The 115343-nt window shown below is 41.0% G+C and carries 105 protein-coding genes (1 of these 105 running past the window's edge); 76 read left to right on the forward strand and 29 right to left on the reverse strand.

Going from position 1 to position 115343, the window contains the following annotated elements:
• Window positions 1–294: 294 nt before the first annotated feature.
• Window positions 295–1086 carry a VpsP family polysaccharide biosynthesis protein gene (locus tag FN961_RS05590; RefSeq protein WP_143563577.1) on the forward strand — a complete coding sequence of 264 codons (792 nt, stop codon included), beginning with the start codon at window positions 295–297 and terminating at the stop codon, window positions 1084–1086.
• Window positions 1087–1164: 78 nt separating this feature from the next.
• Here the strand turns inward: FN961_RS05590 and FN961_RS05595 are convergent, their stop codons facing one another.
• Window positions 1165–2001, reverse strand: coding sequence for a mechanosensitive ion channel family protein (locus tag FN961_RS05595; RefSeq protein WP_143563578.1), 837 nt, complete (start codon window positions 1999–2001; stop codon window positions 1165–1167).
• A 473-nt stretch (window positions 2002–2474) separates the two neighbouring features.
• Here FN961_RS05595 and FN961_RS05600 point away from each other — a divergent pair, with 473 nt between their 5' ends.
• The 5 genes from FN961_RS05600 (at window position 2475) to FN961_RS05620 (ending at window position 10614) form a co-directional block, all read left to right on the forward strand.
• The gene (locus tag FN961_RS05600) at window positions 2475–7235 is read left to right on the forward strand and encodes a CHASE3 domain-containing protein (RefSeq protein WP_143563579.1); all 4761 of its coding nucleotides are present in this window, start codon (window positions 2475–2477) and stop codon (window positions 7233–7235) included.
• Between the two features lie 15 nt (window positions 7236–7250).
• Window positions 7251–8090, forward strand: a complete 840-nt coding sequence (locus tag FN961_RS05605; protein ID WP_185972737.1) for a CheR family methyltransferase — start codon at window positions 7251–7253, stop codon at window positions 8088–8090.
• Complete coding sequence (locus tag FN961_RS05610) at window positions 8083–8679, forward strand: chemotaxis protein CheB (RefSeq protein ID WP_143563580.1); 597 nt, start codon at window positions 8083–8085, stop codon at window positions 8677–8679. The genes FN961_RS05605 and FN961_RS05610 overlap by 8 nt, the downstream gene beginning before the upstream one ends.
• Window positions 8672–9961 carry a hybrid sensor histidine kinase/response regulator gene (locus FN961_RS05615; RefSeq protein WP_143563581.1) on the forward strand — a complete coding sequence of 430 codons (1290 nt, stop codon included), beginning with the start codon at window positions 8672–8674 and terminating at the stop codon, window positions 9959–9961. The genes FN961_RS05610 and FN961_RS05615 overlap by 8 nt, the downstream gene beginning before the upstream one ends.
• 299 nt (window positions 9962–10260) lie before the next feature.
• A complete protein-coding gene (locus FN961_RS05620; protein WP_143563582.1) occupies window positions 10261–10614 on the forward strand; it encodes a hypothetical protein in 354 nt (117 codons plus the stop codon).
• Between the two features lie 229 nt (window positions 10615–10843).
• On the opposite strand, the gene FN961_RS05625 is transcribed toward FN961_RS05620, so the two are convergent.
• Both FN961_RS05625 and FN961_RS05635 read right to left on the reverse strand, forming a co-directional pair.
• Window positions 10844–11803, reverse strand: a complete 960-nt coding sequence (locus FN961_RS05625) for an alpha/beta fold hydrolase (protein ID WP_143563583.1) — start codon at window positions 11801–11803, stop codon at window positions 10844–10846.
• Between the two features lie 712 nt (window positions 11804–12515).
• Complete coding sequence (locus FN961_RS05635; RefSeq protein WP_143563584.1) at window positions 12516–13262, reverse strand: LuxR family transcriptional regulator; 747 nt, start codon at window positions 13260–13262, stop codon at window positions 12516–12518.
• A gap of 205 nt (window positions 13263–13467) precedes the next feature.
• Here FN961_RS05635 and FN961_RS05640 point away from each other — a divergent pair, with 205 nt between their 5' ends.
• The 7 genes from FN961_RS05640 (at window position 13468) to luxG (ending at window position 20649) form a co-directional block, all read left to right on the forward strand.
• A complete protein-coding gene (locus FN961_RS05640) occupies window positions 13468–14049 on the forward strand; it encodes an acyl-homoserine-lactone synthase (protein WP_143563585.1) in 582 nt (193 codons plus the stop codon).
• A gap of 147 nt (window positions 14050–14196) precedes the next feature.
• Window positions 14197–15636, forward strand: a complete 1440-nt coding sequence (gene luxC, locus FN961_RS05645; RefSeq protein ID WP_143563586.1) for a long-chain-fatty-acyl-CoA reductase LuxC — start codon at window positions 14197–14199, stop codon at window positions 15634–15636.
• Between the two features lie 16 nt (window positions 15637–15652).
• The gene (locus FN961_RS05650; RefSeq protein ID WP_143563587.1) at window positions 15653–16579 is read left to right on the forward strand and encodes an acyl transferase; all 927 of its coding nucleotides are present in this window, start codon (window positions 15653–15655) and stop codon (window positions 16577–16579) included.
• A 37-nt stretch (window positions 16580–16616) separates the two neighbouring features.
• Window positions 16617–17681 (forward strand): luciferase subunit alpha, encoded by a 1065-nt coding sequence (gene luxA, locus FN961_RS05655; RefSeq protein WP_143563588.1) that lies wholly within the window; start codon window positions 16617–16619, stop codon window positions 17679–17681.
• A gap of 38 nt (window positions 17682–17719) precedes the next feature.
• Window positions 17720–18703 carry a luciferase subunit beta gene (gene luxB, locus FN961_RS05660; RefSeq protein WP_143563589.1) on the forward strand — a complete coding sequence of 328 codons (984 nt, stop codon included), beginning with the start codon at window positions 17720–17722 and terminating at the stop codon, window positions 18701–18703.
• A gap of 82 nt (window positions 18704–18785) precedes the next feature.
• Window positions 18786–19916 carry a long-chain-fatty-acid--protein ligase LuxE gene (luxE, locus tag FN961_RS05665; protein WP_143563590.1) on the forward strand — a complete coding sequence of 377 codons (1131 nt, stop codon included), beginning with the start codon at window positions 18786–18788 and terminating at the stop codon, window positions 19914–19916.
• A 22-nt stretch (window positions 19917–19938) separates the two neighbouring features.
• The gene (gene luxG / locus FN961_RS05670; protein WP_143563591.1) at window positions 19939–20649 is read left to right on the forward strand and encodes a flavin mononucleotide reductase LuxG; all 711 of its coding nucleotides are present in this window, start codon (window positions 19939–19941) and stop codon (window positions 20647–20649) included.
• Window positions 20650–20788: 139 nt separating this feature from the next.
• Here luxG and FN961_RS05675 read toward each other — a convergent pair whose 3' ends face one another.
• Window positions 20789–21436, reverse strand: a complete 648-nt coding sequence (locus tag FN961_RS05675; protein ID WP_143563592.1) for a glutathione S-transferase — start codon at window positions 21434–21436, stop codon at window positions 20789–20791.
• Window positions 21437–21704: 268 nt separating this feature from the next.
• On the opposite strand from FN961_RS05675, the gene trhO reads away from it, so the two are divergent.
• From trhO to FN961_RS05690, 3 genes are all read left to right on the forward strand, one after another.
• A complete protein-coding gene (gene trhO / locus FN961_RS05680) occupies window positions 21705–22694 on the forward strand; it encodes an oxygen-dependent tRNA uridine(34) hydroxylase TrhO (protein WP_143563593.1) in 990 nt (329 codons plus the stop codon).
• Window positions 22695–23073: 379 nt separating this feature from the next.
• A complete protein-coding gene (locus FN961_RS05685) occupies window positions 23074–24252 on the forward strand; it encodes a porin (RefSeq protein WP_143563594.1) in 1179 nt (392 codons plus the stop codon).
• 83 nt (window positions 24253–24335) lie between these two features.
• Window positions 24336–24626, forward strand: coding sequence for a cupin domain-containing protein (locus FN961_RS05690; protein WP_143563595.1), 291 nt, complete (start codon window positions 24336–24338; stop codon window positions 24624–24626).
• A 17-nt stretch (window positions 24627–24643) separates the two neighbouring features.
• On the opposite strand, the gene FN961_RS05695 is transcribed toward FN961_RS05690, so the two are convergent.
• Window positions 24644–25552, reverse strand: coding sequence for a LysR family transcriptional regulator (locus FN961_RS05695; protein ID WP_143563596.1), 909 nt, complete (start codon window positions 25550–25552; stop codon window positions 24644–24646).
• Between the two features lie 234 nt (window positions 25553–25786).
• Here FN961_RS05695 and torT point away from each other — a divergent pair, with 234 nt between their 5' ends.
• From torT to FN961_RS05750, 11 genes are all read left to right on the forward strand, one after another.
• Window positions 25787–26869 carry a TMAO reductase system periplasmic protein TorT gene (gene torT, locus FN961_RS05700; RefSeq protein WP_143563597.1) on the forward strand — a complete coding sequence of 361 codons (1083 nt, stop codon included), beginning with the start codon at window positions 25787–25789 and terminating at the stop codon, window positions 26867–26869.
• A gap of 14 nt (window positions 26870–26883) precedes the next feature.
• Entirely contained in the window at window positions 26884–28413 is a 1530-nt protein-coding gene (locus FN961_RS05705; protein WP_143563598.1) for a sugar ABC transporter ATP-binding protein, read from the forward strand.
• Window positions 28410–29441: an ABC transporter permease gene (locus FN961_RS05710; RefSeq protein ID WP_221936098.1), complete on the forward strand. Its 1032-nt coding sequence runs from the start codon at window positions 28410–28412 to the stop codon at window positions 29439–29441. Before FN961_RS05705 ends, FN961_RS05710 begins: the two co-directional genes overlap by 4 nt.
• On the forward strand, window positions 29438–30184 hold the full coding sequence (pxpA, locus tag FN961_RS05715) for a 5-oxoprolinase subunit PxpA (RefSeq protein ID WP_221936099.1): 747 nt from the start codon (window positions 29438–29440) through the stop codon (window positions 30182–30184). The genes FN961_RS05710 and pxpA overlap by 4 nt, the downstream gene beginning before the upstream one ends.
• Entirely contained in the window at window positions 30181–31545 is a 1365-nt protein-coding gene (locus tag FN961_RS05720; protein ID WP_221936100.1) for an acetyl-CoA carboxylase biotin carboxylase subunit, read from the forward strand. Before pxpA ends, FN961_RS05720 begins: the two co-directional genes overlap by 4 nt.
• Before the next feature lie 9 nt (window positions 31546–31554).
• On the forward strand, window positions 31555–32424 hold the full coding sequence (locus FN961_RS05725) for a 5-oxoprolinase subunit B family protein (RefSeq protein WP_143563599.1): 870 nt from the start codon (window positions 31555–31557) through the stop codon (window positions 32422–32424).
• A 9-nt stretch (window positions 32425–32433) separates the two neighbouring features.
• On the forward strand, window positions 32434–33411 hold the full coding sequence (locus tag FN961_RS05730) for a 5-oxoprolinase subunit C family protein (protein ID WP_143563763.1): 978 nt from the start codon (window positions 32434–32436) through the stop codon (window positions 33409–33411).
• A 45-nt stretch (window positions 33412–33456) separates the two neighbouring features.
• Window positions 33457–33672: an acyl-CoA carboxylase biotin carboxyl carrier protein subunit gene (locus FN961_RS05735; RefSeq protein ID WP_143563600.1), complete on the forward strand. Its 216-nt coding sequence runs from the start codon at window positions 33457–33459 to the stop codon at window positions 33670–33672.
• A gap of 316 nt (window positions 33673–33988) precedes the next feature.
• Entirely contained in the window at window positions 33989–35362 is a 1374-nt protein-coding gene (gene yegD, locus FN961_RS05740) for a molecular chaperone (RefSeq protein WP_143563601.1), read from the forward strand.
• Window positions 35363–35429: 67 nt separating this feature from the next.
• Window positions 35430–35924 carry a CreA family protein gene (locus FN961_RS05745; protein WP_143563602.1) on the forward strand — a complete coding sequence of 165 codons (495 nt, stop codon included), beginning with the start codon at window positions 35430–35432 and terminating at the stop codon, window positions 35922–35924.
• Between the two features lie 66 nt (window positions 35925–35990).
• A complete protein-coding gene (locus tag FN961_RS05750) occupies window positions 35991–36512 on the forward strand; it encodes a P-loop NTPase family protein (protein ID WP_143563603.1) in 522 nt (173 codons plus the stop codon).
• Between the two features lie 65 nt (window positions 36513–36577).
• Here FN961_RS05750 and metG read toward each other — a convergent pair whose 3' ends face one another.
• Window positions 36578–38671 carry a methionine--tRNA ligase gene (gene metG, locus FN961_RS05755; RefSeq protein ID WP_143563604.1) on the reverse strand — a complete coding sequence of 698 codons (2094 nt, stop codon included), beginning with the start codon at window positions 38669–38671 and terminating at the stop codon, window positions 36578–36580.
• Window positions 38672–38832: 161 nt separating this feature from the next.
• Here metG and apbC point away from each other — a divergent pair, with 161 nt between their 5' ends.
• The 8 genes from apbC to FN961_RS05795 all read left to right on the forward strand — a co-directional run bounded on the left by apbC (window position 38833) and on the right by FN961_RS05795 (window position 45368).
• The gene (gene apbC, locus FN961_RS05760; RefSeq protein WP_143563605.1) at window positions 38833–39948 is read left to right on the forward strand and encodes an iron-sulfur cluster carrier protein ApbC; all 1116 of its coding nucleotides are present in this window, start codon (window positions 38833–38835) and stop codon (window positions 39946–39948) included.
• 12 nt (window positions 39949–39960) lie between these two features.
• Entirely contained in the window at window positions 39961–40596 is a 636-nt protein-coding gene (gene udk / locus FN961_RS05765) for a uridine kinase (protein ID WP_143563606.1), read from the forward strand.
• 202 nt (window positions 40597–40798) lie between these two features.
• Window positions 40799–41614, forward strand: coding sequence for an aminodeoxychorismate lyase (pabC, locus tag FN961_RS05770; protein ID WP_143563607.1), 816 nt, complete (start codon window positions 40799–40801; stop codon window positions 41612–41614).
• A complete protein-coding gene (gene mltG / locus FN961_RS05775; protein ID WP_143563608.1) occupies window positions 41611–42618 on the forward strand; it encodes an endolytic transglycosylase MltG in 1008 nt (335 codons plus the stop codon). Before pabC ends, mltG begins: the two co-directional genes overlap by 4 nt.
• On the forward strand, window positions 42615–43247 hold the full coding sequence (tmk, locus tag FN961_RS05780; protein WP_143563609.1) for a dTMP kinase: 633 nt from the start codon (window positions 42615–42617) through the stop codon (window positions 43245–43247). Before mltG ends, tmk begins: the two co-directional genes overlap by 4 nt.
• Window positions 43247–44158 carry a DNA polymerase III subunit delta' gene (gene holB / locus FN961_RS05785; protein ID WP_143563610.1) on the forward strand — a complete coding sequence of 304 codons (912 nt, stop codon included), beginning with the start codon at window positions 43247–43249 and terminating at the stop codon, window positions 44156–44158. The genes tmk and holB overlap by 1 nt, the downstream gene beginning before the upstream one ends.
• Window positions 44159–44171: 13 nt before the next feature.
• A complete protein-coding gene (locus FN961_RS05790; RefSeq protein WP_143563611.1) occupies window positions 44172–44498 on the forward strand; it encodes a PilZ domain-containing protein in 327 nt (108 codons plus the stop codon).
• Between the two features lie 81 nt (window positions 44499–44579).
• Complete coding sequence (locus FN961_RS05795; protein ID WP_143563612.1) at window positions 44580–45368, forward strand: TatD family hydrolase; 789 nt, start codon at window positions 44580–44582, stop codon at window positions 45366–45368.
• A 202-nt stretch (window positions 45369–45570) separates the two neighbouring features.
• Here FN961_RS05795 and rsmF read toward each other — a convergent pair whose 3' ends face one another.
• The gene (gene rsmF, locus FN961_RS05800) at window positions 45571–47001 is read right to left on the reverse strand and encodes a 16S rRNA (cytosine(1407)-C(5))-methyltransferase RsmF (RefSeq protein WP_143563613.1); all 1431 of its coding nucleotides are present in this window, start codon (window positions 46999–47001) and stop codon (window positions 45571–45573) included.
• A 161-nt stretch (window positions 47002–47162) separates the two neighbouring features.
• On the opposite strand from rsmF, the gene FN961_RS05805 reads away from it, so the two are divergent.
• Complete coding sequence (locus FN961_RS05805) at window positions 47163–48389, forward strand: nucleoside recognition domain-containing protein (protein ID WP_143563614.1); 1227 nt, start codon at window positions 47163–47165, stop codon at window positions 48387–48389.
• Between the two features lie 24 nt (window positions 48390–48413).
• On the opposite strand, the gene FN961_RS05810 is transcribed toward FN961_RS05805, so the two are convergent.
• Both FN961_RS05810 and FN961_RS05815 read right to left on the reverse strand, forming a co-directional pair.
• Window positions 48414–49307 (reverse strand): hypothetical protein, encoded by an 894-nt coding sequence (locus tag FN961_RS05810; RefSeq protein WP_143563615.1) that lies wholly within the window; start codon window positions 49305–49307, stop codon window positions 48414–48416.
• A gap of 245 nt (window positions 49308–49552) precedes the next feature.
• A complete protein-coding gene (locus FN961_RS05815) occupies window positions 49553–49924 on the reverse strand; it encodes a diacylglycerol kinase (RefSeq protein WP_143563616.1) in 372 nt (123 codons plus the stop codon).
• Window positions 49925–50107: 183 nt separating this feature from the next.
• Here FN961_RS05815 and FN961_RS05820 point away from each other — a divergent pair, with 183 nt between their 5' ends.
• Both FN961_RS05820 and FN961_RS05825 read left to right on the forward strand, forming a co-directional pair.
• A complete protein-coding gene (locus FN961_RS05820) occupies window positions 50108–51007 on the forward strand; it encodes a DNA ligase (protein ID WP_143563617.1) in 900 nt (299 codons plus the stop codon).
• Window positions 51008–51038: 31 nt separating this feature from the next.
• Window positions 51039–51515 carry a low molecular weight protein-tyrosine-phosphatase gene (locus FN961_RS05825; protein WP_143563618.1) on the forward strand — a complete coding sequence of 159 codons (477 nt, stop codon included), beginning with the start codon at window positions 51039–51041 and terminating at the stop codon, window positions 51513–51515.
• A gap of 144 nt (window positions 51516–51659) precedes the next feature.
• On the opposite strand, the gene ylqF is transcribed toward FN961_RS05825, so the two are convergent.
• From ylqF to rne, 4 genes are all read right to left on the reverse strand, one after another.
• On the reverse strand, window positions 51660–52598 hold the full coding sequence (gene ylqF / locus FN961_RS05830) for a ribosome biogenesis GTPase YlqF (protein WP_143563619.1): 939 nt from the start codon (window positions 52596–52598) through the stop codon (window positions 51660–51662).
• A gap of 105 nt (window positions 52599–52703) precedes the next feature.
• Window positions 52704–53543, reverse strand: coding sequence for an isopenicillin N synthase family dioxygenase (locus FN961_RS05835; protein ID WP_143563620.1), 840 nt, complete (start codon window positions 53541–53543; stop codon window positions 52704–52706).
• 282 nt (window positions 53544–53825) lie between these two features.
• On the reverse strand, window positions 53826–55382 hold the full coding sequence (locus FN961_RS05840; RefSeq protein ID WP_143563621.1) for a SulP family inorganic anion transporter: 1557 nt from the start codon (window positions 55380–55382) through the stop codon (window positions 53826–53828).
• Between the two features lie 142 nt (window positions 55383–55524).
• Window positions 55525–58863 carry a ribonuclease E gene (rne, locus tag FN961_RS05845; RefSeq protein ID WP_143563622.1) on the reverse strand — a complete coding sequence of 1113 codons (3339 nt, stop codon included), beginning with the start codon at window positions 58861–58863 and terminating at the stop codon, window positions 55525–55527.
• A 591-nt stretch (window positions 58864–59454) separates the two neighbouring features.
• Here rne and rluC point away from each other — a divergent pair.
• Together rluC and FN961_RS05855 are read left to right on the forward strand one after the other, a co-directional pair.
• Window positions 59455–60414 carry a 23S rRNA pseudouridine(955/2504/2580) synthase RluC gene (gene rluC / locus FN961_RS05850; protein WP_143563623.1) on the forward strand — a complete coding sequence of 320 codons (960 nt, stop codon included), beginning with the start codon at window positions 59455–59457 and terminating at the stop codon, window positions 60412–60414.
• Window positions 60411–61061: an HAD-IIIA family hydrolase gene (locus tag FN961_RS05855; RefSeq protein WP_143563624.1), complete on the forward strand. Its 651-nt coding sequence runs from the start codon at window positions 60411–60413 to the stop codon at window positions 61059–61061. The genes rluC and FN961_RS05855 overlap by 4 nt, the downstream gene beginning before the upstream one ends.
• A 136-nt stretch (window positions 61062–61197) precedes the next feature.
• Here FN961_RS05855 and FN961_RS05860 read toward each other — a convergent pair whose 3' ends face one another.
• Together FN961_RS05860 and FN961_RS05865 are read right to left on the reverse strand one after the other, a co-directional pair.
• On the reverse strand, window positions 61198–62607 hold the full coding sequence (locus FN961_RS05860) for a sensor domain-containing diguanylate cyclase (RefSeq protein WP_143563625.1): 1410 nt from the start codon (window positions 62605–62607) through the stop codon (window positions 61198–61200).
• 181 nt (window positions 62608–62788) lie between these two features.
• Window positions 62789–63388, reverse strand: a complete 600-nt coding sequence (locus FN961_RS05865) for a Maf family protein (protein WP_143563626.1) — start codon at window positions 63386–63388, stop codon at window positions 62789–62791.
• 316 nt (window positions 63389–63704) lie between these two features.
• Here FN961_RS05865 and yceD point away from each other — a divergent pair, with 316 nt between their 5' ends.
• The 11 genes from yceD to FN961_RS05920 all read left to right on the forward strand — a co-directional run bounded on the left by yceD (window position 63705) and on the right by FN961_RS05920 (window position 72391).
• Complete coding sequence (gene yceD, locus FN961_RS05870) at window positions 63705–64229, forward strand: 23S rRNA accumulation protein YceD (protein ID WP_143563627.1); 525 nt, start codon at window positions 63705–63707, stop codon at window positions 64227–64229.
• 18 nt (window positions 64230–64247) lie between these two features.
• On the forward strand, window positions 64248–64418 hold the full coding sequence (rpmF, locus tag FN961_RS05875; protein WP_143563628.1) for a 50S ribosomal protein L32: 171 nt from the start codon (window positions 64248–64250) through the stop codon (window positions 64416–64418).
• A 14-nt stretch (window positions 64419–64432) separates the two neighbouring features.
• Entirely contained in the window at window positions 64433–65461 is a 1029-nt protein-coding gene (gene plsX, locus FN961_RS05880) for a phosphate acyltransferase PlsX (RefSeq protein ID WP_143563629.1), read from the forward strand.
• Between the two features lie 11 nt (window positions 65462–65472).
• Window positions 65473–66432, forward strand: a complete 960-nt coding sequence (locus tag FN961_RS05885; protein WP_143563630.1) for a beta-ketoacyl-ACP synthase III — start codon at window positions 65473–65475, stop codon at window positions 66430–66432.
• Between the two features lie 54 nt (window positions 66433–66486).
• Window positions 66487–67413, forward strand: a complete 927-nt coding sequence (gene fabD, locus FN961_RS05890) for an ACP S-malonyltransferase (protein ID WP_143563631.1) — start codon at window positions 66487–66489, stop codon at window positions 67411–67413.
• Between the two features lie 9 nt (window positions 67414–67422).
• Window positions 67423–68169 carry a 3-oxoacyl-ACP reductase FabG gene (fabG, locus tag FN961_RS05895; protein ID WP_143563632.1) on the forward strand — a complete coding sequence of 249 codons (747 nt, stop codon included), beginning with the start codon at window positions 67423–67425 and terminating at the stop codon, window positions 68167–68169.
• A 164-nt stretch (window positions 68170–68333) separates the two neighbouring features.
• On the forward strand, window positions 68334–68567 hold the full coding sequence (gene acpP, locus FN961_RS05900; RefSeq protein WP_012324673.1) for an acyl carrier protein: 234 nt from the start codon (window positions 68334–68336) through the stop codon (window positions 68565–68567).
• Between the two features lie 189 nt (window positions 68568–68756).
• A complete protein-coding gene (gene fabF / locus FN961_RS05905) occupies window positions 68757–69995 on the forward strand; it encodes a beta-ketoacyl-ACP synthase II (RefSeq protein WP_143563633.1) in 1239 nt (412 codons plus the stop codon).
• Between the two features lie 194 nt (window positions 69996–70189).
• Window positions 70190–70558 (forward strand): hypothetical protein, encoded by a 369-nt coding sequence (locus FN961_RS05910; protein ID WP_143563634.1) that lies wholly within the window; start codon window positions 70190–70192, stop codon window positions 70556–70558.
• Between the two features lie 271 nt (window positions 70559–70829).
• Window positions 70830–71306 (forward strand): acyl-CoA thioesterase, encoded by a 477-nt coding sequence (locus FN961_RS05915; protein ID WP_143563635.1) that lies wholly within the window; start codon window positions 70830–70832, stop codon window positions 71304–71306.
• Window positions 71307–71515: 209 nt separating this feature from the next.
• The gene (locus FN961_RS05920) at window positions 71516–72391 is read left to right on the forward strand and encodes an NAD(P)-dependent oxidoreductase (RefSeq protein ID WP_143563636.1); all 876 of its coding nucleotides are present in this window, start codon (window positions 71516–71518) and stop codon (window positions 72389–72391) included.
• A gap of 54 nt (window positions 72392–72445) precedes the next feature.
• Here FN961_RS05920 and cdd read toward each other — a convergent pair whose 3' ends face one another.
• Both cdd and sbcB read right to left on the reverse strand, forming a co-directional pair.
• The gene (cdd, locus tag FN961_RS05925; RefSeq protein ID WP_143563637.1) at window positions 72446–73336 is read right to left on the reverse strand and encodes a cytidine deaminase; all 891 of its coding nucleotides are present in this window, start codon (window positions 73334–73336) and stop codon (window positions 72446–72448) included.
• Window positions 73337–73431: 95 nt separating this feature from the next.
• Window positions 73432–74844 carry an exodeoxyribonuclease I gene (gene sbcB / locus FN961_RS05930; RefSeq protein ID WP_143563638.1) on the reverse strand — a complete coding sequence of 471 codons (1413 nt, stop codon included), beginning with the start codon at window positions 74842–74844 and terminating at the stop codon, window positions 73432–73434.
• Between the two features lie 323 nt (window positions 74845–75167).
• On the opposite strand from sbcB, the gene FN961_RS05935 reads away from it, so the two are divergent.
• From FN961_RS05935 to FN961_RS05945, 3 genes are all read left to right on the forward strand, one after another.
• Window positions 75168–75977 (forward strand): hypothetical protein, encoded by an 810-nt coding sequence (locus FN961_RS05935; protein ID WP_143563639.1) that lies wholly within the window; start codon window positions 75168–75170, stop codon window positions 75975–75977.
• A 36-nt stretch (window positions 75978–76013) separates the two neighbouring features.
• The gene (rlmA, locus tag FN961_RS05940; protein WP_143563640.1) at window positions 76014–76826 is read left to right on the forward strand and encodes a 23S rRNA (guanine(745)-N(1))-methyltransferase; all 813 of its coding nucleotides are present in this window, start codon (window positions 76014–76016) and stop codon (window positions 76824–76826) included.
• Window positions 76827–77110: 284 nt separating this feature from the next.
• Window positions 77111–77317: a cold-shock protein gene (locus FN961_RS05945; protein ID WP_012155714.1), complete on the forward strand. Its 207-nt coding sequence runs from the start codon at window positions 77111–77113 to the stop codon at window positions 77315–77317.
• 370 nt (window positions 77318–77687) lie between these two features.
• On the opposite strand, the gene FN961_RS05950 is transcribed toward FN961_RS05945, so the two are convergent.
• The 4 genes from FN961_RS05950 to FN961_RS05965 form a co-directional block, all read right to left on the reverse strand.
• Entirely contained in the window at window positions 77688–78587 is a 900-nt protein-coding gene (locus FN961_RS05950) for an ABC transporter ATP-binding protein (protein WP_143563641.1), read from the reverse strand.
• On the reverse strand, window positions 78584–79396 hold the full coding sequence (locus tag FN961_RS05955; protein WP_185972738.1) for an ABC transporter permease subunit: 813 nt from the start codon (window positions 79394–79396) through the stop codon (window positions 78584–78586). Before FN961_RS05955 ends, FN961_RS05950 begins: the two co-directional genes overlap by 4 nt.
• Window positions 79397–79607: 211 nt before the next feature.
• Window positions 79608–80267 carry a YceH family protein gene (locus tag FN961_RS05960; protein WP_143563643.1) on the reverse strand — a complete coding sequence of 220 codons (660 nt, stop codon included), beginning with the start codon at window positions 80265–80267 and terminating at the stop codon, window positions 79608–79610.
• A gap of 139 nt (window positions 80268–80406) precedes the next feature.
• Window positions 80407–81240: a CvfB family protein gene (locus FN961_RS05965; RefSeq protein ID WP_143563644.1), complete on the reverse strand. Its 834-nt coding sequence runs from the start codon at window positions 81238–81240 to the stop codon at window positions 80407–80409.
• A gap of 394 nt (window positions 81241–81634) precedes the next feature.
• Between FN961_RS05965 and speA the strand changes: the two genes are divergently transcribed.
• The 8 genes from speA to FN961_RS06005 all read left to right on the forward strand — a co-directional run bounded on the left by speA (window position 81635) and on the right by FN961_RS06005 (window position 88920).
• Complete coding sequence (gene speA / locus FN961_RS05970; RefSeq protein WP_143563645.1) at window positions 81635–83548, forward strand: biosynthetic arginine decarboxylase; 1914 nt, start codon at window positions 81635–81637, stop codon at window positions 83546–83548.
• A 73-nt stretch (window positions 83549–83621) separates the two neighbouring features.
• A complete protein-coding gene (locus FN961_RS05975; protein WP_143563646.1) occupies window positions 83622–84551 on the forward strand; it encodes an adenosylmethionine decarboxylase in 930 nt (309 codons plus the stop codon).
• Window positions 84552–84569: 18 nt separating this feature from the next.
• Complete coding sequence (gene speB, locus FN961_RS05980) at window positions 84570–85499, forward strand: agmatinase (RefSeq protein WP_143563647.1); 930 nt, start codon at window positions 84570–84572, stop codon at window positions 85497–85499.
• 38 nt (window positions 85500–85537) lie between these two features.
• On the forward strand, window positions 85538–86179 hold the full coding sequence (pdxH, locus tag FN961_RS05985; RefSeq protein WP_143563648.1) for a pyridoxamine 5'-phosphate oxidase: 642 nt from the start codon (window positions 85538–85540) through the stop codon (window positions 86177–86179).
• A 218-nt stretch (window positions 86180–86397) separates the two neighbouring features.
• Window positions 86398–86973 carry a YceI family protein gene (locus tag FN961_RS05990; RefSeq protein WP_143563649.1) on the forward strand — a complete coding sequence of 192 codons (576 nt, stop codon included), beginning with the start codon at window positions 86398–86400 and terminating at the stop codon, window positions 86971–86973.
• 129 nt (window positions 86974–87102) lie between these two features.
• A complete protein-coding gene (locus tag FN961_RS05995) occupies window positions 87103–87453 on the forward strand; it encodes a DUF3802 family protein (RefSeq protein WP_143563650.1) in 351 nt (116 codons plus the stop codon).
• A gap of 115 nt (window positions 87454–87568) precedes the next feature.
• A complete protein-coding gene (locus FN961_RS06000) occupies window positions 87569–87934 on the forward strand; it encodes a SpoIIAA family protein (RefSeq protein ID WP_143563651.1) in 366 nt (121 codons plus the stop codon).
• Between the two features lie 116 nt (window positions 87935–88050).
• The gene (locus FN961_RS06005) at window positions 88051–88920 is read left to right on the forward strand and encodes a putative ATP-dependent zinc protease (RefSeq protein ID WP_143563652.1); all 870 of its coding nucleotides are present in this window, start codon (window positions 88051–88053) and stop codon (window positions 88918–88920) included.
• Between the two features lie 48 nt (window positions 88921–88968).
• On the opposite strand, the gene FN961_RS06010 is transcribed toward FN961_RS06005, so the two are convergent.
• Window positions 88969–91587: a PAS domain-containing protein gene (locus FN961_RS06010; protein WP_143563653.1), complete on the reverse strand. Its 2619-nt coding sequence runs from the start codon at window positions 91585–91587 to the stop codon at window positions 88969–88971.
• Window positions 91588–91958: 371 nt separating this feature from the next.
• Here FN961_RS06010 and pheS point away from each other — a divergent pair, with 371 nt between their 5' ends.
• The 9 genes from pheS (at window position 91959) to FN961_RS06055 (ending at window position 102646) form a co-directional block, all read left to right on the forward strand.
• Window positions 91959–92942: a phenylalanine--tRNA ligase subunit alpha gene (gene pheS, locus FN961_RS06015; protein WP_143563654.1), complete on the forward strand. Its 984-nt coding sequence runs from the start codon at window positions 91959–91961 to the stop codon at window positions 92940–92942.
• Between the two features lie 15 nt (window positions 92943–92957).
• Complete coding sequence (gene pheT / locus FN961_RS06020; protein ID WP_143563655.1) at window positions 92958–95345, forward strand: phenylalanine--tRNA ligase subunit beta; 2388 nt, start codon at window positions 92958–92960, stop codon at window positions 95343–95345.
• A 4-nt stretch (window positions 95346–95349) separates the two neighbouring features.
• Entirely contained in the window at window positions 95350–95643 is a 294-nt protein-coding gene (gene ihfA, locus FN961_RS06025; RefSeq protein WP_012324697.1) for an integration host factor subunit alpha, read from the forward strand.
• Window positions 95644–95722: 79 nt separating this feature from the next.
• A complete protein-coding gene (gene lpxM, locus FN961_RS06030) occupies window positions 95723–96658 on the forward strand; it encodes a lauroyl-Kdo(2)-lipid IV(A) myristoyltransferase (protein ID WP_143563656.1) in 936 nt (311 codons plus the stop codon).
• 310 nt (window positions 96659–96968) lie between these two features.
• Window positions 96969–98000 (forward strand): YncE family protein, encoded by a 1032-nt coding sequence (locus FN961_RS06035; RefSeq protein ID WP_143563657.1) that lies wholly within the window; start codon window positions 96969–96971, stop codon window positions 97998–98000.
• Window positions 98001–98340: 340 nt separating this feature from the next.
• The gene (locus tag FN961_RS06040) at window positions 98341–99540 is read left to right on the forward strand and encodes a paraquat-inducible protein A (protein ID WP_143563658.1); all 1200 of its coding nucleotides are present in this window, start codon (window positions 98341–98343) and stop codon (window positions 99538–99540) included.
• The gene (gene pqiB, locus FN961_RS06045; RefSeq protein ID WP_143563659.1) at window positions 99537–101201 is read left to right on the forward strand and encodes an intermembrane transport protein PqiB; all 1665 of its coding nucleotides are present in this window, start codon (window positions 99537–99539) and stop codon (window positions 101199–101201) included. The genes FN961_RS06040 and pqiB overlap by 4 nt, the downstream gene beginning before the upstream one ends.
• The gene (locus FN961_RS06050) at window positions 101198–101860 is read left to right on the forward strand and encodes a PqiC family protein (protein ID WP_143563660.1); all 663 of its coding nucleotides are present in this window, start codon (window positions 101198–101200) and stop codon (window positions 101858–101860) included. Before pqiB ends, FN961_RS06050 begins: the two co-directional genes overlap by 4 nt.
• 90 nt (window positions 101861–101950) lie before the next feature.
• On the forward strand, window positions 101951–102646 hold the full coding sequence (locus FN961_RS06055; protein WP_143563661.1) for an NAD(P)H-binding protein: 696 nt from the start codon (window positions 101951–101953) through the stop codon (window positions 102644–102646).
• Between the two features lie 177 nt (window positions 102647–102823).
• Here FN961_RS06055 and FN961_RS06060 read toward each other — a convergent pair whose 3' ends face one another.
• Window positions 102824–103042 (reverse strand): hypothetical protein, encoded by a 219-nt coding sequence (locus tag FN961_RS06060; RefSeq protein ID WP_143563662.1) that lies wholly within the window; start codon window positions 103040–103042, stop codon window positions 102824–102826.
• A 249-nt stretch (window positions 103043–103291) separates the two neighbouring features.
• Between FN961_RS06060 and FN961_RS06065 the strand changes: the two genes are divergently transcribed.
• Window positions 103292–103669 carry a VOC family protein gene (locus FN961_RS06065; protein WP_221936101.1) on the forward strand — a complete coding sequence of 126 codons (378 nt, stop codon included), beginning with the start codon at window positions 103292–103294 and terminating at the stop codon, window positions 103667–103669.
• Between the two features lie 113 nt (window positions 103670–103782).
• On the opposite strand, the gene FN961_RS06070 is transcribed toward FN961_RS06065, so the two are convergent.
• Genes FN961_RS06070 through FN961_RS06080 form a run of 3 tightly spaced genes read right to left on the reverse strand, consistent with a single transcriptional unit; the run spans window position 103783 to window position 105926 of the window.
• Window positions 103783–104508: an amino acid ABC transporter ATP-binding protein gene (locus FN961_RS06070; protein WP_143563663.1), complete on the reverse strand. Its 726-nt coding sequence runs from the start codon at window positions 104506–104508 to the stop codon at window positions 103783–103785.
• Entirely contained in the window at window positions 104501–105181 is a 681-nt protein-coding gene (locus FN961_RS06075) for an amino acid ABC transporter permease (protein ID WP_143563664.1), read from the reverse strand. Before FN961_RS06075 ends, FN961_RS06070 begins: the two co-directional genes overlap by 8 nt.
• A 7-nt stretch (window positions 105182–105188) precedes the next feature.
• Window positions 105189–105926 carry a basic amino acid ABC transporter substrate-binding protein gene (locus FN961_RS06080; protein WP_143563665.1) on the reverse strand — a complete coding sequence of 246 codons (738 nt, stop codon included), beginning with the start codon at window positions 105924–105926 and terminating at the stop codon, window positions 105189–105191.
• 426 nt (window positions 105927–106352) lie between these two features.
• Between FN961_RS06080 and FN961_RS06085 the strand changes: the two genes are divergently transcribed.
• Together FN961_RS06085 and FN961_RS06090 are read left to right on the forward strand one after the other, a co-directional pair.
• A complete protein-coding gene (locus tag FN961_RS06085) occupies window positions 106353–106673 on the forward strand; it encodes a cation diffusion facilitator family transporter (RefSeq protein ID WP_143563666.1) in 321 nt (106 codons plus the stop codon).
• A 463-nt stretch (window positions 106674–107136) separates the two neighbouring features.
• Window positions 107137–111240, forward strand: coding sequence for an EAL domain-containing protein (locus tag FN961_RS06090; RefSeq protein WP_143563667.1), 4104 nt, complete (start codon window positions 107137–107139; stop codon window positions 111238–111240).
• A gap of 73 nt (window positions 111241–111313) precedes the next feature.
• Here FN961_RS06090 and hpf read toward each other — a convergent pair whose 3' ends face one another.
• Together hpf and FN961_RS06100 are read right to left on the reverse strand one after the other, a co-directional pair.
• On the reverse strand, window positions 111314–111673 hold the full coding sequence (gene hpf / locus FN961_RS06095) for a ribosome hibernation-promoting factor, HPF/YfiA family (RefSeq protein ID WP_143563668.1): 360 nt from the start codon (window positions 111671–111673) through the stop codon (window positions 111314–111316).
• 233 nt (window positions 111674–111906) lie between these two features.
• On the reverse strand, window positions 111907–112923 hold the full coding sequence (locus FN961_RS06100; RefSeq protein WP_143563669.1) for a Tle-like phospholipase domain-containing protein: 1017 nt from the start codon (window positions 112921–112923) through the stop codon (window positions 111907–111909).
• Window positions 112924–113472: 549 nt separating this feature from the next.
• Between FN961_RS06100 and FN961_RS06105 the strand changes: the two genes are divergently transcribed.
• Window positions 113473–113970 carry a cupin domain-containing protein gene (locus FN961_RS06105; RefSeq protein WP_143563670.1) on the forward strand — a complete coding sequence of 166 codons (498 nt, stop codon included), beginning with the start codon at window positions 113473–113475 and terminating at the stop codon, window positions 113968–113970.
• 94 nt (window positions 113971–114064) lie between these two features.
• Here the strand turns inward: FN961_RS06105 and FN961_RS06110 are convergent, their stop codons facing one another.
• The gene (locus tag FN961_RS06110) at window positions 114065–114271 is read right to left on the reverse strand and encodes a hypothetical protein (RefSeq protein WP_143563671.1); all 207 of its coding nucleotides are present in this window, start codon (window positions 114269–114271) and stop codon (window positions 114065–114067) included.
• A 222-nt stretch (window positions 114272–114493) separates the two neighbouring features.
• Between FN961_RS06110 and FN961_RS06115 the strand changes: the two genes are divergently transcribed.
• On the forward strand, window positions 114494–115343 hold the 5' portion of the coding sequence (locus FN961_RS06115; protein ID WP_143563672.1) for an SGNH/GDSL hydrolase family protein. 26 nt of this gene lie beyond the right edge of the window; 850 of the gene's 876 nt are visible here — the first part of the coding sequence; its start codon is at window positions 114494–114496; its stop codon lies beyond the right edge, outside the window.

A 115343-nucleotide genomic window follows, 5' to 3' on the forward strand; every position in this document is an offset into this window, starting at 1 on the left:
AGGCCGGGATCCAGCTCTTTAGAACGTACTCTGGTTGATCTTGCCTTTCTCCGTGGTCTCCGTGTTCTCTGTGGTGAGTAGCTTTTATCTTAGAGCGTACAGACTGCGGATTAGGGATCAAGGACGGGAAAAGCTGGATCCTGAAACGAGTTCAGGATGACGGGGGTTATTCAGGATGACGGATAACGGAACGCTTCGCTCACGGATAACGGATGGCGGATGGCGGGGGTTATTCGCTCGTCATCCCGGCGAAGGCCGGTATCTGACCTCCATATATGGAGGAAATGTCGGATCATGTCTGGAACATTACCGACCAGCTCTTTGGAACGTACTTTTGTTGATTTTGCCTTTCTCCGTGTCTGCATTTTATTAGGGTTGCTACCATTTATGAAAAAAAAGTTCTTTGCTGCACTTTTATTACTGCTTTGTGTTTATGGCATGGGAAGTGCGTTTTATCGTGGTAGCGCGAGTGCTTGGTATTATAAGGCGGAGTTTGCACTTAATCACTGGGCAAAAGTCGGAACGATACCTAATGAAGATGATTACATTGAGGCATTAGATGCGATCACAACTGCCAGCCGATTAGATCCATCTCATCCGCATTATATTCATATGCTTGGCCGAATACACCACTGGGGCGTATCTGAAGGTTTTGAGTCTGTTGAAAGCTTACCTCAAATAGAGCAGTGGTATTTGGCATCAACTAAGTTAAGGCCTATGTGGCCTGATCCTTGGGTAGATTTGGCACGGCTAAATAATTTTGTTGAAGGCTATACAGCAAAAACCAAACACTATATTGATCAGGCGATTAATACCGGTCCCTATATTGATGATGTGAACACTGGTGTGCTTAAAGTATTACTGCAACACTGGGATATTCTTGACGGTAATGAACGTGAGTTACTGTTTTCGCAGTTTCAGATAACTACATTACAGCCGAAAGTACTAAGACTGGCGCTAGTTGATGCCAAATCACTTGGCCGTCAAGATTTGCTGTGTACACAATTGAGATTTAATCCCGAACACAGTAAATACAGAAATTCTGGCCTTTATCGGCAGTTTTGCAGTAATGCATTTTCTGGTTAAGGCTGCTGCAGCTCCATAAATTTGTCACTCATCGAGTCATTACAAGTTTATGGAGCGTGTTCGATATAGAGGGGAGTATTATTTTCCAAAGGCTTGATGGTAGGCAACCATAAAGTCTTCGCGGATCAACTGCTCCAAATGAGATGCGCGTTCAGTGGGACAAAAAATCATAATATGCACATTTTGCTCTCCTGTTGCCCCACTATTGATATGGATGTGTGGCTCCGCACCGGGTAAGTCGACGCCAGCATGCCTTTCTATGACGCTATTGTAGCGTTTTGCCACCTCAAAGAAGTCTTCACAATGTTGTTCAATTTTAACCAACAGATCTGGAAACAGTGGGTATAGGTTTACAAACTCAATCACTGTTATTTTAAAGTCATGATAAACATAGCGTTTCATGAAATTAAGGTTTTTTACTGGATAGGTAAAAAACGTGCTGTTTGGAAAAGTCGCGGTTTTACCCGTGAAGTGATATTGACCGTGGTGTAGGTCAATTTCTTGAATAACCGTCGCCATTAAGTTGTGTTCAATGACCTCCCCGCATAACGACCCCATCTCAATCCAATCTCCTATGACAAAAGATCGTGAACTCGCTCTTTGAATCGATCCTGTAAAACACAGAATAATTTCCTTAGACGCAACAACTATCGCAATGGCGATAGCTGTGACGGATAGCGCAAATTTATTGATTTCCGTTTGCCAAAGCATAAACAGAATAACGATGAGTAAAATGAAAGAGCCATTCTTGGTTCTGGACATCCATTTACGCTGAGTTTCGCTTAAAAATGCAACGTCACCACGAATGTTATGGATAACAAGGCGCTTAATTGCTGAAATTAAGATGATGATGAGTACGGTGAGTAAAAGCTTATGGGTTAATAAGAAGTCGATAAGGAGTGTTAGTTTTTCCACAAAAGCCTCTTTAAAGGTTTTATACACCTAAAGTGCAGTCAGACAGTGTTTTATATTAGCTTTACTCTAAGGATATCCCTCTGAAAATACAAGCCAGTGTTGTTGATTAGAACGGCTTGGGAAAAAGCCTTTCGTTGAGCCGTTACTTTTTAACCTAACTAGCTTAAGTCGCATCAGTTTTCTTTCATAACGAGACTTATTAACTATGCTTTTAGATAGCACTCAAAGTAATCGTATCTGTTTAACGTTAACTCAGGGGATATGGTCGTGCATATGTCGCTAAGTCGAGGTTATGTGATGATTGTGATGTAGATGGATATCACCATGCCTGAAATGGTTGGATATGAGTCAATCACACTGAAAAAATTTGAGTCTACAGTCTTTTTGCACCTCTGATGTAACCGTGCGATTTTGAAAAATAGTTGTCCGTTATGCGAATTTGGCTGTTTAAGCATGAATTCGGGAGTGAGAATATGTTGACCGAGCTTAAGTTTAGAACCCAACTGCTGATGAGTTATGCCGTTATCTTGTCGTTTATGCTGGTTATTGCGTTAGTGGTGTTTGTTAGCGTTAAATCTTTAGAAGATGATCTGTACTGGGTAGAGCATACACATGCTGTACTGGAAAAAGCGGCAAAGATTGAAACGACAGCTGTTGATATGGAAACAGGTATGAGGGGATACCTGTTGGCGGGTAAAGGAGCATTTTTAGCCCCATACGAAAAAGGGAATAAGAATTTCAATGAGCTGATTAATTCGCTTACATCTGATGTTAAAGATAACCCTGAGCAGGTGGCACTTCTGTTAGATATCTCCACTAATATTGATGAATGGCGCAAAGAGGTGAGTGTACCCGTTATTGCATTAAGGTCTGAGATTGGTGATGCGAAAACAATGAATGATATGGCTGTTGTCATAAAAAAAGCACGTGGTAAGGAGTTCTTCGATCAATTTAGATCTCAAATGAATACTTTTATAGAGCGTGAGCAAGTTATCGTTAATAACATTCATAAAAAGATTGAGTCGAACACCAGCGCAGATGTTCTGAAGCGGCTTGAAGCATTAGAGAGCGAAGCTTATAGATCTATCATCATGGCGCAGAGTATTTTTGCTGCTGCGGTAGATATGGAAACAGGTATGCGTGGTTTCCTACTGGCGGGTCAAGAGCGCTTTCTTGACCCTTATACTGAGGGCAATGGCCGTTTCCATAAGTTAATTGCTCTTTTATCAATGTTAGTCGCCAATGAGCCAGAGCAGGTATCACTGTTAGTTGATAGTGAAATGATTATTGATCGTTGGATTAACGAAGTAGTAGAAGCACAAATATTACTGCGTAGAGAGATCGGTGATGCAAAAACGATGGACGATATGGCTAAATTGGTGGGAGAAGCGAAAGGAAAGACGTATTTCGATAAATTCCGCAGTCAGATCGAAATCTTTAAAAAGCGGGAGTTAGCATTGCTGGATGTGCGTCAGAACTCCTTAGAGAGCACAGAGTCTTTACTCATAAATATCACTATTTTTGGCACGCTATTAGCGATTATTATCGGTTTCGGTATTGCGTTTAGATTAACAAAAAACATCGTGGATCAGCTAGGTGGAGAACCTGCGTATATCGCTGAGATAGCGAGAAAAGTGTCTACTGGCGATCTCAGTGTTGAGTTAAAAGCTGATGGGGTGGCAAAAGGCATATTTGCTGAAATGAAGCGGATGATGGTGACGCTGAAAGATAAAACTGATCTGGCGCAGAAAATAGCCGTTGGTGAGTTAGATCAGATTGTGAAACTGGCTTCTGAAAAAGATGCCTTAGGCATTGCACTAAAGGAGATGTTGGAAAACTTAAATCGTGTTGCAGATCAAGCTAATGCGATAGCAAAAGAGGATTTTAGCAAAGAGATAGTGTTTAAGAGTGATAAAGATAGATTAGGTATTGCCTTATATGAAATGAAGGACCAGATAAAGCAGCGAAATGCCTCTTTATCAAGTAGCTTGAACCTCAACCAAGGCATCGTTGATACCTGCCTAGATGCGATCTTATCAATCACTACCGAAGGCGTCATCATTGCCTGTAATCATGCGGCGGAATCCCTGTTTCAATATAACAGTGAAGAGTTGATGGGAAAACGGATTAATGCCTTGATGCCAAAATCCTTTTCTGATGAACATGACAGTTACCTAAATAATTACTTAACCACAGGCATTAAGAAAATAATGGGTAAAGGCAGGGAGGTTATTGGTTTAAAGAAAGATGGCAGTACCTTCCCCATTTTTCTGACTATTGGTGAAGTTGAGCAAGAGGGAGAGGTTATATTTACCGGTTTTGTACGAGACATCACTAAAGAAAAACAATATGAGAGTGATCTGCAAAAAACCAATGAAGACTTGTTAAAACAAAATGAACTTAAGAGTCAAGTATCTAAAATTAATGAGCTAACCCAAGGAGCATCCGACCTCATGGACATGGCGGACAATATCATCTCTGCATTAGCTGAGATGATGAAAGCCGGCCACGGGGTTATCTATACGTATGAGCAAGAAGATGATGGTTTACGTTTATCTGGAAGCTATGCATTTAAGAAAAGAAAAGCGGTTTTATCCTTTATTGCTATTGGTGAGGGGTTGGTGGGGCAATGCGCAAAAGAGCAGAAAACCATACTCCTGACACAAGTGCCTGGGGATTATATCCAAATACACTCAGGGTTAGGTCAAAGCACTCCTCTTAATGTGATGGTGGTTCCTGTGTTGTTTGAAGATGAGTTGATAGGGGTGATTGAACTGGCTTCATTTAAGGAGTTCAGTGATGGGCAAGTTGACGTTATCGAGCTTATCTCAAGTAATCTGGGCATTGTGATCAATAACCTGAGAAATCAGCAGAAAACACAGACTTTGCTACTAGAAACACAGAATCAATCGGAGAAACTGCAGACTCAGCAGGAGGAACTCAGGAGTTCAAATGAGAGTTTGTTAGAGCAAACTCAGTTGCTGAAAACTTCAGAAGAGGAGTTAAAGCAGCAGACTGAGGAACTTAGAGTGTCGAATGAGGAGTTGGAGGAGAAACAGGTATTCCTTAAACGACAGAAAAATGAAATCGAAGCCGCAAAAGCCGATCTTACCGTTAAAGCCGATGAACTGGCGTTGGCCAGTAAATATAAATCTGAATTTCTAGCCAATATGAGTCATGAACTTAGAACCCCGCTTAACAGTTTACTCTTATTAGCCAAAGGGCTAGCGGATAATAAGAGTCAGCATTTAGACGAAGTTGAAGTTGAAGATGCACAAATTATCTTCGATGGTGGCAACAATCTCCTCTGTTTGATTAACGATATTATGGACCTTTCAAAAGTCGAAGCAGGTAAGTTGTCAATTCACATCGAAGAGGTGAATATTGCCGTATTGTGCCGGAATTTGAAGCAAGTTTTTGACCCTATCGCTAAGAGCCGAGATTTAGCATTTTACATAGAAATTGATGAGCAACTACCAGCTTCGGTCAGTAGTGACGGCCAACGGATCGAACAAATTTTGAGAAACTTACTCTCAAATGCACTCAAGTTTACCGAAACTGGCTCTGTGACGTTAAAAATTGGCTATCCTGTGGCAAACCACACTTTTTCCCATAGCAGTTTAGATGCAAATAGTGCGTTGTCATTTGCGGTTGTTGACACCGGAATAGGCATTCCCAACAACAAACTGCAGGCTATCTTTGAAGCCTTTCAACAACAAGATGGATCAACGAGTCGAAAGTACGGTGGCACAGGGCTCGGATTGACAATTGCCAGAGAGCTGACTCGTTTATTGGGCGGAGAAATTCAACTTAAGAGTATCCCCAATGAAGGCAGTACTTTTTCCTTGTTCCTGCCGAACGCGTTTGATGCCGATGGAGTAGAGGGAAAAGGTGAGGGTGGCGCGATTGTCTCCGATGTAAAATTTGCGGCAGATCAAGTCGAGGCAATTGAGTCTGAGCCAAACCCATTGTCGGAAGATATTCACCATTCAGATTCTGTTATGCAGCCTTATCCAGAATTTATTCCTGATGATCGAAATAATTTGCAAGATGGTGAACCTCGATTACTCGTTATTGATGATGACCCCGCTTTTGCCAGAATCTTACGTGATCATGCACGAGAACATGGTTACCAATGCCTGGTTGCCGGAGATGGCCGTATGGGGATCTTTTTAGCGCAAGAGTACCAACCTAATGGCATCATTCTCGACATTATGCTGCCCGATATTGATGGTCATCAAGTGCTTGAACAACTCAAATTCAGTCTTAAGACTCGTCACATTCCGGTGGAGATGATCTCGGCTCATGATGAGGATAAGAATGCGGCATTAGTTCAAGGCGCAATAGGGTTACAAACTAAGCCAGTCAGTCAAGAAGCCTTGTTGTCTGTGTTTGATGAAATAAAAGGGTTTTCTGCGGTTGATTTACGTCATTTGCTGGTTATAGAAGATGACGCTGGTAATCAGGCTTCGATTGTTAGATTGCTCGAAGGCAGCGATATCGACATCAAGTGTGTCGATAATGGGGCTGAGGGAGTTGATGAGATCCTGTCTGGTCAATATGACTGCATTATTTTGGATTTAGGTTTACCGGATATCAGTGGTTTTGAGGTGTTAAAGCAGATTGAGAGCAGTGAGTTGGAACGCGTTCCGCCTGTCATCATCTATACAGGCAAAGAGATCACTGATGAGGAGCAAGATGCGCTAAATAAGTTCTCATCAACCATCGTACTCAAAGGTGTAGGGTCTGGTGAGCGATTACTGGATGATATTTCCCTGTTTTTACATGACATAGAATCACGATTCGATACCGATAGCCAAAAAACAATCCACATGCTCCATGATGAAGATGCAATGTTTCGGGGACGTAAGGTGTTAATTGTTGATGATGATATGCGAAATACTTATGCATTATCTAAAAAACTAATCGAAGTCGGGTTTGAGGTAGACATGGCACACAATGGTCAGGAAGCTGTGGAGCAGTTAGCTGAAGAAAAACATTTTGAGTTGGTATTGATGGATACCATGATGCCTGAGATGGATGGTGATGAAGCGATTAAATTGATAAGAGAGATGAGCCATTATAAAAAACTTCCAATTATCGCCTTAACCGCTAAAACCATGCCGGAAGACAGAGGAAAATCACTGCAATCTGGTGCTTCTGAGTATCTGACTAAGCCAATAGATTTTGAAAAATTGTTGTCTATTATGCGAATTTGGTTATTTAAGCATTAACATTGGAGGTTAAGCATGCTTGCTATGAAGCCTGAGGATATGCAGGAGTTTGAAATACATCAGCTGCTTGAGGCAATATACTTTCGTTATGGGTATGATTTTAGAGATTATTCAAAAGCTTCATTAGAGCGAAGGATATTACACCGAGTTCAGCAATCCGATTTGAACTCAATTTCTGAAATGGTACCGAGAGTGATGCATGAAACAGCGTTTTTTGAACTGTTTCTCCGGGATATGTCGGTTACGGTGACTGAGATGTTTCGCGATCCTAAAGTGTTTAAAAAACTTAGGCAGGAAGTCTTTATTCAATTGAAAACGTATTCACGAGTCAATATCTGGCATGCCGGATGTGCGACTGGTGAGGAGGTTTATTCGATGGCGATTATGCTTAAGGAGGAGGGCTTACTTGAACGAACTCGCATCTATGCCACTGACTATAATAATCATTCACTCGATATTGCCAAAAAGGGGATCTATCCGGCTGAGAAGATGCAAAGTTATACCGAGAGTTATCTTGCTGCAGGTGGTAAAGCGTCATTTGCAGATTACTATCAAGCTAAATTTGGCTCAGCCAAAATGGCTGAATCCCTGAAAGAACACATCACTTTCGCCAATCATAATCTAATGAAAGATCAAGCTTTTGCAGAGATGCATCTCATTGTTTGTCGAAATGTGCTCATCTATTTTAACCCTAAATTACAAGACAAGGTGCTGGCACTCTTTAAAGAGAGTTTAATTGCTCGGGGGTTCCTATTACTCGGAGACAAAGAGACGATTGATTTTAGTGAGGTTAAAACATCATTTGAGACATTCAGTAAAAAAGAGCGAATTTTTAGGAGGAAGATGTATGTTTGAAGCCATGGTGGTCGGGGTTTCAGCTGGTGGCTTACATGCGTTGTCGGGTATTTTGTCCTGTCTACCGTTAAATTATCCTATCGCAATTCTTATCGTGCAGCATCGTCATCGAGATTCGGATCATTTTTTGGATGAATATTTAAATAAGTTGTCAGCCGTGAGAGTAAAGGAGGCAGAACCTGGTGAAGCCATTTTGCCAGCTCATGTTTATATTGCTCCCGCTGGTTATCATTTGCTCGTTGAAAGGGATAAAACCTTGAGTTTAAGTATCGATCCGCCAGTGAACTTTTCAATTCCCTCCATTGATGTCTTATTTCAATCTGCTGCATCTTGCTACAAAAATCATCTGATTGGACTTATACTTACAGGAGCCAGTTCAGATGGAAGCCAAGGATTGAAAACGATTAAGGAGTATGGAGGATATGCCATTGTTCAAGCTCCTCAAACTGCCGAGGTTGATGTGATGCCAAAAGCTGCCATAGAATTGGTTGACGTAGATAAAATCATTCCTTTAGAAGCGTTGGGGCAATTCTTGATTCAAGATCTTTTAAACTCTACTGTGGTTAATGGAGGCGAGACTGATGAGTGAGCTTCGTCCTAAGATACTTGTGGTTGATGACGAACCCAATAACCTGAGAGTGTATGAACGGATATTAGCGCCGTTGAACTTAGATATAGTCAAAGCAAGTTCAGGGCTTAAAGCGCTGGCTATCGTACATAAGCAAGACTTTTTCCTTATTTTAATGGATGTTCAAATGCCGGGTATGGACGGGTTTGAAACAGCCTCACTTATTCTAGACCATCCTAAAACATCTCATATTCCCGTGATTTTTATCACTGCCTTTGCTCGCGATGAAGCCTTTGAGTTTAAAGGTTACATGAACGGGGCGGTAGATTATCTAGTTAAACCTATCAATGATGAGATACTAAAAAGTAAGGTTTGCGTGTTCTTAGAGCTTTATAAAGAGCGACTCAGGTTAGATAACGCGTATAAAACCAAGAAAAAAGCAGAAGAGGAACTAAAAGTACATAAGGAGAATTTGGAAGAGACGGTTAAAGAGAGAACCAAAGAATTACAAGAGTCGATTGAGCACTTGTTAACGACTCAAGATAAGCTGGTTAAAGTTGAAAAGATGGCGTCTTTAGGGCGTTTGGTTGCTGGAGTGGCTCATGAACTCAATACTCCTATAGGAGTGTGTGTGACAGCGGCATCGTTTATTGAAGAGGAAACACGTCGAATAAGCCAAAGCTTTAATGATGAGTCATTGGATGCTGACGATTTATCTGCTTTTATTGACTGTTCGATTCAAGGGGCTGAGATGCTACTTTCTAATCTCGATAGAGCATCTAATTTGATTAAGAAGTTTAAATTAGTTGCGGTGGATGTGTCGACAGAGGAACTGTCAGTACTCAATGTCATGGCGCACATTGATGAAATTATTGTGCAAATTTTACCTGCGTTAGATATGACTCACCATCAGATAACCATTGAGGGAGATAAAGAACTCACCCTTGAAACCTACCCGGAGACATTAAAGCAAGTGTTGAAAGAGCTGATGCTTAACTCTATGACTCATGCTTTCGAAAAAGGTGTTGATGGCCACATATCGATTGGTGTTAATAAAGTTGAAAATAAAATGAGTATCAGTTTTCACGATAATGGTTGTGGTATGGAAGCTGAAACATTAGCGATGGTGTTTGAACCTTTTTTTACCACCCGCCGAGGTTCTGGTGCAAGTGGCTTAGGTCTCTATATTGTGTTTAATTTAGCTACGCATGTACTTAAAGGTGAAGTAGCTTGTAGCAGTGAAGTGGGTAAAGGGACTGAAATTACCATTACTTTTCCCCTTGAACATAGCTACCAATCTTAAAGTGAGTGGTTCACGGTTTCCACGAATATGCCTTGGAAATATTGGAGCTGTATTCATTGCAAGTGTAAGCCGCGCGACATCCCCCCCGTTTTAACCTTGTAAACTCCATTAAGTGAATCGTGATAAACAGCACAAAAACAAATTGTTAATGACGGATCTCGTCCTGCATCACATACCTAACTTTACCATACATGCTAGCCTCTGCGCTCAAAGCATTACGAATCACATGCGTCGTAAATGCTTTGTAATATCATCTAGATAATCGATATATTGATGGAATGAGAATAGGATCTATCGTAATGAAAAAAATACTACTAGTCGGTCTAGTTAACTGTTTATTTCTGGCTTCAGCACCCGCATCCGCCCAAAACCTTGATACAGAGGTCGCGCTTGGCATGGCAAGTTTGATGATCTGCACAACCATTTACAGCCAAAATGATATGCAGATTGAAGGTTCTATTGTGAGTCAGTCAATGAAAGCACATCAAGATGCTGGCATTGAGGCAATGATTATGTCAAAAGACACCAGCAAGCTTTTAGATGAGCATATTGCTAAATTTCAATCTGCCAGTACAGATAAGCAAATTAAGCTATGTGACCAAGCGCTTCAATTTGCTCGAGAAAGTGATTTCGTCAAAGTGAACGCGTCATAAATTAAACGTCCCCAAGTTTATAATGTACCCATACCTCTTGCTGTATCTTAATGATATTAAGCAGGAGGTTATGATACTCGTCATATTATTCACATACTGGGTCGAGTGATATTAACTAAGTGCCTGTATATGAGCTAAGTCCATGTGCTCGTATTTATTTTCGTATTGCAATGATAAAAAGATCGTTAATACTAAGGTCTTGTTGAATGTATTGACGCTGACAGTATTTTTATCCAAGTGGCTTCTCATTATTTACGTCTAGTTGTTTAACAAATTTATTAAATAAAGCTGCACTCTTTTTTGGGACTTCTACCATGGGAAGGTGCCCAATATTCTTCAGTAATACGACCTGAACATTACTGAGTAAAGGACAGATTTTATCGAGTGCACTTTTATCTAAAATTCTGTCTTCCTCCCCCCATACAATCAATACTGGAACCTGAATTTTATCTAAGTAAGGAAGGAGATCATTGTTGTGAAAATCAGCAAATATCTTGTGATGTAATTGTTTTTTATGCGCCTGAAGTGCTAAATGTGTTTGTTTTAAAGATTTGGGAATAAGGCCAGATTTATAGAAAGTGTAATTAAAGTATTCAATTGGATTGGTACAATCAATCAAAGGGTTGGGGCGGTTAGAGGCCAAGTCTTGAAACATATCACTCTTAATTGGGCTGTCGATTCCAGCATTATCAAATAACGTGACCGATAAAATCTCTTCTGGAAATAGAGCAGCATAGGTTGCTGCGATCTGCCCTCCCATAGAGCTACCGAGTATATGAAAAGGAGCTAATTTTTGCTCGGAAACAAACAAATGCACACGCTTAACCTGAGCTTCAATGCAGTAGTCTGCATCAAGTGGTGCATCACTCTCACCATGTCCAAGTAAATCTAATGCAATGATTCGATATTTTTTCTTTAAAAATAACGACATTTGAAGCCAGTTATCTTTATTGGCGGTAAAGCCATGGGGCATAAGGAGTATTGGCTTACTGTTTATTTGATAGTGTTCATTTGCGTTATCTAGATATACATAACGCTTTTCAAGGAGAGTGATCTCTTTTCGGCTGAGCCCTGAGAGATAACGAGTGGTGTGGGTTAAGAGTTGATAGAGATACAATGGAGTAAAATAGATAAGAATTAAGCTAATTAGCAGTACTAAAATGAATGCGGATATAAAAAATGAAACCATGAAACTCTCCAAATGAAAATAGATTTTGTCTAATAATATACGGCCCCAAAAGAACACTTGATACAGTAGCACGATAGTTATTAAAGTGTTGCGTAAAAGTGTGCTGATTTGCTTAGCCTAAATTAGGGGTAATGATTATTAAGATGTCAGCAAACATAATTTGAAATTAAAGATTTAAGTGGCACTTGGTTTTGAACATATTTAACGGTTGGATCTTCATTCATTTGCACTACCGCGCCAATCATAAATAGAAAGCCAATACCCAGTAGTATTAATCCCATAGCGCATTTCTCTGGTGAGTTGGGTTCTTTAGCACCTCAACGGATCCAGATAGATGCCGTTAAGCGGGGCATTTTGTTTAGCAAGTTTCGCTGCAGGTATAGTATCAATATCTCCCAATAATCTTTTAGCAAAAACAAATTGCACCCTATCTTGTGATTGCAACAAATAACGCTTGATATGAAATAGCGTTGGCTAATGAGTAAAATCGTATTATGTCATTACAATCAAACTCAATGGCAATAACTGCGCAAAATCATTAACAATTGGGTGTGTAATTTTTTTAATTATTGAACACTGTGATATTAATAAACTCTTAAATTATTTAATGAATTTTGTGTTTATGCGTATGGGGGCGGTTATAATTATAGTGTTTTTTTAGTGTGATCTATTAAGTAAGATTATACAGGATTGTGATGAATAGTATGAAGTATTACAAAGGGAATGGATTCATGACCCCTGTTAGGATAGATTTTGAGATACTTTGACTGCGATTATTTGTACCAAGTTTAGTTTGTAAATTGGTTATATGAAAAGATACTGTTCTTTCAGAGCAATCTAGTATTTTAGATATTTCCCAGGTTGTTTTTCCCTCACTTATCCAAGCTAGGCATTCTTTCTCTCTTGGTGTTAACTGTGTGCAAGTATTGCCAATATTTTTATTAATTCTTTGATGGCTGTCTAAAAGTTCAGGAAGAACGAGTAAAACATAAGAGTAAGAGTTTGAATGTAAAGATATTAATGTTTTTTCATTATTTGAATTGGCAAAACTAATTACTCCAAAGCTATTATTTTTTGTATGAACAGGAAAGCTAAATCCTGATTTAAGATTTGAATTTTTTGCTTCTTCAATTACATTTGTTTTGTTTTTATCCCATTTACTTTGTTCCAACATACTCCAAATTATTGGAGCGTAATTAGAAGCGCTATAATCAATAATAGGATCGTAATCAATTAGTTTCTCATCGTTGTAATATTTTTTCCAACATGAAGGGTAATTATCTAAAATATATAAGTCTGATTTAAATATTGATACTGGATTCAGTATAGCAAATAGATAGTATTCACAGTCAAGGAGAAGGGCTAATTTTGTGAGGCAAGCGTTGAGGTCATTATCATTTTCAGATAAACGAAGGTTATCATTGATTTCATATACGGCATCCATTTTGAAAAAATCCATTTATTTCCCTTACTTTTTATAATGATATAGTATTTGGTAACTATAGCATGTCTAGTTTACTAATCTGTATCTGTATCTTAATTTTAAAACTAAAGTAGTAGGTGGTGTGAAGTAAGTAATCGTTTTATAAGAGTTGTAACCCTGTAATATCGTACAGGCTTAAAAGATATACTCGCTTGTTATAGTGGTTTTGAAAGGAGTATATATGCAAATTATCATAAAGAAATCAAACTTTATCACTATTCCAAAGAATGAATACCTTGGGTTGTTAAAGCTGCGCTATCAAGTATTTGTGCTAAGGTTGCAATGGGGGCTGGCTTCTGTAAATGGTCTGGAGTCAGATAACTATGACAATGTGGATGCTGCATATATATATGCTTGCGATGATACTGAAAAAATTTATGGTTGTTGGCGGTTACTGCCAACAACAGGAGATTATATGTTAAGAACAGTATTTTTAAAGTTGCTTGGTGACCAAGATATACCTAATGATCCTACTATTATTGAATTAAGTCGGTTTGCAGTTGAAAAGCAGAGTTCAACAATGAATGGAGTAAGCAGTGAGATAACAATGAAACTTTTTGAAGCAATATACATTCATGCAGTAAACCATGGAATAAAAGAATACGTTTCGGTGACATCTACAGCGATTGAGCGATTTCTAAAACGAATTAAAATCCCTTGTAATCGTATTGGTGATCAACAAGTTCATTTGTTGGGATGTACTAAGTCAGTTGTATTGTCAATGCCTATTAATGACGATTTTAAACATGCTGTCATGTGTTAATATTAGGTCAAACTATGACAGTTAACATTACATTAATACGTATTTAAAAACACCATTTAATAATGGAAGTAAAAAGTCACAACGTAAATTTATCAAGGGCTAGTAATATTAACAATATAGAACTATCAATTATACTGAGGTATGTTAATGATTAAGTATGTTCCAATGATAATCGGAGGCGTCATTCAAGATGATCCCGATAATGAAATTAGAGAGTTAACGTTAAATAATGAACGTAAAGTTCATCTACCTATTATTGATAGTAGTCATGTGGATAAAATAATAGAAATAAAAGTACAGAACAATTTGAATTTAAATCAAGTCGTTAACTTTTTGTATACGGTTGGACAACGTTGGAAAAGTGAAGAGTATTCACGTCGTCGAACTTATATTAGAGATCTGAAAAACTTCCTTGGATATTCAAATGAAATGGCGAAACTAGAAGCTAATTGGATTGCGATGTTATTGTGTTCAAAAAGTGCATTATATGACATTGTAAAAAATGATTTAGGGTCATTGCATATTATTGATGAGTGGATACCTCAAGGAGATTGTTACGTCAAAGCATTGCCAAAAGGTAAATCAGTACATTTACTTGCAGGTAATGTGCCCTTATCTGGAGTGACATCGATTCTTAGGGCTATTTTAACTAAAAATGAATGTATTATTAAAACATCTGCGGCAGATCCATTCACGGCAACCGCTTTGATATCTAGTTTTATCGATGTCAATGCGAGTCATATTATTACGCGATCAATGTCGGTGATGTATTGGGCACATAGTGAAGATATTTCGTTACCGAAAATCATCATGAGTCAGGCTGATGTCGTAGTCGCTTGGGGCGGAGATGAGGCCATTAAATGGGCTGTTAAACATACACCGTACAATATCGATATTCTAAAGTTTGGTCCAAAGCAGAGTCTGAGCATTGTTGATAATCCAGAAGATATGGTCCTTGCGGCAACTGGAGTTGCTCATGATATTTGTTTTTATGATCAACAGGCCTGTTTTTCAACTCAAAATATTTATTACATCGGTAATAAATTAGCTTTGTTCATTGATGAGCTTGAGAGACAATTAACACTTTATGCAAAAATTTTGCCTAAAGGTTTTCAAAATTTTGATGAAAAAGCGGCTTTTAGTCTTACTGAAAAAGAATGCTTATTTGCAGGTTATGACATTAGAAGGGGAGATAATCAAAGCTGGCTAATTATTACATCCCCTTTAGATTCATTTGGAAATCAACCTTTATCACGATCTGTTTATGTTCATCATGTTTCAACACTCTCTGAGATACTACCTTTTATTAATAAAAATGTTACTCAGACTGTCTCGGTAACTCCATGGGGATCCTCATTTAAGTTCAGAGACCAACTGGCAGAATATGGTGCTGAGCGTATTGTCGAGTCAGGTATGAATAATGTATTTCGTGTTGGTGGTGCCCATGATGGTATGCGTCCTCTACAACATTTAGTTAATTATGTGTCTCAAGAGAGACCATCCAGTCATACAACAAAAGATGTTGCTGTGGAAATAGAACAAACACGTTATTTACAAGAAGATAAATTTTTAGTTTTTGTCCCATAATATAAAAGGAAATCATATGGAATGTTCAAATTCTTGCTTAACTATAGATCATGTTATTCAGCTTGATGATGATAAAGAAATTAGAGTATGGGAAACGTTACCAAAGGATAATACAGCGGTAAGGAATAACACTATTCTTATTGCTTCTGGTTTTGCTCGGAGAATGGATCATTTTGCAGGCTTAGCTGAATACCTATCCAGTAATGGTTTTCATGTTATCCGTTATGATTCTCTTCATCATGTTGGATTGAGCAGTGGTGATATTAATGAGTTTACAATGTCGATTGGAAAAGACAGTTTGCTTATCGTAATAGAATGGCTCAAAGGACGTGGCGTTAATAAATTAGGTTTGATTGCAGCAAGTTTATCCGCTCGTATTGCTTATGAAATATCAAATGATGTTGATTTATCATTTTTAGTGACTGCTGTGGGAGTTGTAAATTTGAGGGATACGTTAGAGAGGTCATTAAAATATGACTACTTACAATTAGAAATTGAAGACTTGCCTGAAGATTTAGATTTTGAGGGGCACAATTTGGGATCTAAAGTTTTTGTGAGAGATTGTTTTAAACATAACTGGGTTACGTTAGATTCGACAAAAAACAAAATGAAAAACCTAGACATTCCATTTATTGCATTTACGGCTAATGATGATGATTGGGTTAAGAAAGCTGAAGTATTGGAGATGATGAATAGTATCAGTTCTACAAAGTGTAAACTGTATTCTTTAATCGGTAGCTCTCATGATTTAGGTGAAAACCTTGTCGTGTTAAGAAATTTTTATCAGTCAGTTACTAAGGCCGCAATATCTTTAGATAATGATTCTGTTGATCTAAATGTTGAAATATTTGAACCAAAATTTGAAGAATTAACGAGTGTAACAGTACAAGAGCGAAGATTAAAAAATAAAATCGAAAGTGAAATTCTAGAGTTAATGAATTAATAGTCATACCCGGTTATATAAAATAAAGGAAATAATTATGAAGTTCGGAAATATTTGTTTTTCATATCAACCGCCTGGTGAGACTCATAAACAGGTAATGGATCGTTTTATTCGACTTGGCGTTGCTTCGGAAGAACTTGGCTTTGATACATACTGGACTCTGGAGCACCATTTTACTGAGTTCGGTCTTACTGGTAACCTTTTTGTTGCTGCAGCAAATCTACTTGGCCGAACTAAAACACTGCAAGTTGGGACGATGGGGGTTGTACTCCCTACAGCTCATCCAGTTCGACAACTAGAAGATGTATTGTTATTGGATCAAATGTCTAAAGGTCGTTTTAATTTTGGCGTTGTTCGAGGTTTATACCATAAAGATTTCAGGGTATTTGGCGTCAATATGGAAGACTCACGCGGGATAACTCAAAGCTTCCATACCATGATCATTGATGGCGTAAAAACGGGACGTATAAGCTCAGATGGGGAACATATAGAGTTCCCAGAAGTTGAGGTATATCCAACAGCTTATTCAAAGGAGCTCCCAACGTGTATGACAGCGGAGTCAGCTAGCACAACGGAGTGGTTAGCTGAGCGGGGATTGCCAATGGTGCTTAGCTGGATAATTGGAACCAACGAGAAAAAAGCGCAAATGGAACTTTATAATGAAATTGCGATAGAGCATGGTCATGATATTACTAAGATTGATCATTGTATGACATTTATATGCTCAGTGGATAATGATAGTAATAAGGCACGTGATGTATGCCGTGCTTTTCTTGCTAATTGGTATGACTCTTATGTTAATGCTACCAACATATTCAATGATAGCAACCAAACTCGTGGCTATGACTATCACAAAGGTCAGTGGAGAGATTTTGTACTAAAAGGTCATACAAATAGCAACAGACGTGTTGATTACAGTAATGAAATTAACCCTGTAGGCACACCTGAAGAATGTATTTCAATTATTCAACGTGATATTGATGCGACCGGTATTACTAATATCACCTGTGGGTTTGAAGCAAATGGTAGTGAAGAGGAAATAGTGGCTTCTATGGGACGGTTTATGACACAAGTGGCTCCTTTTTTGAAAGACCCTAGCTAGTCATTAATACATTTAATTAAATATAGTAAGGAAATATTATGAAATTTGGATTGTTTTTCCTCAACTTTCAGCTAGATGGTATGACTTCAGAAAACACTTTAGATAATATGGTGAGCATGGTGTCTCTTGTTGATGCTGATGAATATCATTTTGATACAGTACTCATATACGAACATCATTTTTCTAAAAGTGGCATTATAGCTTCACCTATTACAGCGGCTGGTTTTTTACTTGGATTGACTAATAGGCTGCATATTGGCTCTTTAAATCAAGTTATTACAACTCACCATCCAGTACGTGTTGCCGAGGAATCAAGTTTATTAGACCAGATGTCTGAAGGTCGTTTCATTCTGGGATTCAGCAATAGTGAAAACGACTTTGAAATGGATTTCTTTAAACGTAATTTAGCATCTCGGCAACAGCAATTTGAAGCTTGTTATGACATCATTAATGAGGCGTTGACGACTGGATATTGCCACCCTCAAAATGATTTTTACGATTTCCCTAAAGTGTCAATAAACCCACATTGTTTTAGTAAAAATGGGCCTAAGCAGTATGTAGTAGCAACAAGTAAAAGTGTCGTTGAATGGGCCGCTAAAAATGCATTGTCTCTGACGTTTAAATGGGATGATAGTCTTGCAGATAAAGAAAGTTATGCAATGCTTTATAATGAAATTGCGATGCGTTATGGTATTGACATTTCAAATGTAGAGCACCAACTTACAGTCATTGTCAATTTGAATGCTGATGGTGATTTAGCTCGCGATGAAGCTAAGGGGTACTTGAAAAACTATATTGTTGAAACATATCCAGACATCGATCATGTGGCTAAAATAAATTCAATCATTGCAGAGAACGCGATTGGTACTGATGCCGAGTATTATGACCAAATTAAACTAGCAGTTGAAAAAACAGGAGTTAAAAAAATTCTGTTATCATTTGAATCCATGAAGGATTCAAATGATGTTAAAAATATTATTAATATGGCAAATGACAAAATATCTAAAAATATTAAGGCATAGTGTTCGTTGGTTTTAAATGGTGGTAGAAATAATTTACCACTATTTAAAATAATGTTAATAACCCCTGCTATTTAGGTTGTATATGAATACTCAATGTATAGTTGAAGAGTACCAAGTTATAGCAAGCTCAGAGATAGATGATCTTATTTTTATGAGTAACCCACAAGAGTGGACATTTGAAGAGCAAAAAGAAATTCAAAATAAACTTATCCTTGAAGCGTTTAACTATCATTATAATAGAAATGAAAGTTATAGGAAATATTGTATTACACAACATGTTAATGAGAATATCACTTCAATTGATGATATTCCTGTGTTTCCAACATCTGTTTTTAAATATATGAAACTACATACTGCTAGTGAAGATGATATTGAGAATTGGTATACAAGTAGCGGTACTAGTGGTATGAAAAGTAATATTGCTCGTGATCGACTAAGTATTGAAAGGTTACTTGGTTCAGTTAATTTTGGCATGAAATATGTCGGTAATTGGTTTGAACACGAAATGGAATTGGTTAATCTTGGTCCAGACCGTTTTAACACTAATAATATATGGTTTAAGTATGTAATGAGTTTGGTTGAATTACTTTACCCAACCGAATTCACTGTCAATAACGATGAAATTGATTTAGAAAAAACAATGCATCATTTATTTCGTATTTATAACACTAAAAAAGATATTTGCTTGATTGGTCCTCCTTATTTTATTTATCTATTATGTCAGTACATTAATGCCAATGATATTGAATTTATTGCGGGGAATAGATTGCACATCATCACTGGTGGTGGTTGGAAGTTAAATCAAAGTGAGTCCTTAAGTCGTGATGATTTTAATGCTATGTTAATGGAAGTATTTCATTTGAATAACATCAATCAAATTAGAGACACTTTTAATCAAGTAGAGTTAAATACGTGTTTTTTTGAAGATGAATATCAAAGGAAGCATGTTCCTCCTTGGGTTTATGCTCGCGCTCTTGATCCTGAAACACTACAGCCAGTTATTGACGGTGAACAAGGATTATTAAGCTATATGGATGCATCATCAACAGGATACCCAGCATTTATTGTTACAGATGATATAGGTATTATCCATCATGTTAAAAGCCCTGATCCCTATCCTGGTACAAAAGTTGAGATAATACGAAGATTAAATACACGCGCACAGAAAGGGTGTGCTATTTCAATGATTAATACAATGAAAGTAAATAATTAATACTGCGTGGTGGATATAATATATGAAAGTAAAATGCAGCGTATCAAAAATAGAGTTAATAAATAAAAATATATATAAAGTTTATATTAAACCTTATGTTCCTATTGATTTCAAAGCTGGGCAGTATATATATATAAATTTAAGTGGTAATAAAAGGCAACCATTTTCTATTGCTAGTTGTCCAACAGATAATAGTGTGATTGAACTGCATGTTGGCAGTTCAAATGAAAACAGTTCTTTAGATGTAATGGAATATTTTGGTGATGCTCTAATAAAAAATAGTACCATCGTGATAGATGCTCCACATGGAGAGGCGTGGTTACGTGAAGGCAGTAATAAACCAATATTGTTGATTGCCGGTGGTACAGGTTTATCCTATATTAGCAGTATTCTTCGAAACTGTTTAAACCGAGGTTTCACTCAACCTATTTATGTTTATTGGGGAGTGAAAAATATAGATTTTTTGTATGCAGATGAAGAACTACAGTTATTATGCAGTCACCACAGTAATTTACATTACATTCCAGTGGTATTAGAAGACAGTAAATATACGTGGTTAGGAAAAAAAGGCACGGTTATTGATGCTGTCATGGATGATTTTACTGTTCTTACGCTTTTTGATATTTATGTCTGTGGGCCTAATTTGATGACTAAGGCAGCAAAAGATAAATTAGTTGCAAAAAAGAGTGCTAAATCAGAACAAATGTTTTCCGATGCTTTTGCATATATGTGATCTTTTAAATGTAGTGTAGATATAATAAACATCAGTCTAAGAAGCAATCTATTTGGTTCGTTGTATTTTAAGTGGTGATTTCTGACATGACAGTCATATAAAGTCATGTCAGTTCTCTATGAACCTCACCCATTAAACATTAACCAAATACAAACTCTTCTTCACTGTCGAGCCAGGTTGGGTATTTTATCATTATGTCGATGAAAGTAGAGCTGGCTAAATGTTTAGCTAACCAGGCCTGAACATTGGGGGTAGGGGATGTTTCGAACCACATTTTATCTACATGGGCAAATTGGCGTACAAAGGGATAGATTGCATAATCAGCGATACTGGCTGTATGACAGAGCAGATTATCATGCTTGGCTAAGAGGCTTTCCAGGTGGGAGATGAATATCATGCCCTGATCGCGATAATGTGCTTTAGTGAATTCAGGGTATCTGTCGGCGTACTTGTATTTGTCTAGCCAAGGTTTAAAGTTATCATCATTAGTCTTGATTAATGCCATGGCTATCTCTTGTAACTCAGGCTTATCGGTCAGCAATAAATTCAGAGGATCCTTCTGCATTAGTGCCCAACACATGATATCGATACTCTCATCGATCACTTGATTATCTGAAGTGATGAGTACGGGTACCGTTCCTTTTGGGGATGAATATAACATTTGCTGAGGTTTATTTTTTAGGATTATCTCTCTTAACATGACTTGAGTGCCAGAGAGGGAAATGCCAAGTCGAGCGCGCATGGCATAGGGGCAGCGTCTAAATGAGTAGAGAGTGGCTAAAGACATGATTTTCTCTGGTAAGTTGCTTGAATTCTTTATTATGTTGTGGCTTTTCTTATCAAAAAACAATCAAGATTTAACTTCAAATTGAACTTGGGAGACTAAAGTCATCATATTTTCTTAATACCCCTACTTTTTGTCTCTGTTTGTGTTTATGTTACTCATGTATGATTCTCGCCGTTTTTGCTAACTAGCTCACTCACAATTGTGAGCCAGTCTATCATTGAGTCAATATGCACTGGAGATTAAGCTCCAGCAAGCAGTAGAGGTTAGTATGTCCCACGTTGTTGTTTGTGCCCTTTATAAGTTTGTTTCCCTTCCTGATTTTGAACTGATCCAGAAACCCCTATTAGCCGAGATGGAAAAATCAGGCATAAAAGGCACTTTGTTGCTGGCCAACGAAGGGATTAACGGTACTGTCGCGGGCTCACAAGAAGCGATAGATAACCTACTTATCTGGCTGGCTGGACAGCCGGGCCTTGATAACATAGTGCATAAGTTTTCGTTCGATGAAACCATGCCTTTTTATCGTACCAAGGTGAAATTAAAAAAAGAGATCGTGACGATGGGGATCGAGGGTATTGATCCACTCAAAGTCGTTGGCACTTATGTTAAGCCTAAAGATTGGAATGCGCTTATTTCAGATCCTGAGGTGTTACTGGTCGACACCCGCAATGAATACGAAGTCAAAATAGGAACCTTTAAAAATGCTGTCGATCCTAAGACCGACACATTTCGTGAATTCCCTGCTTATGTAAAAGAACACCTCGATCCTGCGAAGCATAAAAAAGTGGCCATGTTTTGTACGGGTGGGATCCGCTGTGAAAAATCCACCGCTTACCTCAAAGAGCAAGGCTTTGATGAGGTTTATCATCTTGAAGGCGGCGTGCTTAAGTATCTTGAAGAGGTTAAGCAGGAAGAGAGCTTGTGGGAAGGTGAGTGTTTTGTGTTTGATAATCGCGTTGCGGTTAACCATGACTTGGAAAAAGGTCAATACGATCAATGCAACGCTTGTCGTATGCCAATAACAGAGGCTGAAAAAGCCAGTGAAGCATTTGTTCAGGGAGTCAGTTGTCCTCATTGTATCGACACCATTTCAGATAAGCAGCGTCAGCGCTTTGAAGAACGAGAGCGTCAGATGCAACTCGCAGACAAGCGTGGTGAAGCTCATATCGGTAGTGATGTCGGTGCTGTGATTCAAAACCGCCGTGATCACAAAGAAAACCTTAAGAAAGCGCAGCTTAAGCTTAACAGTAAAAAATAGAAATAAATGAGTTGGAGGCTAGAATGGCGTCTATACTCATTTAGCAATAAGAGAATTATTGATCCTGTATCGGGCGATTAATACCTCCATATTGTTGAAAAAGCCGTCTTTGACGGCTTTTTTTTTGCTTTCTGTCATTGAATGATTTATTTCTCTTGTTTTATCCACTTTGATGTTCATCAATGTATTTTTAGATTAACTCTATTTAGCGATTGATATCGAACTGTTTATATTCTGCCATTGATTTCTTTTTCTAATGGTTACTTGTTTGCATTCTATTTTTAAGAATATTCTAAATAGTATTTCTGAATTTACAAATTTAATTATGAATGTAGTTTTGTTCAAAGAAACAACAAAAATAATTAAATAGGAATAGATAATGAAACAGTGCAAAGAAAAATTAATAGTATCAATATTATTTGGATGTTCTGCTGGTATAGCCAGTTGTGGTGTGCAAGCAATAGAAATACAAGCTGATCCATGGACGTTAAATATTAATGGTAATGTTAATGGCCACCTCTCTTACGTGCAGTGTGATAACAGTACTAATGTCGTCGCGGGTAATCCATTATTATGTATAGGCGATGATGCAACCTCTGTTGCGAATGGATATTTACCAACAGGTATCGATTTCGGTATTTCTAGAACGGTTAATGATTACCATGTTGCCGTGCATTTTGCTTATGAAGGGGGAACCGTTACTAATGGGCCATTTAATGGCGGAGGCACAACGGAGTCATTTAGAGGATATTTAACTGTCGCAAATGACCATTACGGTGAGGTTAAAATTGGACGAGACTACGGTGTATTTGGAATCGATGTCATATTGTCCGATATGTCTTTATTAGGCGTAGGTGCTTCAGCCATTATAAAATCTCCATTAAACACCACATTAGGAAGTTCTGGGTATGGTTATATATTTGTCGATCGCCTCGCGCAAATTAACTATTCGTTTCCTACCAAAAACGGTCTGAGTGCCACTGTTGGGGTATATCAACCGCTAGATCCATCGACCCTAGGGGCTGAAAACACCTTTGTAGGTGACTCAGGCTCTAAAACGCCAGGTTTTCACGGGAAATTAAAGTATGAGTTTGAAAAGGGGTTTATATCTAGCACTTGGTTAACCCAGCAGATTGATAATAATGAGGTGAACGAAACCGCTTTTGCTTGGGATGTCACTGGTAAAATGAATTTTGGGGCGCTTTCTCTTGTGGCTTCTTATCATGATGCGAAAGGTGTCGGTCACTCAGGGTTGTTTTTCGATGGTATCGATGCCCAAGGTAATGCGAGAAACTCGAATGGCTACTTTGTGCAGGCTATGTATAGCTTCACAGACACTCGTGTCGGCATTAATTATGGAATATCAACATTGGACAGAAATGCCAATGATCCGTTAGTGAACCTTAAGCAAAGTGAAAAGCTAACATTTGGCGCCTATCATAGCTTGTTTGAAGGACTCACCTTGGTGGCTGAAGTGTCCATGTATGAATCTGAAAACAATAAAAATCAAAGTATTGATAATCTAGGACTAAACTTAGGCGCTGTGTATTTTTTCTAGCGTAGAAGATTAAACTAAATGTAATATTACGATTCATAACCACTTAGTTTTATGGATGACTAAGTGGTTTTTTTGAGGTGTTTATGGATTCAGTTAGAGATCAAGCAATTTCAAATGTTCAAATTGATAATGACAGAGTGTTGGTTACGCAGTGGTGTTTTTCTGTTGGTGCCGAAACTCGTTGGCATCATCACTGTTTAGATTATATTGTGATCCCAGATATGGATGGATGCTTATTATTAGAAACAAGGAATGGACATGATATTGTCGAATTGAAAGCGGGTAAATCTTATTCTCGTCTGTCAGGCGTTGAACACAATGTGGTTAATATTAACGACTTTGATTTTTCATTTGTAGAAGTTGAGCTTAAATAATATATATATGTAACTTTTTATCTTGCCTGTCCTGAATTATATTCCATTCTACAGAATTCAATAAAAGCTTGAGTTAATTCAGGAAGCTCTTCTTTTGTCATCCACATAAGGCCGACATCCATACTTGGTATGTCATCAACAATACTGCGTGACTCTATTCTTTCACCTTCTAACGACCAAGGACGATACACCATATCTGACAAAATGGTGATGCCTTCACCGGTGGCAACCATACTTCTTACGGCTTCTATCACACTGGTTTCAAATACAATGTTGGGTTTTAAATTAAATGTCTCCCAATAATTCATATGACTCTTAGCGGCTTCATCAATGGTTAACTGCACGTAGGGGTATGTAGCGATATCATTAAGGCTGATTGATTTTTTCTGCAGTAAAGGATGATCGGTTGCTGTCCACACTTTACGCTTCGAGCTGACTAATACTTCTCTGGATAACTGGTCACTCTCTTCAGCATTGGAGACTAATAAAATCGCAATATCAATTTGGTCGTTAGCTATTTTTGATTCTGCAATCTGTCGTTTTAATTCTAAAATTTCGACATTTACATTAGGAAATGCCCGACCAAATCGAGAGAGTAGCGGAGTTAGAAAGTAACCCGAAACTGTCGGACTTACCCCCAACTTAAGCTTCCCTGAGTATTGTTTTCTGTCTTTGAATGTGTGCATCGCGGTAGAGACGGCGGATAAAATATTTTGGCAGTGCTGTAAGAAGTGGTAGCCGTTATAAGTCAGTTTCAATCCTTTATGATGTCGGTCAAATAAAGATACACCTAGCATAGATTCAAGTTCTTGAATTGCACTGGTCACTGCTGAAGCAGAAATACCAATTGAGGCTGCTGCTTCGGTGACTTTTCCACTTTCCGCAGCGGCAACAAAATACCTTATTTGTCTAAGTGTAATGGACATTAATATTTTCCTCTTGTTTTTGTTAATTTTAGTTTTACTTATTAATCAATCTATTAAAAGCTATATTTTCATTTTTATAGTCTTCTGAAAATCAGAATTTAATCAGTTGAAATTCTAAATTCACAAATGTTCGCTTAGGGTTAAAGATAAAACAAGTTTTTAACAAAGCCAGTTTTATTTTGGATTAATTCAATACCACTACAAATCTTAATAACAATAAAGATGGAGATTAAAATGAAATTTACACGTTTAATATTTATTTTCATGGCACTCGTTTTATCGGCAAGCCCAAGTCATGGCTCTGAAAGTAAAGATGGAAATTGGTACCCCTATGAAGTTGATGTACTGAACCCGCCTTTTGATATGGAAAGTGAAAAGACAAGTTTGCAATACGTGCCTCTTAAGAAAGCGAAAAAGAAATGGCAGTTATGTGTGTCATTTCCACACATGAAAGACGCTTATTGGACTGCGGTCAATTACGGGATTATCAATGAAGCTGAGCGGTTAGGCGTCAAGATAAATTTAGTGGAAGCTGGAGGGTACACCAATTTAAGTAAACAGATTTCACAAATTGAAGACTGTATCTCTTCCGGTGCCAATGCCCTCATTGTGGGAGCGATTTCGTATCAAGGTTTGAATAATGTGATTAGTGAGGCGCGTAATAAAAACATTCCCGTGATTGATGTTGTTAACGGTGTTTCATCAACGGATATTGTCGCTAAATCGTTGGTTTCTTTTGGTGAAATGGGCGGGAAAACGGGCGAGTATTTAGTGGCTATGCATCCAAATGGTTCGAAAAAAATGAAAGTGGCTTGGTTTCCTGGCCCTTCAGGTGCTGGCTGGGTAGAAGCGGGTCACAAAGGGTTTTCTGCTGCGGTTGCTAATGGCGCTATTGAGCTGCTTGAAACCAAATATGGTGACACAGGAAAAGAGGTTCAAACTAAATTGGTTGAGGACACTTTGCAGGCTCACCCAGATGTTGACTACATCGTTGGAACCGCTGTTACAGCTGAAGCGGCCGCCAGTATTTTACGAAGCCGAGGGCTGGCGAAGGAAATCAAAGTCATCTCCTACTATTTTACCCCAGGTGTTGAAAATGGCATCAAGTCAGGAAGGATCATGGCAGCTCCAACAGATTCAACTGTGATACAAGGTCGAATAGCGGTAGATCAGGCTGTTCGTGTGCTTGAGGGCATTCCATATCGCATGCATGTGGGGCCACAGCTTTTTATGGTCGATGAAAGCAACATCAATACGTTCAACCGTGACGGTGCATTAGCGCCGATGAACTTCAAACCTACTTTTAATCTCGATTAAAAGGGGAGTCAATCATGAATTCAGAGTTGAACGACGATAATGACATCATTATGTCATTATCGAAAGTAGGCAAGAAGTACGGACAAAACACGGCTCTTCATCCTATCGATTTTGAGCTAGAACGAGGTGAAGTGCATGTATTGTTTGGTGAGAATGGTGCGGGGAAATCAACTCTAATTTCATTAATCGCCGGTGCGAATAAACCGAGTTCAGGTCAGATTAATTACGATGGCAAGAATGTGGCTTTCTCATCAGTAAAAGAGGCGAGGTTATTGGGGATATGTGCAGTATTCCAAGAGTTCTCTTTAGTTCCGCAATTAACGGTTGCAGACAACATGTTTCTTGGTCATGAGTTATCAAGTGGTTATGTGCTAGATAAAGCAGCAATGAATGATAAAGCCAATGCAGTCCTTAATGAGTTGGAGTTCGATTTAACCGCTGATCAAATAGTGGGTGAGTTACCTCGTGCAGGCCAACAGATGGTGGAAATTGCAAAAGCATTTTGTGCCAATGTCTCGGTGCTTATTTTGGACGAACCTACCGCGTCGTTAACAGAGCATGAAACGGAGCAGTTATTTCGATTAGTGAACAAGCTTAAGTCCCAAGGGGTTGGCATTATCTATATTACTCACCGGATGGCTGAGATTCGCCAAATCTCCGATCGAGTGACAGTGCTAAGAGATGGCTTGTTAATTGGGCGTTTAAATACCTGTGATCTTGATGAAGATAGCTTAGTCGAGATGATGACTGGAGGGTCGGCATCAGATGTATTTCCTAATGTTGAGTCTACTGCTGGAAACATCATGTTTGAAGTGAGCAATCTATCTTCGGAGCTTGGGATCGATGACATCAGTTTACATGTCAAGCAGGGGGAAATAGTGGGCTTGGCTGGACTTATTGGTTCAGGTAAGTCTGAGTTTGCTCAAGTCTGTTATGGGTTAGCCCCTAAAACCCAAGGTCAAATCAAGGTTTGTGCTAAAGATATTTCTGTTGCGACTCCGAGTACCTTGATTGAGGCGGGGTTGTATTACTGCTCCCCGGATCGCCATGATTCAGGTTTAGTCATTGATGCCAGTATTGGTCATAACTTGACGTTAAGCGCCTTAAAAACGAATGAGTTTAGTTTTGATTATAGCTATGTACTAAAAGGAGGTAATGAACGACAGCGCATCAATACGTTAATGAAAAGGTTGCGGATTAAAGCAGATGATTCTCATCATCTAGTTAACAGTTTAAGTGGTGGGAACCAGCAGAAAGTCTTGCTAGCTAAGGCTCTTTCTCGACAATTTGAGGTGTTTATTTTCGATGAGCCCACGGTCGGTGTCGACGTGGCAACTCGTAAAGTGATCTACCAATTCATTGCTGAACTTTGCCAACAGGGAGCTGCCATTTTACTTATTTCGTCAGATCTTCCTGAAATAATACATTTAACACATAGAGCCTACGTGTTCTGTGAAGGACAAATCGCGGTGCATTTAGAAAAAGAACAGATTAACGAGCAGAGCGTTCTTAGCCATTTTTTTGCTAAGGGGGAGGCAGCATGATGTCTAACATACAAAACAACATTCGCCATATGAGTTCAGGAGGAATAAATCGGGCGATGAAAGTCATTAGCAATATATTTTATCGGTTAGGTGTTTTGCCATTTTTGTTATTAATAGCAGTCGTGACATTTACCTTACTATCTGGAAATTTCTTAACCACAGATAATTTGCTCAATGTAGCAAGGCAATCAACTTATTTAATCTTGGTTGCAATGGGACAAATGTTTGCTTTGCTCACCGGAGGTTTTGACTTGTCCGTTGGCGTTATTATTGCGCTGACATCGGTTATCGCTGCAATGGTGATGGCTTGGGCTAACTTGCATTGGCCTGGACAAGTCGAACTGGCCATTTTTGTTGGCTCAGTTGCAGGGTTGCTCGCAGGGATGTCTATTGGTGTGATTAATGGACTTGGAGTGGCGTATGGCCGAGTGTCTCCGTTCATGATGACCTTAGGGATGTCCTCGATAGGCCTAGGTTTTGCCTTATATTTGACAGGAGGTACTCCGGTTTATGGTATGCCAGAAAGCTTTAGTGATCTGTTTGGTTTTGGTCAAATACTCGGTGTGCCTACGCCTGTTGTTATCACATTAGCTATCGCTGTCTTCTTATGGTTCTTTCTAAATTATACCGTGGGTGGTCGCTACTTTTACGCTGTCGGTGGCAATGTTAAAGCGGCAAGGCTCTCAGGTATCAATACCAAGTTAGTGTTATTTAGCACCTATGTTCTGTGTGCATTATTAGCAGCCATTAGTGGGTTGTTATTAACAGCGCGTTTAGAAACAGGTGAAGCCAATATTGGTGCCTCCTTGCCGCTTGAATCCATTGCAGCGTGTGTCATTGCAGGAGTGTCACTACGTGGTGGTGTAGGGCGACTTCCCAGTGTGGTGATGGGCGCTTTATTTATCGGTTTGATTCAAAACGGCATGAACTTGGCCAAGGTTGGATCATATTTTCAAACTGTCGTCATTGGCGTGCTGTTAATTATTGCCGTACTTGCAGATCAATTTAGACAAAGAATGGGGAAATGATGATGACTGTTGAAATTAATTGCGACATGGGTGAAGGCTATGGATTGTATAAGCTCGCCAATGATGAAGAGTTAATGGGCTTTATTACTGCTGCTAATGTCGCTTGTGGTTTTCATGCATCAGATCCTGTGATTATGCATAAAACGGTTTTGTTGGCTCAACAATATGGCGTTAAGGTTGGTGCACACCCCTCTTATCCTGATAAGCAAGGTTTTGGGCGTCGTTTCATTGAGTTGAGTTGTGAGGAGTTACGCTCAGATCTCATTTATCAGATAGGGGCGTTAAAAGGGTTTTTAGAAACATTAAACATGCCCTTAAACCACATCAAACCCCACGGTGCCTTATATGGCCGCGCAGCTGTTGATGAAGATACAGCGAATGTGCTGTGTGATGTCGCACTAAAATTTAAGGTACCCGTTTATGGCATGTCAGGCACGGTTTTAGAACGAGCTTGCCGACAGCATGAGGTTGAGTTTGTCGCTGAGTTTTATGCTGATCTTGATTATGGCGATAAAGGTCAATTAATCATTACTCGAGAACACCATCATATCGACCCAGAGCAAGTAAGGGAGAAGATGGAACGGGTGTTACATGATGGAACCGTCAGCTCAATTAATGGCGTTGTCATTCCGGTCACCGTACAGAGTATTTGCATTCATTCTGATACCCCAAATGCGAAAGAGATTGGACTGGCCGTTAGTCAGACAGTTAACAACTATCAACATAATAAGAGCGTCTTATGAAAACTAAAATAAAAAAATTACTTGTGGCTAGCCGCGGTGAAATTGCGTGTCGAGTCATACGCGCGGCCAAGTCCATGGGCATATCGACCGTTGCAATATATTCAGAGGCTGATCTTGGGTCTTTGCATTGTGAACTTGCTGATGAATCTTTCTGTGTTGGACCAGCATCGCCCAAAGAGAGTTACCTGCATCAACAAACGATATTGGATGTGGCATTGTCTGCAAATGTTGATGGGATTCACCCTGGTTATGGCTTTTTAGCCGAAAACAGTGACTTTGCTCGTAGAGTGGTTAGCGAGAACATGTTGTGGATTGGCCCTAGTCCTGATTGTATTGATGAAATGGGTGATAAGGACAGTGCACGTCAGATTGCCAAAGCGGCGAATGTTCCGGTGTTGCCAGGTACCGATAGGTTTACCATTGATGATGAACCGGATTTACTTGGGCTTGCGAGTGAAATTGGCTTTCCGTTACTCGTCAAAGCCACAGCGGGTGGGGGAGGGATTGGCATGAAGTTAGTCACTGATCCTACCAAGTTAACTGCGGTAGTCGAATCAACGGCTAATTTAGCAGAGCAAGCATTCGGCGACGGTACCCTGTACCTTGAACGCTATGTAGCGAATGCAAGGCATATAGAAATTCAGATATTCGGTTTTGGTAATGGCAAAGCAATTCATCTACATGAACGAGAATGCAGTATTCAGAGGCGGTTTCAAAAAATTATCGAAGAGTCACCCGCCCCGAATCTAGCTGCTGATGTTGTCGCTAAAATGGCCATCGCGGCGGTGAGTTTAGCTCAGCATCAAAATTACCAAGGAGCAGGTACCGTTGAATTTGTACTGGATGCGGATACACAGAACTTTTACTTCTTAGAGATGAATACTCGTATTCAAGTCGAACACCCTGTGACTGAGATGGTGACAGGCCGTGATTTGGTCAAAATGCAAATCAGTCAATCTGAGGGAACACAAGCCGTTATCGAACAAGGTGAGATTATGACATCCGGGGCTGCAATTGAATGTCGCTTATATGCCGAGGACCCCAGTTTTCATTTTATTCCCTCACCAGGTGAGCTGACTGAATTTACGATTGGCGCGAATGAAAATGCCCGCATTGATACCGGTTATAGAGTCGGTGATAGCGTTACGATTCATTATGACCCTATGTTAGCGAAATTGGTTGTCTGGGGACAGGATCGTACTCAAGCCATTACGCAAATGATGGATCTGCTTAATCAATCTAAGGTTAAGGGAGTTAAAAACAATATTGCTTTTTTACAAGCGACATTAAAACACCCTCAGTTTATTGATGGCATGATTTCAACTCACTTTGTCGATGAACATTTAAATGATCTTATTTAGGAGATGAAGATGATATACCCAGAAGCAAAATTTTCTCCTGGAGGAGATCGCTACATTCTTGTGGAATTTGGCAATGAAATGAATTTAGAGCTGAATTTCCTCGGCCAAGGTTTAGGCGCTGTGATCAAGCAATCAGCTATAAAAGGGGTCATTGAAACGGCGCCGGCATTCGCTTCAATTCTAGTGCATTACGATCCTGATTTAATTGGCTATCACGATTTGGTCAGAGAGTTGTCAACACTGATTAATGGACTCGGCTCTATTGAAGACATTGAACTGCCCAGTCGACTGTTTTATTTACCATGCTGTTATTTAGACCCTTGGACTCGAGAGTGTGTTGAAGACTACCAAGAAAAGATTCATGACAAGCAGTCAGACCCAGAGTTGGTTGCAGAGTTAAATGGCCTCAGTGGTGTGGATGAACTGGTGAGGGTCCATTCGGGCACTGAATATTGGGTGGCCTCGTTAGGTTTCTGGCCTGGATTGCCCTTTATGATGCCTCTGGATCCAAGATGTCGCTTAACGGCACCGAAGTACAACCCTCCACGAACGTGGACACCCAAAGGAGCGGTAGGAATGGGAGGGGCGTCGACTGCCATTTATCCTGTTTCAACCCCTGGCGGCTATCAAATATTTGGACGAACACCAGTGCCTATTTGGGACACACAAGCTAGTTTCCCTGAGTTTGAACAGAATATCTGTTTATTTAAACCAGGAGACAGAGTCAAATTTGTGCCTATTAGTGAACAAGAGTTTATTGATACAGAGAAAAGAGTGGCTGATAAAAGTTATGTGTACAACGTGGTGGATTATCAAAAATTTTCTGTGAGTCAGTATAAAAATTGGTTGAACTCCATCGATACAGATAAGCGATTCTAGGGGCGAATGATGATTGAAGTTATAAAAGGTGGTTTAGAAACGTCTATTCAAGATTATCCTGGTCGAATTGGTTTTTGGAACCAAGGGTTTCCACAATCGGGTCCGATGGACTCCTGGTCATTTAGGCTAGCCAATTTATTGGTTGGAAATGCCGCTGGCGCGGCTGGATTAGAGTGTCAATTGATAGGACCAAGCTTAAAGTTTACTGATGACAGGGTTATCGCTGTGACGGGAGCCAATATGTCTCCGTCAGTTAATGGTGTGGCGGTGGCGATGTGGCAAAGCATTCAAGTGAAGTCTGGGGATGTACTCACTTTGCCTTTTGCCTCTAGTGGTGCGCGCAGCTATATCGCCATTTCAGGGGGAATAGACAGTAAGCCTTGGTTAGGATCTCAGTCTACGTTCACTAAAGCCGGAGTCGGTGGTGTGACCGGTCATGCAATTAAAGATGGAGAGGTTTTGCCTTTAGCTGACAAAGTAGAGGTGATCTCTCGTCGGGTTAAGCCAGAATGTATGCCTGAGCTATCGAAAAATAAAACATGGGAAATAGAGGTGGTTGCAGGCCCTAATGATGATTGGATTGATCAAGCGGGTCAGCAACGGTTTTTAGACAGTGAATGGGTGCTTTCAGCTAAAAGCGATCGCACTGGTTTTCGGTTAGATGGACCTGATTGGACTTTTACGGACAAGGCACACAACAAAGCCCCTGAGCATGGTAGTGAACCGTCCAATATCATTGATCACGGTTACCCTTTAGGGGCAATCAATCTTGCAGGTCAAACACCGATTATTTTAGTGAGTGATGGTCCAAGTATGGGCGGGTTTATTAATCCTTATACCGTAATTTCTGCGGCATTTTGGAAGCTTGCCCAATCGAGGCCGGGCGATCGATATCAGTTTAAACAGGTGAGTGTCGAAGAAGCACAAGATTTACGTCGAGTATTAGATAAGAAGTGCCAAATGAGCAGTTTAACCCTTATTAAATAAAACGATCAGTATAATTGCAAGTCTATAAATTTGAGGAGATAAGTAATGGCTGAGCAAGTTGAAGTTAAAATCCCTGGCAGTGTGTGGAAAGTGCTGGTGGAAGTGGGGGATAAAGTAGAGGCGGGAGATGTACTCTTTATTCTTGAGGTGATGAAAACCGAAGTCCCTCATGAAGCGCCTATTGCGGGAGAAATCACAAAAATATTCATTGGGGAGGGCAGTATTGTCGATGCTCAAGATCCTGCGATAGAGATCAGTTAGTAACAATGTGGGTCCTATTTTTTGTGAACCGATTTGTCTTCTAAAAGTAAATTGGATTAAAAACGTTAACTGATGAAAGAACAAGCCGTCGCCTAAATGTTGATGACTAACCAATAGGCATTTGTTCTTTTGTTGATTGATTCACCTCTATCTGCCTCTTTTCCTCTATTTTCATTTTATCCTGTCGTCATTTTGTACATCTGAACAGTGAAATTAGCCTGTTTCTCATATAGATTTGTATTACTCTGTTTACTCATTTCAATGTGTGCTATTTTGCACGACTTTTTATTTGGCAATTTCACTTTGAGGCACTTTAATGTTTGTTGGTTTTGATTATGGTAGTGCAAATTGCGCCATTGGCGTTATGGAAGAAAGTGGTGTGAGGTTACTGCCTTTGGCAGCTGGATCTAACTATTTAACGTCAACTCTCTATGCCTTAGACAGGGAGTTGATTGCTGAGGCTGTGTATCAACAGATGCCAACTGCGCTTAAAGCAGATTATGCGAAAGCGCGTGCAGGACAACTCACTCGTGCGCGTAATGCCCGCCGGGAATTAGATTTAGAGCCAAATGAACAGGCTGTTTTTGTGGGTGAACGTGCGGTTAACGCGTATTTAGAGATGCCTGAAGAGGGCTTTTATGTCCGTTCACCTAAATCTTTTTTAGGGGCGACAGGACTTAGAACTGAGCAGATTGCCCTGTTTGAAGACATTGTCACCATGATGATGTTGTATATCAAGCAGCAGGCAGAGTCCCTTGAGGGGTTAAACAGTAAAGGCGCTATCACACATGCTGTGATTGGTCGTCCGGTCAATTTCCAAGGGATAGGCGGTGAAGAGAGTAATCAGCAGGCTGAAACGATATTGCGACTTGCTGCCAAACGTGCAGGCTTTACCGATGTCGATTTTCTATTCGAACCGTTAGCTGCTGGTATGGATTTTGAAGCCAGCTTGACTGAAGACAAGATTGTGCTGGTGGTCGATGTAGGCGGTGGTACAACGGATTGCTCTGTGGTTAAGATGGGGCCATCTCATATGGAATCGAAGGAACGAAGCCAAGATTTTCTCGGTCACAGCGGCCAACGAGTTGGTGGAAACGATCTTGATATTGCCTTATCGATGAAGGCATTTATGTCACATCTAGGTCTAGGTTGTCATATGACCAATGGATTACCTGTTCCGAGTAAACCTTTCTGGAATGCGGTGGCGGTGAATGATATTAGTGCACAACGTGATTTTTCGTCACTGAACTCTCGTAAAACTATCGAAGAATTAATTAAAGAGGCGAAGCGCCCTGAGTTACTCAAACGTCTGTTGAAAGTGCAGAAAGAGCAGTTGGGTTACCGTATTGTCCGCAGTGCTGAACAGGTCAAAATCAGCTTGTCTGATACAGATACTGTAACGACAAACCTGGATTATGTTTGTCCAAATCTTGATGCCGAAGTGACCCAAGCGCTCTTTAAAGAGGCGATTGAACTGCCGAGTGCCAAAATAGAAGCTTTGATGAAACAAGCACTGGAAATGGCGGGAGTCATGCCTGATGTTATCTATGTCACTGGCGGCACAGCAAGAAGCCCAGCCATATATGATAGGATTGCCGCTATGCATCCCGAAACGCCTATTGTCGTTGGCGATCACTTTGGTAGTGTCACGGCAGGATTAACGCGTTGGGCACAAAAGGTGTTTGCTTAACCTTATTTTGAACAGTATGTTAGCTCGATAACTTTCGAGTTAACTCAGCACTTTATTAAGGATGAAGATGAAAGGTCTTAAATCAGTCACAAAGTTGTCGCTAGCCGTTTCAGTGTTATTGGGCCTTAGTGCTTGCGGTGGAGATGATGTCGGCAAAATAAGCCTAGGCATGTTCACCACCAAAGATGTGATTATCGATGCTAAGCATGATCCTAAAATCCCAGGGGTGACCTGTCACATTAGTCGCATTGAAGCTAACTTAAGTTTGGCTGATCCTTCTGATATGAGTATCTCTTGTCGTCAAACAGGGCCTATTACCGCCGCTGAAATAGCGAACATTGATAAAAGTAAAAATGGCGAGATTGTCTTTAAACAGTCACTGAGTGTGCTATTTAAAACGTTAAAAGTGCGCCGTATTTATGATGCTGACAATCAAACTTTACTCTATCTTTCTTACTCGACCAAAGAGACCAACGGTAGCCATAAGCATGCGTTATCGACTGTGCCGCTTTATGGAACCGCAGCTTGGATAAAAGGTGGAGTCCCAAAAAGAGATAACTAAGTCTTTTTTCTTTCTTGTGACTCATCAACATCGAGTTTTATATGAATAACAAGATTAGGTCAGCCGATGAAACGTGTAGTGATTATAGGTTCAAGCTGCAGCGGAAAATCAACCTTTGCGAAGCAGCTAGCTGACAAATTGGCGATGGCACATATAGAGTTGGATCAATTGCATTGGTTGCCTGATTGGGTGGAACGTCCAGATCCAGAGTTTAGAGCGTTAGTGGATAAAGCGAGTGCAGCTGAGCGTTGGGTTATCGATGGCAATTACTCTGTAGCGCGGGATATATTTTGGCCGCGTGCAACCACCATTATTTGGTTGAATCACTCTTTCCCGCTTGTGCTGTACCGTGCAGTGACTCGCTCAATCCATCGCTCATCGACTAAGAAACCCTTGTTTGCAGGAAATATTGAAACATTCAGGCATAGCTTTTTTAGCCGTGAGTCAATTATCTTTTGGGTGTTAAAAACCTTTCATACCAAGCGTGCTCGATACGTTAACTTACTAGCATCTGATGAACTTAGAGGCATCAATATCATCGAATTAAGCGGTCAAAAACAGGTGGACGCATTTTTAGATAATGTTTAACCCAGATGACAGACAATAAAAAGGCCGCTGAATGCGGCCTTTTTATTGTCTGATAGCGAAGTGGATTACTTCACTCGCATACCAGGTTGTGCACCTTCATGTGGCTCTAAGATCCATAGATCTTTATTACCAGGTCCAGCAGCAAGTACCATGCCTTCTGACATACCAAAACGCATCTTACGTGGTGCAAGATTTGCCACCATGACGGTTAGTTTGCCTTCTAGATCTTCAGGAGCATAAGCAGACTTGATGCCAGCAAAAACCTGCTTGGTCTCGCCGCCTAAATCAAGCTGAAGTTTAAGCAGCTTGTTGGCTTCGGGTACATGTTCAGCTTTTGCGATACGCGCAATACGAAGATCGATTTTTGCGAAGTCTTCAAAGCTTATCTCTGCTGAGATAGGATCGCTTTCAAGTGGGCTACGAGTATCAATCGGTGTATCTATTTGGGCTGATACACTGTCAGCTTTCGCCGCTTTCTTACCGTCAACTTGATTGGTATCAGTGGTGGCAAGTAAGTTGTCTTTCGAGGCTTCGATGATCGCTTCGATATTTTTCATATCGACACGTTGCATCAAGGCTTTGAACTTGGCAATTTCGTGACCAGCAAGATCGGCATTCAAGTTGTCCCACGTCAGTGGGAATTGTAAGAAGGCTTCAACATCATCAGCAAGCTTTGGCAGCACTGGCTTCAGGTAAGTCACCAAGATGCGGAACAAGTTAAGGGCATTCGAGCAAACCTGATGCGCTTCCTCTTGCTTAGCTTCATCTTTGATTAATTGCCATGGCGCAGCGTCAGCAACATAGGCGTTAGCGAGATCGGCAAGCGCCATGATTTCACGCATCGCTTTACCAAACTCACGATTTTCATATAACTCGGCGATCAGCGTTTGCTTGCCTAAGAATGTCTGTTCAAGAGTGGTATCGGCAACTTTAGCTAGCTTGCCATTGAAACGCTTGCTGATAAAGCCTGCAGTACGTGACGCTAGGTTAACCAATTTTCCGACGAGATCTGAATTCACGCGTTGAGCAAAATCTTCAAGGTTAAGATCGAGATCGTCAATACGATTACTTAGCTTCGCGGCATAGTAATAACGCAAATATTCAGGATCCAGATTATCAAGGTATGTACGCGCCTTGATAAACGTTCCTTTTGACTTTGACATTTTAGCGCCGTTAACCGTCACATAACCGTGAGCGTAAACACTTGTCGGCTTACGGTAACCAGCACCTTCAAGCATGGCTGGCCAGAATAAACTGTGGAAGTTAACGATATCTTTACCGATGAAGTGATACACCTCAGCGGTTGAGTCTTTAGCCCAGAAATCATCAAAATTAAGATCTTCACGTCTATCACATAGGTTTTTAAATGACCCCATGTAACCGATAGGCGCATCTAGCCACACGTAGAAGTATTTACCTGGCGCGTCAGGGATCTCAAAACCGAAGTAAGGTGCATCACGACTGATGTCCCACTGTTGCAGGCCTTGGTCAAACCATTCGCCAAGTTTATTCGCGATCTCTTCTTGAATGGCACCAGAGCGAGTCCATTCATTGAGCATGGTTTCAAATGCTGGCAGGTCGAAGAAGAAATGCTCTGAGTCCTTCATGACTGGCGTTGCGCCCGATACGGCTGATTTAGGGTTGATCAGATCCGTAGGATTATAGGTTGCACCACAGTTGTCGCAGTTATCGCCGTACTGATCTTCACTCTTACATTTAGGGCAAGTGCCTTTGACGAAGCGATCAGGAAGAAACATCGACTTTTCTGGATCAAATAGCTGCGAGATGGTGCGAGTCTTAATGTAACCAGCATCACGTAACTTGAGGTAAATTTCACTCGAAAGTTCGCGGTTCTCAACACTGTGTGTGCTGTGGAAGTTGTCAAACTGAATATTGAAATCAGCAAAATCCTGCTGATGCTCTTTGTTCACTTGAGCAATCATCTCTTCAGGCTCAATACCCATCTGTTGAGCTTTCAACATGATCGGTGTGCCATGGGCATCATCTGCACAGATATAGTGACATTCATGTCCACGAAGCTTTTGGAATCGTGACCAAATATCAGTTTGAATATATTCCAGCATATGGCCTAAGTGGATAGGTCCGTTTGCGTATGGAAGTGCGCTTGTCACTAAGATTTTACGTTGTGAATTTGCCATCTTGTCTCAAAATCAGTTAGGTGCCCAAAAAGATTGGCGTAGATACTAACCGATCCCCGTAAGAGTTTCATCAAAACATGCGCTAAGTGAGCTAAATGTACGCGAATATTATTGGCTTTTTCTGATACAATCGAGCAAATTATTTGTAGGGGGTTGCACCTTTGTCTTCAGCTTCTCAGAATTATCGTCTTAGTGACGAGCTTCTCGGCCCTGTTTTGGCCATTTTGGACGCGTATCAAGATCCGTATTTAGCACAAGGATTAGTCAGTGCTGGTTGCGTAACTAAATTATCAATCGATGGTAAACGTCTCCAATTAGGACTCTGTTACCCCTATCCCTGTATGACGCAATATCGTGACACTGTGATGGCAATAACCAAAAAACTTGCCGTACTTGATGCGATTGATGAAGTCGAATGTGAAATTGATTTTCAGCCTGCTAGTTTCTCTGCAATTGGCAGTGTTAAGCCTTTGGCCAACGTCAAGCAAGTGATTGCTGTTGCCTCTGGTAAAGGTGGTGTGGGTAAATCAACGACTGCAGTCAACTTAGCGCTTGCGTTAGCAGCTGAAGGGGCTCAAGTGGGCATTTTGGATGCGGACATCTACGGCCCATCTATTCCTATTATGCTAGGCGTGACAGATTTTAAACCTGTATCTGCAGATGGTAAAATGATGTCTGCGGCAACGGCTCACGGTATCTCGGCTCAATCTATTGGTTTTATGTTAGCCGATGATGAAGCCGCTGTATGGCGTGGTCCTATGGCAGCTGGTGCTTTGGCTCAACTGTTAAATGAGACATTGTGGCCTGATCTTGATTATTTAGTCATTGATATGCCACCGGGAACCGGTGATATTCAGTTGACCTTATCTCAAAAAGTGCCAGTGACAGGTGCTATCGTGGTGACTACTCCTCAAGATATCGCCCTTGCCGATGCCAAGAAAGGCATTAGCATGTTCCAAAAGGTCAATATTCCGGTGTTAGGCATCGTTGAAAACATGAGTTTTCATATGTGCAGCGAATGTGGACATAAAGAACATCCATTTGGTAGCCATGGTGGTAGCAAAATGGCTGAGCGTTATCACGTTCCGCTATTAGGCGAATTACCGCTGAAACTCAATATTCGTGAAGATGTCGACAAAGGTATTCCTACCGTTGTTGCTTCACCAGACAGTGAAGTTGCCGCTCTTTATCGTGAAATTGCGAGAAAAGTAGGTGCGCAACTCGCATTAACACAAGTACAATCCAGTGTATCAATTAGTATTTCAGATGAAGAATAAGGTAACATCAGCATGAACTCTCAATGTGTCATTATCGGTATCGCGGGTGCTTCTGCATCAGGTAAAAGTTTAATTGCAAAGACGATATTCGAGGAGTTGTGCCGTGATCTAGGTACTGATCAGATTGGTGTTATCGCCGAAGATGCCTATTACAGAGATCAAGGCCATCTGTCGATGGAAGAGCGAGTGTTGACCAACTATGATCACCCTAAAGCGTTAGATCATGAGTTGTTATGCCAACATCTTCGGGCACTTAAAACAGGTGAGGCTGTAGAGATACCCACTTATAGCTATAACGAACACACGCGTATGACAGACACCATTAAGATGACGCCTAAGAAAGTGATCATCTTAGAGGGTATCTTGTTGTTGACCGATCCAGCTCTTAGGGGGTTGATGGATGCAAGTGTATTTATGGATACACCGTTAGATATCTGCTTTATGCGCAGACTATCGCGTGATGTGGCAGAACGTGGCCGTACTATGGAGTCTGTTATGGCGCAATACACTGAAACGGTACGTCCTATGTTCCTTCAGTTTATTGATCCTTCAAAGCAATATGCAGATATCATCGTCCCTCGCGGTGGTAAAAACCGCATCGCGACTGATATTTTAAAAACACGAATCCAGCATCTGTTAGCTAAGTAATCTAGGTTAAAGTAACTTAGATTTAGTGCTGTCTATTTTCTTAATGATTAAGTAAATAGACAGTCACTTAGTTCGAATAAACTCAGGAGAGTACGGACAATGCGTTTAACCGATACGGAAATTGAAGCGTGTTTAGATGATGGCAAGATTATATTGTGGTAGGTGTAATAAGAGTGCCGATGGATAAGGAACTTGAGAGTTAATGACACAAGTCTGGGTTAATGGTGTTGCCGTCAAAGAGATAGATGCTCTTGATCGGGGTCTTGCATATGGCGATGGTTTGTTTGCCACCATGCGGATCGTAAATGGCGAAGTGCAGTTTTTATCAGCTCATCTTGCTAGATTAGCCCAAGGTGCGCAGCGACTAGGCTTTATTTGGCAAGTGTCAGAATCATTAACGAATCAACTGCAGCAATTAGCATCATCAAAAAGCGATGGGTGCGTTAAGTTATTGCTCAGTCGTGGTGTTGGTGGCCGCGGTTATGCGGCGCCCAATCCTTGTTTAGTCAATGAAGTGGTCTCTCTATCAGATTTACCGCAGCATTATGGCCTGTGGCAGAAAGAGGGCATTTCACTTGCTTTAAGTGACATCTTGTTAGCAAAGCAGCCTAGGCTTGCTGGCATAAAACACCTTAATCGTCTTGAGCAAGTACTGATCAAATCAGTTGAAATACCAACAGGGTTTGATGATTGGCTGGTGCTTGATGCAGAAGGTTGTGTTATTGAGTCATCGATGGCGAACTTGTTTTTTATTAAAGGAAAAACGGTGTTCACACCTGCTATCAGCCACAGCGGGGTTGCAGGGATGATGAGAGAGCAAGTGATCTATGCCCTGATTGATTTAGGTTACAATCTTGATATTAAACCGATAAACCATAATGATTTAGCTCAGTTTGAGCACTGCTTTATAACCAATAGTTTGCTTGGTCTCGTGGATATAAACCACATCGATAGCCTTTCCTATTCCAAATCGTCTTTTTCAGACACATTGAGACAAATTTTACACCTTAGCTTATGAAAAAATTAATTATAACGTTTACCGTCACTCTCTTTACTCTGTTAACGCTCGCTGCAGGTGTCAGTTTATGGACTTACAATGCAGTGACTGAATTCAGCCAGTCGACATTGAAGCTTGAACAAACTCAAGATCTTGAACTGAAAAGAGGAACCTCTTTTTACCAATTAATTAGCTTACTAGAGCAGAGGCAGTTAATTACCGATGGTTGGAAATTAAAGATTCTAGTAAAGATCTATCCGGAGTTGGCTAAGATCCGCACTGGTCTTTATGAAGTCGTTCCAGGTGAAACAGTGGCTGGTTTACTGGAAAAGCTTACTCAAGGTAAAGAGAAGGTTTTTGCGGTGACATTAGTTGAAGGTCAAAGCATTAAAGAGTGGAATGCAACACTTAAAACCCTTCCGCACAGTAAATTCTCTGCCGATGTGTTTAATGCGGTGTTAATTGAGCAAGGTGATGATTCAGGTTTGCCTGAGGGGAAGTTTTATCCGGATACGTATCATTATCAGGCCGGTGATAATATCAAATTACTCGTGACGCAAAGCTACAAGAAAATGCAGCAAGAGCTTGAAGCGGCTTGGGCGAATCGTGCAGATAATCTGCCACTTAAGTCTCCCTATGAATTACTGATCATGGCCTCTATTATCGAAAAAGAGACGGGTAAAGCCAGTGAACGTCCCTGGATCTCGGCAGTGTTTATGAATCGCCTTAATAAAAGAATGCGTTTGCAAACCGATCCCACTGTTATTTACGGGATGGGGGATTCATATAAAGGGGATATTACCTACAAGGCGCTTAGAGAAAAAACGCCATTTAACACTTATAGAATAAATGGGCTCACGCCAACGCCGATTGCTGCTCCCAGTGGTGCTGCTTTATTAGCCGCAGCGCATCCTGCAGATGTGCAATATCTTTATTTTGTTTCGAAAAATGACGGTAGCCACATTTTTTCCAAAACATTAGTCGAGCACAATCGTGCCGTGAACAAATATCAGAGAAATCGATGAACAAGCAAGTTGATAGCAAATTTATAGTCATTGAAGGTTTAGAAGGTGCAGGCAAGTCGAGCGCCATTTCATTAGTTCGAGACTTTATTGAAAAGCATACTGGCGTGGTGCCTATATGCACTCGTGAGCCGGGTGGCACGCCGCTGGCTGAACGTATTCGAGATCTCGTCAAAATAGCCGACGATACCGATCCATTGTGTGATGAAGCTGAATGCCTACTATTTTATGCCGCAAGGGCGCAATTGGTGGCTAATGTAATAAAACCTGCACTGAGTCGAGGTGAATGGGTGCTCGGTGACAGACATAATCTCTCATCTTTGGCATATCAAGGTGGAGGCAGAGGCTTAATGCCTTTAGTTGAATCAGTGAGTCGCGCGACCCTGGGGGATTTTAAACCTGATTTGACGCTTTATCTGGATATTGATCCTACACTCGGGCTTACTCGCGCTGCTAATCGTGGTGCGTTAGACAGAATAGAGGTGGAGGAGATCCAGTTTTTTGAGCGTGCGAGACAAACTTTCTTATCCTATGCTCAGCAAGATGAGTCTATTAAGGTAATCGATGCAGGTCAAAGTATGGCTGAGGTTCACAAGGATATTCTGGCACTTTTACAGGAACAGGATTGGTAATGCAGGATATTCCTTGGCTTAAACCTGTGGTTCATGATTTTTGTACACAACTTAAATCTCAGCACGTAGGGCACGCTTATCTGATTGGCGTGCATGCGGGCTATGGCGGAGAGCCATTGACGTTAGCAATGGCGAAGGCTGCATTGTGCCATACCCTTACGCAAGATGGCGCCTGTGGATTTTGTAAAGGGTGTCAGCTGGTTGAAGCAAATACTCATCCTGATCTTTATCATGTTGTAGCCGATGGCAATCAGATAAAGGTTGATCAGATCAGAGAGCTTTGTCAAAAGCTGACCTCCACGTCACAGCAAGGTGGACGCCGAGTCGCAGTGATTAGTCTGTGTGAAAAACTGAATCTTGCTGCGGCTAATGCGCTGCTTAAAACACTCGAAGAGCCAGGTAAGGATACCTTGTTGCTGCTGCAGTCAAATACCCCATCGAGACTCATGGCTACCATTAACAGTCGTTGCCAACGGGTCCATTTTCAGTCTCCTAGTATTGATGAAATTAAAGCTTGGTTAAGCCAAGGACATGAATCCGGTGCTGATGTGACTTGGTGTTTACCCGTGATGGGGGGCCCATTAGAATTGGCAAGCGCCCTGCAGGATCAACGCTATGAACACTTACTTCAGTTGAGAAAAGACTGGACTCAAAGTTTGTCCTCCGGTCACCTGTGTGCTAATTTAATGAATATAAACGACAATCAAGTTTCTGATGCAATTAAAGTTTTGTATTTAATTTTAAGGCAGAAATTAGTCAAGCAAACTCAGTTAGACGCCCTGTTGAGAGTGAAAGTTTCAGAGCTGGCAGCTAAGGTTATGAACACTTATCACAAGCTCAGTGTTATGCCGAACGTGAACTCTTTGGCGCTTTTTCAAGGGTTTATCTTAGAATATAAACAATTAACTTAAAGATAATCGATTTATGGTAGATCTCGTTGTAAATTTTGACACCTTGCATCATCTATACCGTGCATATATGCCCTTTATACAACCAGCGGGTCTATTTATTGCGACAAGTGAAAGTCATTTTCTCGGTCAAGAGCTGACCATCGCTTATCAATTGCCGGGATCAACCACTAAGTTAGATTTTAAAGGCACGGTCGTATGGATTAATCCTATCGGTGCATCTGGCGGCCGTCCGGCTGGGATTGGGGTTAAGATAATGACGGATGCTCAAACGCACAAACATCATATTGAAAACCTATTATCACGGGAGCTGGCTTCCGGCGATCAAACCTGCACCATGTAGTCATATCCTCATTTGACCTTCACTTGCTAGACTTGTATCCTTCACCTCTTTCTATTTTTCTCATCATTGCTGGATAATCACGTGCTCATCGATTCCCATTGTCATCTCGACCGTTTAAAAGCTGCGCCCGATCAACAAAGTCTTAGAGAGATTATTGCCCAGGCCAAGAGCCGTGGCGTGGATTATTTCCTCTGCGTTAATGTGCGCCAACAAGGCTTCGTTTCCATGCGTGACAAAATGGCAGAGTTTGATCAAGTCTTTTTGTCTGCCGGGGTACATCCGCTTGATGTACAAGACGGACTTAACAGATTTGAGCTTAACGAGTTTGTTAAAGAACCAAAAGTGGTCGCAATAGGTGAGACTGGGTTAGATTATTTTTACGCAAATGAGACTAAAGCTTTGCAACAAAGCTGTTTCGAGCAGCAGATTGAATTAGCGGTTGAAGTCAACAAGCCCTTGATTATTCATACTCGAGATGCACGTGAAGATACGTTAAATTTCTTAAAAAATGGCCACGCAGATAAAGTGGGTGGCGTACTGCACTGCTTTACCGAAAGCTGGGAAATGGCAAAAGCTGCCATTGATTTAGGATTCTATATTTCAGTATCGGGTATCGCTACATTTAAAAATGCGGGCGAACTCAGAACAGTGATGCGTAAAGTACCAAGAGATAGACTGCTGGTAGAAACTGATTCTCCCTATTTAGCGCCAGTGCCCCATCGAGGTAAAGAAAATCAGCCAGCCTATGTGAGAGATGTCGCTGAGTTTATTGCTGAGCTTAGAGGCGAGAGTTATGAGGAGTTGGCTGAATATACCAGCAATAACTTCTTTAACTTGTTTACTGATGCAGCCAAATTGGTCGGACGTTAAACTTCAGATAAAAAAAGACCCAAAACTATTCCAATTGTTTTGGGTCTAGGGGAATGGCTCTGATTAAAGAGCCGTGCGCTACTGGTGAGAATTTACTCTCTGGCTAATAGTGTAGCCGATGTCGTTGACTTTCCGCGTGATTACTGAACTTTTAGTCTTTGACTTTGTAACTAAATATTTTCCCCATTGTTCAATTTCTACATTAACCTTTCGTTTCTGAACTGATGATCCTGTCGCGAACCAGTTCTCTTGGGAGGCTATTTTTCAATTTTTTGCCTAGATGTTTTGCCACACCCAGAGCGCAAGCATGGTAAGTCAAGATCACTTCGCCTTGAGGCTTGCCGCCATCGGGCAGCGGAATATCTCGACCCATTAAATACTCTGTTGCCTGTAATGAGGTAAGTTCATAAGGAGTCAGGGCATTTGCTAGCGCCATAATTGCTTCATGACGTACCTTAAAGCCTTTCTTTAATCCATCCGCTAGTTTTATGCCAATACGCTGGAAGCGCATTTTACCGATTAAATCTGCCATTTTGGCAGGGAATAACCAATATTCAAGATCTCGAACCATGACTAACCCATCATGGGGGAGGGAGATATCGAAAGTGTCTTTAAAATAGCGTTGTAACTCAACTTTTACTTTGGTGCTAGCAGGCTCAAACGGAAAGTTTTTCTGCTGTTTAGGCATGGGTTTTTGGCGTTCAATATCAGCAATTTTACGAATTTTGGCGACAAAGAAGCCTTCACTATCATAAATTTGTGGCCAAACATGCAAGAAACCCTCTGAGGTGCAGGATTTCTCTGCATCAGGAAATAGCTGACTTAAAGATTGAAACTCAACTGCATCGGGAAAGCATGACATTAAGTGCTCACACACTTCCTGATTTTCAGCCCGGCTCAGAGCACAGGTTGAATAAACTAAGCTTCCACCTGTTTTAAGTGCAAGAAATGCTGATTCAATTAACGCTTTTTGAGTGTCGATAATTGAGGCGTTTTCCGCATGGCTCCAATTTTTTAGCGCTTGAGGGTCTTTTCGTATCGTACCTTCACCGCTACAGGGGGCATCGAGTAAGATGGCATCGAATTGATTGAAGAGATACTCGCCAAATACACGCGCATCGAAATGCGTTAAGGCAGTGTTAGAGACGCCCATGCGCAATACGTTTGCATGCAGTACTTTCACTCGGCTTGAAGAGTATTCATTCGCCACGATCAGGCCAGAGTTTTTCATTAACGCGGCTATCTGCGTCGTTTTTGAACCTGGGGCAGAGGCCATATCGAGTATGGTGTATTCGGTTGTGTCATCAAGATCATCAAACAGTGCAGTTGGAGGCAGCATAGAGCTGGCCTCTTGAATATAAAATAGCCCTTGGATATGTTCTATGGTGTTACCCAGCTGTATTTCACTGTCCAGGCTAACCCAAAAGCCGTCACTGCACCAAGGAATAGGATCGAGTGTCCATCCTTTAGGTTTCATCAAGTCGATAAAATCGTTAGATGAGATCTTCAACGTATTAACGCGAATAGAAGGTCGAAGAGGCTGACTGCTGTAGTGGATAAAATCATCCATCGTCAGATGAGCGGGCATATCCTTAGCAATGCTATTGATAAAATCTTGATTTAATTGAACCATAAGACTGAAACAGTTACCGAGCAGCATGTTATTTTGCGCGATTATAACATAGCATGACAGTGTGAGCGTATGAGGAGCTGCAAACAGGAGAGTTCTTGATCTCAAAACATACTCGGCTCTCATCAGTTGCAGTAAATTAACGAGTTATAAAAGGATATGATGTGTTAAATAGGGTGTGGTTATTTTTCTTTGTGACAGCGATGTTTGCTATCACGATCCAACTCTTCAATGGTCATATTGAGGTGTTATCGACATCAGTAAAGGCGTTGTTTGATAGCTCAAAACTTGCAGCTGAAATTGCACTGGGCCTGATTGGTGTGTTGTCATTGTGGATGGGCTTGATGCGAGTCGGTGAAAAAGCCGGTGTCGTAGGCTTCTTTGCAAGAATGTTTGAACCTCTATTGTCTCGGTTAATGCCAGATGTACCTAAGGGGCATCCGGCTTACGGCAGTGTCACTATGAACCTTACCGCCAATATTCTTGGACTCGATAATGCTGCCACGCCTCTTGGGTTAAAAGCGATGCAAGATCTGCAGACCTTAAACCCAGATAAAACAGTAGCTACCAACGCTCAAATTCTCTTTTTAGTGCTTAATACCTCATCTGTCACACTCGTGCCAGTTACGGTGTTTCTTTACCGCGCGCAGCAAGGAGCAGCTGCTCCTGCTGATATCTTCTTACCAATATTGTTAGCAACTACCGCTTCGACTTTGGCTGGGGTGACAATCGTATCGCTATTTCAGCGTATCTCACTGTTTAATGCCGTGGTGCTAGGTTATGGGGCGGTGATTTTTGGCTCGATAATGGCGTTAGTGTTTTACATGGGAACCTTAACCACTACAGCCATTGGCACCTTGTCGACAACGATGGGAAACGGTGTATTACTCCTGTTAGTGTTCAGCTTTATTCTGGTGGCAGGTTTACGCAAAGTGGCTGTGTATGATGAGTTTATCGTGGGTGCGAAAGAGGGGTTTGCTCAATCGATTAAGTTAATTCCGTATTTGCTCGCTATGTTATTGGCTATCGCATTATTACGTGCCTCTGGCGCGTTAGATTATCTTTTGCATATCATCTCTTTGATTGTTTCAGTGCTGGGAGGAGACACGCGTTTTGTTGACGCCTTACCGACGGCAATAATGAAACCGTTTAGTGGTTCAGGGGCGAGAGCCATGATGTTAGAAACCATGGAACATCATGGCGTGGACTCTTTTGCTGGACGCCTAGCAGCTGTTTTTCAAGGAAGTACAGAAACCACCTTTTATGTACTGGCGGTTTATTTCGGTGCGGTAGGGATTAAGAATGGCCGACATGCACTTGTTTGCGGTTTAACGGCTGACTTTGCGGGGATTATCGCGGCTATCTCCGTCTGTTACTATTTCTATGGATAAGAGATAACTGCTTATCCATTTGATTTAAAAATGGTAACTGACAGAAAGCATTGGGCCGATAAAGCTGTAATAAAGATTGTAATTGGCAACGTCTAGATTCGCCTGAGTGGCCTTTTGGGCATAATCGATATCAACTTCATAAAAATTGAATGCTGCGCTCATATGCCAATTTTCGGTTATCTCCGCTTCGACTCCTGCGCGAACATCGATTAATCCACCTTTGAGATCGTCTAGCTTGATATAAAAATATTGCGCATGGGCAGTAAATTTAAAACCGGGATAAAACTCATAATCACCATACAGTCCAACATCAGGCAGCGGGGCGGTGACACTCTCTTCTATCATTCTATTGGTTGGGGTTGCACCACAACCATCAAAAGCTTCACCATCGATACAGGCGCCAATGTTGCCCTCAAAGCCAGTTTCAATAAACATGGCGTGAAGACCAAGTGACAAGCCCAAATTGTAGTTATTCCCCTGCATAAAATTATAGCCGTAACCAATACGTGCAATATCGATATTGAGGGTAGTTTTAATTTTTGCGCCTAGCTGGATATCATAAACTTGATCATCTAGGTTAACCTGAAATGGTTTGGTGATTTGCTGAACTTCAGCGTTGCGATGAAGTTGTTTCCAATCAAAATAGACGATGTGTTTATCATTGAAATGATAAAACGCTTCGAAAAAAGGCAAAAATTGTGACTTTTCAAGTTTAAGATCTTCTTCAAAGTCGATCTGAAAGTCATTGCCTAAGATAGGATTGGTGACATCCATACTTGAATTAGAGTTCGAGTAAAACCCACCGATCCGAATAACAGTCTTACTGTCGTCGTCTTGTGAACTGATGTCTGTATCTTGAGCCCAACAAGGTGACGTCGCTAATAGACTTAATACGGAAATGCCTATTTTTTTTAGCATTAAAGCGACTCCAATCATTATTTTATTATTATAGTTTTTATAAGTTGTTGATTCTATTGGTTTGAATCTTAACTGTCGTACTATAGTATCAGACTGTGTCTGTTTGTGAATGATTTGTATCAAAAAATGTTAACTAAATTGATATTGTTGCGAGTAAGGGTTAAAGCCATACTGAGTGAGCAAATTTTGCTGGTACTCAGTATGGTTTGTCGCTTTGTGGTTTAAACGGGGAAGTAGGGGGTAAATTAAAGGTAACGTGTTCCGAGCACGACAGCCCAAGTTATTGCGCACAGAGCAAGACTCATAAAGACCGCTGCCGATGCGATATCTTTGGCTTGGCCACTTAGCACATGAATTTCATCACCAATTCGGTCGACAACCGCTTCTACCGCTGAGTTTAACAGCTCAACAATCAAAACGATAAACAGAGTTAAGATCAATAGCAGGCGCTCTACTGTGCTTATATCGACAAAAAGAGCGATAGGTAGCATTAAAAAAGCCAGTACCAGCTCTTGTCTGAATGCAGCTTCGTGGGTCCAAGCAGACTTAAGTCCCTGCATCGAAAAGCCAGTCGCTCTAAATACGCGCTTAATACCGTGGTTGTTTTCAGGTTTCATATTGGTCCAAAGTGATTTTGTTAACTGGTTTTTGTTTTTAGCTGTGAATTTTTGCAAGAGTATAACACCGTGAAAATATGAGACCAATTTCAAATAGGTTGGTTCATGTTCTACACTCATCTTTATTCAGTCATTTTCAGGTTAATGGATTTAATCTGATGACATTATACGAAGGAACGTAAAATGAAAAAGTATCTTAATCGGTTATTGGCCGTTCTCTTAGTTCTCCTTTATTCATCTCCCACCTTAGCCACCCTCCAATTAGTTGATACGACAGGCTATCGAAGTATTTCGGGTCCCAGTGTGGTGCCTTTAGAACATCAAAAACAACTTGCGACGAACGCTAAAATAGAGGGAGATATTGCTGACTACCTTGTGAGCGAAAAGTTTGATGGTGTCAGAGGCTATTGGGACGGTAAGCAGCTCTTTACCCGTACAAATAGGCTTATATCTGCTCCTAATTGGTTTACTCAGGACTTTCCTAACTACCCATTAGAAGGTGAGTTATGGATGGGAAGAGGTGCTTTTGAACAGGTGTCAGGTTTAGTGAGGCGCAAGAAGACGGTGGAGAGTGATTGGAAATCAGTTAAGTTCATGGTGTTCGACTTTCCTGAGAGCACATTGCCATTTGGGCGACGTTATCAACATTTTGCTAAAACGTTAGCCAATAAATCTGCTTATTTATCAGTTGTTGAGCAAAAGCAAGTCAGCAGTTTAGATGAACTAAATACTTGGTTTTCGCAAGTCGTCAAAGCCGGTGGGGAGGGGTTGATGCTGCACCATCAAACTTCGCTCTACATTACAGGTCGTAACAAGGACTTAATCAAATTTAAGCCATTTTTTGATGCTGAAGCGACAGTAATTAGCCATATACCGGGTAAAGGACAATTTGAGGGAATACTCGGGTCAATACTGGTTGAAACTCCAGAAGGGATCCGCTTTAAAATAGGTACCGGTTTTACGTTAGAAGAGCGGCGCAATCCACCAGAGGTTGGGGTGATGGTGACTTACAAGTATTCGGGATTAACGCAGAAAGGAACACCTAGATTTGCCAGCTTTTTGCGGGTAAGGTTGAATCAATAATTGTTAAGCTATTTTGATTGATGAGGCGTTAATGACAAAGATAAATTCAGTCTTGTTTGTCTGTATGGGCAACATCTGTCGTTCTCCTACCGCTGAAGCGGTATTTCGAGCTAAAACAGAGCAGAGCGGGCTAGTGATTGAAATCGATTCGGCAGGCACCTTGGCTTATCATCAAGGAGAGTCTCCTGATCCCAGATCGATTGCGGCAGGTGAAAAGCGCGGCTTTAGTTTTCAAGGCATGAAAGCAAGGGCGGTGATTGATGAGGACTTTTCGCACTTTGACCTCATTTTAGCTGCTGATCACAATAATTTAGCGGATCTCAAAGCCCGATGTCCTGAGCAACATCTTCATAAAATACAGCTAATGCTCAGTTTTCTAGACACGGCAGAGCCGCAAGAAGTCCCCGATCCTTACTATGGTCTTGGCAATGGTTTTGAACTTGTGTTGGATTTGATTGAACAGAGCTGTGATAACTTGATTGTTAAGCTAACAGAAAATGATGTTTGAGTGGACGGTGTATTAGAGGTTGTGGACGATTTAGGAGCATAAAAGCCAATACTCGAGTATTGGCTTTTATAATTTTGAAACAGTACTTTACTCAAACTTAGAAACCACTAACCATCTAGCTTAACGCTGAGAATTGAGCCTGTTTTACTTGTATCGTTTACCTGAACGTTTGAGCTTCTCAGCTTCATCTTTAGCTAGTTGAGCAGCCTCTTTTTTCGCTTTTAAGATGGCGACTTCTGCTTTTTCTATCTCAGCCATCTCAGGTGTTTCTAATGAGAGTAACCCCATTTTTCCTGAGCGGAACTCATGTAGCATGAGCTCTGATACTTTGTGTAGATCAATACGTCCGCCTGGTCGCAATGCGCCGCGACTACGGCCAATGGCTTCTAAAAGTTCGATATCAGTATTAGGGAGTTCTTTTAGCTTATAACGCTCTGCAATCGCTTCAGGGTACGCGTGAAGAAAATACTCAGCAGCAAACATGGCGACATCTTCATATTCCATCGCAGTATCTTTGATTGCTCCAGTGATGGCTAGGCGATAACTACTTTTATCATTATCCACTTTTGGCCATAAAATCCCAGGGGTATCAGAAAGTACAATGCCGTTTCTTAGGTTGATGCGTTGCTGAACTTTTGTTACAGCAGGCTCATTACCTGTTTTAGCAATAGTTCTACCTGCGAGCGTGTTGATGATGGTGGATTTTCCTACGTTAGGGATTCCCATGATCATGGTACGGATATCTTTTTCCATCTTGTCGCGGTTTGGCACAAACTTACGACACAATTCCGGAATTTTTTTGACCTGAGCGGCTTGTAAAGTGGTGATCGCCATCGCCTTTACACCTTGCTCACGTTCTAAATATTCAATCCAACGCTGAGTGGTTTCAGGATCGGCAAGATCTGATTTATTCAACAGTTTAATACAGGGCTTATCACCACGTAATGTCGATATGACAGGGTTTTCACTACTATAAGGGATTCTCGCATCTAGCACTTCGATAACCAGATCGACTTGAGGCATTACCTCTTCGATCTCTTTACGTGCCTTATGCATATGTCCCGGGTACCACTGAATTGCCATGTAAACGCCCTGTCTCTCAAAATCTAATGGGGGAGATTTTACCTTGTTAAGGTAAATTTTAACAAATAAAAAGCGCCTTTCAGCGCTTTTATTCGAGGGGAAGGGTTAAATAACGCCCAATTCTCTTAATCGTTCCATTAAGTAGCTATCTGCTGTGTATCTGTCAGATAAAACCACTTCAGGATTTGGGTGTAAAAACAGGGGTAACGATATGCGAGATTTTGTTTTATCAGCGCCCTCAGGGTTAATAACCCTGTGGCTTGTTGATGGATAATATCCGCCAGAAGCTTCTTGCAACATATCACCAATATTGATAATGATATTACCAAAATCACTTGGCACATCGACCCAAGATCCATCTTTAACTTGGACCTGTAATCCAGGTTCATTGGCCGCGGGTAGTACCGTGATTAAGTTGATATCTTCATGGGCAGCCGCGCGAATAGCGCCCATCTCTTCATCGCCAGACATGGGAGGGTAATGAAGTACTCTAAGTAAGGTTTTTTGGCTATTTTCAATCATCTGTGGAAGTGCAATTGAGAATTTAGCTTTCACGTCATCTGGTGCGTACGCTTCGATCCAACCAAGGAGTTCTTGAGCCAATGTATTGGCTTTTTTATAATAGGTGAGGATATTCTCGCGTAGAGAATCTGGAATGCGTCCCCAAGGGTAAACGTGAAAATACTCTTTAATATCTTTAACAGTATGTCCTTTTGCTGTTTCTGAGATCTCTGCAGGAAAGAAACCGTCTTGTGTTTCAGGTTTAAAAAGGTAATTACGCTTCTCTTCTGAGTTGAAAAACGCTTGCCACTCTACATAAATAGCCTCAACTAATGCTTTGTCGATGGGGTGGTTGCTCAACACACCAAAGCCTGTTTCTCTTAGTGATTTTACAAACTTTTCAGCACTGTCTTGTGCTAGGTAATCTATGGTTTCTAGTTTCATCTCAGTTCACTTATCGTTAGTCTTGCACTAGTTTAACGAGGCTAAAGCGGTGGGGCAAATAAGTGTGATTAAAATCACCTCTTGATTGTCCGCTACCTAGACAGATGTTGTGTATAACGATGTATAAGTTAATAATTTCAATTATATACGTGAGAACATCTGACGAAATGTTTTATTTCTATAGACATTGACCAGATGAGTTTATTGCATTGGAAGAGAAGCTGGGCAATAAAAAAGGCGAACTATAAGTTCACCTTTTATTTTTAGATTTGCATTACTAGATTAATCAAGCTTGTCATCTGCAATTTTGTAATGTGGATCTTCTATCAAGTTAACTTCAACTAAATCACCTGCTTTATGCAGTAACTTCTTACAGTCGTTGCTTAGGTATCGAAGATGCAGTTTCTTACCACTCGCGCCATAACGTTCAGCTAAAGTATCGATTGCATCGAGTGCTGAGTGATCGCATACACGAGAGTTTTGGAAATCGACAATCACATCATCAGGATCCGTATTTGAATTAAACAGGTCTAAGAAATCAGCGACTGAACCGAAGAACAGAGGGCCGTTTAATTTGTAAACTTTCCAGCCATTGGCATCTTCGCTAATTTCTACATTGATGTGCTTAGCATGTTCCCAAGCAAACACGAGGGCAGATACAATTACACCGACGAATACAGCAAAGGCTAGATCGGTAAATACAGTTACGATGGTAACGAGTACGATAACGAAAGCATCATGCTTAGGTACTTTACTCATGACCTTGAAGCTAGCCCATTCAAAGGTACCCAGTACAACCATAAACATGACACCAACAAGCGCTGCTAATGGGATCATTTCAATCAGTGCTGAACCGAAAAGAATAAAACCGAGTAGTGCTAGTGCGGCTGTTATTCCTGATAAACGTCCACGTCCACCTGAATTGATGTTGATCATTGACTGACCAATCATGGCACAACCACCCATGGCACCAAAGAAGCCGCTGGTGATGTTACCTACGCCTTGTCCGATACACTCTTTATTACCTTTACCGCGGCTATTTGTCATCTCATCGATCACGGTTAAGGTTAATAGTGATTCGATTAGGCCAACAGCTGCAAGAATAAGCGAGTAGGGAAGAATGATGTATAAAGTTTCTAAGCTGAACGAGACCGCAGGGATTGAGAAGGTCGGTAAGCTACCTGCAATTGTCGCATTCTCATCACCGCTCATTGACTTTAGAAAATCTAACACTGTACGTGTATCGAGATCTAAGAAAACGACTAATAGTGTGACTGTCACAATCGCGGCAAGTGAAGAGGGAATTGCTGTGGTTAGTTTAGGCAAAAACTGGATAATGGCCATCGTGAGTATCACAAGGCCTAGCATTAAAGTTAGTTGCTCCATAGGTAACCAACTTAAAACACCATTTGCATCCGGTGCTTGAAATTGGCCAAGTTGGGCAAGAAAAATCACAATCGCCAAACCGTTAACAAAACCAATCATCACAGGATACGGCACAATACGAATAAACTTACCCAATTTGAGCAGTCCGAATGTCACCTGAATGAGGCCTGCAAGCACAACCGCTGCAAACAAGTATTGAACTCCATGTTCAGCAACAAGCGCGACCATGACAACAGCCATAGCTCCTGTAGCACCAGAGATCATTCCTGGTCGTCCGCCAATAAGCGCAGTGATTAAGCCCATAATAAATGCAGCGTATAAACCCACCATAGGTTCAACACCTGCTACAAAAGCAAATGCCACGGCTTCCGGAACGAGAGCAAGTGCAACCGTTAACCCAGAAAGTATGTCGGCTTTACTACTAGCAGTTTTGTGACGAATAAGATCAAACATTTAGCCCCTGTTACGAGTATGTTATTTACGTTGAATAGCGGTGGCGAATACTAACAAATTATCCGCGTGATACCAATTGGTATTAAATAAAAAAGCCATGCATTTCTGCATGGCTTTTTTTGAATATAGCTAAATTAGACGGTTATGGTTTAACCATTTCAGAATTTGCTGTATTCACATTTTTAGTGACTTTGGCTGGTTGAGCATTTTCTGCAGTGCCATATTGGCGACCCATCGGGGTCGCAATATTCTCTCTGCTCTCAACAACAGGCTTGGTCATTGTAGACGTGACCATAGTGCCAAAACGACTTCCGCCAGCAGGTTTAGCTTTTACCACCTTAGGGGCTGGAGCTACGCTATCTGGCTTAGCTGAAGCGACTGGTGCTTCAGGCTTAGCCGGTGCAGCGGTAGCAGCAGAGACTGACGCTTCTACTTTAGCTGGTGCTTCAGGTTTAGCCGGAGCAGCGGTAGCAGCAGAGACAGATGCTTCAACTTTAGCTGGTGCTTCAGGTTTTGCCGGAGCAGCGGTAGCAGCAGAGACAGATGCTTCAACTTTAGCTGGAACTTCAGGTTTTGCCGGAGCAGCGGTAGCAGCAGAGACAGATGCTTCAACTTTAGCTGGTGCTTCAGGTTTAACCGGAGCAGCGGTAGCAGCAGAGACTGACGCTTCTACTTTCGCAGGTGCTTCAGGTTTAGTTGGAGCTGCAGTAGCAGCAGAGACAGATACTTCAACTTTCGCAGGTGCTTCAGGTTTAGTCGGAGCAGCGGTAGCAGTAGAGACTGACGCTTCTACTTTTACAGGTGCTTCAGCTGGAGCAGCGGCAACAGCAGATACAGATGTTTCTACTTTAGCTGGCGCTTCTGCAGTTTCAACTTGATTCATTGACGCTTTAGACTCATTTGCTTGATTTTCAACTTCAGTTTCATTGGTAATGAAAACTGGAGTTGTGTCAGCAGACGTTTCTGTTGAATCTTCATCACGACGACGGCGTTGACCTGCAGCTCTAAGATGACGTGGGCTACGACGGCTACGACGTTGACCGTCACGCGAGTCTGCGGTTTCTTTGTCTTCAGTAGCTGAACTGTCACTAGTATCTTCAAGCATGTCTTTGTTGTCAGACATGTTCTCAGTAACATCAGTTGGTACGCTGGCCACTTCTGTTGATTTGGCTTCAATAGGCTCAACTGCAACAGATTGTGTTTCAGTTACCACTGGAGAAGAATCAACTTCAGTCTTTACAACTTCAACCTCTGACACATTTTGTGAAGTTGCAATCGTTTCATCTGTGTCTGTTTTTGGCTTCGCTTTTCTAGGCTGACGCTTAGGACGAGCTTGCTTCTCTTCAGTTGCTTTAGGCTGAACTTGCTCTTGTGGAGCAGCTGTTGCTTCAGACGCAGAAGCAAGGCTTGCTTCATTCTCTACACGAACTTTACGACGCATGTTACGACGTTGACGACGCTCTCTTGCTGCCTCTTCTTTTGGCGGCTCAACAGTTTCGGCACTAGTGTTCTTAGCACTACGAGTTGGTTTAGTGTCTTGACGAGGTTGGCGTTTAGCTTGCTCATCTTTCTCTTTGTTAACCGTAGTCTCTTTACTTGAGTCCGTACTCTTGTTGCGAGTGTTACGTGGGTTACGCTCTCTTTTATCGTTAGACTGCTCTTTATCATCACGTGGACGGCGGTCATTACGACGAGTATTGCGTCGAGCATTCTTGTTCTGTGAGTTTTGCTCAGATTTCTGAGGTTTCTTAACTTCAACCTCTTTCTTCTCTTCCGCTTTAAATAGTGCACCAATGGCAGAGAAGAATTTAGCAATTAAGCCAGGTTCTGCATCTTTCTTAGGTGTTGCTTTTGCTGTTACTTCAGGAGAAGCATCTGCAGCGGTTTTTGTTGGAGCAGAGAAGCCTTTAAGTGCTGGCTCTGGCGGAGCTGTGCGCTCAAGTTTACGAGGCTCGTAAAGTTTAGCTTCAGGTTGTTCAAGTAGCTTGTAGCTTGACTCACTGATCTGATCATCTTTACGATGACGTGAAACACGGTAATCAGGAGTTGTCATGTTTGGATCAGGAATCACATAGATTTCAACATTATGACGCTGTTCAGTAATGCGGATTGCTTTACGCTTCTCGTTAAGCAAGAAGGCTGCAACATCAACTGGTACAACGGCTTCTATCTGTGATGTATTCTCTTTAATCGCTTCCTCTTCCATTAGACGCAAAATAGAAAGTGCTAGAGATTCCGTTCCACGAATAGTGCCTTGGCCATGACAGCGTGGACATAGGTGAGCGGCAGATTCTTCAAGAGAAGGACGAAGACGCTGGCGTGACATTTCCATCAAACCAAAACGAGAGATACGGCCTAACTGGACACGTGCTCTGTCGTGATGAACGGCATCACGCATTCTGTTTTCAACTTCACGTTGATGACGTACTGGCGTCATATCGATGAAGTCGATAACCACAAGACCGCCTAAATCACGTAGACGTAATTGACGAGCAATCTCATCTGCGGCTTCAAGGTTGGTATTTAATGCAGTCTCTTCGATATCTCCGCCTTTCGTTGCACGGGCAGAGTTAATATCAATAGAGGTTAAAGCTTCTGTTGGATCGATAACAATTGAACCACCAGACGGAAGGCGAACTTCACGTTGGAAAGCTGATTCAATTTGAGTTTCAATTTGGTAATGAGTGAACAGAGGAACTTCAGCTTCATATTGTTTAATGCGATCAACAAAATCAGGACGTACTAATGATACGTGCTGTTTAGCCTCTTCAAAGATACGAGGGTGATCGATAAGCACTTCGCCGACATCACGACGTAAATAGTCACGAATAGCACGAACAATAACATTGCTTTCTTGGTGAATTAAGAAAGGTGCTGGACGACTGTCAGCAGCTTCTCTAATTGCAGCCCAGTGATGCTCAAGAACCTTCAGATCCCATTTAAGCTCAGCAGAATCTTTACCTACACCAGCAGTACGAACGATTAAGCCCATGCCTTGCGGGACTTCAAGTTCAGATAGTGCAGTTTTTAGCTCTGTACGCTCATCACCTTCGATACGGCGAGAAATACCACCGGCACGTGGGTTGTTCGGCATTAAGACTAAGTAAGAACCAGCAAGGCTGATAAAGGTCGTTAACGCTGCACCTTTGTTACCACGTTCTTCTTTATCTATCTGAATAACAACTTCTTGTCCCTCTTTAACCACCTCTTTAATGTTTGGGCGGCCTTGGAAAGAGTAACCTTTAGGGAAGTATTCTCTAGCGATCTCTTTTAGGGGTAAAAAGCCGTGGCGTTCTGCTCCGTAATCGACAAACGCGGCTTCAAGGGAAGGTTCTACGCGGGTAATTTTACCTTTGTAAATGTTGGCTTTTTTCTGCTCATGACCTGGACTTTCAATATCTAGATCGTACAGTTGTTGCCCATCAACAAGGGCAACACGCAACTCTTCAGATTGAGTTGCATTAATTAACATCCGTTTCATTATGACTTAATTCTTCTAAAATAAGGTCATCAAACGATTTTTTCGTTGCATTACGGGCCTAGCATTCGTAACTCAGCCTCACGGCTAGTGTCTAGGCAAGGTGCGCATTTCTGTAAGACGCATTCGCTGCGTGTCGCATCCATTTATGGCTTATTTTTTAATGTTTACAAAAACAAGGAATTCGTTGTAAAACGTCAACCAACCCCATAAATTATTCAATACTTTCCGGTAATGCCAAAATCGAATCGTGTTCATTTGATGATGAGTTAAAATTAATCTTCGAATTTGGGGCGCGATTCTTGGAGAAACCACTTTGTAATGTGGGCTTATCACTCTGTTTAGTCGTTACAACTCATTATTGGTCATATATATACATAACGACTTGCAAATCAATTATTTGCTACAAAGAAAAAAGCATTTTAGTCTCCGCTTCTTGCGCTAGTGTAGCGGGTTTTGTGAACACTTTAGTCACTGCTTATCCCCAACCACGGATGGAATATAGCAATAATCAATAAATTCAGCAAATGGAAAGGCACAAAATTCTTATAACTTGTTGTACAATACGCTCATTGATGTACATATAGGCGCACCATGAATACCGAACCTCCAAAAGTGAAAGTCCAGCTTGTTACAATTGATGAAGATCATGTTGGTCAACGTATAGACAATTATTTACTGGCTAAACTGAAAGGTGTGCCGAAAAGCATGATTTATCGGATCGTGCGTAAAGGTGAAGTCAGGGTTAATAAGAAGCGAATTAAACCTGAATACAAGTTGCAAGATGGCGATATTGTCAGGGTGCCACCTGTGCGAGTGTCGGAGAATGCTGAGCGTCCTGGACCGTCTGCAAACTTAAGCAAAGTGTCGCAATTAGAAGAGCGTATTCTGTTTGAAGATAAGCATCTTATTGTGTTGAATAAACCTGCTGGTTTAGCGGTTCACGGCGGTAGTGGCATCGATTTTGGTATCATCGAAGCGATGCGTTCATTACGTCCGACTCAGAAGTTCTTAGAGTTGGCACACCGTCTGGATAAAGACACGTCTGGTGTTTTGTTAATAGCTAAAAAACGTAGCGCACTGCGACATCTTCATGATCAACTTAGATTTAAGAAGATGCAGAAAGATTACCAAGCGCTAGTCAAAGGCACTTGGCAAGCCAAAGACAAAGCGATTAAAGCACCGTTGTTGAAGCTCACTTTAAAATCTGGTGAACGTATTGTGCGTGTAAATCAAGAAGGCAAAGAGTGCGAAACTCGCTTTAAAATTTTACAGCGTTACCAGGGGAGCACACTTGTGCAAGCCAGCCCGGTAACCGGTCGAACTCATCAGATCCGCGTACATTGCCAATATACTGGTCATCCCATTGCCTGTGATGAAAAGTACAGTGAGCAAAAATATGATGACAGTCTAAGAGCGGTAGGGCTAAATCGACTGTTCCTACATGCTGCGCAATTAAGGTTTATTCACCCAGGTACTGAAGAGGTGATGATAGTGAAAGCGCCGCTAGATCCGATTTTGATTCAAACTTTAGATAGATTGGTAAAAGTATGAAGCAATACGAGCTGGTAATATTTGATTGGGATGGAACCCTGATGGACTCAGTGGGTAAAATTGTCGCCTGTTTGCAGGAATCGGCAAGAATACTTGAGCTGCCGGTCCCATCGGAAACGGCGGTACGTGATATTATTGGTCTTTCAATGGGTGAAGCCTTAAGCACGTTACTCCCTGCTGGTGATGATAATGTTTATAACCAGATGAAGGATATGTATCGTCAACAATATCTCGAGCTCAATGATACGCCTAGTCCTTTGTTTGAAGGAGTTGAAACACTTGTTCAACAACTCAATGACTCTGGTTATCAGTTAGCGGTTGCGACGGGTAAAGCAAGAGCAGGCTTAAACCGTGTATTGAGCGAAACTGGACTTGGTGTGCATTTTGTTGCGAGTCGTTGCGCGGATGAAGCGATGAGTAAGCCCAACCCTGAGATGATCCTTCAGTTATTAGCTGAGTTGAATATTGCACCCGATAAAGCGGTGATGATTGGTGATTCTATTCATGATCTTAACATGGCTAATAATGCCGGCATTGATGCGATTGGTGTCAGTTATGGCGCTCACGGTGAAGAAAAGCTACGTGGTGCGAATCCAAAAGCTGTGATTCATTCACCATTAGACTTGTTGAGTTATTTACCTTGTTAAAGGGTGAAACGACATTGTCGCTTTGTTTCTGTAACGCCGTAGCTTGAGTGATTAATGGAAACAATAAAAGGCTAGCGCATGCTAGCCTTTTACTTTTCTTATGCCCCAATGTTCGCAAATTATTTTATTGCAAGTTTCATTGTGAAGGGGGTTGATGAATAAAGTCTGTTGATATGGAGAGCAGCCCCAGTTTTTCATTTCGTTTGTTTCTATACATGTCTTTGTCCGCTTTCGAAATAATTGAGGATAACTCCATGCTGGCATCATTGACTAAATAATGACCGATGCTGGCAGATAACGGTAAACTCTGTTCTTCGATATCAACATGAATAAAGAGTTGGCTGCAGAGCCGTTCACATAGATTTTCGAGTTGAAGTTCATAGCTCTCCAGTGACTCGCCATGAGGGAAGCTGGCTAGCAAAATAAACTCATCACCACCAATGCGTGCAACGACCTCATTATCACTGGTCGTATCTCTGATGATAGAAGCCACGTATCTAAGCACTTTATCTCCTTGTTGGTGGCCGTGGCGATCGTTGATCTGTTTAAATCCATCTAAGTCAATGTAGAGCACTGCAAGTTGTAGCTTGTGTTGCTCTTGGGCACGAAGCTTACTTTCCATATCCTCAAACAGAGCACGGCGATTTAACACTTCAGTGAGGGGATCATAGTTTGCTAAACGTTGGATTTTTTCTTTAGCTGCATGTATGTCAGTAATATCGTGGGCTGAGACGATCACACCGACTATGTGTCCTTTCTCATTATAGTAAGGGTTGTGAAGTGTATTCATGTATCGTGGACTGGTATTGTCGGGAGGTTGGATCCAGACTTGTGTCTGTACTGTTTCGCCTTTTAATGTTCGATCAATTAACGGTTTAAGGTGCTGCTCAAATACTTGTTCACCATGTATCTGTTCGATGGTTTTACCGACAATTTCAGCAGCAGGTTTATTGAATAAGCTTTCGTAACCTTTAGAGACAACTTGGTAAGTATAAGTATCATCAACGAACGACATCAAATGTTCCGTCACGGCAACCATTTGTTTATGGAGTGCGAGTTCACGAGAGATAAGCAGACGCTTATATTCGACTCCAATTCGTTGAGCAAGTAATCTGAAAAACTCTTTCGATTTCATGCTTTCTGTTTGTGGCAAGATGTCCATGACTAAAATATGGCCAATTGGCATCCCATCATCATCTAAAATCAACTCTGCTTGGTAGCTGTTCGCGCCCAAGTCTTTGATGAGTTGAAAATTGGGAAAACGAGTTTGTAGATCTTTAGCATAGAGCAGGTGAGTATCCGGATACCTTTGTTGATAGATGGCTTCGCAGGGGGAGCCTTTCAGGTCGAACTCAAATCCAGGTACACTGTGCTTTAGATCGCAAAAAGCCACGACTTCGGCTTTGCCTAAAGTCTCAGACGGCCTAGCAAAGGCAGCCCAGCGACATTGTGTTACTAGTGCAAGGGCTTTTAACGCGCGTTGGAAAAAACGTTCGTCAGTACAGGGGGCAGCAAGTAGTGCCAGAGCTTCTTCAATATCAGTCATCGACCATTCCCAAAATAGTAATGTTCAGACTTCCGTGTCCAAAGAGGTTAGAATTTTTTGATAGGAAATGGGGCGTTATAATGCCAAGCTTTTCGCCCCTTGTAATATATTGTAGTTGTGATTCTGGAAACTGCAGTTTTTTAGGCTGAATTCAGTGTTTTTATTTGCGAATAGTTGCTTTTTAGACTAGCGGGCGTGAAGACAGCACTTCATAGCCTTGCAGTGCAAGCATATCGATGAGTGTAATAAGAGGGAGACCGACCAAGGTGTTTGGATCTTTACCTTCTAATTGCGTAAAAAGAGCAATGCCTAAACCCTCGCATTTGAAGCTGCCTGCACAGAAGTATGGTTGTTCTGTTTGTAGATAATATTCAATCTGCGCCGGTGTTAATTCCCTAAAATGCACCTTAAAAGTCTCAACGCGAGTTTCACTCTTATTGGTATTGATATTGTGTACTGCCAGTCCAGTATAAAAAGTGATGACCTGAGTTGATGCTAGTGTTAATTGCTCTACAGCTTTTTCATGTGTGAGAGGCTTACCGACAATCGCTCCATTGATCACTGCGACTTGATCTGACCCTATCACCAGCCCTTGAGGATATTGTGAGGCACCAACAACGGCTTTTTCGAGTGCTAGACGCATTACCAAGGTTTCAGGTGATTCTCCTATCTGTGCAGATTCATCAATATTAGGCGAGCAAGTATCAAAAGGAATATTCAGTTTTGCGAGTAACTGCTTTCTAAAGGGGGAAGTTGAAGCAAGAATTAGGGGAAGCGACATATGAGATTCCAAGTAATTATCAATAAAAAAAGAGACCCAGAAAAAACAAAAATAACATTTAAGTCAGATCTAGCGCCGAAGTTTAGCCCTGTTTGATGTCAAAAACCTCGCGCTTTTAGTTTATCTCGTAAAAAAAGGTGCGTTAGCTTCTATTTTAAGCGTGAGTGGCTTGAGTAAATCCTCGAGCTTAGGTAAAATTTCTAATCCATTAATTTATGTTTTTAGAGTACAAAAATACGGTAAATCAGCGTTCTTATTACAAGAGAGCTAATTTTCCTTTGACTCTAAGGATTTCAAACTATAATATGCGCGCCTTATGCAAACAGTAAAGATACCGGTTTCAATTGATCCAATACGTGCTGCTGCGAGTCTTCTTTCTTATGAAGGTATGATTCCTGGTAAGCAGTTAAAGCGATTAAATGAATTAAGTGCCGGCGACTGTTCCGATGTGGCAGTGTCGTTTGAATGTGGCGAAGATATACAGGGGATAGTCTACCTTAAAGGGAAGGCTGTGACGGAGCTCACTCTGAATTGTCAACGTTGCATGACACTATATACTACAAAGGTTACGGTCGACTTCAACTTCTCTCCCTGTGGGAATGAAGATGAAATCGATGAGCTCCCGGATGTGTATGACCCTATTGAGTGTGATGAAATAGGCGAGGTTCGTCTGCATCAATTGATTGAAGATGAATTGATAATTGCTATGCCCCTGATACCAATGCATGCTAACGAAAGTTGTGGCAAAGGTGATCAAGACATAGTTGTAGGCGTAATTGAACCTTCTCAAGAGGAGCGTCCAAATCCGTTTGCAGTGTTAGAAAAACTGAAGAGCAAGTAACCTAGGAGACAGGTCAAAATGGCTGTACAAAAGAATAAAAAATCTCGTTCAAAGCGCGGAATGCGCCGTTCACATGATTCATTGAGCACGCCTCAATTGTCAGTGGATTCAACGAGTGGTGAACTACACCGTCGTCACAACGTGACTGCGGATGGTTTTTACCGCGGTGTAAAGGTTATTAACAAGTAATTGTTGATACCTTTATGACAAATCTGACGCTTGCGTTAGATGTGATGGGGGGCGACTTTGGCCCCCGCGTCACAGTGCCTGCAACTTTGCAGGCACTTCATTTATATCCTTCTCTACATGTTGTCCTTGTTGGCAACCAGCCTGAAATAGACTTATTTCTCACCAAGGCTGAACCCAGTATTCGTCAAAGAATTGAGATCATTCATACGACTGAAGTTGTCAGTATGTCGGATCGCCCTGTTCACGCACTCAGAAATCGAAAACAAAGCTCCATGCGCTTAGCTATTGAGCAAGTTCGCGATGGAAAAGCACAGGCTTGCCTAAGTGCTGGTAATACTGGCGCATTGATGGCAATTTCTAAGGTGTTGCTTAAAACATTACCCGGCATAGATAGGCCCGCACTGGTTAGCTGTTTACCCTCAGTAAATAAAGCGCCTGTATACTTACTTGATCTCGGTGCTAATGTGTCTTGTTGTTCTGAAACTCTTTTCCAATTTGCAATCATGGGCTCAGTGTTATGTGAAGCCGTGGATAAGAAACATTCTCCTAAAGTTGCGCTGTTAAATGTCGGTATCGAAGAGATAAAGGGTAACGACCAAGTACAACAAGCAGGACAACTCTTACAACAAAGTCCGCAGATAAACTATGTTGGCTTTATTGAAGGCAATGACATTTATTCAGGAAACGTTGATGTCATTGTGTGTGATGGTTTTGTGGGTAATATTACCTTGAAAACCTCTGAAGGAATCGCAAAATTATTGGTTAATCAGTTGGAACAGGGGCTGACCCAAGGTTGGTTTGTACGATTAATGGCCAAACTCATCGCCCCTCGTATAAATTCTGTCCTTAAACAGATGAACCCCGACCACTACAATGGCGCAAGTTTGATAGGATTACGCGGAATTGTAGTAAAAAGCCATGGCAGCGCCGATCAATCAGCTTACTTGCAAGCGATAATACTCGCAATGACTGAGGCGCAACGTAGACTCCCAAAGATGATTGAAGAACGTCTTGAGTCGATTCTTTTAGATATTAATAACTGATACCTCCTTATATGCATACTAAAATTCTTGGAACTGGTAGCTATTTACCAGCACAAGTGCGTAGCAATCTCGATCTGGAAAAGATGGTAGAAACCAATGACCAGTGGATTGTTGAACGCACAGGGATCTCTGAGCGACGGATTGCCGCCTCCGATGAGTCGGTGTCGACCATGGGATTTGAAGCTGCTAAAAAAGCACTTGAAATGGCTGGGATCGAAGCGAGTGAGCTAGACATGATTGTTTGTGGCACAACGAGTGCAAACAATGCATTTCCTGCTGCAGCGTGTGAAATTCAAGCGATGTTAGGTGTTCATACCATCCCCGCGTTTGATATTGCCGCTGCATGTTCAGGTTTTGTCTATGCGTTATCAATTGCCGATCAGTATGTTAAATCGGGAATGGCCAAAAAAGTACTCGTCATAGGTGCTGATGTATTGTCACGCCTTTGTGAACCTAAAGATCGCAGCACGATCATTCTATTTGGTGATGGTGCAGGTGCCGCAGTTATTGGCGCATCAAGCGAGCCAGGTATTTTGTCGACGCATATTTATGCTGATGGCAGACAGGGCGATCTGCTTAAATGTTCTTTTCCTCCACGAGCTGGAGAATCATCTGCAGCCCTTGGATATATGACAATGAAGGGGAATGACGTCTTTAAAGTGGCCGTTACTCAGCTTTCTCATGTTGTGACTGAAACGTTAAGAATCAATCAAATTGATAAGTCAGAAATTGACTGGTTAGTCCCACATCAAGCCAATTTTCGCATCATCAAAGCGACTGCTAAAAAGCTAAACATGAGTTTAGATAAAGTGGTACTAACACTTGCGAAACACGGTAATACATCAGCAGGCTCTGTTCCTATAGCGCTTGATGAAGCTGTCCGTGATGGCCGTATTCAGCGTGGTCATTTAGTGATGTTAGAGGCATTTGGCGCAGGCTTTGCTTGGGGCAGTGCATTAGTTCGTTTTTAATTACTGTTAATAAACGGTAATTAATTTTTATCTTGAATGTGATAGGTAGAATTCATGGAAAATTCAGCTTTTATCTTCCCTGGTCAAGGCTCTCAAGCTCTTGGGATGTTGGCAGAACTTGCGACTGAGCACGACATCGTTGCTCACACTTTTTCTGAAGCAAGTGAAGTATTAGGTTATGACCTTTGGGAACTTGTGCAACAAGGCCCGGTCGAAACACTCAATGAAACCGATAAAACACAACCTGCATTATTGACTGCCAGTGTGGCAATATGGCGTGTGTTTGAAGCCAGTGGTAAGCCATTACCGAGTGTATTAGCAGGGCACAGTTTAGGTGAATACTCAGCGTTAGTGTGTGCGGGTGTGATCGATTTTTCTGAGGCCGTTAAGTTAGTGCAGCTTCGTGGGCAGTTGATGCAGCAAGCGGTTCCTGCTGGAAGCGGTGCAATGTTTGCGATCATAGGTTTGGACAACGATGCGATTGCCAAGGCATGCGAAGCAGCATCGCAAGGCGATGTCGTCAGTCCTGTTAACTATAACAGTCCAGGACAAGTGGTTATTGCAGGTACTAAAGCTGCTGTTGAACGTGCCGCGGTTTTGTGTAAAGAAGCGGGCGCTAAAATGGCAGTGGCATTACCTGTCAGTGTCCCGTCTCATTGTGAACTGATGCGGCCCGCAGCTGAAAAACTCGCGATAGCATTAGCAGCGATTGAGTTTAAAACGCCTAACATCAGTGTAATTAATAACGTTGATGTTGCGTCGCCAACCGCAAGTGAAGAGATTAAAAGTGCGCTTGTGAGACAGCTTTACTGTCCTGTTCTTTGGTCTGACACGGTTACTGCAATGGCAAAAATGGGTGTGACTAACTTGTTTGAAATAGGACCTGGAAAAGTACTCACAGGACTTGCAAAACGCATTGATCGCTCACTTACTGCAAAAGCAGTTAATGATGTGGCATCACTTGCAACATTGACTGAATAGGATATTTAAATGAGCGTAAGTATAGATTTAGCTGGAAAAGTAGCTTTAGTCACAGGTGCAAGTCGTGGTATTGGTCGTGCAGTTGCTGAAACACTTGTTGCCGCTGGTGCAAGAGTGATTGGAACAGCAACAAGTGAGCGCGGCGCAGCAGCGATTCAAGAGTATTTAGGCGATAACGGCTTAGGTTTGGTTTTGAATGTAACTGATAGCCAGTCTGTTACCGATTTGTTCGCTGCAATAAAAGAGAAAGAGGGCGATGTTAGTATTCTTGTTAACAATGCGGGTATTACTCGAGATAATTTGTTGATGAGAATGAAAGAAGATGAATGGGGTGATATCATAGATACGAACCTTACATCAATATTTCGTACCTCAAAAGCAGTGATGCGTCCTATGATGAAAAAACGTCATGGTCGTATTATCAATATCGGTTCTGTTGTAGGCTCAATGGGTAATCCAGGCCAAACAAACTATTGTGCGGCTAAAGCTGGATTGATAGGATTTACAAAATCTCTTGCAAGAGAGGTTGCATCTCGTCAAATAACAGTGAATGCTATTGCTCCTGGATTTATCCAGACAGACATGACCGATGAGCTGACTAAAGAGCAGCAACAAGGTATCATGTCGCAGGTGCCGATGGAGAGACTTGGGCAAGCACAAGAGATAGCAAATGCTGTGCTCTTTTTAGCTTCAGACTCTGCTGCGTACATCACTGGAGAGACTCTCCATGTGAATGGTGGCATGTATATGGTTTAATGGGTGATATAAAACTGGCAGCACTTTATTTTATTGATGTTCAACATCAATATAGAGCCACTTTCGTGGTTAGACCACGAAAGTTAAGCTTGCATTGTGTGTCAAATTGAATAAACTACTCTCAATCTTACGCAAGTGCGTAATTTGAATAGGAAAGAAAACTAATGAGCAACATCGAAGAACGTGTAAAGAAAATCATTATTGAGCAACTAGGTGTTAAAGAGGAAGACGTTAAGTCTGCTGCATCTTTCGTTGACGACTTGGGTGCAGATTCTCTGGACACGGTTGAGTTGGTTATGGCTCTAGAAGAAGAGTTTGATACCGAGATCCCTGATGAAGAAGCTGAAAAGATCACTACTGTTCAAGCAGCAGTTGATTACGTTTCAAAGAATCAGTAATCCTGAATTCTAGAAAACAGGCAGCATTTATGCTGCCTGTTTTTGTTTCTGGCAATCGGAAATTGCGTGTTCCCTTCACTAGTATTTTAATTTCTAACCGCTCAGAAATGCTATTTATACCGTTTGGTATTATTCAGAAGCATAGTTGATACATTCAACAATAGTTAACTCAGTTCAAAAGGTGAAAACATGTCTAAACGTCGTGTCGTCGTAACTGGCCTTGGCCTGATCACACCTGTCGGAAATACTGTCGATTCAAGCTGGGAAGCGTTACTTGCTGGCAAGAGTGGTATTGCACCGATAACCAAATTTGATGCTAGCGAGTTTGCAACTCGCTTTAGTGGCTCAGTCAAAGATTTTGATGTTGAGCAATACATGTCTCGTAAAGATGCCAGAAAAATGGATCTCTTCATTCAATATGGCATGGCTGCTGGCATACAAGCGATGACTGATTCGGGTCTGGATATGGATTGTATCGATCCATCTAGAGTGGGTGTAGCTGTGGGTGCTGGTATGGGCGGTATGCCATTGATAGAGCATGGTCATAATGCACTCATCAAAGGTGGACCGAGAAAGATATCTCCATTCTTTGTTCCAAGCACGATTATTAATATGATCTCGGGTCATCTCTCCATTAAATATGGTATGACAGGGCCTAACTTTGCAGTAACGACAGCCTGTACTACTGGCGTGCATAATATCGGCTTAGCGGCCCGTACAATCGCTTATGGTGATGCGGACGTGATGGTGGCAGGCGGCGCTGAAGATGTGACTTGTCCACTTGCCGTTGGCGGATTTAGTTCGGCTAAAGCCTTATCGACACGAAATGACGATCCACAAGCGGCGTCTCGCCCTTGGGATAAAGATCGTGATGGTTTTGTTATTGGTGACGGTGCTGGTGTATTGGTACTTGAGGAGTATGAGCACGCTATAGCACGTGGTGCGACCATTTATGGCGAGCTTGTTGGTTTTGGCATGAGTGGAGATGCATTTCACATGACGTCACCACCAGCGGATGGCGCAGGTGCTGCAGCGGCGATGGTTAATGCCATCAACGATGCAAAACTTGCTCGAGAGCAAATTGGTTATATCAATGCACATGGAACGTCCACACCAGCGGGTGATAAAGCTGAAGTGGCGGCAGTTAAATCTGTGTTCGGTGATCATGCCTATGAGCTGCTAGTGAGTTCGACTAAATCGATGACGGGTCACTTATTGGGGGCCGCGGGTTCAGTAGAAGCCATTATTACTTTATTGGCTTTAAGGGATCAGATCATCCCTCCAACGTTGAACTTAGACAATCCAGATGAAGGCTGTGATTTAGATTTTGTCCCTCACACAGCTCGTGAGCATAAATTTGAGTATGCTTTATGTAACTCATTTGGCTTTGGTGGCACTAACGGCTCTCTTTTATTTAAGAAAGTTTGAAGTTAAAACGTGATTAAAAATTAAAGCGCCTATATGGCGCTTTTTTTATGGCTTTGAAAGCTTTATTTTCCGTTTGGATTAACACTATATGTTGATTTGATTAACCTTAGTTCATGTTAGGTTTAATCTCTTGGAAGCCGTATTAGATAAGCAGATACTGTCGATCTTAAATATAGCCTTAGGACAGAGCTAGCATGTTAAATTTCATCGTTGTTCCATTAATGCCATTAGTTGGCGCTTTGACTGCAAACCTTAATGAGTTGATCCGCGGTGAGTCAGCACAACTTCACCCTAAAATGTCGATTGGTATAAAAACCTTTAGCGTAGCTGCAGCAGGATTTGCTGTGGTGTGGTTTGCGCTGTTAATTACGGCTATATATACAAGTGGCAATATTAGCACCCGTGCAGGCGTGGAAGTGTTGATGCTGTTTCTGGCTGGCTTTGGTGTCACAGCGGCGTTAAAAGGTTCTCGTTTTATTAGTGACAGGGCGCAATTATGGATCTACCGTCTAGCACTGCCTTTTATTCTATTATCATCTGCCTTAGTAATTAAATTTGGTTGATACGGGATTGATTACTATTCATATTAATCAGTATAAAGGTGTGATCCGTATTTAGGATTCTCATTTCGCATGAACAGAGACAAGGTCATTAATCGATCTCAACCTTGTTTCTGGCAATACTCTATTCCCAAGTTCTAAACAACTCACTATAAATTTGTTTGCCTAAATTCCCTTGAGAACATCACTTTCTTATACTTATTGGTAGAACTTGTACTGTCTATTCGATTTATGTCGTACAATTAATATTATTCTAAATGAATTTGAGATAGTTATGGCCGGACTAGAGCGCCAAGTTACCCTAAGATTTCTTGCAGAGCCCGCTGATGTCAATTTTGGTGGCAAAGTTCACGGCGGCGCTGTGATGAAATGGATCGATCTTGCGGCTTATGCTTGTGCTGCTGCTTGGAGTGGTAAGTATTGCATCACAGCATATGCAGGCGGAATACGTTTTGTTAAACCTATTCACGTGGGGAATATTGTAGAGACAAGTGCCAAAGTTATTTACACTGGTCGTTCTTCAATGCACCTAGCGATAGACGTGAAAGCGGGCGATCCCAAAAATCCAGAACGTTATTTAACTACTCATTGTATTGTTATCATGGTTGCTGTTGATGATGCAGGTAAACCTACCGATGTTCCTGAGTGGAAACCGCTGTTTGATGAAGATATTGCACTTAGAGATTCGGCAATACGCTTGATGGATATGCGCAAAAAAATCGGCGCCGAGATGGAAGCTCACGTTAAATAGCTATTTTGTTAATCAGTAAATATAGAAAGGCGCGTTTACGCGTCTTTTTTGTGCCCTGAATCCAGACCTGAACCCTATCGACTATTTAAAATTCGACTCAGTAAACACCATATTATTGTCTAGCCTATTTAGGTATGATTAATGGACATAAATGATTTAATCAAAAGTTAAGTCGTTAGAAAATAGTACCCAATTCAATAGGAACAAAAATGGCAAAAGTAGCATTTATTGGCTTAGGCGTGATGGGTTATCCAATGGCTGGGCATTTAGTTAAACATGGCCATGAAGTCACAGTCTATAACCGCACACAAACACGAGCTGATGCTTGGGTGTCAGAGTTCGGCGGCACATCTGAATTGACGCCTTTGGCTGCGGCTAAAGGCAAAGAGTTAGTTTTTGTTTGTGTCGGTAATGATGACGATCTTCGTCAAGTCACCTTAGGCGAGACTGGGGTGTTAAACGGAATGAGTGCAGGTGCTATTTTGGTTGATCACACCACAGCTTCAGCAGATGTGGCAAGAGAGATTGGAGCATTGGCGACAACAAAGGAAATAGGTTTCCTTGATGCGCCAGTGTCTGGTGGCCAAGCTGGTGCTGAAAATGGCGTATTGACAGTGATGACTGGTGGTGATGAAACCGTATTCGCACAAGCTAAACCAGTTATTGAGGCCTTTTCTCGCTGTGTAGAGCTACTGGGTGAGATTGGAGCGGGGCAGTTAACTAAGATGGTCAATCAAATCTGCATTGCAGGTGTGGTTCAGGGCTTAGCTGAGGGACTCCATTTTGCTCGAAGTGCGGGTCTTGACGGTGAAAAAGTGATTGAGGTGATAAGTAAAGGTGCTGCGCAATCTTGGCAGATGGAAAATCGTTATCAAACGATGTGGCAGGGCGAGTATAACTTAGGTTTTGCAGTCGACTGGATGCGCAAAGATCTCAATATTGCATTAAATGAAGCGCGCAAAAATGGTTCTCAGTTACCGCTTACGGCGCTCGTTGATCAGTTTTACTCTGAAGTTCAGGCTATCGGAGGAAACCGCTGGGATACCTCAAGTCTATTAGCCAAACTTGAACAGAATAGAAAGTAACGATGATAAAAAGGACTGCAAATGCAGTCCTTTTTATTTAGGGTTAAATTTGAACTAGGCTGGTTCTAAAACAATATGTTCCAACTCAACCGCAGCGATAGCATGCAACGCATCCATTGTCGCCCCTACCAAAGAGATCTTGCCATTGGCTGATTCAATGAGTACGGCACGGTTCACTTCACTAAACTCTCGATTGTGCCTTGCCATCGTTGAAAGAGCCATCTGCATAGGCAACATCGACGGATTAAAAGCCGCATTTTCAGCATAGCGACCGCAATAAGTGGCGCCATCTTTTGTTTCCAGTACCACGGCAGCATAGTTGCCGGTGTAAGGTGCATAACTTAAGCTTGCGTGATCTAACGCTTCGATAATCATTGGATCAGAACTGTCTAAGCTGAGTTCATGGTGTTGTTTAGATAACAGCGGCTCAGTGACATTAAGATCACTTGGACCAAAGGCATAGGGTAGGTAGTGCGCTAAGGTGTGAGCCTTTTGATCAGGAAGGTGGATAACGACCTGTTGACCCTCAACCAACTCATTCATAAATTGGCGGCAGTGACCACATGGAGAGAAGTTAACAACAACATCTAAGATTTGACGCTCACCGCTGAGCCAAGCATGGCTGATGGCACTTTGTTCTGCATGGACAGAATGGAATAGAGCTTCACCTGAAAGCTCTAGGTTTGCTCCCATGTAGATATCACCACTCTGACCTTTGGCAATCGCGCCAACATGAAACTCACTGATGGGCGGTCTGGCAAGTGCTGCCGCAATAGGTAAAAGCGCCAAAAGAAGTTCACTTTCCTCTAATTGACTTTTACTTGCTAGCATCGTGAGCTGCTGAGCATCAATATGTCCGGCAAAGTCAGCATTAAGTAAAGGAATTAATGCATCTGATAACGATTTTGGTAACTGAGCTATGCACTTTATAAATCTATCTTGCATATTCTAGATCCTATAATTGTTAAGCTAATGAACAACAGTTTAGTAATGGGCTTCTAATCTTAATGAGACCGCTATCTCATTTAGCAAGTAATGTCTTATAAGTTACTAAGATAATGGCATAAAGCTGTCAATAGCTTCTGCTTGTCTTCACTTTGTGATGTTTCATTAACCAGATTTTCTAACTTGAACATATAGTCAGGATCATTAAGCCTGCTTTGACAGAACTCTCGCCATTTCATTGACTCTGATTCATCAAAGAATTCTGGGTAATTACGTCCACGATACCTAAAGAGCATCTCTGCTAGTCGACTATCATCAAACTGTAATTCAAGTGCGGGCAAATTTTGCGGTAGCGTATGACGGATGATCTCCATTTTAGCTTTGTCGGCTGAACTAAAAAATCCACCGCTATAAAGCTGTAGATCAGGATCCGTCGAACTTGACTCGTATTCAACATCGAACACCGACACAAGTTTTTCTCTTAACTCCGGATGCTGCTTAAGCAATTTATATTGCTCTCTGGCAAAGGCTTTGTCGATATCGAGTCGCTGTGCATTCTCATCGGTTAATATTTTAGTTGATGCGATAAAAGGACATTTATTGATGTGTACTTGCTTAACACTGATAGGAAGTTCATCGGGTGCAAGATCGGCACGTCGAGTAAACATACGCTCTCTTATCTGTTCAACATCAAGCTCAATCAAAGGCGAGATATCCATCGCCAAGTTCACGCAAATGATGGCATTTTTATTGGTTGAATGATGCGCGACTGGCGCAATGATGCTGGTGCAGCCATTAAGTGAACTGATTTTTGAACTCACATGAACGAGGGGTTGCATGTTGAGCACGTCAATTAACTTAGAGACCTCTTGTTTTTTTCTGAGTCCAAAGAAGTAATCAAACAACTTAGGTTGCTTTTCTTTGATGAGTTTGGCCATGTCGATAGTGGCGTAAACATCGGACATAGCATCATGAGCTTTCTCGTGACTTAACTCATTGGCCTGCGTTAGGTGCTCGAGTTTAAAGCTCGGTGAGCCATCCTCTTTTTGTGGCCATACAATGCCTTCTGGTCTGAAAGCATAACAGGCTCTGACGAGATCGATGATATCCCAGCGCGAGTTACCTTGTTGCCATTCGCGAGCGTAGGGATCATAAAAATTTCGGTAAAAACTATAACGAGACACTTCATCGTCAAATCGGATTGAGTTATAACCCGCAACACAGGTATTAGCCTGAGAAAACAGGGTATGAATTTTGCTGATAAACTCAGCTTCAGGGATCCCTTTTAAATTAGCTAATTGAGGGGTGATCCCTGTAATTAAAATTGCTTCTGGTGATGGCAGATAATCATTGGCTAATTTGCAGTAAAATGTTTCAGGCTCACCAATAATATTGAGATCATGATCGGTTCTGATCCCCGCAAACTGTGAAGGCCTGTCTTTAGCCGGATTGGCACCGAATGTTTCATAATCGTGCCAGAAGATAGTGGGCGTTGCGCTTGAAGACATAAATGAAAGCTTTTGGAGGTTATTTGAAGGCAATCATAGCATTGTATTTAGTGTTTTGTCCCTAGCGATCAACAGGCAAACAAGGTGAGCTAAAGATGCATCAAGTTACCTTATATTAGCTGGTGCTACGAGTGATATCGATTGGGTATCTATAAAGGACGGCAAACTCCATTGTTGTGATTAGGTGTAGCTACTAACCACTTGAGAATATGAAGAGAAAGCGGTGTGGTGATAAAATAACTAAGTCTTAAGTTTGAATTAGTTAGAAGACTGGAACAGGTATTAGAAGCAAGGTACAATCTCGTCTCAATTAGAGGTGTGCAATGTTTGAACCCTTATTAACCCAACCTGAAATTATCACCATCGATAAAGGATGCAGGCTGAAAGTTAGCTTGCATGAAAGTACCGCGGATTTTTGTCTACTCCAAGTAATGAGTGGTCATGTCGGTGAGTTCATAATTGTGTCTATCACACCGAATGCTTTGTCTATTATGGTGCGGCTACATCCCTTTTTGTCAGTGAGTGTCGAATCCTACTCATCAGATGTTTCTAAAGCACAGCCTGTACTATCCCGTGGGGTAGGGCAAGGATGGCGTCTGTTCTCTGGTCTAGGTGTATCCCCGATCATGTGTGCTCAAGATCTAAAGTCCGGCGTAGATATTATGGTGTCTTTTACTGTGGAGGCGGGTTTTGCGTTTGAAGACACATCTCAATGGCAGATAGTACCGCTAGAGAAAGACAACCGCTTCTTTCATGGACCGAAAGAGTTATTAGTCGCAAGGGCTTTGGTGGCAAAAGAGGTCAACTATGAGCTTACAAGTCAGCATTTGCTGCTCGAAATTTGTGAAGTAGAAAGTGTCAGGAATAAGCTTATTCGGTTTAGTGAAAGTTCACCTGTTTGTCGGCAACCAGAGTTGAGTGATGAGGTGACGAACCTTGAGGCTCAACTTGTTAGAAAAAAACAGTGGTTGTCTAGCCGTTATCATCAGTCTGTTGAACGTTTGAATTGGCAAACATCTGCCAATTACGAACAAAAACATGATCTGCAATCCAGACAGTTAGAGTATTATAGGCTGCTATCAACGACGGCAATTAATGAGATGGTTCAACAGCTCGTTAAAGATGAAGAGTGAACAGCCTAGTTTATCTACAATTCGATGGAAGAGATAATGAAATACCTATGCCCAATATGTAAACAAACCTTATTACTACAAGAGAATACTTGGAGCTGTCCAAGTAACCATAGGTTTGATTGCGCTAAAGAGGGTTATGTAAATTTGTTGCCAGTGCAGAACAAAGGGTCTAAAGATCCTGGTGACAATAAAGAGATGATGTTTGCCCGAAGAGAGTTCCTGAATAAAGGCTATTATCAAGGCTTAAGCGATAGGGTTAACGAACTGGCTTGTTTGCACGGTAAAGAAGTAACCAGAGGGTTAGACATTGGCTGTGGGGAAGGTTATTACACCCACCGCTTATATCAAAGCCTTTCAGAGCAAGTTAAGTGGGATTTACAAGGGCTTGATATCTCAAAGTCAGCGTTAAAGTATGCATCTAAGCGCTATAAAGATATTGATTTCTGTGTCGCCAGTGCCTTTGAGATGCCATTTGCCGATGATAGTTTTGATCTGATGTTACGTATCTACGCACCGTCACTGGATGATGAGCTAAGACGTGTGATTAAGGATGATGGCATTTTGATCACGGTATCGGCTGGGGAGCATCACCATTTCGCTCTAAAACAGCTGATTTACACTGATCCTAAGCTGCATATAAGTGAGAGTAGTCATATTGAAGGTTTTGAGCTTTTACACCGTGAAAACCTAGCATCAACGATGAAATTAGAAGATTCGGTTGATATCACCCATTTCTTAAATATGACCCCATACAGCTGGAAACTGACCGATGAGCAGAAATCGGCACTGGTGACGAATGGCTTAAGTTGTGAATTAGACTTTAAGATTGAAGTCTTTAAGGCAGTTTAGATTGTTATCACAGTTTGTTAACACTTAGGTGTCGAGCTTTTGCTCCATTTGTTCAGTATAAAACGAAGTCATATCAAGCGTCGGATAACTCAGTAAAAAGATGATTCCCCTTGATTTGATTGTTGACATACACCCAGAATGATTTATAGTAAGTGCAGCTCGAAGGTTGCATTTTTTTTATGTTCCAATACGATTAGTTCGTCCTGTTAACATAACTAATATCGGCATTTTCAAGCTCTACTGCCGTTTAGGCTATATTTTATTTAAGTTACAGGATTTATATCATGTCTCAAGTTACTGGCGTTGTTAAGTGGTTCAACTCTGACAAAGGTTTTGGATTTATCGAGCAAGAGTCTGGTCCAGATGTTTTTGTTCACTTCCGTGCAATCAACTCTGACGGTTTCAAAACTCTTGACGAAGGTCAGAAAGTGCAATTCACTGTGACTCAAGGTCAGAAAGGTCCACAAGCTGAGAACGTTACTGTCGTTTAAGCTTATGCCTTTGATTAGCTTCTAGCTAATCCAAAAGAATTCCTAAGAGCTGCGATTTATCGCAGCTCTTTTTTGTCTGAGAAAAATATATAAATCCTCCTAGCGTAAATTTCTCTTACTCATACTATTCATCAGACTCAATTAATACCAGTAAGTATAAAGTGGCGACGGCTCAGTGAGACTCTAGCTTGCTACAAAGCTAATACGGTACATAGAGTGTTTTGAAGGAATTATACCACCTTTAACAACCACAAGATTTAACGGGCTAACTCATTAAACAGCCATTTAGGATTGTTGATGTTTGAGCAGGAGAAATAAAAAGGCACCACATAATGTGATGCCTTTGAAAGCCTCTTAATAACTTACAGGGTTAAGAAAAAAGCTTATCTTCCAAGCTTCTGCCTTTAAGTATTGCTCTATATCGCCAGCTATTTCGTGAAAACAATTGAAATAGTTGTATCTCAAGATCGTTTACATCATCGGCGTTATAGTGAATTAAAAATTCGTCATCCTGTCTTTGAGTGACAGAGTTAACGCCATTCAAAGCTTCAATATCATTGATAAACTGGGCTTTATCACAAGTTTGCATCGACACGGTAATATACTCGTCGGTCAAATTATCCTGTATTGACACCTCGCGACCGAGTTTACCTTTATCTAGATAGATAACTTGGTCACAAAGTTTCTCTAATTCGTCTAGATTATGCGAGCTGATCACAAAAGTGATATTGGCTGAAAGCGACTTAACAAGATCTCGAACCACTTTAGCATTGGCCGGATCTAGTCCTGCTGTGGGTTCATCAAGCAATACCAGTTGAGGTGAACCGATCAATGCCTGGGCGATAGATGCTCGCTTACTCATGCCATGGCTTAATGATTGTGGCTTTTGTTCAATGACATCAGCAAGCCCGACTAAGGTGAGTACTCTCTGTCCTTCGTCTCTAGCGGCTTTTGCTGACAAACCTTGTAAGGTGCCAAACAAGATAAATTGACTGATTAAGTTGAGGTTGGGATCCAAAGTGGCATCCTGTGGAAGGGAAGAAACCTTACCAAGTAACCCTTGACTACCAGGCTTTTCACCCATGATAGTGACAGAGCCTGAACTGGGTAAAAGATAGCCACACAATAAACTAAATAAGGTTGTTTTGCCTGCACCGTTAGGGCCTACTAGCGCAATAGGGGAGCCTGATTTTAGTTCAATCGATACATTATCAAGGGCTTGCTTACTGCCATAGGATTTACTTAATTGTTCACATTTAATCAGGCTCATAGTGAACTCCTCTTCATATAGTTACGACCCAAAAATAGTAGTACAGCGGCTTGAATTAACGGAATGGGTGCGTAGGCCAAACTTCCTAACCCTTGGGTGTTGATCATCATACTCAGCTGAGCTCCGGGAAGAACCCATTGTAAAAGCTCTGCAAGAGAGGGGAGTTGACTATTAATAATGGCAATAATGATTGCACTTATTGCCCAAAATAGAATGGCGTAAATAGTGGCTTGTCTCGCTGTGTTTGCATATAAAGAGAGAATGGCCATCATCGCGGTATAGGGGAGTAAAATGATAAACACGTTAATGAAAACCAAGGCTCCCGAAGTGAGTGCAGGTAGCAGAAGGGACATATCTCTAGATATTGCCAGTATGACGGTGGCAAGTATTGTCAATATAAGCAATAAAGACTGAATCAACATGTGACCGGTGAATCGCCCGAAAAAGATACTGTCTCGGCCCGTTCGTAACGTCAGGAAGCGGAAAGTGCCCCTGTGTTTATCTGAGGAAAACTGATCTGCTGACACGAAAATGCTAAATAGCGGAAACAAGTAGAGTGCCGCTATCCAGAATATGGCCATTTCGGCGACTTCCCATTTAAAGAGCTCGTTAATTGAACTCTCTCCAAAAGCGGCGCTAATGAGTAGTTTGAACTCTTCTGTTAACAGAAAACTGGAGGCACTGCGAACAGGGTAAAGAAGGATCAATAACCATACTAGTGCAAAAGCGAAGAGTGAGATTAAGCCCCTTGGGTTGAAGAGGAGTTTTTTGAGTTCAAATTTTGCCAGTATGAGAGTGTTTTTCACCATACTGGGTGTTGTGTGAGGTTCCAAAGTATTCCCTTATTGTTTTTACGCTGATGTAGACATTATACGAGCGAGTGTTAGCAGTCTAAAATCAGTGGTGTTGTTCATTTATGGACAAGCAGTGGGTAAAACAGTTCCATATCGTAACGTAATATGACGATAGGGTACTACTCCACTTATTTACTTAGTCGGTTGTTATGAGCTTAAACGCTGATTACTCAAGCAGATCTTGCAGTGCGTCGGTTAAGCGTTTCACTTCTTGCTCCAGTACGCTGACTCTTGCTGATAACGCTTCTATCTCGGTGTTATCTTGAGTTGCTACGGTTTTCTCTGCTCTATTTTGAGTGGATAAAGAGACTGACTCTCCTTTGACCTGATCAGATATTAACTCTTCAAAACAGGAGTCACGTCTTCCGGCTTCTTTGGGTAGTTGATGTATCAAAGCTGGGTCTTTTTGCGCAAGAGAGGTTAGTGCATTGTCCACTTCTCCTAGATCACTAAATAGGTGCAGACGGCCACTGCGGCTTTTTAGTTCTCCTGGAGTTTGAGGTCCCCTGAGTAATAACAAGCAGATAATAGCGAACTGTGCAGGATTGAATTGAAGATCGCTAAATTCAGTATTACAAAACCTGTGCTTATATTTAGTCACGCGAGAACCAAAACCTGTTTGATCTGTGACGAGTCGCTTCTTCATCAATGATTCGATAGCGGTTTGAGTGTCTGTCTCTGTCATTGACATCACTGGGTCTCGGCTTGATTTTTGGTTACAAGCTAATGTGAGCGAATTGAGTGACAATGGATATTGATCTGGTGTGGTGATCTCTTTTTCAAGAAGACAACCAATGACTCTAGCTTCATTAAGCGATAAATTCATTTCTTGGAACCCATAAAAAAAGCATGACTTTGTTATAACAGAGTCATGCTTTTAATCAAAGGGGCTAATTGTTAGATATCATTTTACTGCTTGATAACTAGACTAATGCTCCTCTAAAACTTAAATCTAGAGCCAGAACTTAATCGACTAATCTAATTCCATCAACAGATATGGTGATCTGCTTTGTCTTATATAAGCCGCCAATGCTCTTCTTAAAGGCTTTTTTACTCATCGACAGTTTGGCATAAATGGCATCGGCATCGGTTTTATCATTCAACGGCAGGAAACCGCCAGCTTGTTTAAGCTTGAACATGATAGTCGTTGAATGTTTGTCTAACTCTTCTTTGACGCCTTTTTGTAAAATAAGGTCAATTTTGTCATCACTGCGAACTTGTTTAATGAACCCTTTCATTCGCTGACCAAAGCTTAAAGTACGGAACACTTCATTCTTAAAAATCACACCCCAATGGCTATGATTAATGATGGCTTTGTAACCAAGATCCGTCGTGCCACCAATAATGAGGTTCACCTCTTCACCTGCATCATATGGAGGTGGAGTTTTGTCGAGGAATCTGTCGATTTTCGAAGATGCGACAATGCGGTCATCAACATGACTTTGATAGATGTAAACAAGGTAAGAACGACCTTCCTCTATTTCACGGTGCTGTTCACCGAAAGGTAGCAACAAGTCCTTGTCCAAGCCCCAATTTAGAAAAGCACCGAATTGTCCGGTAGAGACGGCTTCTAAATAAGCAAACTGGCCAACTTCAGCTAAAGGTTTACGCGTAGTTGCAATGAGCTTATCTTCTGAATCTAGGTAGACAAACACCTCAATCATGTCGCCTAAATTACACTCTTTTGGCATGACCTTGGTCGGTAGCAGTATTTGACCGAGTTCCTGTCCATCTAAATAAACGCCAAATTCAACGATTTTAACGACTTCAAGTGTGCTGGTTTTGCCTATCTGTATCATGTGATTCTCAATTGCTGACGGTATATCTTCGATTGCGGATTATAGTGGAAATAAAACGAATAATCTTGCGATGATTTAGTGCAATTGTGAGTTTTTGCTTAAAAATGGGCCATTAGCAGCCACTTTTAAAAAATTCCATGTTAATGTTGGCGCTATTATTGGTAAATTTACCCTTGGTTGTGGGGTAAATTAGTCTTGCATAATCATCGTTTGAGGTGTTTAATTGCGCCCCATTTTTATTGGTTTAATGACTGTTGCCTCAATCTGTTACTCAAGTTGTAATTGAGATTGAGAGAGCTAAGAAAGGCTTATTGGCACTGGTCCTTGGTCTACATCGTATGTAAGCTAATCATTAATTAGGTTACATCCTATGGCTATTTATAGGTTTAATGATATGAGTAATTGGTCTATTAATGATGCCCGCACTGGGTACAACGTTAATTATTGGAGTCAAGGACTCTACGGCATCAGTGACGAAGGTGAAGCAACCGTTTCGCCAGATCCAACTCGACCTGAGTGCAGTATTGGACTCAATGAACTGGCAAAGGATATGGTTAATTCAGGCGTTGCATTGCCTGTATTAGTTCGATTCCCGCAAATTTTACATCATAGAGTAAATAGCCTTTGTCAGGCATTCAATCAAGCGATACAAAAGTATCAATATCAAGCCGACTATTTGCTAGTTTATCCGATTAAAGTTAACCAACAGCAAACGGTTGTCGAGGAAATTTTAGCAAGTCAGGTTGAGAAAGAAGTACCTCAACTGGGTTTAGAAGCCGGGAGTAAACCTGAGCTAATGGCCGTATTGGCGATGGCACAGAAAGCAAGCTCTGTGATCATCTGTAATGGCTACAAGGATGTTGAATATATCCGTCTAGCCCTTATTGGTGAAAAGCTCGGGCATAAAGTTTATATCGTGCTCGAAAAGCTGTCTGAGTTGAAGACGATTTTAGAAGAATCGAAAAAGCTAGGTGTTACGCCACGTCTAGGATTACGCGTACGCCTTGCATTTCAAGGTAAAGGAAAATGGCAAGCCAGTGGTGGTGAAAAGTCTAAGTTCGGACTTTCAGCTTCGCAAGTACTGACGGTTATTGAGTCATTAAAGCATGAAGATATGCTGGACTCTCTGCAATTGTTGCATTTCCATTTAGGCTCTCAAATCGCCAATATTCGTGATATTCGCCAAGGCGTGAGTGAAGCTGGCCGCTTCTATTGTGAGCTACAAAAGCTTGGCACGAACGTTAAATGTTTCGATGTCGGCGGTGGACTGGCTGTTGACTACGATGGTACACGTAGCCAAAGCTCTAGCTCGATGAACTATGGCTTAACAGAATACGCCAATAATATCGTCAGCGTGTTGACCGATCTCTGTAATGAATATGAACAACCGATGCCGAGAATTATCTCAGAATCGGGTCGTTATTTGACGGCGCATCATGCGGTATTGATCACCGATGTGATTGGTATTGAAGCTTACAAGCCTGAAGATATTCAACCTCCAGCTGAAGATGCTCCGCAGCTGTTACAGAACATGTGGCATTCGTGGAATGAGATCAGCGGCAGGGCGGATCAACGTGCTTTGATTGAAATTTACCATGATTGTCAGAGCGATTTGACCGAAGTGCACTCATTGTTTGCTTTAGGCCAATTGAGTTTATCCGAACGAGCTTGGGCTGAGCAGGTTAACTTGAGACTGTGTCACGAACTTCAAGGCGTGATGAGCAGTAAATACCGCTTCCATCGTCCTATTATTGATGAATTGACAGAGAAATTAGCCGATAAGTTCTTCGTAAATTTCTCGTTATTCCAATCTCTACCTGATGCTTGGGGTATCGATCAAGTGTTCCCTATCATGCCGCTTTCTGGTCTAGATAAAGCGCCAGAGCGTCGTGCTGTAATATTGGACATTACCTGTGATTCTGATGGCACTATCGATCAATATGTTGATGGTCAAGGTATTGAAACAACGCTGCCAGTACCAGCATGGAGTGCTGAAAGCCCTTATCTAATCGGCTTTTTCCTCGTTGGTGCATACCAAGAAATTCTAGGTGACATGCATAACCTATTTGGTGATACAAACTCTGCAGTTATTCGTTTAGATGATGATGGCCGCACTAATATTGAGTCGGTTTTGGCCGGTGATACTGTCGCTGATGTATTGCGATATGTGAATTTAGATGCCGTGTCATTTATGCGCACTTATGAAGAGTTAGTGAACAAGCATATTCAGGAAGATGAAAGAGCAAATATACTCGAGGAGCTGCAATTGGGCTTGAAAGGGTATACCTATCTTGAAGATTTCTCTTAATCATTAATTACATACTCTATCGTATCTAGATAAATCAGGCCCGTAGATGGCCTGATATAGGGTAAGCCTACGGATGTTTTTTGAAGGGTCAGAAAAAAGAGTAGAAGTACGAGTATCGGCTTCGACAGGCTCATTACGCCTTCTCGATGATAGGTTTTGGGCTGATGTTGTCGTCAGTGCCAAAGCAGAAATACTCTCGAAAATGAGTAATGAGTTCTGTGATGCCTATCTGCTCAGCGAATCTTGTTTATTTGTCTGGGACGATAAGTTATTAATGTTGACCTGCGGTAATACCACATTAGTTGATGCAGTGATCTTATGCGTCGATAAACTGGGGCAGTCGGCCATAGCCTCTGTTAGTTATCAACGTAAAAGTGAATACCTTTCCCATTTGCAAACTAGCAGTTTTAGTGACGACTTGTTACCACTTAGAACTAAGCTGTCAGGCGTTGCATATCGGGTGGGTCATTTAGATACTCACCACCACTATCTCTTTGCCTCAGACACGACTTGTCCTGTACTTGAGCCAAAGACCAATAGTGAGCTGCTCATGTACCATATAAAAGGCGCGGTGGCTGATTATCTAAGGAGTGACAAACAGAGCTGTGAAGGGATCCGTCATATGTTAGGACTGGAGGTATTATTTCCGAATTTCACCTTTGATGATCACCTATTCGCTCCCTTTGGTTACTCGATAAATGGCTTATGGGAGGATAAGTATATGACGATTCATATTACCCCTCAGGAACAGAGTTCTTATGTAAGTATTGAAACTAACTTGCACTCTGAATTAATAGTGTTCAATATATTCTCCATATTGTTGAATAAATTAAACCCTCAAAGCTGGGATGTAATTAGTTTTAATCGCGAGGTAGTGACAGATGGTTTCCCACCTCACTTTTCGGTGGCCAGTTGTATTCTGCCAATTAACGACAATGATACGATCCAGTTCAATCAATATCAGCAGCTAAAAAATGAAGTGTTGCTGCCTGAACTGTTATAACAATATTACGGAGGTTTTATGACCACAATTGCTGACAAGCCCGATTACTCTCTTTATTCCAATGCATTTGGTTATTTAAGACAGCCATTAGATTTCAATCCGATAAAGAGTGATGCTGATGTTGTTGTCTTAGGTTTGCCATTCGATATGGCAACCACTGGACGCTCTGGTGGCCGCATGGGACCTGGCGCAATACGCCAAGCATCGGTTAACCTTGCGTGGGAAGAGACACGTTGGCCATGGAATTTTAAACTAAGTGATCACCTCAAGATCGTCGATGCGGGTGATTTGGTTTATGACTGTGGTGACTCTGCTGATTTTACCCAAAGAGTTGAAGATTTTGCGACAGCGATTTTAGCATCTGGCAAAGCCATGCTCAGTTTTGGTGGTGATCATTATGTGACTCTGCCGTTACTTCGTGCACATTATAAGACACACGGTAAGATGGCTTTATTGCACTTTGATGCGCACACTGATACATACAGTCAAGGCAGTAAGTACGATCACGGCACCATGTTTTTCCACGCGCCTAAAGAAGGCATCATCGATGCTGAACATTCTATTCAGATTGGTATTCGTACTGAATATAATCGCGATACTCATGCCTTTAAGGTGATTGATGCTGCAACAGCCAATGATCTGAGTGCTGATGAGATTGTTGCTCAAATTATTGAGCGCATTGGCGACTTACCGCTATACATTACTTTCGATATCGATTGTCTAGACCCTGCTTTTGCACCAGGTACCGGTACGCCAGTTTGTGGCGGATTAACCAGTGATAAAGCGATGAAGATCATTCGTGGTCTTGCTGGCGTCAATGTCGTTGGGATGGATGTTGTTGAAGTGGCACCTGCTTATGATAGTGCTGAAATAACGGCGTTAGCTGGAGCGACGTTAGGACTTGAAATGTTGCACATTTGGGCTGAAGCAAATAAACGTAACAAATAAACTACCCGCTTGTTCCTATGGATTAAGGATAGAGATAAATGTCAAAACTGAGTGATATCAGGCGAGAATATTCTTTAGGGGATCTTCACCGAGAAGTACTTCCTGATGATCCAATGAGTTTATTCTCTAAGTGGATGGAGGAGGCGAGAGACTCTGAGTTATTGAGTGATCCTACCGCCATGTCTGTTGCGACAGTGGATGAAAACGGTCAACCTTTTCAACGTATTGTCTTGTTAAAAAGATTCAGCGAAGAGGGCTTTGTCTTTTTTACCAATCTGGAAAGCCGAAAGTCTCAACAGATTGCGCATAACTCCAAGGTGAGTTTGCTGTTTCCTTGGCATGCTTTAGAGAGGCAAGTTGCGGTGACGGGGGAAGCGGAAGCATTATCGACAACTGAGGTGCTCAAATACTTTATGACTCGACCTAAAGAGAGTCAGATCGCGGCTTGGGTCTCGAAACAATCGAGTAAAATATCTGCTAGACAAGTCCTGGAGACGAAATATGCAGAAATGAAAGCTAAGTTCAGTCAAGGTGAAGTGCCTCTGCCTAAGTTTTGGGGAGGCTATTTAGTTAGGCCTTCAAGCATTGAGTTTTGGCAGGGCGGGGAACGTCGATTGCACGATCGTTTTATCTATTCAAAAGAGCAAGACAACTGGGATATCTCAAGGCTTGCACCTTAATTCTGATTAACACACTTAGAAAGGGACTGTGAAAACAGTCCCTTTTTTATATCGCTATTATTCTTGTTACGTTGTATTTACCTTTTTTTACTGCTCTTACCTTAAAGCCACTGCAAAGCCAAACTGCACTTTATTTCGATCCATTTCCATTTACATTCCGTTAATTAGATTTATATACTGTCAGCTACATCTCCTCGGTTATTTTTTAAGGAACAGATATGAAACGAATACTCATCACACTTATTCTTGGAACGCTTAGTTTCATGACTTCAGCGGCGCCATGGAAAGTGGACAATGAAGCTTCAGATATTAATTTTATTACAACAAAGAAAGTTAACTTTTCAGAGGTGCATAAATTTACGTCTTTCTCAGGCAGTTTAAGTGATAAAGGCGACTTTGAGCTTGCGATTGATCTGGCGAGTGTATGGACTAATGTTGCCATCCGCGATACTCGAATGAAAGAGATGTTGTTCGAAGTGGCTTCTTTTCCCAAATTAATGCTTAACGCTAACATTTCAATGACCGCATTGGATAAGATTAATGTCGGCTCTAGTGCATCAATGCAAGTTGACGGCAAGGTGTCTTTTCATGGTGAAACGCAAACAGTACCTATGAAGGTGAGTGTCATTAGACTCAATGAAAAAGAGCTTATTGTCGTGAGTGCTCAACCTGTGATAATTAATGCAGAACAGTTCGGCCTTACAAGGGGAGTTGAAAAATTACGTGAGATTGCAGGACTTACCTCTATTGGTCATTCAGTACCAGTATCTTTCATATTGAACTTAAGGCGTTAATTTTTCTGGCTATTCAACGCCATTCTTAGTCATTAAACCTGTAAATAAAATCAAATAAAATGCCAATTAAACTGGCTAATGAGCATGGCATCGACCATGCTTTATTTGAGTATAAAAACAGAGACTAAGATGGTTACAGATAAAGAAGGGTATGTGCACCTCATTCAATACCTCACTGAGAATTTGTCGCTGTTTGAAGGCAAAGGTCATGGGGCGTTGACTGATGATACAGTTCTTGAGTTATTTGAAGAGCAACTAGCCGCTCAAGTCATTATGGTATGCGTTCAAAACCCATTACTAAACTTTGCTCAAAGAAATAAAGTGATAAGAGAAGTTGATGCGGTTGGTAATGATCTCGAAGAGATTTTAGGGAGTGTTGCTTATCAAAAGGTGACACCAGATCAAATCTCTTTTATCACTGAGTTTGCAGGTTTGATAAAAAATCTGTTCGATCATGAAGTAGCCAGCCTTCTCACATAATTCATGTTGGTTTAACGGCACGCTTTACGTTAAATATATGGCGTTAAGAAGATTAAGAAGGTGCCACTTATTTTGATGTTCTGGACTAGTGATTTATTAGAGCAAGGAGCACATTATGCTTGAACTGTTACACGGTTTTGACCATGACACTGTTGCCATTCGAGCATCAGGGGTTGTGACGGGCAAAGATTATGACCAACAGCTAATGCCAATTATTGAAGATAAGTTGAAAGATCATGCCAGTATCAAGCTCTGGTATGAGTTCGATGATAAGTTCGAAGGGGTAACGGTAGGCACACTCTGGGATGACGCTAAAATAGGTTTGTTTCACATGACCGATTTTTATCGGGTGGCCATTATTACCGACAGTAAGTTGGTAACTGGTATGGCTAATGCTTTAGCCTATATGATCCCTTGCCCAGTTAAAGTTTTCGAACGACATGAAGCATCAGACGCCTCTCATTGGATGAAAGAAACCTAAACTCTCATATCGCAACTCTTTGCATAAATAAAATTTAATCAGCCGACTCAGTGTCGGCTTTTTTGTTTGTTTGTTAGTATGGTTAAAATGAATTTATTTATAGATAGGGAACCGAAATGGTTAAAATTATTGGCTTTTGTATTTTACTACTGACCAGTGTTGCGTGGGCTGGAGATAAAGCCATCATAGGGCCAACGGCACATATGTCAGTTAGCGAAACGGGTCTTAATTACCAAGCAAGAATAGATACCGGAGCGGGAAATACTTCACTGCATGCTTACGATCTTGAGATTGAAGGTGGGAGTGCAAAGAAGATGAAAGACAATGTGGGAAAAAACCTCATGTTTACCACTGAAAATGCAGCAGGTGAAAAGAAGCGTTTAAAAAGCAAAATTGTTAAAACGTCTACTGTGAGTAACTCTCAAGGGAAAGAGACGCGTTATATGGTTGAGCTACATGTGGGTGATAAAGGCCATGAACGAAAGGTAAAGGTCAATCTTAGAGATCGCAGCCATATGAACTATAAACTCCTGATTGGCCGTAACTGGCTTAAGGGAAAGTATATTGTTGATGTTTCGGATAAAAAGGTAATAGGGCCAGTTGCGCCAATCAGTATTCTCGAGACGGACATGATGTTCAAAACACGAATTGATACTGGGGCTGTTGAAAATTCACTTCATGCTGTCGATCTTCATGTTGAAAACGGCGTGAAAGATATGGATAAAAATGTAGGCAAGATACTCAGCTTTACCACTGAGAATGAGAAGGGCGAGACTCAGCGCGTTCATGCCATGATTGTAGAGACATCATTGATCCGAAATGCACAGGGCAGTGAGGTTCGTTATATGGTTGAGCTCACTGTTGGTGAGAAAGGGCAAGAATATAAGGTCAAAGTAAACCTCAGAGATAGAAGCAAAATGAGTTATAAATTGTTAATTGGGCGTAACTGGCTCCAAGGTCACTACTTAGTCGATGTGTCTCGTTAATCGTTAGTTGTATTAAAGGTGCTTCGGCACCTTTTTTTGTGAGAAGAATTATTCATCTTTAGGCAGATGACAAATCGTACGGGTAAATTGGTTGATTTCGGATTCTATAACTAACTCGCCATGATGTTCAGCCATTAACCAAACATTGAGAATAGACAGGCTCCTGTCGTTCAAATTGGATAATAGTTGGCTATTTATCAGTTGAAGTTTTTCAGGAGCAAGTCCAACACCATTGTCCTGAACGCTGATAACTATTTCCTCCTCTTCTTGCTCGACGTTAATGGATATGTATCTACCGGTTTGTCGATTAACAAAGGCATGGGTGAGACTGTTATTTATGATGGAGTAAAATAGAAATAGCAGATCCCATGAAGAGACGGTGATACTAATCTCCTCGTCGCACTCAAGGGTCACTTCAATCTGCTCTTGCATCAGTTTAGATGTAAATACTGCCAGAAAGTGCGTTAAGAATTGCGATAGGTTGATCGCTTTCATCGTTGCACTTCTGCTGACTAACAGATGTTGGAAGTGCCTTAAGGTGTCTGTATGGTGGGTAAGAACCGTTAACATCTGCTCATTTTCGATATTGGCTGTCAATCTGTTTTGGCACTCATGGGCGATGAGTTTGTCCAGTTCAAGCATTTGTTGCTTAATCAGATTAGAGAACATATTTGGAAACAGCAGGTATATATTGGAGTCCATATTTCGCTGTTGAGTATGATTGGAACTCTGCTGTTCTAATCGATTAATCAATTCTCGTTGTTCATTGTTCCTCATGTTGGTCAGTGTTATCTCTTCTGCTAGTTTACTAACCTCTGTGGAGAGTTGTTGATTAACCGTCTGTAGCTCTTGGGTGATCACTTTTTGGGAGCTGATATCGAAAGCCATATTTCCAATTGCGGTGAGCTCACCTTCATCATCAAAAATGGGGTATTTGGTCACTTGATAAATAATGTCGCCATGGGGAGAGGGAACCGCTTGTTCAAAACAGTGAGGTTCTTGAGTCGTTAGGATGATCTTATCTTGCTGCACTATACTTTCGGCAATATGAGATGGAAAAATCTGCAGATCTTTTTTGCCAATGATGGTGTGTTTCTCTATACCAACAATTTCACAAAACCGATTATTCACTAACGTATATGAACCATTTATATCTTTGATAAAAATTAGATTGTTGGAGGAGTTTAATAATGAGTTGAGTTGGAGTTTGTTTAATTTGAACTCTTTTTGTGCCAGTTTTTGAACTGCAACTTGCTCCTCTAAAGCGAGATTGTTGGCATCTAAACTAGCAAAAGCCACTTCAAGCTGATGGTTTCTGAATACAAATGCTTGAGCTAGCTGCCCCATTTCATCATGGCGAGTCGATGCTTCCAGTTCAAGTTTAGCAACCTGGTTTCGTTTTAACGCATGCACCATTTTTGAAATAGGTTGGATAAACAGCTTGTGTTGCAATAGGAACAATATGATCAACCCAAACAGTTGCAGCAGAACTAGGTAAAAACCTATTCGCGCGGCAATATGATTGGCTTCCTCATTAATTGAGTCCAGTGGGGTGACAAGCACAACTTTCCAGAATGTTTTAGGCATAATGAAAATAGAGACAAGCACGGGTTGCTGATTGTTACTTTCTAAATCGAGTTCAAAAGAGCTGATTAGTTCTGCTTTTTGTAATGTATGACTTGCACTGAGGTTAATTAAGGCAACAAGTTTATTTACTTGAGTGACATCGCTATTTTCAAATAACCCTGCCAGTTGTTCATCATTGTATATTCGATTTTGGGCTGCTCGACTGATTAGCTCATTATCAATTTTTATCAATTCCCGTTGAATTTTGCTCAGTTCAGGTTTCTCCTGTGAAAGTTGTTCGAAGGGCTGGAATAGAGCCGGACTTTCAATTAAAGCTGGGGTCACACGCCTTTCTGGAAAAGCGATGATTTTATTGAGATGGTCTAGTGCAAAAATATAGGCATTATTTTCAGTTTCTTCATTAATGGCTTCATCGAAAAAGTTGGCTAACCCAGCAAGGGTGATATCGATGGTTGCAACCCCTAAAAATTGATGATCTGACCACATAGGAACAGACGCGGTTAGCATGGCTTCTTTTGTGTAGGTATCGATATAGGATTGAGACCACAATGGCATGTTTCTAGGGTAGAAACGAATGGGTTTATACCAACTTTCTAAATGATAATCTGGGCCTCTGTATGTGTTGTACCCCTCTACTGGTTGCAACTCAAGAGTTTCATTTCTTGCCCAAAATAAACTGTCGCGTTCCTTGTCCTGATTAAAAGCCCCTGGCTCTGGCCAGATCCCACCACCGGTGATCAGTTGATGTTTTCCATCGGCATTCAATATGGTGGGTATCGACTCGCGTAACACTTGGGTATTGCCACGGTAAAGCTCCCCTAATGAGGCTACCGAGGTGGCTAATGTTTCTATTTTCGTTGTGGTTTTTTCTAGTGTGGCGACGAACGCCAACCCTTGATTCTGGCTTAATGCTATTTGAGTCTGCAGGTGATGACTTTTCTCTATGCTGAAAATAAGCCAAACACTGGAAATGATGATTAAAGAAGCGATTAAAAATTGAATAACGGAAAATTTGATTGGTAAACGGTCACGCCAGCGCAAGACCTTTAAAGGGGAGTGGTTTAGGCTGGAATTACCCATAATAAACGTGAATCCTTAAGTCGTTAAATAAGTTCAAATGATGGTTATCTTCTTAACTAAATAGCTAAACTTTAGACATTTTCTTTCATTTAAAGCTTCATTCTTTGCATCTGCAAACGAGTTTACGCTGGACATGAACTTATCGCGAGCAAAAGTTTACATATCAAGTACTGTTTAGCAACAATAACACCTCAACTTTGGGCGTTGAATAATTGAACATCTTGATAAAATAACGGTTTTGTATATAAAACAATGAAAAGCCGCTGGTCAAATGCTTCAGGGTCACGTAAAATTTTAGTCTTTTTCTATTTTCACAAAGAAATAGCAAGTACTGACAGCAATGGCCTGTGGGCCGCGCATTGGAAGAGATGATGTCACAGTTAACAGAGATCGTAGAACAGGCTTTAGCCGCCATCGAAGGGACAGATGATTTAAAAGCCCTTGATGACATTCGTGTCGATTACCTAGGTAAGAAAGGTAAAATCACAGACATGATGAAAATGATGGGGAAACTCAGTCCAGCAGAAAAACCCGTTTTTGGACAAGCAGTTAATCAGGCGAAACAAGCGGTTCAGAAGCTGTTGTCTGAGCGTATAGAGGGACTGAAAGCTATTGAGCTGCAAGCGACTCTTGCAGCAGAAAGCATTGATGTCACGCTACCGGGCCGTCGTATCGACAACGGCGGTTTGCACCCTGTGACGCGTACCATCGAACGTATTGAAACTTTTTTTGGTGAGCTCGGATTTAGTGTAAAGGAAGGTCCTGAAATCGAAGATGATTTCCATAACTTCGATGCATTAAACATTTCAGAGCACCATCCTGCTCGTGCCGATCATGATACCTTTTATTTTAATCCTAAGGTGATGCTTCGTACCCAGACTTCTGGTGTACAGATCCGTACCATGGAAAATGAAAAGCCGCCACTGCGTATTATCTCCCCCGGTCGCGTGTACCGTAATGATTATGATCAGACTCACACACCTATGTTTCATCAGGTCGAAGGTTTACTGGTTGCTGAAAACGTAAATTTTGCAGAGCTTAAAGGTATCTTGCACGACTTCCTACGTAATTTCTTTGAAGAAGATTTACAAGTTCGTTTCCGTCCTTCTTATTTCCCATTCACTGAACCATCAGCGGAAGTGGATGTTATGGGTAAAAATGGGAAGTGGTTAGAAGTATTAGGTTGCGGCATGGTTCACCCTAATGTACTTCGTAGTGTTGGTATTGATCCTGAGAAATACTCTGGATTTGCTTTTGGTATGGGTGTTGAACGTCTTTCTATGTTGCGCTATGGCGTTAACGATCTGCGTTCATTCTTTGAAAACGACCTACGTTTCCTCAAGCAATTTAAATAACGGAGCTGTATTAGCATGAAATTTAGTGAATCTTGGCTTCGTGAGTGGGTAAATCCAAGCATTAGCCGTGACGAATTGTCACATCAAATCACCATGGCTGGTTTAGAAGTTGATGGTGTCGAAGGTGTTGCTGGTGAATTTACTGGTGTCATTATTGGTGAAGTTGTTGAATGCGGTCAGCATCCAGATGCTGATAAGTTACGCGTAACGAAGATCAATGTTGGTGAAGACGAGCTAATTGATATCGTTTGTGGTGCATCTAACTGTCGTCTCGGTATTAAAGTGGCTGTTGCTATGGTAGGTGCTGTCCTTCCTGGCAACTTTAAAATTAAAAAAGCCAAATTACGTGGCGAGCCATCTTGCGGCATGCTTTGCTCTTACACTGAGCTTGGTATCAATATTGAAAGTGACGGTATTTTAGAACTTCCATCAGATGCGCCATTAGGAACAGATCTTCGTGAGTATCTAAGTCTTGATGATGCAGTGATCGAAGTTGATCTTACTGCTAACCGTGCAGATTGCCTCGGTATGGCCGGTCTTGCTCGCGAAGTGGGCGTACTAAACCGCCAAGCTGTAATACAACCTACATGGGAAGCAGTTGTCCCATCTATTGACGATACCGTGAATATTGATCTACAGGCGCCAGCGTCGTGTGGACGTTATTTAGGTCGTGTGGTTAAAAACGTTAACGTCAAAGCTGCGACACCACTTTGGATGCAAGAAAAATTGCGTCGTAGTGGCATTCGCTCTATCGATCCAATTGTTGATATTACTAATTATGTATTGGTTGAGTTCGGTCAACCTATGCATGCCTTTGATCTTGCAAAGCTTGAAGGTGATATTCAGATCCGCATGGGTAATGGTGCTGAGAAGCTCACACTGCTCGATGGTAATGAGATCACCGTTCCAGCTGACAGTTTAGTCATCAGTGATGAAAAGAAGCCTCTAGCGCTCGCAGGGGTATTTGGTGGTGAATTCTCTGGCGTGAGTAATAAAACGCGAGATATTATGCTGGAATGTGCGTATTTCTCCCCGCTTGCTATTTTAGGCAAGACACGTCGTTTAGGATTGCACACTGATTCTTCACATCGCTTCGAGCGTGGTGTCGATCCAGAGCTGCAACACAAGGCGATGGATCGTGCTACTCGCTTGGTGCTCGATATTTGTGGCGGCGAAGCAGGTCCGGTTGCTGAAGCTAAGTCAGATGAGCATTTGCCTAAGCCAGTTGCTATCACGCTGCGTCGTAGCAAACTTGATCGTATTTTAGGTCATCATATTGCCGATGCTGAAGTGACTGAAATTATCGAGCGTTTAGGTTTTACTGTCGTGACGACTGCTGAGACATGGGAAGTGGTGACTGCCACTTACCGTTTCGATATGGCCATCGAAGAAGACCTGATTGAGGAGGTTGCTCGCATCTATGGTTATAACAACATTCCTAATATTGCACCTGTAGGTTCTTTGAGCATGCCTGATCATAAAGAATCAGACATTAGCTTAAAGCGTGTACGTAGCATGTTAGTTGCACGTGGTTTTCAAGAAGCTATCACCTATAGTTTTGTGGATCCTAAGATGCAAGCACTGGTTCATCCTGGTGCTGAAGCCATGATTTTACCAAATCCAATCTCAATTGAGATGTCTGCAATGCGTTTATCGACGCTAACTGGTCTGCTCAGTGCTGTTGGTTACAATCAAAGTCGTCAACAAAATCGTGTTCGACTTTTTGAGTCTGGATTACGTTTTGTTCCTGATGCAACAGCTGACTCTGGCGTGCGTCAGCAGGCGATGTTAGGTGCTGTGATTTCCGGTGTTCAAAACGATGAACATTGGTCAATGGAGACAAAAACTGTCGACTTTTTCGACCTTAAGGGAGATCTTGAGGCAATTATCGGCTTGACAGTGTCCGAGGAAGAATTTACTTTTAGATCAGCAATGCATTCGGCTTTACATCCGGGGCAATGTGCTGAAATATTAAGGAATGATAGAGTAATCGGTTTTATTGGGGCAATTCATCCAAGTTTAGAGAAGCCTTTCGGACTCAATGGTAAAACAATTGTTTTTGAACTGGAACTCGATGCTTTGTTGCATGCGCAACTGCCGTTAGCCCAGACTGTATCTAAGTTTCCAGCTAATCGTCGAGACATCGCCATCGTAGTTGATGATGAAGTTCTTGCTGGAGATGTTGTAAAAATGATAAGAAAAGTTGGCCAAAATCAGTTGGTTGGCATAAACTTATTTGACGTATACCAGGGTAAAGGTGTTGAACCGGGCAAAAAAAGCCTAGCGATAGCACTTACATTACAAGACAACACTCGTACACTTGAAGAGAAGGAGATAGCTGAGATGGTTGATTCAGTTCTTTCGACTCTCAAGTCAGAGTTCAACGCATTGTTGAGGGATTAAAAGTATGGCACTTACCAAAGCCGAAATGGCAGAGCATCTTTTTGAAACACTTGGAATTAACAAGCGTGTGGCTAAGGAGATGGTAGAGGCGTTTTTCGAAGAAATTCGTCAAGCACTCGAAAGTGGTGAGCAGGTCAAGTTATCTGGCTTTGGCAATTTTGACCTTAGAGATAAGAATCAAAGACCGGGAAGGAACCCGAAAACAGGCGAAGATATTCCAATCTCTGCTCGCCGAGTTGTAACTTTCCGACCTGGACAGAAGCTGAAGAGCAGAGTCGAAGAGGCTAACGCAAAGTAAGATTTGCTAGTTAGTAAAATGTTAAGGCCACTCTTGGAGTGGCTTTTTCAGTTTGTTTATATCGTCAGAGGTTAATTTCTTGTCGAGAAAGCCGAAGTATTTTGATAGAAGTTTTCACGCTTCCTTGCTGCACCCTAAATATTGGCTGACATGGGTAGGGATCCTAATTTTAGTGATCTTTGGCCTGATGCCTGCTTGGTTTCGTGATCCTATCGCGAGATTGCTTGCTAAGTTGGTGATGAAAGTCGCTAAAAAACCGCTTTCGGTTGCCAGAGTCAATTTAACGACCTGTTTTCCTGAGAAGTCAGCGGCTGAAATTGACGCGTTGATTATTGATAACGTTGAAAACTTTGTGATGATTTTATTAGCTCAATCAGAACTTATGGTGCGTTCGAAAGCAAACATAAGAGATAGAGTAAGATTGCACGGCTTTGAACACGTTATTCAAGCGCGTGAAGCTGGGCAGCCTGTTATCTTTATCATGCCTCATGTTTGGGGGATTGAGTATGCAGGGCTAAGGCTAAACCTAGATTTGCCAATGGTAAGTATGGCGAAAGCCCACCGTAATGGTTTGTTCAACTGGTTTAACAACCGAATGCGCAGCAGTCAGGGCGGTAATATTTACATGCGTGAGGCTGGGATAAGAGCACTATTATCTGAGCTTAAACATGATAATAGTTTTTTCTACCTTCCCGATGAAGATCTCGGTCCGGATAAAAGTGTGTTTGCACCTTTTCTCGGTACGGTTAAAGCCACAATACCTGTGGTGGGTCGCTTGGCGCAAGCTGGTAATGCGCAGGTGATGCCAGTTAAGATTGGTTACGATCAAAAGAACTATCGCTTTGAATTAACTGTGATGCCTGCTATCTCAGCTGATGAGATGCAAGGTAAAGAGAACGAAGCGATAGCACTCAATAGAGCGGTAGAGCAAGTGATCTTAGCGTATCCAGAACAGTACATGTGGTTCCTTAAGGTGCTAAAAACAAGACCGGAAGGCGAGCCTCTACTTTACTAATATTATTGTAGTGACGAAAGAAGTGAGTCATATCTTTTGGTATTACTCACTTTTTTATATCCGAACATCTGCTTTTACCCAATTTAATCAGTTTTTTTATAATATTTCCCCAAAAAGCTAATACCTTGCGACTAGTGCAATTGTACTAAATGAATCCTTATTAGATCTGTTCGCTGTTTTTTTATAAAGCTGTGACTGTTTCGTGATAAATCCCCTTTATTTTAAGTCGAATATACTTTTCGGAAATGACTATTTTCCGCTAAAGATGGATACAAATAGATAAAATACAAATGGAATGGGGATAATGAACATGAAGTTAAAATTTCTTTTACTATCAGTAATGTTAGGAAGCGGATATCTCGGGGCCGCAAATGCGTCCTATACAGAGGTTGATCAAGGCACTGTCGCGGTTGCTAATCGGGCGTCGGGTTCGGTATCTATTATCGATGTGCAAACTGACAATGTGGTCAATACGCTGATCCTGCCAGCGGCAGCGCAAATTCCTGAGCCTATGTATGTAGTCTACAAAGAAAATCGGCTCTATGTAGGGGATAGGGCGAATAACCGTATTGTTGTATACGATAGCTTCGGTTTTAATTTGCTGAAAATAATCCCGACAGGCAGTGGTGTTTTTCACATGTGGGCAGCAGAAGAGGCGCAGGTGTTACTGGTCAATAATGACATCGACAAAACGGTTACAGTGATCGACACCAACTCTTTGAGTGCCATCAATACTCTTTCTTTACCCAGTGATCTTTTGGCAGAAGGTTTTAAACCCCATGATGTGTTTATCACCAATAAGGGGAAAAATGCATTTGTCAGTTTAGTGGATGGACAAGATGGCAATGACTACATCGTCAAACTCTCGATTAAGCGAAACAAAGAGCTTTCTCGCAAAGAGGTGGGAGGAGATCCACATTTATTTATCTCCCCATTAAAGAGAAATACACTGTACGTACCTTCACAGGATAGTGGCGAGGTATTGGCGTTAAACACTCGAAATCTTGCTACTCGTTATCAATTTGATGTGCCCAACGCACATGGCGTATATGCACTAGGCCGTCGTCTTTATGTGACCAATATTGCAGAAGGCGGTGCACATGGACTGTACACTTTGGATGCCAAAGGAAAACACATTATCGATACCGACAATACGCCTTATGGCGCACCACATAATATTACTGTGACGGCAAATGGGCAGAAGATTTACGTGACGCATTCAGGTGCAACACAAGATAAGGTGAGTGTGTACCAAACGATACCCGGTCGGCAGTTACCGAGTTATTTAGGTGAAATAACGGTGCAAAACAATCCGTTTGGCTTAGCTTATATTCCACACTAAATGAGTTGAAGAGGTTTTTTTTATCGGTGACGATACCAATAACCCGTGTTGTCGCAGATATTGGTATTAATGCTGAACACTCTTTAACGGTTTTAAACTCATACATCTGTCATGGCAGTTCATATATTGTGCTGCCATTCTCAATTTTTATACTCCGCTCAGGTTCTTTAGCAGTGTTTTTGTCTTCTTTTATGGCTACCTTTAGTATGTTGACTAATGATTATGATATTGTCATTCTAAATCATGGATCATAGTCCGAGTTGTGCTTGATAGTCTTTGATACCAAGCATCTATATATCCAGCGTTACCATTTGAATCTTAATTAGGTGTATTGAAGTTAATGATAATTAAGAACACAGAACCAAGCCTAGCGAATGAAACTGAAATTTGTCATGAGTGCGATCTTAACATCGCGATCCCAAGCTTAAAAATTAATCAAAAAGCAGTCTGCCCACGCTGTGGTTACCTGTTATCCGCTAAACGCGCCAATGCATTTGAACGTATTCTTGCTTTTGCTTTTACCGCACTTATTTTCCTGCTGGCATCTGTCTTATTTAATTTTATTTCATTTAAATCTAACGGCTTAGAAAATGATATAAAGATGTTAGACAGTATTACTATCCTTATTGATAGTGGTTACAGCGCGCTGGCGATCATTGAGATTATTACCGTATTCGTTATCCCCGTTTTTGTACTTGTTAGCTTGATATATATCGTCTCTTTTCTCAGTCAGGGACGCTATCCAGCGAAAGGGCATGTGCTGATGAATATCATCTTTAAGCTATTGCCGTGGAATATGGTTGAGATTTTCTTAGTTGGTACCTTGGTTAGCCTTATTAAAATTATCTCAATGGCCGAGATAATTTTAGGCCCTTCTTTTTTTGCCTTTATTCTGTTTTCAGTTTCTATGACAGCGGTGCTGCTGCACATTGATAAACGTTATTTCTACCAAGCATTAGATTCCACAGCTAAAAAGAACAAAAACGCCTTAACAAGCTCAGCATTAAAACCCAAATTTGCAGAAACACATGCAACTGATTTTAATCGCAGCTTATCAATTCAAAAGACTTGGGCATTGATCATCACTTCGATTCTTCTCTATATTCCAGCCAATATGTTGCCGATAATGAATACTTGGTTTTTAGGTCAGGATGAACCGAGTACCATAATTGGCGGCGTTATATTGCTCTGGCATCATGGATCTTATCCAATTGCCATGGTGATATTTATTGCCAGTATCATGGTGCCAATTACCAAAATATTAGTGCTTATCTGGTTAAATTACAGTGTACAGACCCATTCAAGGCAATTAGAGCATCAACGTATGAAGATGTATCGAATTGCTGAGTTCATTGGCCGCTGGTCAATGATTGATATTTTTGTGGTGATTATTCTGGCAAGCCTAGTTCAGCTAGGCAATACCATGAGTATATTCCCCGGCGTGGCTACCTTTGCTTTCTCTGGTGTCGTTATCATGACGATGTTAGCCGCCATGAGTTTTGAACCAAAATTAATTTATAATCAGACAGAGAACTTATGAAAACAGAACAAGGTTTTGATAACGAAGCTAACGCCGAGATTAAAGAGGTGAAAACCGTTTCAGCGATCTGGTTTGTGCCTATCGTCGCCCTGCTGATTGGCGGTTGGATGGTATATTACCATTTAAGTAACCAAGGACCGCTGGTGACTATCTATTTTGAATCTGCCGAGGGGATGGAAGCCGGTAAAACAAAGATAAAGTCACGACACGTCAATATTGGTGAAGTTGAAACCATTAGTCTGAATGAAAAGGGTGATGGTGTGACCGTCACAGCGCGAATGGCCAAGAAAACCCAAAGATTGTTGGTTGAAGACAGTAACTTTTGGATTGTGACACCCAAAATATCCCTCTCAGGCGTCTCCGGTTTAGAGACCTTAATTTCTGGTGTGTATATTGAAGTGTCACCCGGCACATCAGATGAAAGTCAGGACAAGTTTACCGCTTTAAACTCGCCGCCAATTACGCCAAAGGGAACACCAGGTTTACATATTACCCTGAACAGTAATGAGGAGTTCGCCTATTCAAAAGGTGATCCCATTATCTATAAAGGCTTAAGCGTGGGTCAAATTGAAGATGTTTATTTCAATATCGAAGAGCGTGTTGTCTATTACAACGTATTTATTAAGTCCCCTTACCATGAGCTAGTCACGACCAATACCCGTTTTTGGGATGTCAGCGGGCTGACGATTGACCTTAATGCTGAAGGTATCACTGTTAAGACTGGCAATGTTGAAACCATACTCACCAATGGCGTTACATTTGATGTTCCCGATGGCATGCCATTGGGTAATGCAGTAACCGAGCGTGATTACTTTGACATTTATGATGATTATCAGAGTGCAAGTAACGCGCGTTACAAGAAGTCATTACAATACGTGGTATTTGTGAGTGACAGTATTAGAGGATTAAATGTAGGCGCGCCAGTAGAGTATCGAGGGGTGTTGATTGGTGAGGTTTCCTCTGTCAATTTGGCCACTGCAGATCCTGATGTCATCTACAGTGAAGCGGTGCGTATTCCTGTGCTTATCAGCCTACAGCCAGGTCGAGTCGGTCTGCCCGATGATGACAAGGGTATTGCCTTGATGAATAAGCAAAATATGATTTGGGTTAAAAGTGGTTTACGGGCCAGTTTAAAAACTGGGAATCTACTGACGGGGAGCTTATTTGTAGAGCTACAGCATTTTGATCTCCCACCAATTAAAAAGCTTGAAACCTATGAAGGTCATGACGTGATCCCAACTGTGAGAGATGAGTTTTCTCAAATCACTGAAAAAGTGGGCCAGTTTGTCGATAAGCTTAATGATTTACCGTTAGATAAAATCGCAGCTAATGCCAATGGTACATTGGTTAATGCCTCGACATTATTAAAAGACTTACAGGGCACTAACCAGAATTTAGATCAGTTGTTAATGAGTGCTAAGCAGCAGGAGCTCGTTAAGCAACTAAGAGTCGCACTGGAAAGTGTTGCACTACTGAGTCAAGACTTCTCTTCCGAGTCCGAAGGTTATGAGGAGCTGCAGGAAATGATGAAGAGTATCTCAGATGTGATGTACGAGCTTAAGCCTCTGCTAGAGCAGTTAAAGCATCAACCGAACGGGCTTATCTTTGATTCAGGTATCCAAAATTCAGAGCCGAAAAAATATTCAGAGGTTAACCAATGAGACTCAAATTGAAGAATACAGTAGGCACCAGTAATGCGGCCACAATGATCCTTATCTCGACAATCGCAATGGTTTTAAGCTTGTCGGCTTGTAGTTCTGCACCAAATAGTACCAGTTACTACATACTGAATAATCAAGTGTCAGCCAGTGCGATGAATCAAGCAAGGTTAACACCCAACGACAGCATTGAACGTGAGAAGGCCACTGTTTTATTGTCGGTACACTTGGCTGATTACCTTAAATCTCCTTATTTGGTGATGCAGATTAATGAACATAAAATTGAATACGCCACTTTTCATATGTGGGCCGAGCCATTAACTGACAGTAGTTTTAACGCTCTGTTATCGGATCTCAATTCGACAAGTACAAGGTTCAAGTTCAAACCAGAACCTCAACTTAGAGGGAGTAAAGACGGTCTGCAAGCTCAACTATCGGTGCAAATTGACTATTTTCACGTGACAGCACAATCTAAAGTCATTTTATCTGGCCACTATGAGTACATTAATCAGCAAGAAACAGATGTAAAGGTAAGTCAGAACATAATCCGAGCATTCTCTTTTGAAGCTCCTTTACTGCAAGATGGTTATTCGGACTCTGTTGCCCAGATGAGAGGGTTAGTCACAAAGCTCGCGAAGCAGATTGCATCTAGCAATTACTGATTGCCATGTTCTTTACGATGCTTTCGTTATTGTACAATCAATAACTTGAAGTAAAATGGTGCGGCAGAGTAGCGACAATGAGTGATTAATATGACCGTAGGAAAAACAGCAATCGTATTGGGCGCCACTGGCGTAGTTGGGCGTGAGCTAGTTGAGCAGTTAACTGAGTTGGCACAGATAGACAAGGTGATTAGTATCACCCGTAGGCCTATTGAATATACAGACAGTAAAGTGACCAATAGAGTCGTTAACTTCGGCAAGTTAGAGGACTATGTCGATACTTTCAAAGGCGACATCTTGTTCTCTTGTTTAGGCACAACGCTTAAACTCGCAGGCTCTATCAAGCAGCAACGACTTGTTGATGTTGATTATCAATATCGCGCTGCGAAAATAGCCTTAAACAACGGGGTCAGCCACTATTTACTGGTTTCATCTAGCGGGGCAAACGCGAATAGTCGTAATGCTTATTTAAAGATGAAAGGGGAGTTGGAATTAAAAGTGATAGCCCTTAACTTTCCACAGACCAGTATTCTACAACCTTCATTGTTGTTAGGAGAGCGAAAAGACTTTCGACTTGGTGAAAAGCTCGCAAGTGCGCTTCTACCATTGATAAGTAAGATACCAAAGCTTAAAAAGTATCGGCCGATCACGGGCAAGCAAGTCGCCATCAAGATGTGCCGCGTTGCATTATCAAATATCGTGGATAATGAACCTGAAAATCAACAGATGAAAATACAATATTACCGACTTGATGAACTATTCGATTCTTCATTAGTGAGGAATTGACTATGATACGTTGTTTATCGAAGACATTTTATTCTGCAAAGTATAGGGAGAAATTTAAAAGGATGAAAAGCTAGTTGTAAGTCATAGAAATAACAATGAAATCAAGGTTATTTCTATGTGGTAAAAACCATTGTTTTGTGAGTCTTAAATTTGTTATCTGTAGCTTAAATGACTTGATTAACGGTTATCGGAATTGTCGTAACCACAAGGTTCACTGGAGACTAATCTTTTACTGCTTGTTATCTGGCCTGAATTAAAAACCGTACCGGTACATTGATTTATGACCTGTTCACCAACAACCGTTGAGCCTGACATGTAGGTGTACTCTAGAATCCACTGATTTTGCTTACCTGCGCTAGCAGTGAAAGCGGCACTCAAAATGCCTATAGTCGTCAATAAATCTATTTCATTTTAATCATTTATACTAAGCCTTAATGATGATTTTTAGTCTGTAATTGTTATACTTTTCTCGGTAATTGCATCCAATTAGTACGCTAGTCTTTTGCTATTGCACGTGCAGTTGCTACTTTGTTTATTCTTGGCTAATTTATTAGTTTAAGTAACACAGCGCGAGTCTAATGTTGATGGTAGTGAGTCTATCTTAGAATTTTTTATAGGCTTGTACGCTACCTGAATAAAGAGGAAATGATGAGAATACTGACCAATATATGTTCTGATGACTTACAAAAGAGTAAAGATTTTTATGTGGGACTGCTTAGTTTTAAGGTGAAGTATGATAGTGATTGGTACGTTCAGCTTTGCTCACCAAATGACTCAGAGATTGAATATGGTATTATTCAACGTGATCATGCTCTGGTTCCCAAAGAGTATCAAAATACGCCAAATGGCATGTACGTTACTTTTGTTGTTGAAGATGTAGATGTTGTCTACAACAAAGCTCTAGAGATGAACCTCCCTATAATTCAAGAGCCTCGTAATGAGTTTTATGGACAACGCAGATTTCTTGTTAGAGACCCTAATGGTTGCTTAATTGATATTTGCTCCCCCTGGGAAGCTGAGTAAAATTATTTGTTTGGCAAAGAAATACTTAAACTTGAACCTAAATTCATATTTTACGCCCCTCACTATTGTTCGCAGAATAGTCAGAAGGGCGTTTGATTAGGTAAGCTTAATTTTTACCTGAGTACTTTACTCAAAAACTCCTGAGTCCTAAGTTGTTTAGGTGCACTAAAGAGTATTTCTGGTTCGCAGCTCTCTACGATAACGCCACCATCCATAAATATAACTCTGTCAGACACATCTCGTGCAAAGCCCATTTCATGGGTGACGATGACCATGGTCATTCCTTTCTGAGCGAGTGATTTCATGACATCAAGTACATCGCCAACCATCTCAGGATCGAGCGCGGAAGTCGGTTCGTCAAATAGCATGAGTTCTGGCTTCATTGCCAGTGCACGGGCAATGGCGACTCTTTGCTTTTGTCCGCCCGAAAGACTTGAAGGGTAGGCACTGGCTTTATCTTTCAGTCCTACTTGTTCAAGTAGCATATTGGCTTCAGTTTCAGCTTGTTGCGCTGTCATTAAGCCGAGCTTTACAGGCGCAAGCATGATGTTTTGTTTAACCGTTTTATGGGGGAAAAGGTTAAAGTTTTGAAATACCATGCCGACTTTTTGCCTGAGTTTATCGACACAGGCATCGGTAGCTGTGATTGATTGATCATCAATGAGTATATCGCCCAGAGTTGGCTGTTCAAGCAAGTTTATGCAGCGTAAAAAAGTACTTTTCCCACTGCCAGACGGGCCTATTACACTCACGACTTCGCCATGATTGATGTGCGCATCAATCCCTTTTAATACTTGGTTATCGCCAAAGCTCTTATGTAAATCATTAATCTTAATCACTTTGTTTTAGCCTCGTTTCGAATTTGGACAACATAAAGGTGAAGATGTACGTCAGTAGTAAATAGATCAGTGCACAGGTAAGTAGTGGCACACTGTCTTCAAATGTCCGGCTACGAATAATCTCTCCAGCCCGCATCAAATCTACGCCACCAATAAAACCAATGACGGCCGTTTCTTTGAGTAATACGATAAACTCGTTGCCTAAAGAGGGTAAGATCTTCTTAATGGCCTGAGGCAGTATGATCTCCTTCATTGTTGACCAGTGTGATAATCCTAGCGATCGTGCTGCTTCTGTTTGGCCTTTATCGACCGCTTGGATCCCTGCACGAATGATCTCAGAGATGTAAGCGCCACTGTTGAGGCCAAAGGCGATAATTGCCGCTGTGATCTTATCCACATCGAAAGAGGCAAGGACGATAAAGTAAAGGATAACAAGCTGTATCACGACCGGTGTACCACGGATCACACTGACATAAAAATGCGCTGGCCAACTCAAGTACCATTTAGGAGACATCTTCAATAAGGTGGTTGCGACTCCAAGAATCGAGCCGATTATCATGGCAAAGAAGGTCACAATCAGCGTGACTTTCAAACCATTCAAAATGAGGTAAATACCGATTAATCCATCTTCCCCAATGGGGGTAAATAAAGAAGCGTTTATTGCATCAATCATCTGCTGCTCACTTCATGTACTTGTTGATAAGGGCATTAAACTCGCCATTGGTTTTCATTGCATTAAGGGTGGTGTTGATGCTGTTAAGCAGCTCTGTTTTATCTTTGGTAACAGCAAATCCATAAAACTCAGGTTCAAAATCGAGTTCAATGATTTTAAGCTCGGGGTTCATATTTAAAAAGCTTGCAGCGGGTTCGCTGTCAAACAAGACTAAATCGACTTTGGTGTTTTTTAATTCCATGACAGCTTCAAAACCGGTATTGAAAGCGGTCACTTTTTGGCTGTAATTTTTAGCCATAATATCGCCAGTAGCGCCTAACTGCACGGCAATGTGTTTGCCATGGAGATCGTCAATGCTTTTGATACTGTCGTTATCTTTATTAACGAGCACGACCTGAGTTGCTTCATAATAGGGTTCAGAAAAGTTCACACTAGCCAGGCGTTCAGGTGTGATAGTCATCCCTGAGGCCACCATGTCTATTTTACCTGCTTTTAGCGCGACAATGAGTGAGTCAAATTTCATATTTTCAACTTTGAGGGTCTTACCTGCATCTTTAGCAATCTGACGAGCTAAATCGATATCGAAACCTTTAATTTCATCACCACTGACGCCGCCGACATATTCAAACGGGGGAAATGAAGCATTGGTGCCCACAACAAGGACGTCATCACTTTTACTGCAGCCTGTTAACATCAGAACACTGGCTAGCCCCAAACTACCTAAACTCTGTATCGACTTCTTCATTTTCAATTCTCATCATTAAATTACTCAATTGGCAATGACTATAAGCTCATATGAAATTAAATCAATAAATATGCTATAAATATGACTAATAATTCACTTTATTGTGTTTAATTGCTTAAGGTTTAATCGGTAAATAATAATATTAACGGCTACTTAACTCAGTTTTAACTGAGTTTGTATCAGTTTTCTGTAAACTACATACCATTATTTATTTAGCAAAAGTGAATACTTAATTGATTTAGGAGCTGGATAATTGAATTCGTTTAATGGTGAACTTTTCAAATTGAACTCAGTAATGAGTTGCAGCCGGTTATTAGGAAAATAATAATTAATGTTTCACGTGTTAATTCATGTGACTTTGGTCACGTTTTTAAATGCTCATCGGCGTAATTTAGAGACCTAAATTAGCTTATAGAGAATCAATCAATGAGTAAGTCACATAACGATGAGCACGCACAGACTAACCATGGTACTCAGCACACTGCTGAGTTTGAGCATGAAAAAATGGAACATCGTTACGACGATGGTCATGAACATAAACATAATAAAGATCACCATGAATATCGTGAGAATGAGAAGAGCCACCCACACACTCAACATGGTGGTGATCCTGTTGGGCATAAGCATCCACAACAGACTCATGATGATCGTCATGAGCATGATGAACACAAGCATCACAAGGTCAAAATGCATGATCATAAAGAGTCTTCACGTTTGCATCACAAAACAGGACATAAAGAAGATTAAGGCTGATTGAACATAGGTAATTCCCCGGCTATGCTGGGGATACCCTAACAACCATTTACTCTCCCCAAGCTAACCACCTACCATTTATCTTCCTAAATATTGCAAGGTTTCTATATCCAGAAGAAAGTCGGCGTACATCGATTGCAGTACTCCATGTCTATTGCGAGCATTTAGAATGAAAACTGAATAAAGTCCTATCCGTTGTGGACAGTCGTTAGGTAGCACTTATCAAAACTACACGTTTATTGGGTGAACGATGGCGATTGAATTAACGACGATTCTTTACTAATGTTTTATGTCGTCTAAGTCTGCTAGGTGAGTTAATTATGCTGTTAACGGTATTAATTTGAGAAAAAAGTTCTATGTAAATGTAATGCAAACGTAGATATTATGTTTGTCATTGTGTACTTTTATTTATGATAGCGTTGTCATATTAGCAAACATGGACTTTTGAGTACTCAATATGGTTGATAGAAAAATAAAACTAAAGATTATTAATGACTTAGTTTGCCTCTGTTTTGTTTTTTTCATGTTGGTGAGTTTTTATACAGAGGCTTATGTATATGAACGAATGTTTGAAAAACTCGAGGATAGTCCGAATCAAATATTGAATGTAACAGAAACTGAAGATGGTTATATCTGGATAGCATGTAGCGAAGGCGTCATTCGATTTGATGGTTCTGAATCAAAACTCTATAACAATGTATCGAAAACAGAAACTAACTTACCGATTGTTAAAGCTCTCTTACCATCAAAAGATGGAAGGATCTGGATTAGCAGTCAATACGGTTTATCCTTATTTGACCCGAAAACCGAAGAATTCCAATATATTCAATATCCTCATGATGTCACTACAACCAAGTTTTCAATTGAACAAATAAGCTACTTAGATGAAAATACCCTCATTTTACGTTCCAGAAAGAATGGCATTTATTATTATAATGTAAATAGTGACAATATTAATAAGGTCAGTTGGTTTGATAATAACAATTCACGCGAACTATGGCTTCAAGATGTCATCGTTTCAGAAAACAAAATATACCACATAACAAAGTCCACAGGTCTTACTGTCACCACGTTAGATTCAACTGATGACATCAGTTCGGTCGTGAACGTTGAAAACATAACCCTTGATGATGACCGATTTATTAAAACCTATGTCAATAATCAAGGTGTTTGGTTGGCTGGTGAGAAATACTTATATTTGTATTCTCCTAGTTTAGAATTGGTAGGTCGCTTTAAATATCCCAAAAGTAAATTGAATGGCAGTGAACAGTATATAGTAACTGACATACTGGAATTTGAACCAAACGGTTTCATGTTATCGACATTTTACTCTGGTATATTATCATTCAATAACAATAAGTTTGATCAGGATGTATCTGATGAAAATAATGTTACAACGTTATCATCAGATCAAAAGCTCCGTTTATTTAAAGATAGTTATAATTCTATTTGGAGTGCTGGCTTCGATTCATCTTTAGATCGTTATATACCAGAAGAGCAAGTAGTGACTAAGATTGTGCCTACTGGCAGTGGTCTTGATAAAACATCGACAGTCACAAATGCAATAATATTTAAAGACAATAACTTTTTGTTCGGTACACCTAATGGCATTGCTTTTAATATAGAACCTGACACAGTGGATGAGAACCAGCGTGAAGTAAATAACTTTACAGTTACATCATTTTTAAAAATAAAAAGTGAGTATTTTGCTGGTACATTTGATGGCCTTTGGCGTTTAGATGATAAAGGTAGAATAGAACAACAATTGATTTTTTCAGATGAAGATGAAAGCTATGTATACAGTCTATATCTTGATGAAAAAAATCACCTTTGGATTGGCACCGATAATGGGTTGTTTAAGTCAACTCATCCTTACGATACAAAAGGTAATGTAAGTTTTGAACTTATAGAGAAAACATTCAGAACTAAAATTTATAGCATTGTTAATATTAATAATGATGAGGTGATAGTAAACACGAGTTCTTCTGATATATTAATAGTCGACAGTGAAACATCCGAGGTAAGAAAAGTTAAAGGAACCAGTGAATATATTGAAAAATCATTTGTAAGCATATTTGTTGATGAGAGATTGTGGGTTTCTACAGACAAAGGAATTACATCAATTAACCTTGTGTCAGGAGAAGTAAACAACTTCGTACCTCCAGCCAATTTTGGTGGGAAAATCATTTACAGCATGATACAAGCTCCTTTTAATAATGAGCTTTTTTTCTTGGGCACAAATAGAGGGTTGTTATTTTTCGACACGAATACCACTCAATTTAAAAAGGTATTTACAAATAGTGCATTAAATAAAATTGAATTCACTGTAAATTCAGGATATGTACATGAAAATAATATTTATATGGGCACCGAAAGTGGTGTTGTCAGAATTGTCCCGGATCGAGTTACAGTGTTGTCTACGCCCCCTAAAGTCAATATTTTAGAATTAGATACACTTTATGAACAAATGGAAGTCACATTTATAGAGTTAAATGAGCTTGAAAGTATTACTCTCCCTTATGAGCAAAACTCATTTTTACTCAAGTTTTCAGCAATTAACTCTCCTCATGCGCATCTCTTAAAATATTCATATCGATTAAAAGGGATGTCGAATAGCTGGCTATACAGTCAGCACAGCTTTGAAGATGTTAATTTTGCACACCTTCCTTTCGGTACATACAGATTTCAAGTTAGATCAAGCTTTGATGAAATGGTGTGGAGTCCAATTAATGAATTGGAAATCGTCATCACGCCTCCTTGGTGGCGAAGTAATCTAGCCTACTTTATATACGTACTCATTTTCTCCCTGATCATTACCATATTTTTGAGAGAGCGTATTCGCTCGATCCGAGCACTTATAGAGAAAAATAGACATCTTCGACTGAAATCGACCATTTTTGAAAATACATCTGAATCAATATGCGTTGTTGATCATCAATTCCACGTAATAGAAAGCAACTCAGCCTACAATAATACCCTCGAATACGGATCAAATTCTACCAATGGCTCTAGGTTCAACATTTTTGAAATTAACAATAACTCAGCTGAAATAACCAATAAAATAAAATCAGATCTCAATCGATTAGGCTCATGGCGAGGTGAGCTAGTCGTTACAACACAATTAGGAAGGCTATTACCCATCCAGTTGTCTATCGACACGACAAGCAGGAATAGTAATTCAGCCAAAAGAGAGTATGTCTGTACCTTTAGTGATATCACAGACCGGAAAAAGTATGAAGATGAGCTGAAGCAGCTCAGTTATTACGACAGTTTAACTCAACTCCCTAACCGAACTTTGTTTATGGAGCACTTAAATATAGCCCTTAAAAACTATGAGACTAAAGGGTTACTGTTTGCTATTGCTTATCTTGATTTGGATGATTTCAAGAAAGTGAATGATTTCTATGGGCATACCTATGGTGATGAACTGCTAGTCTTGGTGGGGAATCGATTGTCTGATAAATTCCAAAGCAAGATTTTAATATCACGTTTTGGTGGGGATGAGTTTTGCATTTTGTTTAATCAACGGACAAAATCAAAAGATTTTCAGTTAACTCTCGATACATTCCTAAAAAGCCTGCATGAGAGTTTTACTACGTCTTTCTACATTGCCGAAAAAAGCACTAAGGTCAGAATATCTCCCTCTATTGGAGTGTCCATTTACCCTCACCATTCGAACAAGTTAGATTTACTCTTTAAATATGCCGATATTGCAATGTATTCAGTGAAGCAATTAGGGGGAAATAACTACACCATATTCAGTGATGAAATGGTCACCAACATCGTCCCAAGAGTTGAAGTAGAAGTTGAACTCATTGAAGCAATAAAAAATGCTGAAATCGTCCCTTTTCTACAACCTATTGTTGACTCTGTCACTAATGACATCATCGCGTTTGAAGTGCTTGCAAGATGGATCCGCCCTGATGGCGATATCATAAGGCCAGACATATTTATCCCTGTGGCGGAAAAAACCGGTCTGATAGATGACGTATTTATCATTCTCTTTACACAAGTGGTCACAGCTTGGAAGGAGATTGAGGACAGTTTACAATCCACGTTGAGTTACATATCGTTTAATCTCAGTTCAAACCAAATTTACAGCAAAGCATTGGTCGATAAAATAGAGGTTTTGGCCGAAAGTTTTAATATTACTCCTGGTAAAATTCTAATCGAGATCACCGAGTCTACTTTTATTGCTGATCCCATTAAGGCTAAACTTGCGCTCAACAGATTAAAGAAAATAGGTTTTAACATTGCACTGGACGATTTTGGTACGGGTCAGTCATCACTTACTCATTTAAAGGATTTTCCGGTAGATAAAATCAAAATCGATAAGAGCTTTGTTAGTGTCATTCAAGAAGATGAAGACGTCGCTCATATTGTCGAATCCGTTATCCTCCTAGCTAAAAAGCTTCAACTTGGTGTCATTGTCGAAGGTGTGGAAACGGAACTTGAACTGAACAAGATAAATCTACTTGGAGGGCGCTATATTCAAGGCTATTACTATGGTAAACCTGAACCTATACGTCAGCTTATCTGCAAACACAATGGTCATGAATAGTGTAATTAAGATGTGTAGGCTAACAGCCTGCCACTCAATTAAGTTGCTATTGAGTGGCAGTAAGCAAGAACTGTTAATCAATTAACGGACTGTCATTATCTTCATCAACTAAATGTTCTTTCTGTGCTTTTGCATGTTCAGCACGATGAGCCAAAGGCTTTTCTTTTTTCTTAATGAGTAGACGTTCTAGTCGTGAGAATGCTTCATTAACACCTTCCATTAACTCTTTCGATTCTCCGTTTGAATCGGTTTGCCCAAGATTAGATTTAGTTGCTATTTCAACCATAAATTTATGGTCTTCTTCAAACTTCATGAATACATCAATGCTGGTAAAAGATATTTTAAATTTATCAAATTTAGAGAACATATTTTCAATGTGTTCTTCTAGATAGTCTGGTAGTTCAAAATCTCGTGTGCTGATCTTAATTTTCATAATAATCTCATAATGTCACATAGTTTGTGTCTATTAAAATGAACCTAAATCAAAATATATTATGTGACGAATGTCACATTTACAACTCTGTTAACTTGCCAATAACCAATGAATAACGATGAACTGTAAAATGGTATCAAGTCGACCCTTTAATTAAGTTTAAGCAAGAGTTGTTAAGTACAAACACAACTCTTTGTTAATTAAGTTAATTCAAGTTAGTTTGGTTTTACAAGTTAGGGTGTAATATCATTGATTAAACTGGGTAAAGAGTTAATGGCATAGAAAGTCAGAAAAAAACTGATATCTAAATCATCGGGAGTGAAATCAATATAAAAGTGAAATGGATTAATATCGTTGTCTGATCCATTTAAATTGTAAGGGTTGTAACGGTAAAAAGGATTAGATAGGAAAGCCAGTTCCTCTTTTAGTGGTGGGGTTAAATGACGTGCTAATGAGTTATTAAACAATATGGGGTTAAATCTATCATCTGAAAGGTAGAATATGTCGCCGTATTGTAACGTTCCAGATTCTAAGTTGCCGACAACATCTGCATCTTGTTGATTATCTGTATCTGACACAAATTCACCTTCAAGGTTATAATTTGTAATTAGCTTGGCGTTTTCTTTAACTTGTTCCTCGCCTTGAGCATTGCTTAAGTAACGATAAATATTGTTGTTTATACCTGTCGCATCAAACACCGTACTGTCTAATCCTGACTGTAAGGCTGATGCTGTTGCCAGCCCGCCACCTAAACTGTGACCGGTGAGTTTGACATCATATGCGGGATAGCGAGTTTTGATACTACTCGCGAGTGCCATAGCTTGAACATATTGCAGAGGGAATTCGCCAGCGGTCAGTCCGCCGTCGGTCACCCAATCAGATGTGCCCAACTCACTTCCTCTGTAGGCGATGATTATCTGTGAGCCTGTAGTAAAGACAACGGCGTTAAAGCCAGAATCCTTGGCATGTTCCTCGAGTCGTGACCAGCCGGAAGGTGTTTGGTTGCTGGTATAAGCGGCCTCAGCAAACTCCAGCATATGCAGTGCTTCTTGAGCTTGATTGACTGATGGCGGATTGTTACTGGGGTAGATAGTTCCGGTATTACTGCCGGTAAAATTATAATTTGGGTTGCCTATGCTATTAAAGAAACCGATGAAGTTTTCAGTATCATTAGCAAGCACTGGCGAGCTGATATACAAAAGTGAAATCATGGCAGTAACAAAGCCCAATCGTATTTTTTTGTACAGCATATGTTTATTCTCCAGTTTATTTTATTAGTTTAATCGTTAAATATAAGTCTTACACTTAACTTTGTGTGCTTATTATATGTACAGACTTATAGTCTGTCGTTCAAATTAATTAGGTTATACTTTGGTCGAATGAATATGAGGTGGCTTGTTAATGCCCATGAAAAATATAGAAAATAAATGTGAAAACAAAATAAATTAAAATTGTTCTTAAGTATCAACTTTGACTTTAGTCTAATATATTTAGCTCTTATTTTTATTTGGTCAGTGATTGATGTTTAACTAATAAACTTGTATTAGGTGCAGTTTAATTTAAATGTATTACAACTTGTTTAGTTCTATTTACATAGGTATTACGCTAGTTTTTTAATTCCTGCACTCTCTATTGAGAGGCTAGCTAAATCAAGATCACCTATGAAGAAAGTCTTTGACGTTATGTCTATTTGTCCCCTAATAGCCTTCGTTTAATTAGGGGGGGATGTATGCTAGGTTTAGGGGGATGTCTTAGGCATGTGTTTATATTTAGTCTGCAGAGAAAAATAGGAGTTATTGATGAAACCAGTGATCAATCTTAACCAGCTGTCAGATGGTTTCGAAAGTAAACAAGGCAAGTTTGCCGAAACGTATTACTCAGTGAGCGATAAAATTGGGGCAAAGAAACTGGGTTACAGTGTCTCAGTGCTAGCGCCTGGTAACCGAGTTTGTCCCTTTCATAATCATAGAGTTAACGAAGAGATGTTTTTGATATTGGCAGGAAAGGGCACTTTGCGTTTCGGCGACCAAGAGTATGACGTAGTGCCAATGGATATTATTGCCTGTCCACCAGGTGGAAGGGAGGTTGCACATCAGATCATCAACACCGGTGATGAAGATTTACGCTATTTGTGCCTCGGTACCAATGAGCCTGTTGATATTTGTGAGTACCCTGATTCTGATAAAATACTGGCAATGACAAGCCAAGCTGGCCAGAGCAAGTTAAGGCACATTAGTCGGGCAAGTGATGCCAAGGATTACTATGACGGTGAAACGGATGCATTGGCTCCTGATTGAGCGCATCCTTTTCCCAGTAAATAATCTACAGAGAATAGAGAGAAAAGAGTATTAATGCTTGAATTAATACTCTTGGTTAAGCATAAAATTGGCGTTAACTTTTATGGTCAAAATACAGCTGAGCTCGCTCAATTTCAGCTTTAGTGGCGGTATAGGTATGCTCGGATGGCTCACTTAGTGATATAGCTGCAGTTTTATTAACATGCAAAGTCACGTCAGGATCAGTCGATTGAAATGATGTGGAGGCGGTGCAGGCAGACAATAGGGCTAAAATGGGTATCGAGAGTACTTTGAAGCTCATGAATTATTCCTTCATTTCTTGTAAGTGATTATTATTGTTATCTTATTAAAGTTTATAGATTCAAGTGAATTTTGGAAAACGATATAGGCGTTATTTTTCACCTTCATTCCTTTGTATAATCGAACATCAAGCATACTTGCTTTGTTGCTTAAAAGCGTGCCAAATGTAAGGCTAATTGGTTAAAAGTTGCAGAGTGTTTACCGCAACATGGAGATGCTAATCATGCCAAAACCTAGAAATAATCTTGCGCGTTTAAAAAGAAAAAGCAAAACGTCCAATAACACAGAGTTTACTCAGATGAGACTTCGGTTTCCCGACCGGCTTAATATTGTCAGTGAAGGAGACTCTTGGTTTGCCTATCCGCCTAAATGGCTCATTGCAGGTAAGCCGTCAAACTTAATTAGTCACATTAGCGAGTGGACCCGTGGTAAAGCGAACTTTTACTCTATGGCTTCTAATGGCGATGAAGCGGTTGATATGATTTCTGGCAAACAGAAACATCAATTAGTTGATGTGTTTAGATGGCACACAAAAAGAAATAATAGAAAGCCTGTCGATCTATTATTGTTTAGTGGCGGGGGGAACGATGTTGTTGGGCATAATGATTTTGACCGTTTTTTAAATAGTGATGGTGCAAGTTATACCACTGCAGAGCAATGTATAAACACTTCTCGATTAGACCGCAAAATCAAACAAATCGGATTAGCATATCAAGAGCTTTTAGATATTCGAGATCACTACAGTCCTGAGACAATCGTGATCACACATACTTATGATTACCCTTTTCCGTCACTCGTTGGAGGCCACTTCTTAGGTGGATTGATTAAAACCCAAGCCTGGATGAAAAGGTTTATGGATGAGGTCAATATTAAGGAAGATCTACAGGCCGATGTCATTAAAATATTCATGGAGAAGATAGGCGATGAAATACTGAGTATCAGTCATGAAAGAGAGAAGTTTATCGTGGTTGATACCAAGGGAACATTGAATGGTAAAAGTGAATGGCTAAATGAAATTCACCCAACGTCTGATGGTTTTAAGGAGATAGCATTAAAAATATTCGACAAAATGG

This window comes from Shewanella hanedai, from assembly GCF_007197645.1.
GTDB lineage: Bacteria > Pseudomonadota > Gammaproteobacteria > Enterobacterales > Shewanellaceae > Shewanella > Shewanella hanedai.

Excerpts from the sequence above, each read along its gene's own strand:
- FN961_RS06040 (WP_143563658.1), top strand. The coding sequence starts at position 98,341 with ATGATAATTAAGAACACAGAACCAAGCCTAGCGAATGAAACTGAAATT.
- FN961_RS05790 (WP_143563611.1), top strand. The coding sequence starts at position 44,172 with ATGGTAGATCTCGTTGTAAATTTTGACACCTTGCATCATCTATACCGT.
- cdd (WP_143563637.1), bottom strand. The coding sequence starts at position 73,336 with ATGCAAGATAGATTTATAAAGTGCATAGCTCAGTTACCAAAATCGTTA.
- FN961_RS05615 (WP_143563581.1), top strand. The coding sequence starts at position 8,672 with ATGAGTGAGCTTCGTCCTAAGATACTTGTGGTTGATGACGAACCCAAT.
- FN961_RS05720 (WP_221936100.1), top strand. The coding sequence starts at position 30,181 with ATGAAAACTAAAATAAAAAAATTACTTGTGGCTAGCCGCGGTGAAATT.
- ylqF (WP_143563619.1), bottom strand. The coding sequence starts at position 52,598 with ATGGCAATTCAGTGGTACCCGGGACATATGCATAAGGCACGTAAAGAG.
- FN961_RS05705 (WP_143563598.1), top strand. The coding sequence starts at position 26,884 with ATGAATTCAGAGTTGAACGACGATAATGACATCATTATGTCATTATCG.
- mltG (WP_143563608.1), top strand. The coding sequence starts at position 41,611 with ATGAAAAAATTAATTATAACGTTTACCGTCACTCTCTTTACTCTGTTA.
- fabD (WP_143563631.1), top strand. The coding sequence starts at position 66,487 with ATGGAAAATTCAGCTTTTATCTTCCCTGGTCAAGGCTCTCAAGCTCTT.
- FN961_RS05695 (WP_143563596.1), bottom strand. The coding sequence starts at position 25,552 with ATGTCCATTACACTTAGACAAATAAGGTATTTTGTTGCCGCTGCGGAA.
- pheS (WP_143563654.1), top strand. The coding sequence starts at position 91,959 with ATGTCACAGTTAACAGAGATCGTAGAACAGGCTTTAGCCGCCATCGAA.
- acpP (WP_012324673.1), top strand. The coding sequence starts at position 68,334 with ATGAGCAACATCGAAGAACGTGTAAAGAAAATCATTATTGAGCAACTA.
- rpmF (WP_143563628.1), top strand. The coding sequence starts at position 64,248 with ATGGCTGTACAAAAGAATAAAAAATCTCGTTCAAAGCGCGGAATGCGC.
- FN961_RS05915 (WP_143563635.1), top strand. The coding sequence starts at position 70,830 with ATGGCCGGACTAGAGCGCCAAGTTACCCTAAGATTTCTTGCAGAGCCC.
- yegD (WP_143563601.1), top strand. The coding sequence starts at position 33,989 with ATGTTTGTTGGTTTTGATTATGGTAGTGCAAATTGCGCCATTGGCGTT.
- FN961_RS05810 (WP_143563615.1), bottom strand. The coding sequence starts at position 49,307 with ATGCTAAAAAAAATAGGCATTTCCGTATTAAGTCTATTAGCGACGTCA.
- sbcB (WP_143563638.1), bottom strand. The coding sequence starts at position 74,844 with ATGTCTTCAAGCGCAACGCCCACTATCTTCTGGCACGATTATGAAACA.
- rluC (WP_143563623.1), top strand. The coding sequence starts at position 59,455 with ATGAATACCGAACCTCCAAAAGTGAAAGTCCAGCTTGTTACAATTGAT.
- torT (WP_143563597.1), top strand. The coding sequence starts at position 25,787 with ATGAAATTTACACGTTTAATATTTATTTTCATGGCACTCGTTTTATCG.
- udk (WP_143563606.1), top strand. The coding sequence starts at position 39,961 with ATGAACTCTCAATGTGTCATTATCGGTATCGCGGGTGCTTCTGCATCA.
- FN961_RS05635 (WP_143563584.1), bottom strand. The coding sequence starts at position 13,262 with ATGGATTTTTTCAAAATGGATGCCGTATATGAAATCAATGATAACCTT.
- FN961_RS05590 (WP_143563577.1), top strand. The coding sequence starts at position 295 with ATGTCTGGAACATTACCGACCAGCTCTTTGGAACGTACTTTTGTTGAT.
- FN961_RS06105 (WP_143563670.1), top strand. The coding sequence starts at position 113,473 with ATGAAACCAGTGATCAATCTTAACCAGCTGTCAGATGGTTTCGAAAGT.
- FN961_RS05620 (WP_143563582.1), top strand. The coding sequence starts at position 10,261 with ATGAAAAAAATACTACTAGTCGGTCTAGTTAACTGTTTATTTCTGGCT.
- FN961_RS06065 (WP_221936101.1), top strand. The coding sequence starts at position 103,292 with ATGATGAGAATACTGACCAATATATGTTCTGATGACTTACAAAAGAGT.
- FN961_RS05945 (WP_012155714.1), top strand. The coding sequence starts at position 77,111 with ATGTCTCAAGTTACTGGCGTTGTTAAGTGGTTCAACTCTGACAAAGGT.
- plsX (WP_143563629.1), top strand. The coding sequence starts at position 64,433 with ATGACAAATCTGACGCTTGCGTTAGATGTGATGGGGGGCGACTTTGGC.
- FN961_RS06035 (WP_143563657.1), top strand. The coding sequence starts at position 96,969 with ATGAAGTTAAAATTTCTTTTACTATCAGTAATGTTAGGAAGCGGATAT.
- FN961_RS05640 (WP_143563585.1), top strand. The coding sequence starts at position 13,468 with ATGCAAATTATCATAAAGAAATCAAACTTTATCACTATTCCAAAGAAT.
- FN961_RS05855 (WP_143563624.1), top strand. The coding sequence starts at position 60,411 with ATGAAGCAATACGAGCTGGTAATATTTGATTGGGATGGAACCCTGATG.
- FN961_RS05690 (WP_143563595.1), top strand. The coding sequence starts at position 24,336 with ATGGATTCAGTTAGAGATCAAGCAATTTCAAATGTTCAAATTGATAAT.
- fabF (WP_143563633.1), top strand. The coding sequence starts at position 68,757 with ATGTCTAAACGTCGTGTCGTCGTAACTGGCCTTGGCCTGATCACACCT.
- FN961_RS06110 (WP_143563671.1), bottom strand. The coding sequence starts at position 114,271 with ATGAGCTTCAAAGTACTCTCGATACCCATTTTAGCCCTATTGTCTGCC.
- FN961_RS06075 (WP_143563664.1), bottom strand. The coding sequence starts at position 105,181 with ATGATTGATGCAATAAACGCTTCTTTATTTACCCCCATTGGGGAAGAT.
- tmk (WP_143563609.1), top strand. The coding sequence starts at position 42,615 with ATGAACAAGCAAGTTGATAGCAAATTTATAGTCATTGAAGGTTTAGAA.
- luxE (WP_143563590.1), top strand. The coding sequence starts at position 18,786 with ATGAATACTCAATGTATAGTTGAAGAGTACCAAGTTATAGCAAGCTCA.
- FN961_RS05960 (WP_143563643.1), bottom strand. The coding sequence starts at position 80,267 with ATGAATTTATCGCTTAATGAAGCTAGAGTCATTGGTTGTCTTCTTGAA.
- rsmF (WP_143563613.1), bottom strand. The coding sequence starts at position 47,001 with ATGGTTCAATTAAATCAAGATTTTATCAATAGCATTGCTAAGGATATG.
- speA (WP_143563645.1), top strand. The coding sequence starts at position 81,635 with ATGAGTAATTGGTCTATTAATGATGCCCGCACTGGGTACAACGTTAAT.
- FN961_RS05935 (WP_143563639.1), top strand. The coding sequence starts at position 75,168 with ATGTTTGAACCCTTATTAACCCAACCTGAAATTATCACCATCGATAAA.
- FN961_RS05610 (WP_143563580.1), top strand. The coding sequence starts at position 8,083 with ATGTTTGAAGCCATGGTGGTCGGGGTTTCAGCTGGTGGCTTACATGCG.
- FN961_RS06000 (WP_143563651.1), top strand. The coding sequence starts at position 87,569 with ATGCTTGAACTGTTACACGGTTTTGACCATGACACTGTTGCCATTCGA.
- FN961_RS05685 (WP_143563594.1), top strand. The coding sequence starts at position 23,074 with ATGAAACAGTGCAAAGAAAAATTAATAGTATCAATATTATTTGGATGT.
- hpf (WP_143563668.1), bottom strand. The coding sequence starts at position 111,673 with ATGAAAATTAAGATCAGCACACGAGATTTTGAACTACCAGACTATCTA.
- FN961_RS05600 (WP_143563579.1), top strand. The coding sequence starts at position 2,475 with ATGTTGACCGAGCTTAAGTTTAGAACCCAACTGCTGATGAGTTATGCC.
- FN961_RS05650 (WP_143563587.1), top strand. The coding sequence starts at position 15,653 with ATGGAATGTTCAAATTCTTGCTTAACTATAGATCATGTTATTCAGCTT.
- FN961_RS05920 (WP_143563636.1), top strand. The coding sequence starts at position 71,516 with ATGGCAAAAGTAGCATTTATTGGCTTAGGCGTGATGGGTTATCCAATG.
- FN961_RS05815 (WP_143563616.1), bottom strand. The coding sequence starts at position 49,924 with ATGAAACCTGAAAACAACCACGGTATTAAGCGCGTATTTAGAGCGACT.
- FN961_RS05965 (WP_143563644.1), bottom strand. The coding sequence starts at position 81,240 with ATGATACAGATAGGCAAAACCAGCACACTTGAAGTCGTTAAAATCGTT.
- FN961_RS05750 (WP_143563603.1), top strand. The coding sequence starts at position 35,991 with ATGAAACGTGTAGTGATTATAGGTTCAAGCTGCAGCGGAAAATCAACC.
- FN961_RS05710 (WP_221936098.1), top strand. The coding sequence starts at position 28,410 with ATGATGTCTAACATACAAAACAACATTCGCCATATGAGTTCAGGAGGA.
- luxA (WP_143563588.1), top strand. The coding sequence starts at position 16,617 with ATGAAGTTCGGAAATATTTGTTTTTCATATCAACCGCCTGGTGAGACT.
- FN961_RS06100 (WP_143563669.1), bottom strand. The coding sequence starts at position 112,923 with ATGCTGTACAAAAAAATACGATTGGGCTTTGTTACTGCCATGATTTCA.
- FN961_RS05990 (WP_143563649.1), top strand. The coding sequence starts at position 86,398 with ATGAAACGAATACTCATCACACTTATTCTTGGAACGCTTAGTTTCATG.
- fabG (WP_143563632.1), top strand. The coding sequence starts at position 67,423 with ATGAGCGTAAGTATAGATTTAGCTGGAAAAGTAGCTTTAGTCACAGGT.
- FN961_RS05865 (WP_143563626.1), bottom strand. The coding sequence starts at position 63,388 with ATGTCGCTTCCCCTAATTCTTGCTTCAACTTCCCCCTTTAGAAAGCAG.
- pabC (WP_143563607.1), top strand. The coding sequence starts at position 40,799 with ATGACACAAGTCTGGGTTAATGGTGTTGCCGTCAAAGAGATAGATGCT.
- holB (WP_143563610.1), top strand. The coding sequence starts at position 43,247 with ATGCAGGATATTCCTTGGCTTAAACCTGTGGTTCATGATTTTTGTACA.
- luxG (WP_143563591.1), top strand. The coding sequence starts at position 19,939 with ATGAAAGTAAAATGCAGCGTATCAAAAATAGAGTTAATAAATAAAAAT.
- yceD (WP_143563627.1), top strand. The coding sequence starts at position 63,705 with ATGCAAACAGTAAAGATACCGGTTTCAATTGATCCAATACGTGCTGCT.
- pxpA (WP_221936099.1), top strand. The coding sequence starts at position 29,438 with ATGATGATGACTGTTGAAATTAATTGCGACATGGGTGAAGGCTATGGA.
- FN961_RS06090 (WP_143563667.1), top strand. The coding sequence starts at position 107,137 with ATGGTTGATAGAAAAATAAAACTAAAGATTATTAATGACTTAGTTTGC.
- FN961_RS05995 (WP_143563650.1), top strand. The coding sequence starts at position 87,103 with ATGGTTACAGATAAAGAAGGGTATGTGCACCTCATTCAATACCTCACT.
- FN961_RS06080 (WP_143563665.1), bottom strand. The coding sequence starts at position 105,926 with ATGAAGAAGTCGATACAGAGTTTAGGTAGTTTGGGGCTAGCCAGTGTT.
- pheT (WP_143563655.1), top strand. The coding sequence starts at position 92,958 with ATGAAATTTAGTGAATCTTGGCTTCGTGAGTGGGTAAATCCAAGCATT.
- FN961_RS05860 (WP_143563625.1), bottom strand. The coding sequence starts at position 62,607 with ATGACTGATATTGAAGAAGCTCTGGCACTACTTGCTGCCCCCTGTACT.
- rne (WP_143563622.1), bottom strand. The coding sequence starts at position 58,863 with ATGAAACGGATGTTAATTAATGCAACTCAATCTGAAGAGTTGCGTGTT.
- FN961_RS05950 (WP_143563641.1), bottom strand. The coding sequence starts at position 78,587 with ATGAGCCTGATTAAATGTGAACAATTAAGTAAATCCTATGGCAGTAAG.
- FN961_RS06010 (WP_143563653.1), bottom strand. The coding sequence starts at position 91,587 with ATGGGTAATTCCAGCCTAAACCACTCCCCTTTAAAGGTCTTGCGCTGG.
- FN961_RS05730 (WP_143563763.1), top strand. The coding sequence starts at position 32,434 with ATGATTGAAGTTATAAAAGGTGGTTTAGAAACGTCTATTCAAGATTAT.
- FN961_RS05735 (WP_143563600.1), top strand. The coding sequence starts at position 33,457 with ATGGCTGAGCAAGTTGAAGTTAAAATCCCTGGCAGTGTGTGGAAAGTG.
- FN961_RS05675 (WP_143563592.1), bottom strand. The coding sequence starts at position 21,436 with ATGTCTTTAGCCACTCTCTACTCATTTAGACGCTGCCCCTATGCCATG.
- FN961_RS05745 (WP_143563602.1), top strand. The coding sequence starts at position 35,430 with ATGAAAGGTCTTAAATCAGTCACAAAGTTGTCGCTAGCCGTTTCAGTG.
- FN961_RS05625 (WP_143563583.1), bottom strand. The coding sequence starts at position 11,803 with ATGGTTTCATTTTTTATATCCGCATTCATTTTAGTACTGCTAATTAGC.
- FN961_RS05835 (WP_143563620.1), bottom strand. The coding sequence starts at position 53,543 with ATGAAACTAGAAACCATAGATTACCTAGCACAAGACAGTGCTGAAAAG.
- luxB (WP_143563589.1), top strand. The coding sequence starts at position 17,720 with ATGAAATTTGGATTGTTTTTCCTCAACTTTCAGCTAGATGGTATGACT.
- metG (WP_143563604.1), bottom strand. The coding sequence starts at position 38,671 with ATGGCAAATTCACAACGTAAAATCTTAGTGACAAGCGCACTTCCATAC.
- trhO (WP_143563593.1), top strand. The coding sequence starts at position 21,705 with ATGTCCCACGTTGTTGTTTGTGCCCTTTATAAGTTTGTTTCCCTTCCT.
- FN961_RS05825 (WP_143563618.1), top strand. The coding sequence starts at position 51,039 with ATGACAAAGATAAATTCAGTCTTGTTTGTCTGTATGGGCAACATCTGT.
- FN961_RS05955 (WP_185972738.1), bottom strand. The coding sequence starts at position 79,396 with ATGGTGAAAAACACTCTCATACTGGCAAAATTTGAACTCAAAAAACTC.
- FN961_RS05885 (WP_143563630.1), top strand. The coding sequence starts at position 65,473 with ATGCATACTAAAATTCTTGGAACTGGTAGCTATTTACCAGCACAAGTG.
- FN961_RS06005 (WP_143563652.1), top strand. The coding sequence starts at position 88,051 with ATGGTTAAAATTATTGGCTTTTGTATTTTACTACTGACCAGTGTTGCG.
- pqiB (WP_143563659.1), top strand. The coding sequence starts at position 99,537 with ATGAAAACAGAACAAGGTTTTGATAACGAAGCTAACGCCGAGATTAAA.
- FN961_RS05975 (WP_143563646.1), top strand. The coding sequence starts at position 83,622 with ATGTTTTTTGAAGGGTCAGAAAAAAGAGTAGAAGTACGAGTATCGGCT.
- pdxH (WP_143563648.1), top strand. The coding sequence starts at position 85,538 with ATGTCAAAACTGAGTGATATCAGGCGAGAATATTCTTTAGGGGATCTT.
- FN961_RS05605 (WP_185972737.1), top strand. The coding sequence starts at position 7,251 with ATGCTTGCTATGAAGCCTGAGGATATGCAGGAGTTTGAAATACATCAG.
- FN961_RS06085 (WP_143563666.1), top strand. The coding sequence starts at position 106,353 with ATGAGTAAGTCACATAACGATGAGCACGCACAGACTAACCATGGTACT.
- FN961_RS05725 (WP_143563599.1), top strand. The coding sequence starts at position 31,555 with ATGATATACCCAGAAGCAAAATTTTCTCCTGGAGGAGATCGCTACATT.
- speB (WP_143563647.1), top strand. The coding sequence starts at position 84,570 with ATGACCACAATTGCTGACAAGCCCGATTACTCTCTTTATTCCAATGCA.
- rlmA (WP_143563640.1), top strand. The coding sequence starts at position 76,014 with ATGAAATACCTATGCCCAATATGTAAACAAACCTTATTACTACAAGAG.
- FN961_RS05840 (WP_143563621.1), bottom strand. The coding sequence starts at position 55,382 with ATGTTTGATCTTATTCGTCACAAAACTGCTAGTAGTAAAGCCGACATA.
- FN961_RS05910 (WP_143563634.1), top strand. The coding sequence starts at position 70,190 with ATGTTAAATTTCATCGTTGTTCCATTAATGCCATTAGTTGGCGCTTTG.
- FN961_RS06055 (WP_143563661.1), top strand. The coding sequence starts at position 101,951 with ATGACCGTAGGAAAAACAGCAATCGTATTGGGCGCCACTGGCGTAGTT.
- FN961_RS05820 (WP_143563617.1), top strand. The coding sequence starts at position 50,108 with ATGAAAAAGTATCTTAATCGGTTATTGGCCGTTCTCTTAGTTCTCCTT.
- FN961_RS06050 (WP_143563660.1), top strand. The coding sequence starts at position 101,198 with ATGAGACTCAAATTGAAGAATACAGTAGGCACCAGTAATGCGGCCACA.
- ihfA (WP_012324697.1), top strand. The coding sequence starts at position 95,350 with ATGGCACTTACCAAAGCCGAAATGGCAGAGCATCTTTTTGAAACACTT.
- luxC (WP_143563586.1), top strand. The coding sequence starts at position 14,197 with ATGATTAAGTATGTTCCAATGATAATCGGAGGCGTCATTCAAGATGAT.